General features: G+C 67.6%; 107 protein-coding genes, 2 tRNA genes and 1 pseudogene (1 of these 110 running past the window's edge). 69 read left to right on the top strand and 41 right to left on the bottom strand.

The window, feature by feature from the left end; all coding sequences use genetic code 11:
* The 4 genes from E3O18_RS03075 to E3O18_RS03060 all read left to right on the top strand — a co-directional run.
* Nucleotides 1-402: the end of a cation:dicarboxylase symporter family transporter gene (locus E3O18_RS03075; protein ID WP_134394239.1), read on the top strand. Its footprint begins 978 nt before the window's first position; the window shows 402 of its 1380 coding nt (coding positions 979-1380); the start codon falls outside the window, past its left edge; its stop codon occupies nt 400-402.
* A 365-nt stretch (nt 403-767) separates the two neighbouring features.
* Entirely contained in the window at nt 768-2054 is a 1287-nt protein-coding gene (locus E3O18_RS03070) for a glycine betaine/L-proline ABC transporter ATP-binding protein (protein WP_104102823.1), read from the top strand.
* On the top strand, nt 2051-2938 hold the full coding sequence (locus E3O18_RS03065; RefSeq protein ID WP_134394238.1) for a proline/glycine betaine ABC transporter permease: 888 nt from the start codon (nt 2051-2053) through the stop codon (nt 2936-2938). Before E3O18_RS03070 ends, E3O18_RS03065 begins: the two co-directional genes overlap by 4 nt.
* A gap of 78 nt (nt 2939-3016) precedes the next feature.
* A complete protein-coding gene (locus E3O18_RS03060) occupies nt 3017-3913 on the top strand; it encodes a glycine betaine ABC transporter substrate-binding protein (protein WP_134394237.1) in 897 nt (298 codons plus the stop codon).
* Nucleotides 3914-3981: 68 nt separating this feature from the next.
* Here E3O18_RS03060 and E3O18_RS03055 read toward each other — a convergent pair whose 3' ends face one another.
* The 6 genes from E3O18_RS03055 to E3O18_RS03030 form a co-directional block, all read right to left on the bottom strand.
* Nucleotides 3982-4764 (bottom strand): alpha/beta hydrolase, encoded by a 783-nt coding sequence (locus E3O18_RS03055; protein WP_134417418.1) that lies wholly within the window; start codon nt 4762-4764, stop codon nt 3982-3984.
* Between the two features lie 100 nt (nt 4765-4864).
* Complete coding sequence (locus E3O18_RS03050) at nt 4865-5458, bottom strand: energy-coupling factor transporter transmembrane protein EcfT (RefSeq protein WP_134399007.1); 594 nt, start codon at nt 5456-5458, stop codon at nt 4865-4867.
* 10 nt (nt 5459-5468) lie between these two features.
* Entirely contained in the window at nt 5469-6149 is a 681-nt protein-coding gene (locus E3O18_RS03045) for an ABC transporter ATP-binding protein (protein WP_134399008.1), read from the bottom strand.
* Nucleotides 6146-6805: a biotin transporter BioY gene (locus E3O18_RS03040; RefSeq protein ID WP_134394233.1), complete on the bottom strand. Its 660-nt coding sequence runs from the start codon at nt 6803-6805 to the stop codon at nt 6146-6148. Before E3O18_RS03040 ends, E3O18_RS03045 begins: the two co-directional genes overlap by 4 nt.
* Nucleotides 6806-7124: 319 nt before the next feature.
* Nucleotides 7125-7517 carry a hypothetical protein gene (locus E3O18_RS03035; RefSeq protein WP_134417416.1) on the bottom strand — a complete coding sequence of 131 codons (393 nt, stop codon included), beginning with the start codon at nt 7515-7517 and terminating at the stop codon, nt 7125-7127.
* A gap of 91 nt (nt 7518-7608) precedes the next feature.
* Entirely contained in the window at nt 7609-7797 is a 189-nt protein-coding gene (locus E3O18_RS03030; RefSeq protein WP_134417414.1) for a hypothetical protein, read from the bottom strand.
* 106 nt (nt 7798-7903) lie between these two features.
* Here E3O18_RS03030 and E3O18_RS03025 point away from each other — a divergent pair, with 106 nt between their 5' ends.
* The 3 genes from E3O18_RS03025 to E3O18_RS03015 are packed head-to-tail and all read left to right on the top strand — an operon-like array spanning nt 7904 to nt 13340.
* On the top strand, nt 7904-8521 hold the full coding sequence (locus tag E3O18_RS03025; RefSeq protein WP_241978103.1) for a TetR/AcrR family transcriptional regulator: 618 nt from the start codon (nt 7904-7906) through the stop codon (nt 8519-8521).
* Between the two features lie 5 nt (nt 8522-8526).
* A complete protein-coding gene (locus E3O18_RS03020; protein ID WP_134417410.1) occupies nt 8527-11427 on the top strand; it encodes an MMPL family transporter in 2901 nt (966 codons plus the stop codon).
* Nucleotides 11424-13340, top strand: coding sequence for a YhgE/Pip family protein (locus tag E3O18_RS03015; protein ID WP_134417408.1), 1917 nt, complete (start codon nt 11424-11426; stop codon nt 13338-13340). Before E3O18_RS03020 ends, E3O18_RS03015 begins: the two co-directional genes overlap by 4 nt.
* Nucleotides 13341-13601: 261 nt before the next feature.
* Here the strand turns inward: E3O18_RS03015 and E3O18_RS03010 are convergent, their stop codons facing one another.
* Together E3O18_RS03010 and E3O18_RS03005 are read right to left on the bottom strand one after the other, a co-directional pair.
* On the bottom strand, nt 13602-14378 hold the full coding sequence (locus tag E3O18_RS03010) for a PspA/IM30 family protein (RefSeq protein ID WP_134417406.1): 777 nt from the start codon (nt 14376-14378) through the stop codon (nt 13602-13604).
* Nucleotides 14375-15013 (bottom strand): hypothetical protein, encoded by a 639-nt coding sequence (locus tag E3O18_RS03005; RefSeq protein ID WP_134394226.1) that lies wholly within the window; start codon nt 15011-15013, stop codon nt 14375-14377. The genes E3O18_RS03010 and E3O18_RS03005 overlap by 4 nt, the downstream gene beginning before the upstream one ends.
* A gap of 263 nt (nt 15014-15276) precedes the next feature.
* Here E3O18_RS03005 and E3O18_RS03000 point away from each other — a divergent pair, with 263 nt between their 5' ends.
* The 11 genes and pseudogenes from E3O18_RS03000 (at nt 15277) to E3O18_RS02955 (ending at nt 28068) form a co-directional block, all read left to right on the top strand.
* Nucleotides 15277-17469 carry a bifunctional alpha,alpha-trehalose-phosphate synthase (UDP-forming)/trehalose-phosphatase gene (locus tag E3O18_RS03000; RefSeq protein WP_241973532.1) on the top strand — a complete coding sequence of 731 codons (2193 nt, stop codon included), beginning with the start codon at nt 15277-15279 and terminating at the stop codon, nt 17467-17469.
* Between the two features lie 46 nt (nt 17470-17515).
* The gene (gene ilvD, locus E3O18_RS02995) at nt 17516-19210 is read left to right on the top strand and encodes a dihydroxy-acid dehydratase (RefSeq protein WP_134394225.1); all 1695 of its coding nucleotides are present in this window, start codon (nt 17516-17518) and stop codon (nt 19208-19210) included.
* 37 nt (nt 19211-19247) lie between these two features.
* Entirely contained in the window at nt 19248-21068 is a 1821-nt protein-coding gene (locus E3O18_RS02990) for an acetolactate synthase large subunit (protein ID WP_134394224.1), read from the top strand.
* Nucleotides 21069-21071: 3 nt separating this feature from the next.
* On the top strand, nt 21072-21581 hold the full coding sequence (gene ilvN, locus E3O18_RS02985; RefSeq protein ID WP_104102867.1) for an acetolactate synthase small subunit: 510 nt from the start codon (nt 21072-21074) through the stop codon (nt 21579-21581).
* Nucleotides 21582-21622: 41 nt separating this feature from the next.
* Entirely contained in the window at nt 21623-22651 is a 1029-nt protein-coding gene (gene ilvC / locus E3O18_RS02980; protein ID WP_134394223.1) for a ketol-acid reductoisomerase, read from the top strand.
* Nucleotides 22652-22979: 328 nt separating this feature from the next.
* Nucleotides 22980-23327 carry a PhoD-like phosphatase N-terminal domain-containing protein gene (locus tag E3O18_RS16410; RefSeq protein ID WP_241978102.1) on the top strand — a complete coding sequence of 116 codons (348 nt, stop codon included), beginning with the start codon at nt 22980-22982 and terminating at the stop codon, nt 23325-23327.
* A pseudogene (locus E3O18_RS02975) lies at nt 23228-24619 on the top strand (alkaline phosphatase D family protein). The gene E3O18_RS16410 and the pseudogene E3O18_RS02975 overlap by 100 nt, the downstream one beginning before the upstream one ends.
* 11 nt (nt 24620-24630) lie before the next feature.
* Entirely contained in the window at nt 24631-25920 is a 1290-nt protein-coding gene (locus E3O18_RS02970) for an alkaline phosphatase family protein (RefSeq protein ID WP_134417404.1), read from the top strand.
* 98 nt (nt 25921-26018) lie between these two features.
* Nucleotides 26019-27074: a zinc-dependent alcohol dehydrogenase family protein gene (locus E3O18_RS02965; protein ID WP_134417402.1), complete on the top strand. Its 1056-nt coding sequence runs from the start codon at nt 26019-26021 to the stop codon at nt 27072-27074.
* A 38-nt stretch (nt 27075-27112) separates the two neighbouring features.
* Complete coding sequence (locus E3O18_RS02960; protein ID WP_134394220.1) at nt 27113-27703, top strand: DNA polymerase III subunit gamma/tau; 591 nt, start codon at nt 27113-27115, stop codon at nt 27701-27703.
* Complete coding sequence (locus E3O18_RS02955; protein WP_134394219.1) at nt 27700-28068, top strand: hypothetical protein; 369 nt, start codon at nt 27700-27702, stop codon at nt 28066-28068. Before E3O18_RS02960 ends, E3O18_RS02955 begins: the two co-directional genes overlap by 4 nt.
* A 162-nt stretch (nt 28069-28230) precedes the next feature.
* On the opposite strand, the gene E3O18_RS02950 is transcribed toward E3O18_RS02955, so the two are convergent.
* The gene (locus E3O18_RS02950; protein ID WP_134394218.1) at nt 28231-28626 is read right to left on the bottom strand and encodes a DoxX family membrane protein; all 396 of its coding nucleotides are present in this window, start codon (nt 28624-28626) and stop codon (nt 28231-28233) included.
* 97 nt (nt 28627-28723) lie between these two features.
* Between E3O18_RS02950 and serA the strand changes: the two genes are divergently transcribed.
* On the top strand, nt 28724-30316 hold the full coding sequence (serA, locus tag E3O18_RS02945; protein ID WP_134394217.1) for a phosphoglycerate dehydrogenase: 1593 nt from the start codon (nt 28724-28726) through the stop codon (nt 30314-30316).
* On the opposite strand, the gene E3O18_RS02940 is transcribed toward serA, so the two are convergent.
* Nucleotides 30306-30899: a TetR/AcrR family transcriptional regulator gene (locus E3O18_RS02940; RefSeq protein ID WP_134394216.1), complete on the bottom strand. Its 594-nt coding sequence runs from the start codon at nt 30897-30899 to the stop codon at nt 30306-30308. The genes serA and E3O18_RS02940 overlap by 11 nt on opposite strands.
* A gap of 131 nt (nt 30900-31030) precedes the next feature.
* Here E3O18_RS02940 and E3O18_RS02935 point away from each other — a divergent pair, with 131 nt between their 5' ends.
* The gene (locus E3O18_RS02935; RefSeq protein WP_241976565.1) at nt 31031-32518 is read left to right on the top strand and encodes an MFS transporter; all 1488 of its coding nucleotides are present in this window, start codon (nt 31031-31033) and stop codon (nt 32516-32518) included.
* A gap of 158 nt (nt 32519-32676) precedes the next feature.
* Here E3O18_RS02935 and E3O18_RS02930 read toward each other — a convergent pair whose 3' ends face one another.
* A complete protein-coding gene (locus E3O18_RS02930; protein ID WP_134394215.1) occupies nt 32677-32928 on the bottom strand; it encodes a DUF6458 family protein in 252 nt (83 codons plus the stop codon).
* A gap of 102 nt (nt 32929-33030) precedes the next feature.
* On the opposite strand from E3O18_RS02930, the gene E3O18_RS02925 reads away from it, so the two are divergent.
* From E3O18_RS02925 to E3O18_RS02915, 3 genes are read left to right on the top strand one after another with little or no spacing between them, the layout of a single operon-like run.
* The gene (locus tag E3O18_RS02925) at nt 33031-34104 is read left to right on the top strand and encodes a 3-isopropylmalate dehydrogenase (RefSeq protein ID WP_134394214.1); all 1074 of its coding nucleotides are present in this window, start codon (nt 33031-33033) and stop codon (nt 34102-34104) included.
* Nucleotides 34101-35246 carry a branched-chain amino acid aminotransferase gene (locus E3O18_RS02920; RefSeq protein WP_134394213.1) on the top strand — a complete coding sequence of 382 codons (1146 nt, stop codon included), beginning with the start codon at nt 34101-34103 and terminating at the stop codon, nt 35244-35246. The genes E3O18_RS02925 and E3O18_RS02920 overlap by 4 nt, the downstream gene beginning before the upstream one ends.
* A complete protein-coding gene (locus E3O18_RS02915) occupies nt 35243-36013 on the top strand; it encodes a fumarylacetoacetate hydrolase family protein (protein ID WP_134394212.1) in 771 nt (256 codons plus the stop codon). Before E3O18_RS02920 ends, E3O18_RS02915 begins: the two co-directional genes overlap by 4 nt.
* Nucleotides 36014-36016: 3 nt before the next feature.
* On the opposite strand, the gene E3O18_RS02910 is transcribed toward E3O18_RS02915, so the two are convergent.
* Nucleotides 36017-36634: a TetR/AcrR family transcriptional regulator gene (locus E3O18_RS02910; protein WP_134394211.1), complete on the bottom strand. Its 618-nt coding sequence runs from the start codon at nt 36632-36634 to the stop codon at nt 36017-36019.
* Nucleotides 36635-36726: 92 nt separating this feature from the next.
* Between E3O18_RS02910 and E3O18_RS02905 the strand changes: the two genes are divergently transcribed.
* The gene (locus E3O18_RS02905; protein ID WP_134394210.1) at nt 36727-37746 is read left to right on the top strand and encodes an NADP-dependent oxidoreductase; all 1020 of its coding nucleotides are present in this window, start codon (nt 36727-36729) and stop codon (nt 37744-37746) included.
* Between the two features lie 48 nt (nt 37747-37794).
* Complete coding sequence (locus tag E3O18_RS02900) at nt 37795-38502, top strand: type 1 glutamine amidotransferase domain-containing protein (protein ID WP_134394209.1); 708 nt, start codon at nt 37795-37797, stop codon at nt 38500-38502.
* Between the two features lie 56 nt (nt 38503-38558).
* Here E3O18_RS02900 and E3O18_RS02895 read toward each other — a convergent pair whose 3' ends face one another.
* Complete coding sequence (locus E3O18_RS02895) at nt 38559-39659, bottom strand: aminotransferase class V-fold PLP-dependent enzyme (protein WP_134394208.1); 1101 nt, start codon at nt 39657-39659, stop codon at nt 38559-38561.
* Nucleotides 39660-39740: 81 nt separating this feature from the next.
* Between E3O18_RS02895 and E3O18_RS02890 the strand changes: the two genes are divergently transcribed.
* From E3O18_RS02890 to E3O18_RS02860, 7 genes are all read left to right on the top strand, one after another.
* Nucleotides 39741-40745 carry a LysR family transcriptional regulator gene (locus E3O18_RS02890; protein ID WP_241978101.1) on the top strand — a complete coding sequence of 335 codons (1005 nt, stop codon included), beginning with the start codon at nt 39741-39743 and terminating at the stop codon, nt 40743-40745.
* The gene (gene gltX, locus E3O18_RS02885; RefSeq protein WP_134394207.1) at nt 40738-42258 is read left to right on the top strand and encodes a glutamate--tRNA ligase; all 1521 of its coding nucleotides are present in this window, start codon (nt 40738-40740) and stop codon (nt 42256-42258) included. Before E3O18_RS02890 ends, gltX begins: the two co-directional genes overlap by 8 nt.
* Before the next feature lie 136 nt (nt 42259-42394).
* Nucleotides 42395-42466 (top strand) — tRNA-Gln (locus E3O18_RS02880).
* Between the two features lie 334 nt (nt 42467-42800).
* Nucleotides 42801-43328 carry a hypothetical protein gene (locus E3O18_RS02875; protein ID WP_134394206.1) on the top strand — a complete coding sequence of 176 codons (528 nt, stop codon included), beginning with the start codon at nt 42801-42803 and terminating at the stop codon, nt 43326-43328.
* 67 nt (nt 43329-43395) lie between these two features.
* Nucleotides 43396-43656 (top strand): SHOCT domain-containing protein, encoded by a 261-nt coding sequence (locus E3O18_RS02870; protein WP_134394205.1) that lies wholly within the window; start codon nt 43396-43398, stop codon nt 43654-43656.
* 92 nt (nt 43657-43748) lie between these two features.
* A complete protein-coding gene (locus E3O18_RS02865) occupies nt 43749-44441 on the top strand; it encodes a response regulator transcription factor (protein WP_134394204.1) in 693 nt (230 codons plus the stop codon).
* Nucleotides 44438-45556, top strand: a complete 1119-nt coding sequence (locus E3O18_RS02860) for a HAMP domain-containing sensor histidine kinase (protein ID WP_134394203.1) — start codon at nt 44438-44440, stop codon at nt 45554-45556. Before E3O18_RS02865 ends, E3O18_RS02860 begins: the two co-directional genes overlap by 4 nt.
* On the opposite strand, the gene E3O18_RS02855 is transcribed toward E3O18_RS02860, so the two are convergent.
* The gene (locus tag E3O18_RS02855; protein WP_134394202.1) at nt 45548-47935 is read right to left on the bottom strand and encodes a heavy metal translocating P-type ATPase; all 2388 of its coding nucleotides are present in this window, start codon (nt 47933-47935) and stop codon (nt 45548-45550) included. The genes E3O18_RS02860 and E3O18_RS02855 overlap by 9 nt on opposite strands.
* Before the next feature lie 399 nt (nt 47936-48334).
* On the opposite strand from E3O18_RS02855, the gene E3O18_RS02850 reads away from it, so the two are divergent.
* From E3O18_RS02850 to E3O18_RS16725, 4 genes are all read left to right on the top strand, one after another.
* The gene (locus E3O18_RS02850; RefSeq protein WP_347232327.1) at nt 48335-48562 is read left to right on the top strand and encodes an SHOCT domain-containing protein; all 228 of its coding nucleotides are present in this window, start codon (nt 48335-48337) and stop codon (nt 48560-48562) included.
* Complete coding sequence (locus E3O18_RS02845) at nt 48556-50055, top strand: multicopper oxidase family protein (protein ID WP_347232326.1); 1500 nt, start codon at nt 48556-48558, stop codon at nt 50053-50055. Before E3O18_RS02850 ends, E3O18_RS02845 begins: the two co-directional genes overlap by 7 nt.
* A gap of 20 nt (nt 50056-50075) precedes the next feature.
* Nucleotides 50076-50387: a hypothetical protein gene (locus E3O18_RS02840; protein ID WP_134394199.1), complete on the top strand. Its 312-nt coding sequence runs from the start codon at nt 50076-50078 to the stop codon at nt 50385-50387.
* Nucleotides 50388-50453: 66 nt separating this feature from the next.
* Nucleotides 50454-50576: a hypothetical protein gene (locus E3O18_RS16725; RefSeq protein WP_255570046.1), complete on the top strand. Its 123-nt coding sequence runs from the start codon at nt 50454-50456 to the stop codon at nt 50574-50576.
* An 88-nt stretch (nt 50577-50664) separates the two neighbouring features.
* Here E3O18_RS16725 and E3O18_RS02835 read toward each other — a convergent pair whose 3' ends face one another.
* From E3O18_RS02835 to E3O18_RS02780, 12 genes are all read right to left on the bottom strand, one after another.
* A complete protein-coding gene (locus E3O18_RS02835) occupies nt 50665-51633 on the bottom strand; it encodes a M56 family metallopeptidase (protein ID WP_134394198.1) in 969 nt (322 codons plus the stop codon).
* Nucleotides 51630-52010 (bottom strand): BlaI/MecI/CopY family transcriptional regulator, encoded by a 381-nt coding sequence (locus E3O18_RS02830; protein ID WP_104171636.1) that lies wholly within the window; start codon nt 52008-52010, stop codon nt 51630-51632. Before E3O18_RS02830 ends, E3O18_RS02835 begins: the two co-directional genes overlap by 4 nt.
* 101 nt (nt 52011-52111) lie before the next feature.
* A complete protein-coding gene (locus E3O18_RS02825; protein ID WP_134394197.1) occupies nt 52112-52750 on the bottom strand; it encodes a DUF3105 domain-containing protein in 639 nt (212 codons plus the stop codon).
* A 53-nt stretch (nt 52751-52803) separates the two neighbouring features.
* Nucleotides 52804-53088 carry a thioredoxin family protein gene (locus tag E3O18_RS02820; protein WP_134394196.1) on the bottom strand — a complete coding sequence of 95 codons (285 nt, stop codon included), beginning with the start codon at nt 53086-53088 and terminating at the stop codon, nt 52804-52806.
* The gene (locus E3O18_RS02815; protein WP_206750810.1) at nt 53088-53762 is read right to left on the bottom strand and encodes a redoxin domain-containing protein; all 675 of its coding nucleotides are present in this window, start codon (nt 53760-53762) and stop codon (nt 53088-53090) included. The genes E3O18_RS02820 and E3O18_RS02815 overlap by 1 nt, the downstream gene beginning before the upstream one ends.
* Nucleotides 53762-54682, bottom strand: a complete 921-nt coding sequence (locus E3O18_RS02810) for a cytochrome c biogenesis protein CcdA (RefSeq protein ID WP_134417400.1) — start codon at nt 54680-54682, stop codon at nt 53762-53764. The genes E3O18_RS02815 and E3O18_RS02810 overlap by 1 nt, the downstream gene beginning before the upstream one ends.
* 150 nt (nt 54683-54832) lie before the next feature.
* Complete coding sequence (locus E3O18_RS02805; protein WP_166784870.1) at nt 54833-56047, bottom strand: M23 family metallopeptidase; 1215 nt, start codon at nt 56045-56047, stop codon at nt 54833-54835.
* Between the two features lie 43 nt (nt 56048-56090).
* Nucleotides 56091-56522, bottom strand: coding sequence for a M23 family metallopeptidase (locus E3O18_RS02800; RefSeq protein WP_255570045.1), 432 nt, complete (start codon nt 56520-56522; stop codon nt 56091-56093).
* Between the two features lie 530 nt (nt 56523-57052).
* Nucleotides 57053-57628: a DUF305 domain-containing protein gene (locus E3O18_RS02795; protein ID WP_134394191.1), complete on the bottom strand. Its 576-nt coding sequence runs from the start codon at nt 57626-57628 to the stop codon at nt 57053-57055.
* Nucleotides 57629-57723: 95 nt separating this feature from the next.
* Complete coding sequence (locus tag E3O18_RS02790) at nt 57724-58185, bottom strand: hypothetical protein (RefSeq protein ID WP_134394190.1); 462 nt, start codon at nt 58183-58185, stop codon at nt 57724-57726.
* 100 nt (nt 58186-58285) lie between these two features.
* Nucleotides 58286-60577 (bottom strand): heavy metal translocating P-type ATPase, encoded by a 2292-nt coding sequence (locus E3O18_RS02785; protein WP_134394189.1) that lies wholly within the window; start codon nt 60575-60577, stop codon nt 58286-58288.
* The gene (locus E3O18_RS02780) at nt 60574-60795 is read right to left on the bottom strand and encodes a cation transporter (protein WP_134394188.1); all 222 of its coding nucleotides are present in this window, start codon (nt 60793-60795) and stop codon (nt 60574-60576) included. The genes E3O18_RS02785 and E3O18_RS02780 overlap by 4 nt, the downstream gene beginning before the upstream one ends.
* A 979-nt stretch (nt 60796-61774) precedes the next feature.
* On the opposite strand from E3O18_RS02780, the gene E3O18_RS02770 reads away from it, so the two are divergent.
* The 7 genes from E3O18_RS02770 (at nt 61775) to E3O18_RS02740 (ending at nt 69407) form a co-directional block, all read left to right on the top strand.
* Nucleotides 61775-63256, top strand: a complete 1482-nt coding sequence (locus E3O18_RS02770) for an NAD(P)/FAD-dependent oxidoreductase (protein ID WP_134394187.1) — start codon at nt 61775-61777, stop codon at nt 63254-63256.
* Nucleotides 63257-63285: 29 nt separating this feature from the next.
* Complete coding sequence (locus E3O18_RS02765; RefSeq protein ID WP_347232325.1) at nt 63286-63690, top strand: SRPBCC family protein; 405 nt, start codon at nt 63286-63288, stop codon at nt 63688-63690.
* 456 nt (nt 63691-64146) lie between these two features.
* Complete coding sequence (locus E3O18_RS02760; protein WP_134394185.1) at nt 64147-64470, top strand: zf-TFIIB domain-containing protein; 324 nt, start codon at nt 64147-64149, stop codon at nt 64468-64470.
* Nucleotides 64471-64602: 132 nt separating this feature from the next.
* Nucleotides 64603-65784 carry a DUF2092 domain-containing protein gene (locus tag E3O18_RS02755; RefSeq protein ID WP_134394184.1) on the top strand — a complete coding sequence of 394 codons (1182 nt, stop codon included), beginning with the start codon at nt 64603-64605 and terminating at the stop codon, nt 65782-65784.
* A gap of 10 nt (nt 65785-65794) precedes the next feature.
* Nucleotides 65795-66778, top strand: coding sequence for an ATP-binding cassette domain-containing protein (locus tag E3O18_RS02750; RefSeq protein WP_241976557.1), 984 nt, complete (start codon nt 65795-65797; stop codon nt 66776-66778).
* Nucleotides 66765-67646 (top strand): ABC transporter permease subunit, encoded by an 882-nt coding sequence (locus E3O18_RS02745; RefSeq protein WP_134394182.1) that lies wholly within the window; start codon nt 66765-66767, stop codon nt 67644-67646. The genes E3O18_RS02750 and E3O18_RS02745 overlap by 14 nt, the downstream gene beginning before the upstream one ends.
* A gap of 273 nt (nt 67647-67919) precedes the next feature.
* Nucleotides 67920-69407: an amino acid permease gene (locus E3O18_RS02740; RefSeq protein ID WP_134417396.1), complete on the top strand. Its 1488-nt coding sequence runs from the start codon at nt 67920-67922 to the stop codon at nt 69405-69407.
* Here the strand turns inward: E3O18_RS02740 and E3O18_RS02735 are convergent.
* Entirely contained in the window at nt 69404-70630 is a 1227-nt protein-coding gene (locus E3O18_RS02735) for a PucR family transcriptional regulator (protein WP_134394180.1), read from the bottom strand. The genes E3O18_RS02740 and E3O18_RS02735 overlap by 4 nt on opposite strands.
* Before the next feature lie 357 nt (nt 70631-70987).
* Between E3O18_RS02735 and ald the strand changes: the two genes are divergently transcribed.
* Nucleotides 70988-72106 carry an alanine dehydrogenase gene (ald, locus tag E3O18_RS02730; RefSeq protein WP_134394179.1) on the top strand — a complete coding sequence of 373 codons (1119 nt, stop codon included), beginning with the start codon at nt 70988-70990 and terminating at the stop codon, nt 72104-72106.
* Between the two features lie 211 nt (nt 72107-72317).
* On the opposite strand, the gene E3O18_RS02725 is transcribed toward ald, so the two are convergent.
* The 5 genes from E3O18_RS02725 to E3O18_RS02705 all read right to left on the bottom strand — a co-directional run bounded on the left by E3O18_RS02725 (nt 72318) and on the right by E3O18_RS02705 (nt 77794).
* Nucleotides 72318-73007, bottom strand: a complete 690-nt coding sequence (locus tag E3O18_RS02725; protein ID WP_134417394.1) for a TetR/AcrR family transcriptional regulator — start codon at nt 73005-73007, stop codon at nt 72318-72320.
* Nucleotides 73000-74301 carry an ABC transporter permease gene (locus E3O18_RS02720; RefSeq protein WP_134394177.1) on the bottom strand — a complete coding sequence of 434 codons (1302 nt, stop codon included), beginning with the start codon at nt 74299-74301 and terminating at the stop codon, nt 73000-73002. The genes E3O18_RS02725 and E3O18_RS02720 overlap by 8 nt, the downstream gene beginning before the upstream one ends.
* On the bottom strand, nt 74298-75020 hold the full coding sequence (locus E3O18_RS02715) for an ABC transporter ATP-binding protein (RefSeq protein WP_134399298.1): 723 nt from the start codon (nt 75018-75020) through the stop codon (nt 74298-74300). Before E3O18_RS02715 ends, E3O18_RS02720 begins: the two co-directional genes overlap by 4 nt.
* Before the next feature lie 194 nt (nt 75021-75214).
* Complete coding sequence (locus E3O18_RS02710) at nt 75215-76885, bottom strand: hypothetical protein (protein ID WP_166784591.1); 1671 nt, start codon at nt 76883-76885, stop codon at nt 75215-75217.
* A gap of 270 nt (nt 76886-77155) precedes the next feature.
* Nucleotides 77156-77794, bottom strand: a complete 639-nt coding sequence (locus E3O18_RS02705; protein ID WP_134394174.1) for an MBL fold metallo-hydrolase — start codon at nt 77792-77794, stop codon at nt 77156-77158.
* 55 nt (nt 77795-77849) lie between these two features.
* Between E3O18_RS02705 and E3O18_RS02700 the strand changes: the two genes are divergently transcribed.
* From E3O18_RS02700 to E3O18_RS02655, 10 genes are all read left to right on the top strand, one after another.
* A complete protein-coding gene (locus E3O18_RS02700; RefSeq protein WP_134394173.1) occupies nt 77850-78749 on the top strand; it encodes a diacylglycerol kinase family protein in 900 nt (299 codons plus the stop codon).
* Between the two features lie 56 nt (nt 78750-78805).
* Nucleotides 78806-78878: transfer RNA gene (locus tag E3O18_RS02695), tRNA-Glu, on the top strand.
* Nucleotides 78879-79117: 239 nt separating this feature from the next.
* Complete coding sequence (locus E3O18_RS02690) at nt 79118-80143, top strand: TerC family protein (protein ID WP_134417392.1); 1026 nt, start codon at nt 79118-79120, stop codon at nt 80141-80143.
* 44 nt (nt 80144-80187) lie between these two features.
* The gene (locus E3O18_RS02685) at nt 80188-81030 is read left to right on the top strand and encodes a protein phosphatase 2C domain-containing protein (RefSeq protein WP_241976556.1); all 843 of its coding nucleotides are present in this window, start codon (nt 80188-80190) and stop codon (nt 81028-81030) included.
* A 199-nt stretch (nt 81031-81229) separates the two neighbouring features.
* Nucleotides 81230-82675 carry a 3-isopropylmalate dehydratase large subunit gene (gene leuC / locus E3O18_RS02680; protein WP_134394171.1) on the top strand — a complete coding sequence of 482 codons (1446 nt, stop codon included), beginning with the start codon at nt 81230-81232 and terminating at the stop codon, nt 82673-82675.
* 3 nt (nt 82676-82678) lie between these two features.
* The gene (leuD, locus tag E3O18_RS02675; RefSeq protein WP_134394170.1) at nt 82679-83287 is read left to right on the top strand and encodes a 3-isopropylmalate dehydratase small subunit; all 609 of its coding nucleotides are present in this window, start codon (nt 82679-82681) and stop codon (nt 83285-83287) included.
* Between the two features lie 98 nt (nt 83288-83385).
* Nucleotides 83386-84708, top strand: coding sequence for a UDP-N-acetylglucosamine 1-carboxyvinyltransferase (gene murA, locus E3O18_RS02670; protein WP_233194190.1), 1323 nt, complete (start codon nt 83386-83388; stop codon nt 84706-84708).
* A gap of 133 nt (nt 84709-84841) precedes the next feature.
* Entirely contained in the window at nt 84842-85537 is a 696-nt protein-coding gene (locus tag E3O18_RS02665; protein WP_241976563.1) for a lysophospholipid acyltransferase family protein, read from the top strand.
* Between the two features lie 19 nt (nt 85538-85556).
* Nucleotides 85557-86654, top strand: coding sequence for an NAD(P)H-dependent glycerol-3-phosphate dehydrogenase (locus tag E3O18_RS02660; RefSeq protein ID WP_104103030.1), 1098 nt, complete (start codon nt 85557-85559; stop codon nt 86652-86654).
* Complete coding sequence (locus E3O18_RS02655) at nt 86557-87675, top strand: D-alanine--D-alanine ligase family protein (protein WP_134394169.1); 1119 nt, start codon at nt 86557-86559, stop codon at nt 87673-87675. Before E3O18_RS02660 ends, E3O18_RS02655 begins: the two co-directional genes overlap by 98 nt.
* Nucleotides 87676-87703: 28 nt before the next feature.
* On the opposite strand, the gene E3O18_RS02650 is transcribed toward E3O18_RS02655, so the two are convergent.
* The 3 genes from E3O18_RS02650 to E3O18_RS02640 form a co-directional block, all read right to left on the bottom strand.
* Nucleotides 87704-87931, bottom strand: a complete 228-nt coding sequence (locus tag E3O18_RS02650) for a sulfurtransferase TusA family protein (RefSeq protein WP_134394168.1) — start codon at nt 87929-87931, stop codon at nt 87704-87706.
* A gap of 35 nt (nt 87932-87966) precedes the next feature.
* The gene (locus tag E3O18_RS02645; protein ID WP_134394167.1) at nt 87967-89025 is read right to left on the bottom strand and encodes a YeeE/YedE family protein; all 1059 of its coding nucleotides are present in this window, start codon (nt 89023-89025) and stop codon (nt 87967-87969) included.
* A 210-nt stretch (nt 89026-89235) separates the two neighbouring features.
* Nucleotides 89236-89751 (bottom strand): DUF3515 family protein, encoded by a 516-nt coding sequence (locus tag E3O18_RS02640; RefSeq protein ID WP_134417390.1) that lies wholly within the window; start codon nt 89749-89751, stop codon nt 89236-89238.
* A 24-nt stretch (nt 89752-89775) separates the two neighbouring features.
* On the opposite strand from E3O18_RS02640, the gene thiL reads away from it, so the two are divergent.
* On the top strand, nt 89776-90783 hold the full coding sequence (gene thiL, locus E3O18_RS02635) for a thiamine-phosphate kinase (protein WP_241973558.1): 1008 nt from the start codon (nt 89776-89778) through the stop codon (nt 90781-90783).
* Between the two features lie 7 nt (nt 90784-90790).
* Here the strand turns inward: thiL and E3O18_RS02630 are convergent, their stop codons facing one another.
* On the bottom strand, nt 90791-91369 hold the full coding sequence (locus E3O18_RS02630) for an RsmD family RNA methyltransferase (RefSeq protein ID WP_134394165.1): 579 nt from the start codon (nt 91367-91369) through the stop codon (nt 90791-90793).
* Nucleotides 91370-91464: 95 nt separating this feature from the next.
* Between E3O18_RS02630 and E3O18_RS02625 the strand changes: the two genes are divergently transcribed.
* From E3O18_RS02625 to E3O18_RS02585, 9 genes are all read left to right on the top strand, one after another.
* The gene (locus E3O18_RS02625) at nt 91465-93660 is read left to right on the top strand and encodes an ATP-dependent DNA helicase RecG (RefSeq protein WP_134394164.1); all 2196 of its coding nucleotides are present in this window, start codon (nt 91465-91467) and stop codon (nt 93658-93660) included.
* A 57-nt stretch (nt 93661-93717) separates the two neighbouring features.
* The gene (coaD, locus tag E3O18_RS02620; protein WP_134394163.1) at nt 93718-94206 is read left to right on the top strand and encodes a pantetheine-phosphate adenylyltransferase; all 489 of its coding nucleotides are present in this window, start codon (nt 93718-93720) and stop codon (nt 94204-94206) included.
* Nucleotides 94207-94292: 86 nt separating this feature from the next.
* Nucleotides 94293-95264 carry a MoxR family ATPase gene (locus tag E3O18_RS02615; protein WP_134394243.1) on the top strand — a complete coding sequence of 324 codons (972 nt, stop codon included), beginning with the start codon at nt 94293-94295 and terminating at the stop codon, nt 95262-95264.
* A 58-nt stretch (nt 95265-95322) separates the two neighbouring features.
* A complete protein-coding gene (locus E3O18_RS02610; protein ID WP_166784869.1) occupies nt 95323-96858 on the top strand; it encodes a DUF58 domain-containing protein in 1536 nt (511 codons plus the stop codon).
* Entirely contained in the window at nt 96845-99286 is a 2442-nt protein-coding gene (locus E3O18_RS02605; protein WP_134417386.1) for a DUF3488 and transglutaminase-like domain-containing protein, read from the top strand. Before E3O18_RS02610 ends, E3O18_RS02605 begins: the two co-directional genes overlap by 14 nt.
* 47 nt (nt 99287-99333) lie before the next feature.
* The gene (locus E3O18_RS02600; RefSeq protein WP_241976554.1) at nt 99334-99870 is read left to right on the top strand and encodes a DUF177 domain-containing protein; all 537 of its coding nucleotides are present in this window, start codon (nt 99334-99336) and stop codon (nt 99868-99870) included.
* 2 nt (nt 99871-99872) lie between these two features.
* Entirely contained in the window at nt 99873-100076 is a 204-nt protein-coding gene (gene rpmF, locus E3O18_RS02595) for a 50S ribosomal protein L32 (RefSeq protein ID WP_066596228.1), read from the top strand.
* A 159-nt stretch (nt 100077-100235) separates the two neighbouring features.
* Nucleotides 100236-100895: a ribonuclease III gene (gene rnc / locus E3O18_RS02590; RefSeq protein WP_241973560.1), complete on the top strand. Its 660-nt coding sequence runs from the start codon at nt 100236-100238 to the stop codon at nt 100893-100895.
* Nucleotides 100896-100928: 33 nt separating this feature from the next.
* Entirely contained in the window at nt 100929-101870 is a 942-nt protein-coding gene (locus E3O18_RS02585) for an Fpg/Nei family DNA glycosylase (protein WP_134394158.1), read from the top strand.
* Nucleotides 101871-102252: 382 nt separating this feature from the next.
* On the opposite strand, the gene E3O18_RS02580 is transcribed toward E3O18_RS02585, so the two are convergent.
* Entirely contained in the window at nt 102253-103335 is a 1083-nt protein-coding gene (locus E3O18_RS02580) for a GNAT family N-acetyltransferase (protein ID WP_134417384.1), read from the bottom strand.
* Nucleotides 103336-103610: 275 nt separating this feature from the next.
* On the opposite strand from E3O18_RS02580, the gene smc reads away from it, so the two are divergent.
* Nucleotides 103611-107246 (top strand): chromosome segregation protein SMC, encoded by a 3636-nt coding sequence (gene smc, locus E3O18_RS02575; protein WP_134417382.1) that lies wholly within the window; start codon nt 103611-103613, stop codon nt 107244-107246.
* 37 nt (nt 107247-107283) lie between these two features.
* Here smc and E3O18_RS02570 read toward each other — a convergent pair whose 3' ends face one another.
* Nucleotides 107284-107664: a four-helix bundle copper-binding protein gene (locus E3O18_RS02570; RefSeq protein WP_134396320.1), complete on the bottom strand. Its 381-nt coding sequence runs from the start codon at nt 107662-107664 to the stop codon at nt 107284-107286.
* 103 nt (nt 107665-107767) lie between these two features.
* Nucleotides 107768-107998 (bottom strand): hypothetical protein, encoded by a 231-nt coding sequence (locus tag E3O18_RS02565; RefSeq protein ID WP_134417380.1) that lies wholly within the window; start codon nt 107996-107998, stop codon nt 107768-107770.
* Between the two features lie 147 nt (nt 107999-108145).
* Between E3O18_RS02565 and ftsY the strand changes: the two genes are divergently transcribed.
* Both ftsY and E3O18_RS02555 read left to right on the top strand, forming a co-directional pair.
* Complete coding sequence (gene ftsY / locus E3O18_RS02560) at nt 108146-109021, top strand: signal recognition particle-docking protein FtsY (protein ID WP_134396317.1); 876 nt, start codon at nt 108146-108148, stop codon at nt 109019-109021.
* Nucleotides 109022-109028: 7 nt separating this feature from the next.
* Nucleotides 109029-109532, top strand: coding sequence for a DUF2004 domain-containing protein (locus tag E3O18_RS02555; protein ID WP_166784589.1), 504 nt, complete (start codon nt 109029-109031; stop codon nt 109530-109532).
* A 30-nt stretch (nt 109533-109562) separates the two neighbouring features.
* On the opposite strand, the gene E3O18_RS02550 is transcribed toward E3O18_RS02555, so the two are convergent.
* Nucleotides 109563-109874 carry an antibiotic biosynthesis monooxygenase family protein gene (locus E3O18_RS02550; RefSeq protein ID WP_134396314.1) on the bottom strand — a complete coding sequence of 104 codons (312 nt, stop codon included), beginning with the start codon at nt 109872-109874 and terminating at the stop codon, nt 109563-109565.
* A 76-nt stretch (nt 109875-109950) separates the two neighbouring features.
* Between E3O18_RS02550 and ffh the strand changes: the two genes are divergently transcribed.
* Nucleotides 109951-111525, top strand: coding sequence for a signal recognition particle protein (gene ffh, locus E3O18_RS02545; protein WP_134417379.1), 1575 nt, complete (start codon nt 109951-109953; stop codon nt 111523-111525).
* Between the two features lie 70 nt (nt 111526-111595).
* Nucleotides 111596-112435, top strand: coding sequence for an LLM class F420-dependent oxidoreductase (locus E3O18_RS02540; protein WP_134396310.1), 840 nt, complete (start codon nt 111596-111598; stop codon nt 112433-112435).
* Between the two features lie 152 nt (nt 112436-112587).
* Here E3O18_RS02540 and E3O18_RS02535 read toward each other — a convergent pair whose 3' ends face one another.
* Nucleotides 112588-113724, bottom strand: coding sequence for a glutamate--cysteine ligase (locus E3O18_RS02535; protein ID WP_134396308.1), 1137 nt, complete (start codon nt 113722-113724; stop codon nt 112588-112590).
* Nucleotides 113725-113943: the final 219 nt, after the last annotated feature.

The raw sequence follows: 113943 nt of genomic DNA, 5'->3' as shown, positions 1-113943 counted from the left end.
ATGGGTCAGCCGCTCGCCCTGGGCGAACAGATTGGGCTCCTCGCCTTCATGATTATCGCCTCCAAGGGTGCCGCCGGAGTGTCCGGTGCCGGGATCGCGACCCTGGCCGCCGGCTTGCAGGCCCACGCCCCGCAGCTGCTGGAAGGAGTCGGCTTCATCGTGGGCATCGATCGCTTCATGTCCGAGGCCCGCGCGCTCACGAACTTCACCGGCAACGCCGTCGCCACCGTGCTGATCGGATCCTGGACCAAGGAGATCGATCGTGCCCAGGTCGACCGGGTGCTCGACCGTCACGAGCCGTTCGACGAGACCACGATGATCGCGCACCACGGTGTGCCCAGCGCCGCCGAAACGGCCACCGCGACCGAGAAGTCCGCGCAGATCGCGGCGCTCAAGGCCTGAGTCCGGCCGGGTCGTCGAACGCGACCCGGCACGGATGCCCCGCGGCGACTGTCTCGCGGCCTGCGCTAGGGCCGGTTCCCCTCACTACCCGAATCCGTCGAGATCGCAGCTTCTGCGACGCAAGTACCCCCCGTGTTAGAGTACTTCCTGGTCTTACGACCCTTCACCAGGACGCGAATGGACAGCCACGGCCCTATCGGTACGGCGCTTCGTATGGTGAGGCCATGACGGATGCGATCCCCATGATCGCCCCAGCCCACGCTTTCCATCGCGTCGAGGCCGGTCACGGCCTACCCGTCCGACACAGCGTGCATCCGTTCCGTCGGCCGTGATTCGGCCCCGCCCGGCGTGCACCGGGAGAATCCGTGACCGAAACTATTGCCGTGAAGGCAGATCGACTGTACAAAGCGTTCGGGCGTCGTCCGCACGAGCTCGTCAAGAAGCTGACCGCGGGAGCCAGCCGCGATGAGGTGTCCTCGCTGGGCACCGCCGCCGTTATCGACGCCTCATTCGAGGTTCACCGTGGCGAAATCTTTGTGGTGATGGGGTTGTCCGGTTCGGGCAAATCCACCCTGATCCGCATGCTCAACGGGCTACTCGACGCCACCTCCGGCAGCGTGACGGTGGCCGGCCAGGCCATCACCGGTATTTCCGCCGCCGCGCTGCGCGAGGTGCGCCGCACAAACATTTCCATGGTATTCCAGCACTTTGCCCTGCTGCCGCACCGCACCGTGATCGACAACGTCGCCTACGGACTCGAGGTACAGGGCATGGGCCGCGAGGAGCGGCTCGCCAAGGCGCGCACCATCATCCGCCTCGTCGGGCTCGACGGCTGGGCTGACAGCCTGCCGTCGGAGCTTTCCGGCGGAATGCAGCAGCGAGTCGGCCTCGGCCGGGCCCTCGCCGCCGACACCGACGTCCTCCTGATGGACGAGGCGTTCTCGGCCCTTGACCCGCTGATCCGCCGCGAAATGCAGGAGCAGCTGATCGAGCTGCAGGCCGAGCTCGGCAAAACCATCATCTTCATCACCCACGACCTTAACGAGGCCATGTTCCTCGGCGACCGCATCGCGGTCATGCGCGACGGTCGCATCGTTCAGATCGGCACGCCCGAGGAGATCCTGACCGACCCGGCAAACGACTACGTCGCTCAGTTCGTGCAGGATGTCGACCGCGCCCGGGTGCTGACCGCGGCCAGCGTGATGGAGCCCGTGCGCTCCGTGGTCACGATCACCGGCGGCCCCCGAGCCGCGCTCCGCACCATGCGCGACCTGCAGACCTCCGCCACCTTCGTGCTCAACCGCGACCGCACCTTCGCCGGTGTGGTGCGCGATCGCGACGTGCTGGGGCAGGTCAAGGCCGGCGAGACCGATCTGCGCGCGATAGTGCGCACGGATGCGATCTCCGTCAACCCGGACACCCCGCTGGTCGACCTGGTCGAACCCTCGGTCGGCAGTGACCTGGCCATCGCCGTGGTCGATGAGAAGAACCGTCTGCTCGGCGTCATCCCGCGGGTGACCCTGCTGGCCGCGCTCGGCAACGTGAGCACGAATACGGGGGACGTGCCCGTGATCGAGCCCGCGGCCACGATTTCCATCAGCGTGATCACCGAAACCCTCCGCGACACCGCTCTGGAAGGAGCCGACCTGTGAACGACTTCCGACTTCCTCTGGGCATGCTCGTCGAGGGGTTCATCGACTGGATCACCGACACGTTCGGGTTCTTATTCGACCTCATCCGGGCCGTCTTCGACGGTGCCTACGAACTGGTCGACTTCCTCCTGGTGGCGCCGCCCTTCTGGGTGATCATCGTGCTCTCGGCGGGGCTGGCCCTGGCCACCCGCGGTTGGAAATTCATGGTCGGTACCGTCCTCGGTCTGATCGTCGTCGTCGGCGTTGACCAGTGGGAGAACGCCATGGACACCCTCGCACTGGTGCTGGTCGCCAGTGTGCTCGCGATCGCCCTCAGCCTGCCGCTCGGCATCCTGGCGGCGAAATCCGCGGTGGCGTCCAACATCATCCGGCCGATTCTCGACTTCATGCAAACCATGCCGGCCTTCGTGTACCTGATTCCCGCGCTGATCCTGTTCCGCGTGGGCGTCGTGCCCGGAATCGTGGCCACCATCATCTTCGCGATGGCTCCGGGAGTCCGCCTCACCGAGCTGGGCATCCGCGGGGTCGACCGAGAAGTGGTCGAGGCCGGACAGGCCTTCGGCGCCTCGCCCTGGCGCATCCTCCGGCAGATCCAGCTTCCGCTGGCGATGCCGACGATCATGGCGGGTATCAACCAGGTCATCATGCTCTCGCTGTCGATGGTCGTCATCGCCGGTATGGTCGGTGCCGGGGGGCTGGGAGCGGATGTCGTCGCCAGTCTGAACCGCATCGACGTCGCACTCGGTTTCGAAGCCGGCCTCGCCGTGGTGATCCTCGCCATCTTCCTCGACCGCCTGACCGCCGCACTCGGCACCGGCGACACCCCGCTCGGTCGAAGCATGTCGGCCCGCAAGCGCCGTGCCCAGCAAGCCCTGGCCGCCTGAGTCCGTGCGCCGCGCACAGAACCTCCTGATTTCTCATTCTGCCCCGGTCGCCCACCAGGCGACACGAAAGGAAACAATATGAAAAACCGATCACTGTCCCTGCTCGCACTCGGAGCCGTTGGGCTCCTCGCACTCAGCGGCTGCGCCTCGGCCGAGGCCGCCGTCGTCGGCGACGGGAACAAGGACCAGAAAGACATCACCATCGCCGTGTTCAACGGCTGGGATGAAGGCGTCGCGGTCTCCGAACTGTGGAAGGCCATCCTCGACGAGAAGGGCTACAACGCGGAGTTGGAATACGCCGACGTTGCCCCCGTCTACTCGGGTCTCTCCACCGGAGACTACGACATCAACATGGATGTCTGGATGCCGGAGACCCACGCGTCCTACGTGAAGGAGTACGGCGATGACATCGTCGACCTCGGCGCATGGAACGAGGAATCCCGCCTGACCATCGCCGTCAACAAGGATGCCCCCATCGATTCCCTCGACGAGCTGGCCAGGAACGCCGACAAGTTCGGCAATCGCATCGTCGGAATCGAACCCGGAGCAGGCCTGACCAAGGCCACCACCGAGAAGGTCATCCCGGCCTACGGCCTCGACGACATGGAATACCTGACCTCATCGACCGCGGCCATGCTCACCGAGCTGACGGCGGCCACCAAGGCGGGCGAGAACATCGTCGTCACCCTGTGGGAGCCGCACTGGGCCTACGGTTCGCTGCCGATCAAGACCCTCGAGGACCCCAAGGGAACCTTGAAGAACACCGAGTCGCTGCACAGCTACGTCAAGTCCGACTTCGCCGCGGACTTCCCGCAGGCCACCGAGTGGATCAAGGGCTTCGACATGGACCTCGACAAGCTCTACTCGCTTGAGAAGGCCATGTTCGTCGACTACGACGGCAAGGACTACGAGCCGATCGTGGCGAAGTGGATCTCCGAGAACCAGGAGTACGTGGATTCTCTGACCACCGCATAACACAGAACACAAACTGCCCTGGTGCCGTCGCCGAGCTCGACGGCGATTGTCCCGGCAACGGTTGCCGACTACGGGGTTGTCTGTGTCAGGAATCCAGTGAGCTCGCGGGTGATTTCGGCGGCAACGGCATCCGTTGACTTGGTGGCAACACCGTCGCCGCTCTGCACGCCGTAGTCGCCGAACCGCGCATGGTTGGCTCCGTCGATTTCGACGAAACGGGTGTCGGGCACAAGCAGATCCGCGCTGTCGGCGATCTTCTCCGGGGTGCTGAGGCGGTCGGCGCTGCCGCTGAGGCTGAGGGCCCGCAGATCGGTGCGCTCCGGCGCGACCGCGCAGTAGCTGCCGAACAGTACGAGCCCGGCCACCGCGGGATCGTCCGCCAGCATGCAGGCTCGCACGCCGCCGATCGAGTGGCCGCCCACGAACCAGGTGGAGACCTCGGGGACGGCGTCGGTGAAGGTGGACAGCATCCGGCGGTCGAAGATGGCGAGGTTGAGCACCGGCTTGGTGATCACAACGGTCACCCCGGTGTCTTCAACCGTGCCTGCCAGCTTGTAGAGGTAGGCATAAGGGTCGACCCGGGCACCGGGAACGAAGACCAAGCCGATGTCCCCGGCGTCGTCGGCGGGCGCGAGGACGACCGACGTGGGGGTGTCGGTGACGGTCACGTTCGGGCTGGCGAAAACCTCGTCTGCCGCGGCCCGATCGGCCACGCGCACAGTGTTCGCCCAGGCCAGGAACACGATCACGACGAGTACGAACGCGGTCAGGCTCCACCAGCCGCCGGCCCGGATGCCGCTCCGCAGCCGTCCTCGTCGTCGTGCCTCGGTCGTACCGCTGGGCTGGGTCATCGCGTTCCGCTCCTCGCCTGTCCGGTCGGGGTGAGACCGGAAACCGCTGATGGTCTCAACCTAGCCGCAACCGCACTGCCGGGACCGAACCGCTCCGGCCTCAGTCGTCGAGACCGCGGGCGGCCAGAGCCTCGCCGATCGCATCCGCGGCGTAGAGCGAGCGCACGACCACCGGCACGGCCAGGGCAAGCAGCGAACCCTGGGTGCCGCGCGCCCGACGTGCCTCGATCACCTCGGACACGATCTCGGTGACGAGCGGGATGCACCGCAGGGTGAGGGCGAGGAGGAGGCCGACCCGGTCGGCGTCGACCCAGCGACGGAACGGTCGCAGAAGCTTCTGAAAGCCCTCGAGCACGGCCGTGACCGTGGTCGTCACGGTGAACAGTGCCGCCAGCGCCACGGCGATCAGCAACCGCCCGGCCATCAGGCCGGCCGTGGTCCAGTCGGCGAACAGCGCCTGGAGTGGAACGGCGATCACCAAAATCCACAGAATCGGGCCGATCTGCTGCCACGCGGCGCCCAGCGGCACCCGCGCCACCAGGAACAGCGCGGCGACCCCGAGAAGGCAGGCACCCAGCTGCCAGAGCTCGCCGAGCGAGCCGACGAGCAGCACGGCGAGCGAGAGAAGCACGAGCTTGAGCAGCATCGGCGCGCGGTGGATCAGCGAGTGGCCAGGGTGATAGAGCCCGATCATGCCGGCCCGATCATGCCAACAGCTCCCGGTACGCGCCGAGCGCGGCATCCGGTTCACCGTCGGCGACCACCCGGCCGTCCTCGATCACAATCACGCGGTCGAAGGCGGCGAGCAGGTCCAGCTGGTGGGTGACCACGATGACCTGCTGGCTCAGGCCGAGCAGAAGTTCGGTGATGCGCCGGGCATTGCGTGCGTCGAGCAGTGTGGTCGGCTCGTCGGCGACCACGATCTCAGGCTCCGCCACGAGCACGGCCGCCAGCGCCAGCAACTGCTTTTGGCCGCCGGACAGCCGGTGCGCCGGATGGTCGGCGTGCTGGTCGAGCCCGAAGCGCTCGAGCGCCGCCCGCGTGCGGGTCGAGATCTCGAGCGGGGTCAGCCCGCGACGGCGCAGGGTGAAGGCGACGTCTTCGGCCACGGTGGGCATCACGATCTGGTTGTCCGGGTTGGTGAAGATGAAGCCGACCTGCCGGCGCACCGCCTTGGTGTTCCGGGCCACGTCGAGGCCGCCGACGCTGACGATTCCGGTGTCGGGCTTGATCAGTCCGTTGATCAGGCGCACGAGGGTGGACTTTCCCGACCCGTTCGCCCCGACAATGCCGATGCGCTGTTCGGTGAGGGACAGACGGATGTCCCGCAGCACCATCCGTTCACCGAACGCATGCGAGACACTGTCGAAGTCGATCCTGCTCATGATGCGGGCGTGACTGCTCCGGCGGTGACGTCGTCGGCCTCGGGCGCGGGAGCGGCGCGGCGGCGCGGCGGGATCAGACCCGGGTAGGCCCTGTGAACCTGGCGGGCCACCAGTACGGTCACGACCACCTTGATCAGGTCGCCGGGCAGAAACTTCGCGGCGTCGACAAGAGCAACCCACAGCGGCAGGCCCAGGTTGATCGCGGTGACGGGCACGCCGATCAGGTAGACCACGACGATGCCGCCGAGCGTGGTGGCGCCGAGCGCCGCCCAGAGCCGGTAGCGGGGGAGGAGCAGGCCGGTCAATGAGCCGATGACCAGGGCGCCGAGCAGCCAGCCGTAGAGGTAGCCGGCGGAGGGTGAGGTGGTGAACCAGACGATGCCGCCGCGCCCGCCAGACAGCAGCGGGAGGCCGGCGGCGGCGAGGGCGAGCAGGAGGAGCACGGAGAAGAAGCCCTTGCGCGCGCCGAGGATCGCCCCGGCCAGCATCACCCCGAGGGTCTGGAAGGTGATCGGCACGGCCACCGCCCCGATGCTCAGGGCGCCGGGCAGTCCGAGTGCGGCGATCAGGGCGGCGAAGATGGCGATTTGCGACAGGTCGCGCGCGCTCATGATGCGGGTTGTCGGGGTGCGGGCGATGCGGGGGCTGGAAGTCATGTTCTTCAATCTAGAATTCCGCGGCAGGGCGAGTCCGAAGAAGACCTACAAAGAATGCGGCGGAACTCTATCAGGATGCGTCCGGCGAGCCCCCCGGCGCAGGGGTGCGCCGGGAAGACCCCGGCGGGACGCATCCGCTCCTCCGCGATGAGAGTGAGGTCGAGTCTCCGTTGAGCTGTGCAGCTTCGTGCGCTTGAACGGGAACACGACACTGTCGTCGAGCGTCGAGCGTCGTCCTCTCGGCCCTGCCCGACGCCGACGTGTGGGGACTTCGACCGGCTCTATCACCGGGGGGCTCACGCCGGGCGGGTGGCCTGGGTCAGGCGACGAGGCGGGCGTTGTCCGTCGAAGCAGCGGCGGAGAAGCGCGGAAGGGAGGCCGTCGGCGCCCGCTCCGGTTCGGCCCAAACGGAGATCGGGGCGGGGATGAAGGGGAGCGCGGTGGGCTCGGCGATGACCTCGCCGCGAAGAACGGCGGTCTCGGTGCGGAGCACGGAGGCCAGGGACGAGGCAATCTGGTTCGCCTTCAGATCGTGGAAGATCACGTCGGTGTCGTCACTGCTGCGGGGAACCAGAGTCCACTGGCCTTGGGTGCCGACGAGACGGGCGATTTGGGTGTGCAGGAGCTCGAACACCTGAGCGTCGCTGAGCTCGGGAACGGGCGGGGGGATGACCGGTGCGACCGGTGCGACGCGACGTCGTCGACCAAACATCGGGAGCCCCTTTCGGCTAACGTGCCCGTGAACTCTTCAGTTTGCCGTGCGGCGCCCTGCGGCCCGCGCTGACACGCCGACAGTGGAAGACTTAGTCCTCGATTCGGCGATCGTCGGCATCCTGGATGACGGTTCCGATGGCGACCGCGGCGCTGAGCAGCCAGCCGACCCACATCAGCACTAGGCGCCAGTCGCGCGGACCGGTGCGGGTGGCATTCAGAATGTTCCAACCGCCGGCGAGCACGCCGATGATGGCACTGCTGAAAATGAACTTTCGCATGAAGACCTCCGCGCCTAACGCTACCCGGAAGTCGCCCTGCTGCGCGTTTCCCGACAATCTGACCGATCGGACAGGCTCTGACCGATCGGTCAGGTACCGTAATTGGGTGACTCCAGAGCCCGTTCCGCCCCAGCCCCCCCACAACCGCCAGAGCACCAGCGTAGAACTGCGCGCGACAGCGCTGGAACAGTTCGCCTCGGTCGGGTTCGCCGGCACCTCGCTGCAGCAGATCGCCGACGCGGCCGGGTACTCCAAATCGAGCGTGCTCTACCACTTCGCCTCCAAGGAAGCGCTCCTCGACGAGGTGCTCACCCCGGCGGTGAACCGGTTGGAGGCCATTCTCGAGCGGTTCCTCGCCACCGAGGAGAGCGCCCTGACCCGGAGCCGGTTCGTGAACGACTTCATCGACTTCATCCTCGAATTCCGCCTCGAGCTGCACACCTTCATCAACCAGTCTCAGTCGCTGCGCGGCATCCCCGTGATCGACCGTGCAGGAGTGGTGATCGTGCGCCTCTCCGACACGCTGTGCCACGGCGATGCGAGTACGGAGGACCGCATCCGCTTCGGTATCGCCCTCGGCGGCGCCGCCTACACCCTGGTGGCCGGCATGACGTTCCTCGGAGAGGAGATAGCCCCGGTGGAAGAGGTCCGACCGGCTCTTTTGACCGTCATCACCGAGCTGCTTGCCCCTGTCACCGTTCGCACCGCCCCGTCCCGGAAGTAGCACCCATGGCAACCCTGCTCTATCGAATCGGCCACTTCGCCTACCGGCGTGCGGGCCTGATGCTCGGCATCTGGGCCATCCTGCTGGTCGGGATCCTCGGCTCCGGGTTGGCCCTCGGTGGCCAGACCCAGGAGTCGTACGCGATTCCCGGCACGGAATCACAGGACACCATCGACAAGCTCGGCGAGGTGTTCCCCCAGGCGGCCGGCGCCGCGGTACAGGTTGTCTACACGGCCCCGGACGGGGCATCCGTCACCGACGAGCCTTACCGCACGGCCATCGTCGACATGGCGGCCGAACTCGCGGACGTGCCCGGCGTCGACTCGGTGCTGACGCCCTATGACGAATATGCGTCGGGCGCGATCTCCGACGACGTGGAGAGTGCGTTCAGCCAGATTCAGTTGTCCGCCTTATCAACCGACGTCACCGCGGAAACCCTCGACGACGTGACCGGGACGCGGGATATCGCCGAGGAGGCCGGCCTCGAGGTCGCTTTCGGCGGCCAGGTGTTCCAGGACAACACCTTCGGCATCACCATTTCCGAGGTGCTCGGCCTGATCTTCGCCGGCGTGGTGCTGATGATCACCTTCGGTTCGCTCGTATCCGCCGGGATGCCGCTGCTGATGGCCCTGGTCGGCGTCGGCGTCGCCATCGGCGGCATCACCGTGATTTCCGCATTCGTGCCCGTCTCGAGCACGGCCCCCATGCTCGCCCTGATGCTCGGGCTCGCCGTGGGCATCGACTACGCGCTCTTCATCCTGTCGCGGCACCGCACGCAGCTCGCCAACGGGGTCGAACCACACGATTCGGCCGCCTCGGCCGTGGCCACCGCCGGCAGCGCCGTCGTCTTCGCCGGGATCACCGTGATCATCGCCCTGCTCGGGCTGCTCGTGGTCGGCATCCCGTTCCTCAGCGTGATGGGGCTGGGCGCCGCCTTCGCCGTGCTGGTCTCTATCTTCGTGGCGGTCACGCTCCTCCCCGCCGTTCTCGGCCTTGCCAAGGGGCGCCTCACTCCCAAGACAGGCAGCCGCGCGTACCGCCGGGCCACCCGTCCAGACACCGGCCGGCCCACCCTCGGCCACCGCTGGGTCAACCTCGTGCTCAGGGCGCCGGTCGTGGCCGTGCTCCTCGTGGTGGGCGTGCTCGGCACGCTGGCGATCCCGGCCCTCAGCCTCGATCTGAACCTGCCTGACGGGGCATCCGAGCCGGCCGGTTCGACGCAGCGAGAGGCGTTCACCATGCTCGAGGAGGGCTTCGGTCCGGGCTACAACGGTCCGCTCATCGTCGTCGTCGACATCACCCAGACGACGGATATCTTCGGTGACCTCGACACTATCGGCGCGGCCCTGCGCACCCTGCCCGACGTGGCCTTCGTCGGCACGGGCACTCCGAACCCGACCGTCGACACCGCCATCATCCAGGTCATGCCGGACAGCGCGCCGAACGCGCCCGAGACCAAGGCGCTCGTGCAGGCCATCCGCGATCTGGCACCATCGATCGACGACAACTTGGGCACCCCCATCGCCGTGACCGGCGCGACCGCCGTGTCGATCGACATCTCCAACCGCCTCAGCAACGCGCTCGTGCCGTTCGCCCTGATCGTGGTGGGGCTCTCGATCATCCTGCTGACCATGGTGTTCCGGTCGATCTTCGTGCCGATCAAAGCTGCCCTCGGGTTCCTGCTGTCGGTGGCCGCATCGCTCGGCGCGACCGTGGCGATCTTCCAGTGGGGCTGGTTCGCCGAGCTGCTCGGGGTGGAAACCCCCGGGCCGATCCTGAGTTTCCTGCCCATCCTGCTGATGGCCGTGCTCTTCGGGCTGGCCATGGACTACGAGGTGTTCCTCGTCTCGGGCATGCGGGAGGAGTTCGTGAAGACCGGCCTGGCCCGCGAATCCATCGTGCACGGGTTCTCCCACGCCGCCCGCGTGGTCACGGCCGCCGCCCTGATCATGTTCTTCGTCTTCTTTGCCTTCGTGCCCGAGGGCACCGGGGCGATCAAGGGCATCGCGTTCGCCCTCGCCGTCGGAGTCTTCCTCGACGCGTTCCTGGTGCGGATGACATTGGTCCCGGCCGCGATGGCCCTCGCCGGCGATGCCGCCTGGTGGCTGCCACGCTGGCTCTCCCGCATTCTGCCCGACGTCGACATCGAGGGTGAGGGTCTGCGCCGACACCTGGCCGACAAGGAATGGGCCATCAGCCAGCCGCACGCCATCACAGCCGAGGGAGCCGTCTTCGGGCTGCCGGAGAGCCCCTTCAGGCCGCTGGACCTCACCATCGACGCCGGCGCGGTGGTGGTACTGACCGGCTCCGCCACCCACCGCCGCGTCGTCGCCGCCACCCTGGCCGGCCGGCTCGACCCGGTGTTCGGCCGCCTCCAGGTCATGGGCTCCCCGCTGCCGTCCGAGCGCAGCCGCGCCCTCCGCGCGGTGGCGCTCGCCGACGTGGGCGACAGCCGCGACAGTGGACTCACCGTGGGGGAGTTGCTGGCCGAACGGCTGGACCTGGCGCATCCGTGGTACCGCGCCGCGTCGCGCCGCTCGCTGCTCGCGGGGTGGATCGCGCGCCTGAACGGTGCGCTCGGCACTCCGCCGAGCGGCCGGGACTCCGGCCCGATCGTGGCCGGCACGACGGTATCGTCCCTCTCCGCCCTGGGCCGCGCCGCGGTGCTCGTGACGGCGGCGCTCACCGAAACCCCGGGAGTTGTCATCGTCGACCTCGGCGAGGGACTGCCCGTCGACCCGGCGGGGCGGGACCTCGTGCAGGTGCTGGCGATCCTCGCTCCGGCATCGACCGCCCTCATCGTCGGTGCCGCCTCCTTTCCTGAGGCGATCCCGGTCTACCGCGGGGCCCGCCCGGTGCAGACCCTCGAACTCGATTCCCGTGACCGAAAGGCCCTGCAGCGATGAGCACCAGGCTCGAGAAACTGTTCAGCCGCACGCCCGGGCAGCGCCGAGGGGCTCTCGGGGCCCTGATGGCGGGTCTGATCGTGGTGCCGTTGGCGGTTGCCGGACTCTTCGCCGGCGCCCTCGCCACCGCCGATCAGCGCGTGGACACGCTGCCGGCGATCGTCGTCAACAATGACGAGATCGTCACCACCACCCTGCCCGACGGCACCGAGCAGCCGGTGCTCGCCGGCCGCCTGCTCGTGACCGAACTCACCAAGCCTACCGATGCTGGGTCCGAGGCCACCGGGTTCGACTGGACCATCTCCAACTCTGCGGATGCCGCGGCGGCCCTGGACTCCGGCGACGCCTACGCGGTGCTCACGATCCCGAAGGACTTCTCGGCGTCGGTGACCTCGCTGGGCGGGGCGGCTCCCACCCAGGCCGACTTGGGCATCCGCACGGATGACGCGCACTCGTTCCTGGCCGGATCGGTGGCCCAGTCGGTGGGCACCGCCATGTCGGGCGTCTTCGGCCGCGAGATCACCTCGCAGTACCTCAACGGGCTCTACACCAACCTGGCCGTGCTGGGCGAGTCCCTCACGCAGGCGGCGGATGGCGCCGCGCAGGTTTCGACCGGGGTCACCGGCGTGGCCACCGGACTCGATTCGCTGGCCGGCGGCACGGCCGCCGCGGCATCCGGGGCCTCGTCCGCCGCGACCGGCGCCGCCAGCTTCTCCTCCGGCGTGACCGAGTACACCCAGGGCGTCACCGGACTGAGCCACGGCCTGACCCGGCTGAGCACGGGCGCGGCCGGGCTGGCTCCGCTCGCGACCGGCCTACCGGCCTACGCGGCCGGGGTGCAGGCCAGCGCCGACGGTTTCAGGCAGCTGAACACGGCCATGCAGAGCGACTCGCGGGTCGCCGACTACGCGCCAGCCCTGCTGCGGCTCCAGAGCGGACTCGACGCCCTCGCCGCGCAGAGCACCGGCATCAGCCAGGCGGGTCCGGGCCTCGAAAGCGTGCTCGATGGAGTGTCTCAGAGCGCCAACGGTGCAAGCCTGCTCTCCGCCGGCGGAAGCGACCTCCGCGGCGGTGCCAGTGACCTCGCCACCGGCGTTGCCGGCATCTCCACCGGCCTCTCGCAGCTGGCCACCGGAACAACGGATGCCGCGGCGGGCGCCCGCCTGCTCGAATCGGGCGCGGTCGAACTCGCCAGCGGACTGCGGGACGCCGCGGACAGCGCGGCCCCGCTCACCGACACCGACCCGGTGACGACCGCGGCGGTCGTCTCCGAACCGGTCGGCATCACCGCGGAGCGCGACAACGCCTTCGCGTCGATCGGCCCGGTCATCGGCATGGTCTTCGTGCCGATCGGCCTGTGGATCGGTGCCCTGGCGATCTTCCTGGTGATGAAGCCGCTGTCCGCGCTCGCGCTCGCGTCGACCGCGTCGACCGGCAACCTCGTGGCCCGCAGCCTCGGCCGTGCGTTCGGCATCGCCGCAGCGCAGGCCGTGGTCGTGGTGTTGTTGCTGCACACCATTCTCGGCGTCTCGTGGTCGATCCTGCCGTCGACCCTGGCCTTCGCGGTGTTCCTCGCCTTCGTGTTCGCGGCGGTGCACCACTTCCTCACGGCGGCGTTCGGCCGGGTCGGAATCGTGGTCTCCCTGGTACTTCTCGCGCTGCAGCTCACCGTGGTGGGTGGGCTTTACCCGATTGAGCTGGTGTCGGCCCCGTTCCAGGTGATCAGCCCGTACCTGCCGCTCACCTGGGCGGTGCGGGGCATGCAGGCCATCGTCTCCGGGGGAGGCGGCAGCGCCGGCGGGCCCGCGGCCATCCTGCTGATCGTCGCGCTGGTGAGCGTTCTGACCTCGTACTGGACCGTCGCCAGTCGGCGCGGCGCCCGCTCGTTCGGCCTGGCGCAGGCCCGCGGCTGACGCGGGCCATCTGTGCGCGTGTGGCTGACTCAGGACATCCGTCGCCCACATTCTTCAGTCGCCGCGGACCAGTGCGGAACAGGTGCGGATACCCGGCTCGGTCCGGCCGGATTTCCTGAGTTGGCCACATCTCCCGCCTGATGCGCCGAAGTGCCTGTGCGATTCGGGCATGCACCTCGCGCCGTGTTCTGTCGTGCAGCGCGAACGAATTCGACGGAGATTTTGTCAAGATCGATCCCGGATGCCCTGGGGCGACCAGGATCAGGAGAGAGGCGGGCCCTGGCCGATACTCAACCAGGCGTCGGTTCCTCCGCGAGCGTTCGGGCCGGGGCCTCGGTCCGTGGCGCGGGCGTCCTTCATCGCTTGAAGCTGGCGGTCGACAGCCGCTCTGGTCGCCCCCGCCGAAAGCTGCCGCTCGAGGTCCGCGTCGAGCGGGGCCGTGACATCGTTCAGAGCGCCGCTGGAGAGCAGCTCGTCGGTGGCGGCGGCGCGGGCCTGCATCTGGGTGACCCGGTCCTTGGCCCGGTCGAGGTCGGCACCGACCGTGCCCAGTTGCGAGCCGATGCCCGACGCGGCCTCGTTGGCCTTGACCCGAGCCTCGGAGGCAGCGTAGGTGGCCTTGATGGTCTCCTTCTCCGTGCGGAAAGCGGCGACACGTTCGGCGAGGCGTCGCTCGTTGTCCTGCAGTTGCGCCTGCTGCTGCGCCAAAGTGAGGTACTGGTCACGGATGGCTGCCACCTGGCCCTCAAGGAGCGACCGGCGTTCCAGCGCCGTGCGGGCCAGATCTTCCCGGCCCTGGTTCAGCGCCTCCTGGGCCTGATCGGCCAGCCGCTGATAGCGGCCGCCCATGTCCTGCCCCTGCAACTCAATCCGCTTCTTCGCCGTTGCGACCTCGGCCAGCCCCAGACGCACCTGCTGGAGCGACTTCACCTGCTGCTCGTAGCTGTCGTCGAGGGCCTCGCGGGGGTCTTCGATCCGGGTCAGGGCCCGGTTTGACTTGCTGCGGAGGATGACGCGCAGCCGCGAGATGAGGCTCATGATTCGGTCCTTCTGTTGAAAGTATTCATGGGCAGGGGCCGGCGCGGATCGGGGAGCCCGCCGTTGCCGTTGAGGGACTGGCCGTTGAGGGAGCGCAACTCATCGACCCCAGCCCGGAGCGCGGCTACCTCGCGGTCGACCTCGGAGCGAAGAACCGTAAGGGTGTCATCGGTGAGCTCTCCGAGACCGGCAGCGACTGCCGAGCGCAGCCGGCGCACCAACCCGGCCACCTGGTCGACGCGGCGGCCGGCCACCGACAGCGCCTCGGCGAGCACGACAGGATCGGTCTCGCTCGTCAGCAGCCGCAGCTGTGATTGCAACGTGACGCTTTCGTCCTGAATGCCACGGAAAAGTCGTGGAAGCTCGCCGAGCGGGCCCTGGCTGCTCCGGGCCAGGTCGACGGCTGCCTGACCACTGTCGAGAGATTCCTTCAGCCGCAACTGCAGCTTCCTAACCTCGTGTTGCGGTCCCCAACTCAGGATGGTGCGAGAACGTAACACCGCGCCGGTCAGCCTGCGGCTACGGCGAATGCGCCGGTACAGCCTCCGCACCAGAACGAAGAACGAGACGGAGACAGCGAGGCTGATGGTCGCGAGTGAGATCAACACCCAGCTCAGCAGTGAATTCAGGTCCATGGGTCCGCCTCTTTCAAACAGTCAGCCGGGGTCGCGCCACACCCGGACACGATCCACGGGATAAAATACGCGAGTTACCTCAAAGTTGTCCCCATGTCGGGCGATCGTGGCCGAGGGGCCAACCCGGCCACCGCTTTCGGCCCACTGGTAGCCTTCGGAGACCACCAAGGCGTCGCTATGCGCTCGCCGGAACGGACGATCCCATTACCTCTGCAGCCGAACCCACGGCATCCGCCACCCCGGACTCCACCTATTCGCTGGTCGTGGTCTCCAACCGCCTCCCGGTCGAGATCGAGGTTTCCGAGGACGGAACGGAGGGCTGGCGCACCTCGCCCGGCGGCCTGGTCACCGCCCTCGAGCCCATGATGCGCAGCTCCGACGGCGCCTGGGTAGGCTGGCCCGGCATCGCCGACCGCACCTTCGATCCGTTCGAGAACGACGGCATCTCCATCGTGCCGGTGCGGCTCAGCGAGTCGGAGCTGGAGGAGTACTACGAGGGCTTCTCCAACGACACGATCTGGCCGCTGTACCACGACGTGATCGCGCCACCGCGCTACCACCGCGAATGGTGGGAGGCCTACGTTCGGGTGAACCGCCGCTTCGCCGACGCCGCCGCATCCGCCGCCGCGCCCGGCGCCACGGTGTGGGTGCACGACTACCAGTTGCAGCTCGTGCCACGGATGCTGCGCGACGCGCGGCCCGACCTCGTGATCGGGTTTTTCAACCACATCCCTTTTCCGCCCTACGGGATCTACGCCCAGCTACCCTGGCGCAAGCAGATCCTCGACGGACTGCTCGGCGCCGACCTGATCGGTTTCCAGCGCCTCGCCGACGCCGGTAACTTCTCCCGAGCCGTGCGGCGCCTCTACGGCTATCCGACCCGCGGCGTCGCCATCGATGTGCCCGCACCCGAGGGCAAGCATCGCCGGGTGATCGCCAAACACTTCCCGATCTCCATCGACGCCGCCGCCTACGAGGAACTGGCGCGGCGGCCCGAGATCCAGGAGCGGGCGCGCCAGATCCGGGAAGACCTCGGCAACCCCCGGACGATCATGCTGGGCGTGGACCGCCTCGACTATACCAAGGGCATCGCCCACCGCATCAAGGCGTTCGGCGAGCTGCTCGCCGACGGCAGCCTGAGCGTGGAGGACGTCACCCTGGTGCAGGTCGCCAGCCCCTCCCGGGAACGCGTCGGCGCCTACATCGCCCTGCGCGACGAGATCGAACTGGCCGTCGGCCGCCTCAACGGCGACTTCTCCACCATCAGCCACACCGCCATCAGCTACCACCACCACGGTTACCCGCGCGAGGAGATGGTGGCGCTCTACCTCGCGGCCGACGTGATGCTCGTGACCGCGCTCCGTGACGGCATGAACCTCGTCGCCAAGGAATACGTGGCCGTGCGCTTCGACCGCGACGGCGTGCTCGTTCTGAGCGAGTTCGCCGGCGCCGCCGACGAGCTCAAACAGGCCGTGCTGATCAACCCGCACGACATCGACGGCGTGAAGGCCGCCATCCTCCGGGCCGTCGCGATGCCCCGCCAGGAACGGCTGCGACGCATGCGCGCGCTCCGCCGCAAGGTCTTCGACAACGACGTCGCCGCCTGGTCCTCTTCCTTCCTCCGAACCCTGACCGAAGGGGCCGCCGTTCGTCCCGGGATCCCCGACACCCTCGCCGGTGCGCTGAAGGATCTCAGCCGCGCCGACAACATCCTCGTGGCCCTCGATTTCGACGGGACGCTTGCCCCACACGTCGACAATCCCGAAGACGCGCGCGCCGTGGCAGGCACCCGCGAGGCCGTGCAGCGCCTGCTCGACCTCGACGGGGTGCGGGTCGCGTTCGTCTCCGGCCGGGCCCTGGTCAGCCTGCGGCACGTGTCGCAGCCGCAGACCGATGTGCTCCTCACCGGCTCGCACGGGATCGAGGTGCAGCTGGACACCCCCGAGATCGAACTCGACCTCGTCACCGAGGAACTCGAGCAGCTCGACGTCCTCGCCCGGGTGCTTGAGCGCATCTCCGGGAGCATCGACGGAACCTGGATCGAACGCAAGCCGGCCGGTCTCGCCCTGCACACCCGGCTGGCGACGCCCCGGAAAGCGGCGGCCGCCCTAAAGGCCGCACGCGAGGAGCTGGGCACGCTGCTGCCCGGCCTGACCGTGCGGGACGGCAAAGACGTGATCGAATTCGCGGTGCGTGCCAGCACCAAGGGCGACGCCCTTGAGCGGTTGCGCCGGCACGCGGGGGCCGACCGGGTCTTCTACGCCGGCGACGACACCACCGACGAAGACGCCTTCGCCGTGCTGCGGCCCGGCGATGTCGGCCTCAAGATCGGGGCAGGCGACTCGCTCGCCGGCTACCGGGTGCGCGGCCCCGAAGACGTGCCGCTGGTGCTGGGCCTGATCGCCGCTGCCCGCGCAGCCGTCGCCGCGGAGCGTGAGGCCGCCGCCGGAGCGTGACCCTCGGGCGACGCTCCGCCTTCAGCGGACGTTCTAGACTCAGTGCATGACTGAGATTGACATGAAGCCTCGCAGCCGAGACGTCACCGATGGTATCGAAGCCACCACCTCGCGTGGGATGCTCCGGGCCGTCGGTATGGGAGACGCTGACTGGGAGAAACCCCAGATCGGCATCGCAAGTTCGTGGAACGAGATCACGCCCTGCAACCTCTCCCTGGACCGCCTCGCGCAGGCCGCCAAAGAAGGCGTGCACGGCGGCGGCGGCTACCCGCTGCAGTTCGGCACCATCTCCGTCTCCGATGGCATCTCGATGGGCCATGAGGGAATGCACTTCTCCCTCGTCTCCCGTGAGGTCATCGCCGACTCTGTCGAGGTCGTCATGCAGGCCGAGCGCCTCGACGGCTCCGTGCTGCTGGCGGGCTGCGACAAGTCGCTGCCCGGCATGCTGATGGCCGCGGCCCGCCTCGACCTGGCCAGCGTTTTCCTCTACGCAGGATCGATCGCACCCGGCTGGGTCAAGCTTTCCGACGGCACCGAAAAAGACATCACCATCATCGACTCCTTCGAGGCGGTGGGCGCCGTCAAGGCCGGACGGATGTCCGTGGCCGACGCCAAGCGCATCGAGTGCGCCTTCGCTCCCGGCGAGGGTGCCTGCGGCGGCATGTACACGGCCAACACCATGGCCAGCGTGGCCGAGGCTCTCGGCATGAGCCTGCCGGGATCGGCTTCCCCGGCCTCCGCCGACCGCCGCCGCGACTACTACGCGCACCGCTCCGGCGAGGCCGTCGTCAACCTGCTGCGCCTGGGGATCACGGCCAGGGACATCCTGACCCGCAAGGCCTTCGAGAACGCGATCGCCGTGGCGATGGCGTTCGGCGGCTCCACCAACGTGGTGCTGCACCTGCTGGCCATCGCGAACGAGGCCGAGGTCGAGCTCACCCTCGACGACTTCAACCGCATCGGCGACACGGTGCCGCACATCGGCGACCTGAAGCCGTTCGGCAAGTACGTCATGAACGACGTCGACCGTCACGGCGGCGTGCCGGCCGTGATGCGGGCCCTGCTCGAGGCCGGTCTCATCCACGGCGACGCGCTCACCGTGACCGGCAAGACCGTGGCCGAGAACCTTGCCGAGATCGACCCGCCCGAACTGGACGGCGAGGTGCTGCGCACCCTCGACAACCCCATTCACGCCAGCGGCGGAATCACCATCCTCAAGGGCTCTATCGCCCCCGAGGGTGCCGTCGTCAAGACCGCCGGCTTCGACTCCGACATCTTCGAAGGACCCGCGCGCGTGTTTGAGCGTGAGCGCGCCGCCATGGACGCTCTCACCGCGGGGGAGATCCAGAAGGGCGACGTCGTCGTCATCCGCTACGAGGGACCCAAGGGCGGGCCCGGAATGCGGGAGATGCTCTCGATCACCGCCGCCATCAAGGGCGCCGGGCTCGGCGCCGATGTACTACTCTTAACGGACGGTCGATTCTCAGGCGGCACAACCGGACTGTGCATCGGCCATATAGCACCCGAAGCGGTGGACGAAGGTCCTATCGCCTTCGTGCGCGATGGTGATCTGATACGGGTCGATATCGCAGCTCGCACGCTCGACCTACTGGTCGACCCTGATGAGCTGACCGCCCGGAGTGTTGGCTGGGCACCTCTGCCTCCCCGCTACACCCGGGGCGTTCTCGCAAAGTACTCGAAGCTTGTCCAGTCTGCGGCCGTCGGCGCCGTCACGGGCTAGCACTCACTATTCGTCATCGAACTAGGGAACTGATCACATGACCGCGGAAACACCCGTGCCATCACCGTCGCCCTCACCTGCCGCGGCCGCCGGGGCGCCCGACTCGGGGGCGCCGGAAATCCTCACCGGTTCCGGTGCGATCATCCGCTCGCTGGAGTTGCTGGGCGTCACCGACGTCTTCGGTCTGCCGGGCGGCGCCGTCATTCCGCTCTACGACGAGCTGATGAGCCAAACCGTGATCCGGCACATCCTGGTGCGGCACGAGCAGGGTGCCGGCCACGCCGCAGAGGGCTACGCCTCGGCGAGCAACCGCGTCGGGGTGGCCATCGCCACCTCCGGGCCCGGCGCCACCAACCTTGTCACCGCCATCGCCGACGCTTACATGGACTCGGTGCCGATCCTGTGCATCACCGGACAGGTCTTCTCCACCCTGATGGGTACGGATGCCTTCCAGGAGGCCGACATCGTCGGTATCACCATGCCGATCACGAAGCACTCCTTCCTGGTCAAGCGTCCCGAGGACATCCCCGCGGCTATCGCGTCGGCTCACCTGATCGCCTCCACCGGCCGGCCCGGCCCGGTCCTGGTGGACATCACCAAGGACGCCCAGCAGAAGAGCGCCCCGTTCATCTGGCCGCCCAAGCTGGACCTGCCCGGCTACCGGCCGGTCACCAAGGCCCACGGCAAACAGGTGCAGGCTGCGGCCCAGCTGCTCGCCGAGGCCAAGAAGCCCGTCCTCTATGTGGGTGGCGGCGTCATCCGTGCCCGCGCGTCGGAAGAACTGCTCGCGTTCGCCGAACTGAGCAAGACGCCCGTCGTCACCACGTTGATGGCGCGCGGCGCGTTCCCGGACTCGCACGACCAGCACCTGGGCATGCCCGGGATGCACGGCACCGTGTCCGCTGTGCTTGCGCTGCAGGAGGCCGACTTGATCATCGCGCTCGGCTCCCGCTTCGACGACCGGGTCACCGGCAAGGTCTCCGAGTTCGCGCCGCACGCCACGATCGTGCACGTCGACATCGACCCCGCGGAGATCGGTAAGATTCGCGCCGCCGACGTTCCCATCGTCGGTGATGCCAAGGAGGTCATCGCCGACCTCACCATCGCCTACGCGGCCGCCATCACCACGACGACGCCCGACGTCAGCGTTTGGTGGACCTATCTCAAGGGTCTGCGGGAGGAGTTCCCGCTGGGCTATTCCGAGCCGACCGACGGCCTCATGAGCCCGCAGTTCGTGATCCAGCGCATCGGCGAGCTGACCGGGCCGGAAGCCGTCTACGCGGCCGGTGTCGGCCAGCACCAGATGTGGGCGGCCCAGTTCATCAAGTACGAGCGGCCCAATTCCTGGCTGAACTCCGGGGGCGCCGGCACGATGGGCTACTCCATCCCCGCAGCGATGGGCGCCAAGGTGGCCGAGCCCGACCGGGTGGTCTGGTCGATCGACGGCGACGGATGCTTCCAGATGACCAACCAGGAACTGGCCACCTGCACGATCAACAACATTCCGATCAAGGTCGCCATCATCAACAACTCCTCGCTGGGCATGGTGCGCCAGTGGCAAACCCTGTTCTACGACGGACGGCACTCCTTCACCGATCTGCACACCGGGCACGGGTCCGCCATGGTGCCGGACTTCGTGAAGCTGTCGGAGGCCTACGGTGCCCTCGCCATCCGGGTCACCAGCCCCGACCAGGTCGACGAGGCCATCAAGCTGGCGTTGGCGACCAACGACCGGCCCGTGGTGATCGACTTCATCGTGAGCCGGGACGCAATGGTCTGGCCGATGGTGCCGCAGGGTGTCAGCAACAGTTATGTGCAGTATGCCAAAGAACACGCACCGACCTGGGAAGAGGAATAACCCGTGAGCACCCACGTCCTGAGCCTCCTCGTCGAGGACAAGCCCGGCCTGCTCACCCGGGTCGCCGGCCTCTTCGCCCGCCGCGGCTTCAACATCGAGAGCCTCGCCGTCGGCCACACCGAAATCCCCGGGCTCTCCCGCATCACGATCCTCGTCGACGTCGAAGACGCGCCGCTGGAGCAAGTGACCAAGCAGCTGAACAAGCTGATCAACGTCATCAAGATCGTCGAACTCGACCCGGCCCAGTCGGTGCAGCGCGAACACCTGCTGGTGAAGGTGCGCGCCGACAACACGACCCGGTCGATGGTGCTCGAAGCCGTGACCCTGTTCCGGGCCCGGGTCGTCGACGTGTCCGTCGACGCGGTCGTGATCGAGGTCACCGGGGACTCCGGTAAAACGCAGGCGCTGCTGCGCGTGCTCGAACCCTACGGGATCAAGGAAATCGCCCAGTCCGGCCTGCTCGCCATCGGCCGCGGGTCGAAATCGATCAGCGAGCGCGTCTTCAAAAACTAGAGCTTGACCACCGACTACAACAACAAGGAGAACATTTACTCGTGTCTGAGATTTACTACGACAAAGACGCCGACCTGTCGATCATCCAGGGCAAGAAGGTAGCCGTCATCGGCTACGGCTCGCAGGGTCACGCCCACGCGCAGAACCTGCGCGACTCGGGTGTCGAGGTCGTCATCGGCCTCAAGGAGGGCTCGAAGTCCAAGGCCAAGGCCGAAGAGGCCGGCTTCACCGTTCTCAGCACCGCCGAGGCATCCGCCTGGGCCGACGTCATCGTCATCCTGGCGCCCGACCAGGTGCAGCGTCACCTGTTCGCCGACGACGTGCTGCCGAACCTCGCTGCGGGCAAGGCCCTTGTCTTCGGACACGGCTTCAACATCCGTTTCGGCTACATCAAGGCCCCCGAAGGCATCGACGTCACCATGGTCGCCCCCAAGGGACCGGGCCACACCGTGCGCCGCGAGTATGAGGCCGGCCGCGGCGTTCCCGTGATCGTCGCCGTCGAGAAGGATGCCTCGGGCGCGGCCTGGCCGCTCACCCTCAGCTACGCCAAGGCGATCGGTGGCCTGCGCGCCGCCGGCATCAAGACCACCTTCACCGAAGAGACCGAAACCGACCTGTTCGGCGAGCAGGCCGTGCTCTGTGGTGGCGCGTCGCAGCTGATCCAGTACGGCTTCGAGGTTCTCACCGAGGCCGGCTACCAGCCGCAGGTTGCCTACTTCGAGGTGCTGCACGAGCTCAAGCTCATCGTCGACCTGATGTGGGAGGGGGGCATCGCCAAGCAGCGTTGGAGCGTCTCCGACACCGCCGAGTACGGCGACTACGTCTCCGGCCCGCGCGTCATCGACGCCCACGTCAAGGAGAATATGAAGGCCGTTCTCGCCGACATCCAGAACGGCGCCTTCGCGGCCCGCTTCATCGGGGACCAGGACGCCGGAGCACCGGAGTTCCTCGCTCTGCGCAAGAAGGGTGAAGAGCACCCCATCGAAGCCACCGGCCGTGAGCTGCGCAAGCTGTTCGCCTGGAACGCCTCCGCCGACGACGACTACACCGACGGCGAAGCCGCGCGCTAACACCCGAGCTCGCATCGGCAGCGGGGCCAATCCACTCGATTGGCCCCGCTGCCTGTTAGCGGCGCTGATGGTCCCGAGGATGCGTTCGGGGTGCTTGCCACGCCCAGTCGACCATTCCGTGGGCTTTCGGGTGATCACGGTGATTCCGCGGAACTTCAGCTGTCAGCTGAGCGCCGTGCATCGGGAAGGCACGATTCGGCCCTCCGGGGAATCCATCCCCGCCGAAGCGGTGCGGGCAATGGACCTCCGGAGAACCCTCAAGGAATCGGAGGTGAACAAGTAACTGGAGTGCACGGCTCCGTGAACAGGCACCCCCAGACTGGGTGGCATGAGTCCTTTCAACAGACGTGATCTGCTGCGATCCGCCGGCGTCATCGCCTTCGCCGGGGCAACCGCGAGCGCGGCCCAAGGTCGCCCTGGCCCGGCCGCCGGTTCCGCAGCCGTCCCTGATTTCCTGCACGGCGTCGCCTCCGGAGACCCTCTGCCGGACAGCGTGCTGCTCTGGACCCGGGTCACACCGACGCCCGATGCGCTGCCCGGCTCGGGCTCGGCCTCGACATCACGGTCGGCTGGGAAGTGGCCGAGGACTCCGGATTCCTGCGGGTGGCTAGCAGCGGCTCCGTCACCACGGGCCCCGCCCGCGACCACACGGTCAAGGTGGTCCCGACCGGGCTGAGGCCCGGCACTCCCTACTGGTACCGATTCAGCGTCGCGGGAGCGACCTCAGCGACGGGCCGCACGCGCACGGCCCCAGCCGCCGGGGCTGCCGTGGAGCGCCTGCGGATGGGTGTCGTGTCCTGTGCGAACTGGCAGGCCGGCTACTTCTCGGCTTACCGCTATCTCGCCGATCGGGGCGACCTGGACGTCGTTCTGCACCTCGGCGACTACCTGTACGAGTACGCTCCGGGCGAGTACCAGGCACGCGACGTCGTCGTGCGCGCGCATGACCCAGCGGTCGAGATGACCACGCTGACCCATTACCGTCGTCGGCATGCCCAATACAAGACCGACCTCGACCTGCAGGCGCTGCACGCCGCGGTCCCGTTCGTGGTCACCTGGGACGACCACGAATTCGCCAACGATGCCTGGTCTGGTGGGGCGGGAAACCACACCGACGGCATCGAGGGCACCTGGGCGGTCCGGCGCGAGGCTTCCCAGCAGGCGTACGCCGAATGGATGCCCGTGCGCTACGAGCCCGGCGGTCACATCTATCGGCGTTTCACCTTCGGCTCTCTGGCCAGCATCTCGATGCTGGACCTGCGTAGCTACCGCAGCCAGCAGGCGTCGAGCGTCGTTGATCCCGCTGTCGGCAGCCCAACCCACACCCTGACCGGTGAGGCGCAGATGACCTGGCTGCTGGACGGCTTCTCCTCGACCCAGGCCCAGTGGAAGCTGATCGGAAATCCCGTGATGATCGCGCCCATCCGGTTCCCGTCCACACTCAGCGCGAGGGAAGTCGGCGCCGTGGGACAGCTGCTTGGGTCGACCACGATCGACGGCGTTCCCTACAACGTGGACCAGTGGGACGGCTATACGGCGGACCGCAGCCGGGTGATCGGTCACCTCCGGGACAACGCGGTCACCGATGCGGTCTTTCTCACCGGGGAAATCCACTCGGGCTGGGCCTGAGATGTACCGGCGGATCCGCTTACCTACCCGTCCAACGGTGCGTCCGTGGCCACTGAACTGGTCTGTACCTCGGTGACCAGCGACAATCTGGACGACATCCTGCGGTCACCGCCACGTACGGCATCTCTGGCCGTCGAGGAAGCGTTCAAGGCCGCGAACCCGCACGTGAAGTACCTGGATTTCGACTCCCACGGCTTCTCCGGGCTCGAGGTCACGCCGGCTTCCCTGCGCATGGATTGGTATGCGCTCTCTGAGCGCACCGACCGTGCGGCGACGATCAGCCTGGCCACGTCCTGGCAGGTCGCCGCGGGCACCCAGTCCGTCCGGCCCGCCCGGTGAACGGCGTACCGATGAGCTTCTCCGAGCCCGACCGCCGCCAGTTTCTCCGGCTGGCGGTGGCCGGTGGGGCCTCCGTCGTGCTGTCCGCCGCGGTCGGGAGCGAATTCCCCGCTTCCGCCCGGGCGGCCGGCGGCCTGGCCACGCCGGACCGCACTCGGGTGTACGTCATGGTGGTGGACGGTTGTCGGCCCGATGAGATGACGCCACAAGTGACACCTCGGCTGGCGGCATTGCGCGCTGCCGGAACCAATTTTCCCGGCGCCCGGTCGCTGCCGGTGATGGAGACCATCCCCAATCACGTGATGATGATGACCGGGGTTCGACCCGCGCGCTCCGGCGTGCCGGCGAATGCCGTCTACGACCGAACCGCCGCCGTGGTGCGCGACCTGGACCGGCCGACCGATCTGCGCTTCCCGACACTCCTGGACCGGCTCAGGGACACAAGCTTCACGACGGGCTCGGTACTCAGCAAAAGGTATCTCTTCGGCATCTTCGGCGAACGCGCCAGCTACCGCTGGGAGCCGTCCCCACTCCTGCCGGTGACCGGGCACGCCCCGGACGACTTCACGATTGATGCCCTGATCGCCATGGTCGACGGTGTCGACCCCGACTTCGTGTTCACGAACCTGGGTGACGTCGACCGGGTGGGGCACTCGGATATCACCGGCACCACCGTGCAGGCCGCACGGACCGCTGCCCTGCGCGGAACCGACAACCAGGTCGGCCGCTTCGTGGACCACCTCGTGGCCACCGGGCGATGGGAGAGCAGCGTGTTGATCGTGCTCGCGGATCACTCTATGGACTGGTCGATTCCGTCGAACGTCATCTCCGTGGATCAAATTCTCGGTGCACGAGCGGAGCTGCGGGCGCAGATCCAGATCGCGCAAAACGGCGGGGCCGACCTGCTCTATTGGACGGGGCCGGCGGCTGACCGTGATGCCGGGCTGGCCGAGGTCCGCTCTCTCGTGACGGCGCATCCGGGCGTCTTGTCGATCAGTGACCCGGCCGAGCTGGTCCTGGGCCCGGAGGCCGGCGATCTGGTCGCCTTCTGCCGCGCGGGCTGGCGATTCTCTGACCCGTGGGTCGCGTCCAACCCCATTCCCGGCAATCACGGGCACCCAGCCACTGAGCCGATCCCGTTCTTCATCAGCGGAGGCAGCCCGCGGGTCATTCGCGGTGCAGTGCTCTCCGAGCCGGCGCGCACGATCGACGTTGCACCCACAGTAGGTTCGCTTTTCGGGCTGGCCGCCCCGACGGGCGGCTATGACGGCACCGAGAGGGCCGGGGCGTTCCGATCCTGACGGTAGACACCGGCGCCGGCAGGCCTCAAAAATCAACTACGGGAGTACCGTGAGCGGTGGTGGGCGAGAGCCGGATCACGTCGACGAAGGAGTCAGCAATGAAGGCACTGGTGTATCACGGTCCCGGCATGAAGGCGTGGGAAGACGTGCCTGACCCCACAATCGGCGGATCGGCCGACGCGATCGTGCGCGTGGACACGACCACGATCTGCGGCACGGACCTGCACATCCTCAAGGGCGACGTGGCGACTGTGGCGGAGGGCCGCATCCTCGGGCATGAGGCTGTGGGCACGATCGTGGAGATCGGCACCGCCGTGCAGACCCTCGCGGTGGGCGACCGGGTCATCGTCTCCTGCATCAAGTCCTGCGGGCACTGCGTGAATTGCAAGACCGGGCTGTACTCGCACTGCCTGGGCGACGAGGGGGCGTCCGGCATCGGCTGGGTCTTCGGCCACCTCATCGACGGCACCCAAGCCGAATACGTGCGGGTTCCCTACGCCGAGAACTCGCTGCACCGGGTGCCGGCCGGGGTCACCGACGAGGAGGCCGTCATGCTCTCCGACATCCTGCCGACCGGGTTCGAGATCGGCGTGCAGTACGGCCGGGTCAAGCCGGGCGATGTGGTGGCCGTGATCGGCGCCGGGCCGGTCGGCCTCGCCGCCATCACCACGGCCGGGCTCTACGGCGCCGGAACGGTCATCGCCATCGACACCGACGAGAACCGGCTGGAGCAGGCCCGCCTGTTCGGGGCGACGGACGTGGTCGTCTCCGGCGGCCCCGACTGGAAGCAGCAGGTGCTGGCGTTGACCGACGGAGCCGGCGTCGACGTCGCCATCGAGGCGGTCGGCATCCCGGCCACCTTCAGCATGGCGCTCGAGGTGGTGCGCCCCGGCGGCAATGTGGCCAACGTGGGCGTGCACAGCAAGCCGGTCGAGCTCCATCTGGAGGACCTGTGGATCCAGAACATCAACATCAGCATGGGGTTGGTCAATACCAACACCACGCCCATGCTGCTGAAGCTCGTCGCGCAGAAGAAGATCCCAGCCGACAAGTTGGCCACGCATCGGTTCCGGATGGACCAGATCCTCGAGGCGTACGACACCTTCTCCCGCGCGGCGGAAACCAAGGCGCTGAAAGTCGTGATCAGCCGGTAGCGTGCGCCGACCCGGGCGGCGCTCGGTACGCTGGACCCATGACTTCTGGACACTCCGGTGACGACAACCGGGACGACGCCCTGGGCTGGGCCGGCGACGACGACCCCACGCTCGTCTCCGGCGACGAGTCCGGCGAGGCCGAAAGGCCCGCCGAGCCCGATTCGGGTGCTTTCGTCACGACCGGCTCCGGCTCTGGCTCCGGCTCTGGCTCTGAAACCGACATCGCGGCGGATGCCGACACCGGTTCCGTCGCGCCGCCGGAGGGATGGACCGTGGCCGGTCCGGCATCCGCTGTCGCGGCGAAGGCGGCGGCCGACGCCGCCGTGACCCGCACGGCCACGAGTTCCCTGGCGCTCGTCTCGCTCGGAATCTTTGGCGGAATATATCTGCTCTACACGGTGGGCTGGTTCATCGGCGTGGGCCGCATCCAGACCCCGCCCGCCGACGTGTTGTCCGAGTCCATGTTCTCCCTCGGTCTCTGGCTGGCCGTGGCCGCCCCCGCGGTCTGGTTCGCGGTGACGTTCTGGCTGACCAGAACGCATCCCCGAGCCCGGATCGGCTGGCTACTCCTCGGAGTCGTTCTACTCGCCCCGCTGCCGTTCATCTCCGGACCGGGGGTCATCGCATGACCGATTCACCGGTGACCACGCCCGCGGCCGTCCCCTCATCCCGGCGGCGCACCCCGCGCTGGCTGTCGACGGGCATCGCGATCCTGTTCGGCCTCTTCTATGCCTACGACATTTGGGAGGGCGTCGGCAACCTCGTCGGCCTCAACATCCTGGCTCGAAGCCTCGACACCCAGCTGAGCGGACTCGGCATTTTCGTGCTCCTCGTCGGCATCCTGGGCCCGCTCCTCGTCTTCGTGCTTGCCGCATGGATCGGGCGCTCACGCGGACCCGCCGCGCAGGTTGCCCTGCTCCTGGCCGGCCTGGGTCTGAACGCCGCGATCGCCGCCAACATCTTCACCCTCGGCGCGGGCAGCCTGCTCGCCTAGCCCGGCCTGCTCGCCTGGCCCTGCCGCACGCTGTCCCGAACGAATTCGACGGAGATTTTGGCTCTCCTGCTCTCTCCGTGGGTGTTTGACTCAAAATCTCCGTCGCATGGGTTCGACACCGGGCAGGGCGCTCCGCCTGTGGTGCACGGCGTCGCCTAGCGCTCAGGCGATCGCGACGACGATCAGCCCCATCAGCACGAGCTGCCCGGCCAGCCGCGGCACGAGGGGGATGGCGGCCACGCCGAAGCGGTCCGGGTAGCGCGCGGCGAAGGCGTTGGCGGGGAAGATCGCGGCCAGGAACACGATCAGGCAGACGCCGGCCGTCACCATCGTGGGTGGATACAGCAGCCCGAACCCGCCCGCGATCTCGCAGACCCCGGTGAGGATGACGAGGTTGTCGGGGCTGAGCATTCCGGTCGTTCGCAGCCGTGGCGGGATCATCGCACTCATCGTGCGCGCCACCCTCGGCACGAAATGTGTGATGCCGGCGCCGATGAAAACCACCGCCAGCACGATGCGCACGGCGAACTGGAGGTCGGGGAATGTAACGCTGCTCATGGCTCTATTCTCCAGCCGATAGAGTGTTTTCATATCTGGCGCCCCACGGTCGCGGCGCAAGCCATGTTTTTCTGCTGTAATCGGAGGATCCGTTTTCGTGTCAAAACCTGTTGTCCTAATCGCTGAAGAATTATCGCCTGCCACCGTCGACGCCCTCGGGCCCGACTTCGAGGTTCGCTCCGTAGACGGCACCGACCGGGTCGCGCTACTCGCCGAACTGGCCACGGCGCATGCCGTGCTGGTGCGCTCCGCCACGAAGGTGGACGCGGAGGCAATCGCCGCCGCACCGTTACTGAAGGTCATCGCCCGCGCGGGCGTCGGCCTCGACAACGTCGACATTAAAGCGGCCACGGCTGCGGGCGTCATGGTCGTCAATGCCCCGACGTCCAATATTATTTCGGCCGCAGAACTGACCGTCGGGCACATCATCAGCCTGGCCCGTCACATCCCGGCCGCCCACGGCGCGCTGGCGCAGGGGCAGTGGAAGCGCTCCAAGTACACCGGCGTCGAGCTCTACGAAAAGACCATCGGCATCATCGGCCTCGGCCGCATCGGTGCCCTCATCGCGGCGCGGATGCAGGCCTTCGGCACGAACATCATCGCCTATGACCCCTACATCACCTCCGCCCGCGCCCAGCAGCTCGGCGTGGTGCCGGTCAGCCTCGATGAGCTCCTCGCGCAGTCGGACTTCATCACCATTCACATGCCCAAGACGCCCGAGACCAACGGCATGATCGGCGCCGAACAGTTCAAGCTGATGAAGCCCACCGCGTTCGTCGTGAACGTGGCCCGCGGCGGCCTCATCAACGAGGACGACCTCTACGACGCCCTCACGGCCGGCACGATCGCCGGCGCCGGCCTCGATGTGTTCGTCAGCGAGCCGCCGACCGGGTCGAAGCTGCTCGGCCTCAACAACATCATCACCACGCCTCACCTCGGCGCCTCCACGGACGAAGCCCAGGAAAAGGCCGGCGTCTCCGTCGCCAAGTCCGTTCGCCTCGCCCTGTCGGGGGAGCTCGTCCCCGACGCGGTCAACGTCGCCGGAGGCGTTATCGACCCCTACGTGCGCCCCGGCATCCCGCTGGTGGAGAAGCTCGGCCAGGTCTTCTCCGGTCTCGGCGCCCACAGCCCGCTGACCAGCGTCGACGTCGAGGTGCGCGGCGAGCTCGCCGACTATGACGTGAGCGTGCTCCGGCTCGCCGCGCTCAAGGGCATTTTCACCAATGTCGTCAGCGAGACCGTGTCCTACGTCAACGCGCCGTTGCTCGCCGAGCAGCGCGGCGTCGCGGTGCGCATGATCACCGACAAGGAGTCGCCGGAGTACCGCAACGTCATCACGCTGCGTGGCGCCCTCGCGGACGGCTCGCAGGTCTCGGTGTCCGGCACCCTGACCGGCACCAAGCAAATCGAGAAGATCGTCGAGATCAACGGCTACGACGTCGAGGTTCCGTTCGACGACCACCTGATCGTGATGCTCTACACGGACCGTCCGGGAATCGTGGCCGTCTACGGCCGCGAGTTCGGCGACGCCCAGATCAACATCGCGGGCATGCAGATCGCCCGCCACGTGGCCGGCGGCAAGGCCCTGAGCGTACTGACGGTCGACTCGCCCGTTCCGGCGAGCCTGCTGGCCACGGTGCGGGACGCGATCTCGGCCGAGGCCATGATCGAAATCTCCATCACCGAATAGCAGTTCCGTCGGTCATCCGGTCGATCACCGCGAGCAACCGGTCCAGCCTCGTCTTCGATGTGTCATCGACGGCAGGCTGGCCGGGGCTCGCGAGGGTGGATTCGTAGTACAGCCCGTCACTGACGAGCATGATCACCTCGGCCACGTCCGGGTCTCCCACCGCCTCCTCGATGACGCTCAGCCACTGGCGCCGAGTTGAGGCCAGGGCCGCATTGGCCAACGGATGTGCCCCCTGCGCGAGCCTGACGGCCGCACCGATCGACTGGTCGAGCACCGTCCCCTCGCTCATCGACGTGCGGATCAGGTAGTCGATCGCTCCGGCCGAGGCCGCTCGAATTTGTTCGACGTCGTCGGCGACGAGCGCGTCGAGCCGGGCCAGGAGCCCCTCCACGAGCGCGTCTTTCGACCCGAAGTGGTAGAGCAGGCCGCCCTTGGACAGGCCGGCCGCCACCGCCACCGCCTCGAGGGTGGCCGCCCGCTCGCCCTGGTCGATCAGGAGGTGCGCGAACGCGTCCAGGATGCGATCGCGCGTGGGGGAGAGGCGGGGCACGTTCCCGGTCGGGGCTGCGGTCTCAGTACTCATGGTGCTACTATACCGTCTGGACGGTTTACTTTACCGTCTGGACGGTACAGCATCCGTCCCCGGAGCCGAAAGCAGTCGTTGCCGTGTCCAATTCCGTCCGAGAAACCGCCACCGTCGTCGCCGTCAGCCGTGTGATCAGCCCCCGCCGCCGGTGGTGGGCGCTCGTCGTACTCATGCTGCCCGTGCTCCTGGTCTCGATCGACAACACGGTGCTCAACCTCGCCCTGCCGGCCATTTCCGAGGACCTGCGGCCGACGGGCACGCAGCTGCTCTGGGTGATCGACATCTACCCGCTCATGCTCGCCGGACTGCTGGTGGCCATGGGCAGCCTCGGTGACCGGATCGGGCGCCGCCGGCTGCTGCTGATCGGGTCGGCCGGGTTCGGCGCCGTCTCCGTGGTGGCCGCCTTCGCCCCGAGCGTCGAGTGGTTGATCATCGCCCGCGCCGTGCTGGGCTTCTTCGGCGCCATGCTGATGCCGCCGACGCTGTCGCTGCTGCGGTCCGTCTTCACCGACCGCAACCAGCGCCGGCTGGCGATCGCGATCTGGGCGAGCGGTTTCGCCGCCGGCAGCGCGCTCGGCCCCGTCGTGGGCGGCATTCTGCTGGAGCACTTCGCCTGGGGCTCCGTCTTCCTGCTCGCGGTGCCGCTGCTCCTGCCGCTGCTGGTTCTGGGGCCCCTGCTCGTGCCGGAGTCCCGCGACCCGAACCCCGGACGCATCGACGCCCCGAGCATCGCGCTCTCGCTGGCGGCCATGCTGCCGGTCGTCTACGGGATCAAGGCCCTGGCGGAGCACGGACCCACGCCCTTCTCGCTCGGCCCGATCGTGCTCGGACTCGCCGCAGGCGTGCTCTTCGTGCGTCGCCAGCCCCGGCTGACGCACCCGATGATCGACCTCGGGCTGTTCCGCCAGGGGGCCTTCAGCGGGGCGATCGGCGTCAACCTGCTGAGCGTCGTGGCTCTCGTCGGCGGCCTGTTCTTCGTCTCCCAGTACCTGCAACTCGTGCTGGCCCTTTCGCCTCTGGAGGCGGGGCTGGTGCTGGTGCCGGGACTGGCGGCGATGATCGTGTCCGGCCTCGTTATCGTGCCCATCGCCCGGCGCGTGCGGCCGTCGATCGTCGTTCCGGTGGCACTGCTGATCTCGGCCGTCGGCTACGCGGCCGCTGGCCTGCGCGGGGGAGACCTCGACGCGGTCGGCATCGCGCTCGTCTTCGTGGCCCTCGGGATCGGGATCGGAGCGGCCGAGACGGTCTCGAACGAACTGATCGTGGCGAACGCCCCGGCGGACAAGATGGGGGCGGCATCCGCTGTCGGCGAAACGGCCTATGAACTGGGCGCCGTGCTCGGCACGACCATCCTCGGTACCATCCTGACGGCGTCCTACCGCAGTGCGGTCGTTTTGCCGGAGGCCCTCACGGCGGCGCAGAGCGCGGCGGCGGCGGAGACCCTCGGCGGTGCGGTGGCGGTGGCCGACGGGCTGCCCACCGGTCTGGCAAACGTGCTGCTCTCATCGGCCCGCGATGCCTTCACCAGCGGAATCGGGCCCACGGCCTGGATCGGCACCATGCTGGTGCTGGCGGCGGCGTTTGTGGCGCTGGTCGCCCTGCGCAAGGCGACCTGATCACCTGATCCGCGTCGTGCCGGTGGCCGGCTTTGAACCAATTCGACGGAGATTCTTGTGAAAAAGCCCTGCTTCACCGTGTTCAGGGGCGATTCCGGCAAAATCTCCGTCGAATTCGTTCTGGAACGGTCAGGACTCATTCATGAGGAGTCACCGCCCTAGACGTCGTCGACGGATCGCTTCTGCGACGTGACCTGTTCCCCGCTCGCCGGGTCGACGGCGCTGCGGGTCGTGGTGATGCTGCTGCGCTTGCGGGTCAGCAAGACGATGCCGATGACCATGATGACGGCACCGGCGCCCATCAGGATGTAGCCGACCAGCTCGATGTCCATCCACTCGACGGTCACGTTCAGGGCGAACACCATGATGGCGCCGACGACTAGAAGGAAGATTCCCAATCCGAGACTCATGCGGAACTGCTTTCTATTGGTTGTCAGGAGTTGTCCAGCTTAGACACTCGTTGCGTCGCAGTAGGGTTTATCTACAGCCAACTTTCAGACATACGGAGTCGAATGTCCCCTCTCATCAAGCTTGCTGTCATTCCCGGCGACGGAATCGGTCCCGAGGTCGTCGCCGAAGCGGTCAAGGTTCTCGAGGCGGCCACGTCTGCCGACGACGTCACCTTCGACGCAACCTGGTTCTCCCTCGGCGCCGCACGGTTTCTGGAAACCGGCGATGTGCTGACCGATGACGACCTCGCGGCGATCGCCGGCCACGACGCCATCCTGCTCGGCGCCGTCGGCGGCGTGCCGGGGGACCCCCGTCTCGCCAACGCGAATATCGAGCGCGGCCTGCTGCTCAAGTTGCGCTTCTCGCTCGACCACTACGTGAACCTGCGCCCGAACGTTCTCTTCCCTGGCGTGCCCAGCCCGCTGGCGTCTCCGGGCACCGTCGACTTCGTCGTCGTGCGCGAGGGCACGGAGGGTCCCTACGTGGGCAACGGCGGAGCGATCCGCCAGGGCACCGCGCACGAGGTGGCCAACGAGGTCTCCGTCAACACGGCCTTCGGCGTCGAACGCGTGGTGCGCTACGCCTTCGCCCAGGCTCAGGGTCGGCCCCGCCGCCACCTCACTCTCGTGCACAAGACCAATGTGCTCGTCTTCGCCGGCAGCCTGTGGCAGCGGATCGTCACCGCCGTCGCAGCCGAATACCCCGAGGTGACCGTCGACTACCTGCACGTCGACGCGGCCACGATTTTCCTGGTTTCAAATCCGAGTAGATTTGACGTCATCGTCACGGACAACCTCTTCGGCGACATCCTCACCGATCTCGCGGCGGCAATCACCGGCGGCATCGGCCTTGCGGCCTCCGGGAACATTAACCCTGAGGGCAGGTTCCCCAGCATGTTCGAGCCGGTACACGGTTCGGCACCGGACATCGCGGGCAAACAACTGGCTGACCCCACGGCGGCCATCCTGTCGGTGGCGCTACTCCTGGAGCACTTCGGATTCACGGATGCCGCGGCCCGGGTGACTGCCGCCGTGATCGCCGACATCGTGGCCCGGGCGGCTCTCGGCACACCCCGGAGCACCAGCGCCGTGGGTGACGCCATCGTGACTCGACTGACAGACAAGGGAATCCAATGAGCCAGCCAGCGCCCCCGACGACATCCGGCACCGCCACCTTCCCGCTGAGGTTCAGCCTGACGCCGTCGACCGCGGCCCGCACGAAGATCGAGCGCGAAGAGATCCTCGTCGATCCCGGCTTCGGCAAGAAGTTCACGGACCACATGGTCGCCATCGACTGGACCCTCGACGCGGGCTGGCACAACGCCCGGGTCATGCCCTACGGTCCGCTGCACCTCGACCCGGCCTCCTCGGTGCTGCACTACGGCCAGGAGATTTTCGAGGGGCTGAAGGCCTACCGTCACGCCGACGGGTCGATCTGGACCTTCCGCCCGGAGAAGAATGCCGAGCGCCTGCGGCGCTCCGCACGCCGCCTGGCACTGCCGGAACTCTCCGAGGTCGACTTCATCGAATCGATCAGGCAGCTCGTGGCCGTAGACGGCGACTGGGTGCCCTCCGCTGCGGAGACCAGCCTTTATTTGCGCCCGTTCATGATCGCCAACGAGAGCTTCCTCGGCGTGCGGGCCGCGCACCAGGTCGGTTACTACGTGATCGCCAGCCCGGCCGGCGCCTACTTCGCCGACGGTGTGGCCCCGATCAAGATCTGGCTCTCGACCGAGTACTCCCGCGCCGGCCGCGGCGGCACCGGCGCGGCCAAATGCGGCGGCAACTACGCCGCCAGCCTGCTGCCTCAGATGCAGGCTTATGACAACGGCTGTGCCCAGGTGCTCTTTCTCGACGGGGAGACCAGCAGCCGCATCGACGAACTCGGCGGCATGAACGTGTTCTTCGTTCATGGCACCGACACGCTCGTCACCCCGCGCTTGACCGGCGCGATCCTCGAGGGCGTCACCCGCGACAGCATCATCCAGCTCGCCCGGGACCGAGGCCTGACCGTGGAGGAGCGCGACGTGACCCTCGGTGAATGGCAGGACGGTGTCGCATCCGGTGCCATCACCGAGGTGTTCGCCTGCGGCACGGCCGCCGTCGTTACCCCGATCTCGCAGCTCAAGGGCCCGAACCTCTCCATCGGCGACCCGGATGGCCCGGCCGGCCAGATCACGATGGCGCTCCGCCAGGAGCTGACCGACATTCAGTACGGCCGCCTGCCCGACCGCCACGGCTGGCTCACCCGGCTCGACGCCCCGGTGCGACCCGCGTGAAAATCGCACGGTTCAGTCACGAGGGACTCATCTCGTTCGGCATCGTCGACGACGACGACATCGTCGTTTTAAAGGGTGACCCGATGTTCGCGGGCTATGACCCGTCCGGGGAGCGCGTGGCCCTGCGCGACGTGAAACTGCTCGCCCCGGTGATCCCGCGGTCGAAGATCGTGGGCATGGCGTGGTCCTACTTCGCCGACCCGGCCGAGCAGTCTGCCGCGGCCGGCTCGCCCGGTGAGCCCAGGTTTTTCCTCAAGCCGAACACCTGCGTCGTCGGCCCCGGCGACCCGATCACCGTGCCGGCGTCCTCGGACGACGTGCACGTCGAGGGGGAGCTCGCGATCGTGATCGGCAAGATCACCCGCAACGTGTCCGTCGACGTCGCCGAGGACTCCATCTGGGGCTACACGGTAGCGAACGATGTCACCGCCCGAGATCTGCAGGAGCGCGACGGCGACCTCACGCGGGCCAAAAGTTTCGACTCGTTCTGCCCGCTCGGACCGGTCATCGACACCGAATACGATTGGACCACGCTGACCATCGAGTCCCGCATCAACGGCGAGGTCTTCCAGAAGGGCAATGCGACGCTGCTCAAGCACACCGTTGCGGAGATGATCTCCTTCGTCTCCAGCGTGTTCACCCTGCTGCCGGGCGACGTCATTCTGACGGGCGCCCCCGACCGGTCCGCCTCCGTCGTGCACGGTGACGCCGTGCAGGTCGAGATCGCCGGCATCGGCGTGCTGGCGAACCCGGTTCGGCGCGCCTGATCGTCAGGCGTCGGTCGCGGCGTGCACGGGAAACCAGGACCGGATTTGCTCCGTCGCTGTGTCCAGCAGCGCCACCGATTCGGTCGCGTTGACCCGGGCGAGCAGCATGGCGCTCATGCCGAGCGAAGCCAGGGTGCGGGCGCGGTCCGGCGCGCGGTCCGGCGCGCTTCCTCCGGCGGCGGTCCCGGCCGCCCGGAGGGCGTCCTGGAGGGTGTCCGTCAGCTCGGACCGGTAGCCCTCCACGACCTGGCGGGCCGGGTCGTCGTGCCCGGCGAGGCCTGCGGCGCAGTTCACGAGCAGGCAGCCGCGGCGCGGGGAGTCCTCCGGCAGGGCGGAGACCGCCGACCTGAGTTCGCTGAAATAGGCCAGCAGCGAGGCCCGGCCGATCCCCGGCCCGGTCAGGGTCCGCAATCTCGGGCGGATGACGGAGGCCTGGTAGTCCTCGACGGCGGCGTCGAACAGACCACGCTTGCTGCCGAAGGCGTGGTAGAGGCTGGATCGACGGAGACCGGTCGCTTCTTCGAGGTCGGCGAGCGACGTAGCCTCGAAGCCCTTGTCCCAGAACAGGTCCCTGGCCGTCTGGACGACGGCTATGCGCTCGAAACTCTGCAGCCGCCCCATGGTGTTTCCTCCGTTTTCGCTGTGAGTGGTTTTGTGTATCGTTCAGTACACAATATATTAAACCATCCGTTACAAAAAGCAGAGGAGCCGCCATGGCCTCGTCCAGCACCAGCACCCAGATCCAGCTTGTCGCCCGCCCCACCGGCTGGCCAACGGATGCCGACTTCGGCGCCATCCGCATCGACCTGCCCGAGCTGACCCCCGGTCAGGTTCGCGTGGCCAACGAGTTCGTCTCGGTCGACCCCTACATGCGCGGCCGGATGAACGACGCCAAATCCTACTCCGCCCCCTACGCCCTCAACGAGACGATGACGGGCGGGGCCGTCGGCCGCGTCGTCGCATCCGCCTCTGACGAGGTTGCCGTCGGCGACGTGGTCGTGCACCAGTTCGGCTGGCGCGACCTGGTTCAGGAGGAAGCCGCCGGCTTCCGCGTCGTCCCGGAAATCCCCGGCGTGCCTCTCTCCGCCTACCTCGGCGTGCTGGGCATGACCGCACTCACCGCCTACGTGGGCCTGCTCGAGGTGGCCCAGCTCACGGACGGCGACACCGTTTTCGTTTCCGGCGCGGCCGGGGCCGTAGGCAGCATGGTCGGCCAGATCGCCCGCCTCAAGGGCGCGAACCGCGTGATCGGTTCCGCCGGGTCGGCCGAGAAGGTTGCTGTGCTGACCGAGAAGTACGGCTTCGACGACGCCTTCAATTACAAGGACGGCGACATCGCCAAGCAGCTCGCCGCCGCGGCTCCGGACGGCATCGACGTCTACTTCGACAACGTCGGTGGCGAGCACCTCGAGGCTGCCCTGGCCAGCTTCAACGACGGCGGACGCGCCGCCCTCTGTGGCGCGATCTCCGTCTACAACAACACCGAGGCGACCGGCGGCCCGCGCAACCTGGCGAACATGATCGGTCGCGGGCTGACCCTGAAGGGCTTCATCGTGGGCAACTACATGCAGCATTTCCCCGCGTTCTCCGCCGACATGGCCGGCTGGCTCGCCGCGGGCGACGTCGTCTTCGACGAGACCGTGGTCGACGGGATCGACCACGCGGTCGACGCCTTCCTCGGCCTCATGCGCGGCGAGAACATCGGCAAGATGGTCGTCCGCACGAACGTCTGACTTTCCCGACAGCATCCATTTCACACGATCACACACTCTGGAGAACCCATGAATTCCGTACTTTTTGTCGTCAGCGCCGCTGATCACTGGACCCTCAACGACGGCAGCCTGCACCCCACCGGCTATTGGGCCGAAGAGCTCGCCGAACCGCACCGCCTGTTCACCGAGGCCGGCTGGCAGATCACCATCGCGACGCCCGGTGGCGTCGCCCCCACCATCGACGCGGGAAGCCTGGCACCCCAGGCGGCCGGCGGGGAAGACCGGGCCGCGGCCATCGTCGCCTACCTCGACACCATCGGCAGTGAACTCGACGAGCCGCGCTCGATCAGTGACATCACGGTCGCCGACTACGACGTGGTCTTCTACCCCGGCGGCCACGCCCCGATGGAGGACCTGGCCGTCGACGCCGACTCCGGACGCATCATGACCGAAGCCCTCGACTCCGGAACGATTCTCGGCGTACTCTGCCACGCCCCGGCCGCCATGCTCGCCGCCCAGCGAGCCGACGGCAGCTGGCCCTTCACCGGCTACCGCATGACCGGCTTCACCGATGAGGAGGAGACTCTCGGCGGCCTCGCCCCCAAGGCGCCGTGGCTCGTGCAGAGCCGCCTGGTCGCGCTGGGCGCCGACTTCGTCGCCGGCGCAGCCTGGGCCGAGCACCTGGAGATCGACCGCAACCTGTACACCGGCCAGAATCCGGCTTCCTCCGCTGCTCTCGCCGGCGCGATCATCACCGCCGTCACCGCACAGAAGTAGTCGAGTCGCTGCGAGACCCTGTGGCCGAGCGGCCCCTCGCGCCCGTCGAGACCTGGCTACGAACGCAGGGCGCGCAGGGCGTCGGCGACGTCGTCCTCGTCATTCCACAGGTGGAAGGCGACGCGGGCCCGCCCGGCCCTGCCCGACGCGGTGAGACCTGCCCGGGTGAGGCGGTCAAGGTCGGTGCGGTCGGCATCCGGCCAGGTCACGATCGACTGCCCGGCCGGGGCGAGCCCGAGCCCGGTGCAGAGCGCGTCGCCCAGCGCCACCGCGTGGTCGCGCACCGTCGACAGGTCGAGCCGCCCGAAGAGCTCCAGTGCGGGTTCGGCGCCCACCCAGGCGTTCCAGGCCGGGGAGACGTCAAAGCGGCGCGCATCAGCCGCGAGGTCCATGTCCGGTCCGTAACAGGAGGCCCACGGGTCCCGGCCGGCATACCAGCCCGACTGCACCGGGTGCAGCCGGGCGGCCAGCCGCTCGGCCACGGTCAGGAAGGCCACGCCGCGCGGGGCGCAGAGCCACTTGTAGCTGTGGCAGATAGAGGCGTCGAACACGGATGCGTCCACCGGCATCCACCCGACGGCCTGCGTCGTGTCGCAGAGGGTGAAGCACCCGTGAGCAAGGGCGGCGGCCACGATCCCCGCGGTATCGGCGACGGCACCGGTGGCGGACTGCACGAGCGAGAACGCCACAAGCCAGGTGTCGGCGGTGATCCCGACGGCCAGCTCGGCCAGAGGCAGGTGCCGCACGGTGACCCCGCGGTGCGCCTGGCTAAGGAACGGGAACACCATCGAGCTGAAATCGCCGTCGACGCAGAGCACCTCGGCCCCGTCGGGCACGCCCGCGGCGAGCAGGCCGGCCAGCACGGATGCCTGAGACCCGATCGCGACCCGGCTCACCGGAACAGCGACGAGTCTGGCATACGCGTGCCGGACCCGTTCGACCACGGCGGCGTACCCCGCCGCCGACGCGGTGCCCAGCGCCCAGGCGTCGGCGTCCACGCGCAGGGCCGCTTCCGTTTCCCGGGTCGGCAGCCCGAGCGTGCAGGCCGCCAGATAGCCGCGGCCGCCCCGGAACCGCTCGCGCGCCTCGCGTACGCCGATGCGGTCCGCCACCGTCGAAAGCGGCGAACGGGACGCGGAAGATTCGCTCTGGTTCATCCCTCCAGCATGCGACCGGCCTATTCATTCGACAACAGCCAGTAGCTGAGGCAATCCATAAGCATCAGTTATGATCACTTCGTGCCCGCCCTCGTCCAGCCCGAACTCGACTCCACCATGCTGCGCGTCGTGGGCGCGCTCGCCGACTGCGGCTCAATCACGGCGGCCGCGGCGGCGCTCGGCGACAGCCAGCCCGCCGTGAGCCAGCAGCTCAGACGGCTCGAGCAGCGCATCGGGATGGCCGTGATCGAACGCATCGGCCGCGGGGTGCGGCTCACCGAGACCGGCCGGCTGCTCGCCCGGCACGCCACCATCGTGAGCGGGGCCCTGGACGCCGCCGCGGGGGAATTGTCCGAGCTGCGCGGCCTGCGCGCGGGCCGGGTGCGACTGGCGGCGTTCCCGTCCGCCTCGGCGACCATTGTGCCGCGCCTGCTCGCTGACCTGCAGCGCCGTCATCCGGGAATCAGCGTCACCTACCTTGAGGCCGAGCCGCCCGAAGCCGTGGCTCTGGTGCGCCAGAACCAGGCCGATCTGGCGATCACGTTCAGCTACCCCGGCGACCGGGTCGACCCTCACCGGGACAGCGCCGAAGGCCTCGTCGTGACCCGGCTCCGCCGGGACGAGATGATGCTCGTGCTGCCGGCCGGACACGCCCTGGCCAGAAACGGCGTAGTCGACCTCGGCGACCTCGCCGAGGAGAATTGGATCGGCGGATGTCCTCGGTGCCGCGGCCACCTGCTGGAGCTTTGCGGTCACAACGGTTTCACGCCCCGCATCTCCTACGAGACCGACAACGCGGCCGCCGTGCTCGGCCTCGTGGCGGCCGGCATCGGGGTGGCGATGCTGCCCGCGCTCGCCCTCGACTCCGTCGGCGCGCAGCCCCTCGTCGCCATCCGGCCCACCCGCGGCCGCGACCACCGCACCCTGCACACGGTCACGGTCACCGGGGCCGCGGGCGTGGCGGCCATTGCCGTCACCCTGCGCCGGCTCGCCGCACTGGCCGGACCGGAGGCGGCACCCGCGGCGCCACCCGTATCCCCACCCGCGCCTCACCCGGAGGCAACTAGAATCGGGGGTGATGTCTGAGACAATTGCGCACCCGTTTTCCACTGCCACCGGCACCGACGTTCGCGTTCGGTTCTGCCCCTCACCGACCGGAACGCCGCACGTCGGCCTGATCCGCACGGCGCTCTTCAACTGGGCTTACGCCCGGCACACCGGCGGCACGTTCATCTTCCGGATCGAGGACACCGATCCGGCCCGCGATACCGAGGAGAGCTTCGTGCAGCTCCTCGACGCGCTGCACTGGCTGCGCCTGGACTGGGACGAGGGCGTCGAGGTCGGCGGACCGCACGCTCCCTACCGCCAGTCCGAGCGCTACGACATCTACCGTGACGTGATCGAGCAGCTCACGGCGTCCGGTCACATCTACGAGAGCTTCGCCACCGGCGAGGAGATCGAGGTGCGAAACGTCGCCCTCGGCCGCGACCCCAAGGCCGGATACGACAACTTCGAGCGCGACCTCAGCGATGAGAAGAAGGCGGCCTTCCGTGCCGAGGGTCGCTCGCCGGCGCTCCGCCTCAAGGTGCCCGACACAGACATCTCCTTCGACGACCTGGTTCGCGGCGAGATCACCTTCCCGGCCGGCTCGTTCAGCGACTTCGTCGTCGTGCGGCCCAACGGGCATCCGTTGTACCCGTTCGTGAACCCGGTCGACGACGCCATGATGGGCGTCACCCACGTGCTGCGCGGCGAAGATCTGCTTTCCTCCACGCCGCGCCAGATCGCGCTGTACCACGCGCTGATCGACATCGGACTGGCCACGTTCGTGCCGCGTTTCGGGCACATGCCGTACGTCATGGGCGAGGGCAACAAGAAGCTCTCCAAGCGCGACCCCGAGTCCAACCTGTTCCACCACCGCGCTCGCGGCTTCGTTCCCGAGGGACTGGTCAACTACCTGTCGCTGCTCGGCTGGTCCCTCTCCAGCGACCGCGACGTGTTCACGATCAAGGAGATGATCGCCGCGTTCGACGTCGTCAACGTGCTGCCGAACCCGGCCCGCTTCGACCTCAAGAAGGCCGAGTCGCTCAACGGCGACCACATCCGGCTGCTCGACCCGGCCGATTTCGCCGCCCGAGTCATCCCGTACCTGGTGGCCGCCGGCGACGTGATCGAACCACTCAGCGAGGTGCAGCAGGCTATTCTCGAGGCCGCCGCACCGCTCGTGCAGGAACGCATCGCCCTGCTCGGCGAGGCACCCGGCATGCTCGGTTTCCTGTTCATCGGCGGCGACTCGCTGGCCTACCAGCCGGATGCCCTCGCCTCGCTCCCGCAGAACACGCGCGAGATCCTCGCCACGTCCACGGCAGCGCTGCTCGACATTCCCGAAGCGGAATGGACGCACGACCGGGTGCACACCACCCTGACCGAGACGCTGATCGACGGGCTCGCGCTCAAGCCGCGCGTGGCCTTCGGCCCCCTGCGGGTCGCGGTCTCCGGCCGGCGCATCTCGCCGCCGCTGTTCGAGTCGATGGAGATCCTGGGCAAGGCGGAGTCCGTGCTGCGTCTTGCACGTCTGGCTGCCACCACTCTCGAGTGACTGGCCTCGCGGGGCCGGGCCCTTCGGGGTCTGCCCCGGCAATCGGCTCGAGCCGGCGACGATTTCGGCTCTGGGTTTGTCCCGGCCCTCTGAGTGGGTTAGAGTTACGAGTCGGTCCGTTCTGAGGAACAGACATTGGGGTATGGTGTAATTGGCAACACGACTGATTCTGGTTCAGTTGTTCTTGGTTCGAGTCCAGGTACCCCAGCAGTAGCAGGCGCAGGATTCCGCGGCGATATCACCCATCGCCCATCCTTCCCTCGCGGCCCGAAACGGCCCTGGTGGCCAGAACCAATACCACAAGCGCCATGCGGGGCTGCAGCGGCGTTTTGCTGCCCGGGTTGATTCGCTCTCGTCACGACGCAACCGAGCTGACCCTCGTCGCATAACGACCGTCGGCGTGCGCTGTGCGGATCGGCATGATCCTGGCCAGCGCGTTTCATCAAACCTTCACATGCACAGGGGCTGGAGCTTCATGCGCGGTCAGCATGCTGGTGTGTAGACATCAACTTGGTGGCTGAACGTGAAAGGTGTTGAGGCTGATGAAACTCAATCGGAAGAACATGACCGCTGGTATTGCGGGACTCGGGCTCGTCGGAGCGCTTGCCACGGGCGGTGTTGCCGCGGCGCAGGCCTCTACCGGTGGTGGGGCGATTTCCCAGCCACCATCGACGACCTCGTCGTCAGTTGGCGACCACCGGTCAGGCCACATGGCCGGCATGGCATTCGGGCAGAGTTCGCCCATGGTCGCGGTCGCGAGCTACCTCGGCTTGAGTCAGACGGAGTTGCACGACCGGCTGCAGTCGGGTGGGTCCCTCGCGGATGTCGCTGAAGCCCAGGGCAAATCGGTTTCTGGACTCAAAGACGCAATGGTCTCGCAGCAGAGGACCACTTTCGACTCCAACAGCACTCTGTCATCTGATGACAGGGAGGCAGCCGTAGAACAGATGAAGAGCCGCATTGACCTGATGCTGAATGCGACCCACACCCCAGGTGAGGGGATGGGCATGGGTTCGGGCGTCGGTATGCACTCGGGCGCAGGGAATGGTGACGACCTGACCGTCTCCTGAACAGGCAGACCGGTCCAGGGGCTGCCTGAATGTCCATAAATAAACACAAATTGAAGGAGCAGAAGAAATGATGTGGGGAAACGGATACAACATGACGTGGGGATGGCCGGTCGGGCTGCTCATGCTCATCGCAGTCATCCTCCTTGTTGTTTGGGTTGTGCGGGCTTTTGCTGGCGGAACTGAACGCGGTGGGTTCCGCGGGACTACTCCGCTGAGCCGCGGACAAGGCGAGCGCAGTCAAGCGCGTCAAATACTCGATGATCGATTCGCGAAGGGCGAATTGAATGAAACGGAATACCGAGAACGGTTGCAGGTACTCGAGAGCTAAGGCCTGGGGTGGTCCTCCCTCGCCGAGTCCCCGGGGCGCAGTGCAGAGACCGTGCCGCCGGACGGCGATAATCAGAAGAAAAGGGGTGAGCGATGCAGAAGGTCCTGGTTGTCGACGACGAGGCGCAGATCAGGACGGTCCTGCGTGGCTACCTGGAAGCGGAAGGTTATAACGTAGCGGAGGCGGCGGACGGCGCCGAGGCACTTGCGGCACTCCGCACGGAGCCACCCGCACTCGTACTGCTGGATGTGATGCTGCCGGGGATCGACGGGCTGGAGGTTCTCCGGCAGTTGCGAGGCTTCAGCGACGCGTACGTGATCCTCGTCACGGCCAGGGCGGAGGAGGTCGACAAGCTCGTGGGGCTCGGTGTGGGTGCGGATGACTACGTGACCAAGCCCTTCAGCCCGCGCGAGGTGACGGCTCGAGTGAAGGCAATGCTCCGTCGTGACAATCGGGGTGAGCGGACCGACGGAGACGCCCTGCTTCGCTTCGATGGATTGTCCATCAAACCCGCCCACCGAGAGGTTGTGGCGAATGGAGTCTCCGTGGGGTTGTCGAGCCTGGAGTTTGACCTTCTCACCGCACTCGCCACCGAGCCCGGGCGGGTGTTTTCCCGGGCACAACTGCTGGAAAAAGTCTGGGGCTACGATTTCTACGGCGACGAACGGGTCGTCGATGTCCACATCCGCAGTTTGCGCGCGCGACTCGGCGACGATGCCGGCGATCCACACCTGATCGCCACGGTGCGGGGCGTGGGCTACAAGTTTGTGGCCGGGTCCAGATGAAGATGCGTCTCTCGCTGCGCCTGTTCATCTCCTATGCCGCTATTGCCGTGGTCGGCGGCGTGGTGGCCTATCTGACGATCTCGCTGCTTGCTCCTCGATTGTTCGAAGACCGGCTGGGAATGATGATGGACAGTGAGGGCACCGGAATGTCGATGGGGGTTATGGACGCGACCAGCGTGCGCTCCGCTTTCCTATCCGCGCTCACGACCTCGCTGATCGTCGGGGTACTGGCCAGCGTCATCGCCGCAGGTTTCGTCGCCGCGGCAGTCACGGGGCGCCTACTTCGCCCCCTCAACGCTGTGCGGGCCGCGACCAAGCTGATCGCTGCCGGAAAATACGGAGGCAGGGTCCCCGTCCCGTCCGAGCCGGAACTCGCAGCGCTGGCCAGCGACGTCAATACGCTGGCCCAGGCCCTGGCCGATACCGAGTCCCGGCGAACCCGGCTGCTCGGGGAGGTTGCGCATGAAATGCGAACCCCACTGACCGTTCTGGACGGCTACGTCGAGGGGCTGATCGATGGCGTGTTCACCGCCAGCCCCGACACATTTGCCTCCCTCAGCGAGGAACTGCGCCGCCTGCACCGCCTCTCCGATGACCTGTCCAGCCTGTCGCGGGCTCAAGAACAGCGGCTCGACCTGCATCCAGTCGATGCCGACCTGGCCGATCTTGCGCGCCGCACGGCCAACCGGCTCGCTCCGCAATTCGAAGATTCGGGCGTGACGTTGACACTCAACGTCGACACGCCGCTACCCGTGCACGTGGACCCGGACCGGATCACCCAGGTTCTGACCAACCTTTTCGGCAACGCCCTGCTCGCCACCCCGGCGGGCGGTGAGGTCACGATCACGACGCACGGCGCCGACGGCCGGGGTGAGGTCGTCGTGATCGACACGGGAGTGGGCTTGGCTGAGGAAGACACAGACCGTGTCTTCGAGCGGTTCTACCGGGTGCCCGGACAGACCCGCCGCTCCGGCGGATCGGGAATCGGTCTCACGATCGCCCGCGAGATAGCGCGTGCACACGGCGGGGACGTGACGGCCTCGTCGGCAGGGACAGGGCAGGGAGCCAGATTCGCGGTCGTGATACCCCTGCGCGCCGCAGCCAGATCAGGCTGAAACTCCGACGTCATTCCCTGTTCCATCAGCCAATGTGGTGGCCGTTGTGCTCTCGGGCTGTCGCGGGAGGCGCAGCCGCTTGAGCAGCAGCGCGTTGACCGCGACGATGACGCTGGAACCGGACATGGAGATGGCGGCGATTTCCGGACTGAGCCGGATACCGAACGTCGGAAAGAAAACGCCGGCGGCAATGGGGAGCGCGATCGCGTTGTAGCCGACCGCCCAGCCAAGGTTTTGGCGCATTTTACGCACGGTGCCTTTCCCGATGCGCAGGGCGATGGGGACGTCGAGGGGGTCGGACCGCATCAGGACCACGTCCGCCGTATCGATGGCGACATCCGTCCCTGCCCCGATGGCGATGCCCAGGTCCGCCTGTGCCAAGGCCGGAGCGTCGTTGACTCCGTCGCCGACCATCGCGACTCGCTTGCCGGATGCCTGCAGCTCCTTGATTTTCGCGGCCTTGTCTTCCGGGAGCACCTCGGCGATCACAACATCGATGTGGAGCATGGAGGCGATCCGCTGCGCGGTCGCCTCATTATCGCCGGTGAGCATGACCACCTCAATGCCCGCTTCGTGAAGAGCGACGACGGCGGCCGCCGCGGTCTCCCGTACTGCGTCGGCCAGGGCGATGACCCCAACGGCCTTCCCGTCAACGGCAACGAGGACCGCCGTCCGTCCGGTCGCGGCCAGCGTCTGACGCTGCGCGGACACCGGATCAATATCGATGCCCTGGGCAACCATGAGTTTGCGGTTGCCGACGAACACCTGGCGTCCTGCGACTGTGGCGCCGGCACCATGTCCCGGAACATTGCGGAACGCAGATGCGTCCAACGCTTGTGCGCCGCGTCTGACGGCGTAACCGACGACGGCTGCGGCGAGCGGATGCTCAGACTCCCGTTCCACGGCAGCGACAAGGGCCAGCAACTCGAGCTCATCCATCCCAACAGCAATGAAATCCGTCACCTCTGGTTCGCCCTTGGTCAGGGTTCCCGTCTTGTCCAGCACGACCGTGTCAATGCGAGCCGAAGTCTCCAACGCGGTCGCGGTCTTGAAGAGCACTCCGCGTTTGGCGCCCAGACCGGTGCCCACCATGATGGCGGTCGGTGTCGCGAGGCCCAACGCATCCGGGCAGGTGATGACGACAACGGTGATCGCAAAGAGGATCGCGGTAGGAAGGCTCGCCCCGGCCAAGAGCCACGCACCCAGGGTGACGCTGCCGCCAATGAGTGCCACGAGCACAAGCCAGAACGCCGCACGGTCCGCCAGGCGTTGCCCGGGGGCCTTGGAATTCTGCGCTTCCTGAACCAGGGCCACGATCTGCGCAAGCGCGGTATCGGCGCCGACCTTGGTCGCGCGCACGCGCAAGGTTCCCGTCGTGTTCACGGTTGCGCCGATCACGGTCGATCCGCTGCTCTTGGCGACGGGAAGGCTCTCCCCGGTAACCATGGATTCGTCGATGTCGGACTCACCGTCCTCCACAATTCCGTCGGTTGGAATCTTCCCACCGGGCCGCACCAGGAGCAGGTCGCCCGGGACAACCTCCGCGGTCGGAACCTCAACCGGATCCCCGTCCCGAATGACGAATGCCATCGACGGTGCCAACTCCAGAAGCGTACGGATGGCATCGTTTGCGCCGCCCCTGGCCCGCATTTCAAACCAGTGGCCCAGGAGGACGAAGCTGGTCAGAACGGTCGCAGCCTCGTAGAAAACTTCCCCACCACCGGTAAGGGTGACAGACAGGCTATAGAGCCAGCCCGCTCCAACACCGACGGCGACCAGAACCATCATGTCCAGGGTTCGGGCCCGCAGCGCCCGGAAGGCCCCATCGAAAAAGATCCAAGCCGAATAGAAAATGACCGGCAGAGACAGGATCAACGCCACAACGTCATCCCGCAGCCCGAAGGGGGCAGGAACTGCGAAACCGAAAACGTCCCGGCCGATCGGCGACCACAGAGTGATCGGAACCGACAGGATCGCCGCCACCACGAACCGGTTGCGCATATCCCGGATCATGCCGGCCATGGACATGTCGCCGTGCGCGCCGCCATGCCCCATGGTCTCCTGCATGGTTCGAGGCGGTTGCCCGGTCTTCATCTCATGTTCGGTGTGGTCGGTGACGGATGACGCCATCGGATCGCAGATGTGACCCGGCACGGAGCGTCCAGCGCAGTGGTAACCGCATTCCCGGACCCATGCCGCCAGATCAGTGACGGAGGTCTGCCTGGGATCGAAGGTCACGCTCGCGGTTTGCGCTACTGGATTCGCATCAACGCTCAACACGCCGGGGCGGCGGGCGAGTACCGACTCGACGATTGCTCGCGAGGACGCCCATTGAACGCCCTGCACTTCGAGGACGGTAGTTTCGGCTTCCTGAGTCATGTGAATCTTCCAATCTGAAAAATCGGCCTCACAGCGACAATCTCCGTGGCGGATACTCTCAACCTATACCCATGGGGGGTACGCGACCGGGGCGATCCACCTCGTTGGTGGGCGGCTGTCGTCGGGCCTCTGGGGCACTAATCAGCCAACGCTACTAGGGTGGATAGTATTCCGGAATGCTTCTACCGGCTCACGGCTTGCTTGTCGATCGTTGCTCGCCGTGACGGTTTGAGGCGCACTGAACGACTACCCCTTCCGGGAGGATGTACCGCCTGAAAACGGGGAGTGGTGCACGCCGTCTATTGTCCAAAATACCCCAAGGGGTATGCTTGTGGCAGAATCTATTCTCGGAATTTGAGTCGAAGGAGTCGGATCGTGATGTGGGGCTATGGAGGAAGTATGGGGCTGTACTGGCTCTTCGGGCTGCTGGCAGTTGTCGGTATCTCGTTGCTGGTCGTGCTCATGGTTCGGCTGTTTTCTGGCGATCGTAGTGTCGGGCCAAAACAGGGGGGAGAGGTTGGGCCTGGCCGCGCGCGCCAGATACTGGATGAACGTTTCGCCAGGGGTGAGCTGACCGCGGAGCAGTACCGCGAACAGCGCGCAGTCCTGGGCGAGGATAAGTGGTGAAGCCTCTCAGCCGTCGAAGCGCGCTCACGCTCGGTGGCCTCGGGCTGGCGAGCACGGTTGCCGGGGGAGCGGGACTTCTCTGGAGCCAACAGACGGCATCGCCTTCGGGCACCGACTCAGGCTTTGGGGCACCCTCCGGTGATCCACTGGTTCAGCCGCCCGAGCTGCGTAGCGCCGATGGCCGCCTCAAGGTCCGCCTGAATGCTGCACCGGGGGACGTGAAGATTTCCGGCCGCGACGCCACCGTGCTGAGCTATAACGGGGGCGTGCCGGGGCCTACCCTACGTGTTCAGGCGGGCGACACGCTCAGTGTGAGCCTGCACAACGGGCTCAACGATCCGAGCAACCTGCACGTGCACGGATTGCATGTTTCTCCGTCGGACAACGGCGACAACATGTTCGTGACCGTTGAGGCCGGAGACTCATTCGACTACGAATATCAGTTGCCGGCTGATCACCCGCCAGGAGTGTATTGGTATCACCCGCACCACCACGGGTTCGTCGCCGATCAGGTCTTCGGCGGCCTTTACGGGGCCATCATTGTCGCGGACCCCACGCCCATCAGGGCTGCGCGAGAGCGTGTGCTCGTCATCTCAGACATCACACTGGACAGCCTGGGCCGCATCCCTCCCGTGAGGCCGATGGAACAGATGGCGGGACGGGAAGGACAACTCGTCCTGGTCAATGGGCAGGTGAATCCGGTAATGACCGCCCGTCCGGGGGAACGCGAACGTTGGCGCATCGTCAACGCCTGTGTGTCCCGGTACCTGCGGCTGCGTCTCGACGGGCAGGAGCTACAACTTCTCGGCATCGACTCGGGACGGTTCCAGACCCCCGGCGACGTCGATGAGATAGTGCTGTTACCCGGCAACCGAGCGGACCTCCTGGTTACCGCTGTCGAAGGGATATCCATCTTCCAGACCCTGCCCTACGACCGCGGCGGCACGAACGGAATGATGGGCGGCGGCGCTGGACCCAGCGGGCAGGAGGCTCAGAGCAACCCTCGCGGCTTTTCGGTGGCGACACTAACGGTGTCCGGTGATGCGGCGACCGCCCTGACCGCAGTCCCCGAGCAGGCCGTGCCCTCAGATCTTCGTTCGCGGCCCGTGACGGCGCGTCGCGAGCTGACGTTCGGGATGGGAATGGACGGGATGAGGGGCGGCTCGATGATGAGTTTCACCATTAATGGAGAGGCGTTCGATGCGGACAGAACTGACACCACGGTTCAGGCCGACAGCATCGAAGAATGGACCCTGACAAATACCACCCAGATGGACCACCCCCTGCACCTGCACGTGTGGCCGATGCAGCTCGTTGAGGAAAATGGCAGGGCGGTCGAGTCTGTGGTTCGGCAAGATGTTGTCAATGTTCCGGCAGGAGCACGAGTGAAGGTCCGCATCGCCTTCGACGACTTCGCCGGACGGACTGTTTATCACTGCCACATCCTCGATCACGAGGACAACGGGATGATGGGCGTCATTGAAGCAAAGTAAAAACAAAGAAGGAGGCGCTCATGCGCTCACGAATCTGGATCATCTCCCTGGCCGCTGGTGCGTTGCTTGCAGCAGGCACCATCGCTCCGGCCTACGCGGCCGAGGGCAGCAGCCCCCCGGCCCCGGCGGGTCAGGCCGAGGATAGCGCCCGCGGACACATGGCCGCGATGCACAGAGCACCCGGCCTGGTGAAGATGCACGAACAGATGATGGCCGGGATGTCCGACACGGCTGACATGACGGCCGGTGCAGCCAGCCTGGCGAGAATGCACGAGCAGATGATGGCCCATCACCCGGCTGGCGACGCTTCGTCGCAGGCTGGCACTAAATAGAGGCGTCACGGTGAGTACGGCTCTCTACGGTCTGGCCCTGTTGGCGTGCCCTGTGGCTATGGCTTGATGATGTGGTTCATGATGCGAGGGAAGAAGACAGCTGATGCGCCGAAGTCGCTGTCGGCGGCCGATGACATGGAGTTGACCACACTGCGCGCCGAGGTGGACACGCTGCATCTGCCGAATTGAGGTTTTTTCCTGCCTCAACACGTGTTCGATGGCCGTCAGTGCGGTTGCAGTGTGAGATCCGGGCTTCCGGGGGAATGCGCAGCGTCGATCACATGATCAAGGATTGCTTGTCCTCCGGGCACGGGTCCATTGTTCCCGCAGCGGATGCGGGGGCGATGGCGAGGAACAAAGGAAATGCGATCAACAATCCCATAGCCAAAGCAGCGACGGTGGTCTTCCCGGCGCCGAGGGGCCGAACCGGTGAAATGAGTCTCCTCACTCGGCTGGGTGCTGACTCTCCCCCCGCGCCGAGGGCTGCCGCGGGGGTCAGACCGTGTTCAGCGAGGCGCACCAGGGCGGTGGCCACTGTGGTCCGGTCGCTGTGTCTGGCCGCACTGTCATCGGCCAGCATCTCGACGAGCCGGCCGAGTTCTCTGCGTGCGGTTCGAAACGCTGTGACGCGGGGGAACGCATGCTGCAGCGCGTCGGATGCCGCGAGGATGAGGTGGTGGCGTCCGCGCAGGTGCGCCCTTTCGTGGGCCAGAACGGCGAGGAGCTGATTGTGATTCAACGCCGACAGGGCGGCGCTGGTCAAGACGACCTGGTGAATCCTGCCTGGTAGGCAGTACGCGGCTGCGGACGGATGGTCGACGACGAGAGCGTCGTATCGGAGGTGGGGTCGCGCAATGAGGGCCAGGGCGTCCAGTTGCACTTTCCTGTTACGGGCTGCGATTGCCCGGTCCGCGGCCAGGCAATAGGCGACCCGGACGAGGATGGCACTTGTGGTGGCAGCGCCGGTGGCGCTGACCACGGCACCGCCCGGCGTGGAGTATTGCGCGAGGAGGGCCATCGCGCAGGTTCGGATCCAGTCGGCGAGGTTGATGGTCCAGGGAATCGCGGGGATGGCCAGGCTGGAGCCGGCAAGCAGCACCGCCAAAACAATTGAGGCGCTCAACGTTTGCCAAGCAGCGATCCCGACCCGGGGAGACCGCTCGAGCCACGAAATCCGGCGCAAGAGGGCCGGCCCCAGGACGGCCAGAGTCACGGCGAGGACCATCAAAACGGCTGGAGCAATCATGGCGCGGTGCTTGTGCGACCCTGGAGGTGCTCGTCAAGGGCAAGACGGAGGCTGGCGACTTCCTCTGGCGGAATATGGTCGAGAAAGTGCAAAAGTGTCACCGAAGTGTCAGCTCCTCCGGCAAGGACTTCCCCCATGAATGCGGCAGTGTGCTGCTCACGCGTCTGCGCAGGTCGGTAAAGGTACGCACGGCCGTCCTTCTCCCGGGTCAGCAAGCCTTTGCGGCGCAGGTTGTCCATAACTGTCATTACCGTTGTGTAGGCGAGTGTGCGCTCGCGTTGGAGATCCTCCAGCACCTCGCGAACGGCGACCGGGCGCCCCCAGGACCAGATGCGATCCATGACGTGCTGTTCCAGCGTGCCGAGTGGGCGCACCATGGGTTGCTCCCTTCAACGCTCTAATAGAAACGAGAACCCCTAATCGACTACCTTCCATAGTAACGTACGGTCCCTGCTGCGCTCGCGGGTTCCTGTGCCGATCAGCCCTGGACGCCACCAGAGCAGGGTGCGCCGGGTTCGGGTGCCTGTGGGCCCTGTAGGTAGGTCTGCAGGAACAACTGCAGGCGGGGGTCATCCACGCTATCCAGTTGCAGTTGTTTTCCCCAGGCGCTGGCGATAATCGGGGCGGGGAGGTCGGGATACGGGCTCAAGAGTTCGTATGGGTTCGACTCGGCATCAGCCGTCAGAGTGTCAATCTGCTCTTGCGGCAGATCGGATCGGTAGGTGACCCACACCGCGCCATGCTCGAGCGAGTGCACGGCCCGCCAGGTGTCTACCGGCTTCGTATACACGCCACAGTTTGTCAGCTCGGCGGAATGTTCCCCGCCGACGGGGGGAAGCGTTGGAAACGCAATCTCGTTGACCACGTGGTCGCGGCTCAATCCATCAGAACTCTCCACGCCGCTGATTGGCTTGTCTGCTGCCGAACTGGCTGCGTCCTGGTCTTTCTGGTTGAGAATGAAGATGGAGACAACGGTCGCCACGAGGGTGATTGCGACGACGGTGCCCAAGCCGAAGATCCAGAAGCTCCGACGCCGCTCGCCCCGCTTCAGCTCCGCTCGTGCGGCCGCGACGATCGCCTGCCGATGTGCTCTGTCCTCTGTGTTCGGGTGTTCCATTTGGACGGTCCTCTCTATTTTTGTTCTGCATTGTGATGTACGGCAACGCCCTGTCAGCTGCCGTTCGAGCCCGGCCGCCCCTGGGCGGCTACGTCGGAGCGGGACAGGTGGTGCCGCAGCTTCTTCTCCGATAGCCGCCCGTAGCTGAACATGACGTCGTCGATCAGGATTCCGGGGGCAAAGATGATGCCGTTCCGAGCGGCCAGAGCCCGGCCTGCATCGGTGTCCAAGCCGATCGTCTCGACCTGAAAGGAATAGTCCGCGGCGAGTCGGGACAGTACCAGCTTGGCTTGATCGCAGGCGTGGCACGAGGGTTGCGTCAGTACGGTGATTCGCATCAGGCGTCGGTCCGGAGAACCTGCATCTGGGTGAGAATCTCGTCTACCGGCACGTACATGGTGAAATTCGGCGGGCCGCCGTAGTCGGCGCGCCACTCAATTTCCCCCGTCGGCCCAACCAGGATGAAGCTGTGCCCGTTGCGGGATTCACCCATCATTCCGTACTTGTTGGTCTGGTAAGTCAGGGAGACATCCAGGCGGGTATCGGCCAAAGCGACCGCCGTCAGCTTGTCGTCGGCCATTTTTTGGGCGATCAGGTCCACCGGTCCGCTGGTGATGGTGAGGAGCTGATCGACGCCGGCAGACTGCAGTTTGGTCTGGGCGGCCTCCAGATCGCGGATTTGGTCCCAGCACGGCTGGCACCCGATTCCCTCATGGAAAAAGAGCAGAACGGACTCGCCACGGTAGTCGCTGAGATTGACCGTCCCCCCGGCCGTGGAAGCGAGAGAAAAATCTGGGGCTTCCGCGCCCGGGCCGGGAGCACCCACGGCGTAGCTGACCGAGGCGGTGTCTTCCACAGCCGTGGGGGTCCCGTTCCACGTGCTGTCCATGGCCACCAGGATGGCTGCCGCAACCGCCATGATGCCCACGACCATCGTTGCCCGGCGCAACCCAGTGCTCCTGGCACGTGATTGCAGGCGTGTGCCCGGACGGCGATTCTCTCGTGATGCCATTACTGTGACTCCTCTGTCCGGGTGCGCGTATGCGCCTGGTCGGGTCGGTTGCCGGAGGCGGTCGGCGTGGCTGCGTGCTTTCGGCTGCGCAGCGCCGTCCAGACCACAGCGCCGAGAGCGGCGAAGACGGCGAGCGTCGAGACCCACCCTGGAATGAAGGCCAGGAACTGCTGGATGACGGCGGCCCAGTGCCCCAGTGCTGCGGCGAGTTCAACCTGCCACCCGTCCGGTGCCATGCCCGGTCCCTGCACTGCGAGGACGACGGTGAGCACGCCCATGGCGATCATCAGCGCGCTTGAGAGCACTGTTCCCACGGGTAGCCGCCACCGGGCTCCGGGTCCGATCGGAATGGTCGTGGACGCGAGCAGGCGACTGGATCCCCAGTTTTTTCTGTCCCACACCAACGCCAAGGCGCACAGGGGTGCGATCATCCCGAATACGTAGGCGACGCCCACTGCGGCGGCGGCCGGGAAAGACGAAGCGGCACCGGAGAGCGCCGCCACTCCGGCGAGGACTGGGGCGCAGCACGCGCTGGCGGCACCGGAGAACACTCCGAGTCCGTACACCGAGCCGATGCTGGTTCCGCCGCCGCGTCCGGAGGGCATCGGTAGCATCATTTTCCAGCCCCCCAGGGTGGCAGCGCCCACTGCCACCATCGCGAGCCCGACGACACTGAAAATTCCAAAATGGTACTGGAATAGGATGCGGCTGAGGAAGGCAGCACCTAAAGCGATGGGGAGGATGATGGTGCCGACTCCGGCGGCGAACACCAGTGTCATGCCGAGGATCTGGCTCCGGCTGCGGAAGCTGGAAGCGAAGAACGCCGGCAACATGACGGAGGCGCAACATGGGGCCAGGAGGGCCACGACACCGCCGAGAAACGCTGCCAGAATCGTTGTCGAGAGCAAGACCTGCCCCATGAACGAGCTCCAATCAGTACGAGTTGGTAGCATCCCCAACTACTATTTGCCATAGTAATTCAGCGTGGCTGAGCGTTCACCCTGCGGCCGACGACGGCTCCTGAGCTCGGCGGATACTGCCCTGCGTTGCTTTGCAACGCCGGCCGGGGGCTAGCCAAGGGTGATTCCTCTCGCGCTCATGAAGGGTGCCGGGTCAATGCGCGCTCCGTCAACCCGAGTTTCGAAATGCGAATGGCACCCGCTGGACGCCCCGGTCGTGCCGACGAGCGCGATCGTCTCGCCGGCGGCCACGCTCTGCCCATTGCCGACAAGGATCTGGCTGTTGTGGGCATAGCCGGTCTGCACACCGTTGCCGTGATCGAGGAGAACCCAGTTGCCGTAACTGCCGAGATAACCGGAGTAGATGACGGTGCCGCCGGTGGCCGCCGAAACCGCCTGCCCGCACCCGGCAGCGATGTCGGTGCCGTAGTGAAAGGCTCCGATACCGTCAACGGGTTTGGAGGGGCGTGGGCCGAAGGAGTCGCTGATCCATCCAGACACAGGGAGCGCCCATCCCTGGCCGCTGAGCTGACCGGAGTCGCGGTCCGCGCTCCGAGCGTTACTGCCGGTGCTGGGGGCAGCGGTTGCAGCGGTGGCCGCCGCGGCCGCGGCCGCTCGTCGTGCTTCCTCGCCCGTGGCAAAGTCAGCTTCTGTTGCCGCACGATTTTCGGTCAGGACCGCTAGCTGTGCCTGGAGGGTGCCCGAGTTCTGTTCGTGTTCGGCGAGCTTGGTCTCCAAGGCGGTGCTGGCGATAGTGGCATCGGTCAGAGCCGTCTCCGCTTTCTTGGCCAACGCGCCAAGCTCCTTCTGTGCAACATTTGCCTGATCGGTCAGGGAGGTCGCGGAGTTACGGTCTGCTGCTGCCTGGTCATAGATCGTGCTTGAACGCTCGGTGAGCTTGCTCATGGCGCCGAGCTGGTAGAGCAGCGCGTCTGCGTTTTCTCCTTCAAGGAAAATGTTTATCGAGATGTCGGAGGCACCCGCACGCGCCAGCAAGGCCGCCAATCGGCCGGCCTGTTGCTGCGAAATATTGGCGAGCTGGGTCGCTTCATCGGCCTGGCCCTGGAGCGTCGTGGCACGGTAGGTGGCCTCGTCGAATGCGCCTTGAGCGTGCTCGTATTCAGCGCCACGGCGCGTGGCCCGGTCACGGGCCGCAGCCACCTCGGTCGTCAGCCCGGCGATGAGGTTTTTGAGCACTGTGATTTGAGTTTGCTTCGCCGTCTCGTTTGAACGAGAGGTCTCAACGTCTGGCCATGACGGGTATTCGGCTGCCGCCGCACGCGGCGCGACACCGATGATGGCGAGGAGGGAAAGAGTGGCCACCATCGTTCCAGCCCACTTCAGGAGAAGCGGGTGCCGAGGACGTGATTCAGTTTGCGTCATCGGGGCGAACTCTCTCTGTGAGCCAGGCGAATGGGTCCGTCGGCTTTGAACCGCCGAGGAGGATCTCGAAATGAAGGTGTGGACCGGTGCTCTGCCCGGTGCTGCCGACGTTGCCGACGAGCTGGCCGACGAGTACGGGTTGCCCGATTTCGAGAGCCAGGGTGCCTTCCGACATATGGGCGTAAAGGCTTCTGACCAGGCGGCCGTCGATCATGTGCTCGATGATGGCGTACACGCCGAGGCCGCTGTCGTCGGTTGCCGAGACGTCCTTCACGATGCCGTCCGCGATTGCCTGGATGGGAGTGTTCACTCCGGGATTCATGTCCAGGCCCTTGTGGAAGCTTGAGCAGCCGTCGCAGGGGGCGGTACACGTGGACCGAAGTCGGTCGTGATGGGGACCCCGACTGTGAACGGCCACTGGACCGGCGAAGTCACGTCATTGACAATGGTGCTCGCCGTTTGGGCGTAGGCGCCCGGCGAGGACGGCTTCTGCACTCGGCCCACGGTGAATCCGTCGCGCAGGATGGTGACGGCGTCCGCTGCGTTGACTGGCAAATTTTGCGGTGCGTCAGGGACCGGCTGGCTCTGTTGATTCGCCGTGGCCGCTTCGGGGTTCACAGCGAGAGCGGGGAGTGAGACGCTGACGGCGAAAAGCCCGACGAAGACCATCGCCACGACGCCGAACAGTCGCTGCCGCACCGGTGGCGGAACCGGTCGGTCGGACTGCTGTCGGCGCGGTTTGTGTGTCAGCCTGCGGGGTTGCCGATGACGCTGGTGTTTTTCTGCCGCCCGCAGAAGGCGACGGGATGTGTCTGGGGGAGTGTTCATGCATGGTGTTCCTTGTACCGATGGCATGGCCGAGCGGAGAAACCTCAGCGATTGTTCACAGCGGGCGAGCGCATGACAATGAGCGGGGACCGCAGGACGGTCCCCGGGTGGTGGGGGGTCCTACAGGGTGGAGAGGATGTCCTTCATGACATCGATCTCATCGGTCTGGCTCGTGACGATGTTCGACGCCATGGCCTTGGCGTCCTCGTTTTGACCTTCATCCAGTTCCAGCTCCGCCATCATGATCGCGCCCTGATGGTGGACGATCATCTGTTCCAGGTAGAGCTCGCCGGCCTGCGGGCCCGACGCATTCTCCAGGGCCATCATGTCGTCGTCGGACATCATTCCATCCATGCCGCCGGTGCTGGTCTCATCGGCGCCCCACTCGGTCAGCCAGTCTCTGAGCTGCTCTATTTCCGGTTCTTGGGCGGCTTTGATCTGCGTGGCGAGGTCAGCGATGCGCACGTCGACCTCGCCCTTGGCGAGGATGTCCTCGCTCATCTCGACGGCTTGCTCGTGGTGGGGGATCATCATCTGTGCGAAAGTCACATCAGCCGACGCGAAAGAAGCGGAGGCAGTGGGGGCGCTGGATGACCCGGACGGACTGCGGGGCTCCGTCCCGTTGGTGCAGGCGCTGAGCGTGAGCACGGCGGCGAGGGCCGCCCCTGCCAAAAGATACGTACGTGGTTTGAACATTGTTTTTCCATTCATTAGCAGACCAGAGAAACCGAGGCGCCGGCAGGGCGCAAGAAAGCCACGCGGCCACGAGGGCGCGTCGGCGGCGGTTCGGTCTAAATGCGACTGATGGAAAGAATGGTCAGATTCGGCCTGTGAATATCCAGTACCGGGCGGAGAGAGAGCCAAACGATGTCACCGCCCGCGTCGAGCAGTCGGCGGTACGTCGACGGCAACCGAGCCAACACGACCAACGATGCAATCACCAGCAGAATGGTGCAGGTCATCGCGACGATCGCACAGTCCAACAGGCAGTCGGAACAATCGACGGCTCCGAGACCGGTGTGGGCGATGACGGACATCGCCGGGACTGCGACTGCCGCGACGCCCGGGAAGACACCAGCCTGTGTGGTGTGGTCGGACGCAACCTGGGTCCAACCTGTCTCGTGACCGGCATGCGTTGAGTTCATGGCCAGCACACCGAAGAGAAGTGCGGCCATGGCGACCAGCGCCACCAACCCGGACACGGGGACAGGCCGGTTGCGCGAAGCAACGTGTGCCGTGCTATCCAGCTTCATGTCACCTCCGGTTCCGTGCCTGGCGGTTCGATTCCCGCCCATACCTACCCAAGAGTATCGACTTTCACATGGTGTGGTCTGTGAGATGCGATTCCACAGTTCACCCGATGGTGGCCGGATGTGCGGTGAGCGTTCCGGTAGGTATCGGGGCACTCGTCATGTTGAGTCCGCGGAAGCCGCGCAGCCGGAGGCTGTTGCTCACCACGAAAACGGATGACAGCGCCATGGCCGCGCCGGCGATCAACGGGTTGAGCAAGCCCAGCATGGCCAGCGGGATCGCCGCCACGTTGTAGGCGAAGGCCCAGAACAAGTTGGCCTTGATGGTCGCCAAGGTGCGCCGGGAGAGTCGGATCGCATCAGCTGCCGCGATGAGGTCGCTTCTGATCAGGGTCAGATCGCTGGCCTCGATGGCGACATCCGTTCCCGATCCCATCGCAATGCCCAGGTCAGCGGTGGCCAGTGCCACAGCATCGTTCACGCCGTCGCCGACCATGGCAACCACATGTCCCGCGCTCTGTAGCTCGCGGATGATTTGCGCTTTCTCAGCCGGCAGCACACCGGCACGAACGTCGCTGATGCCGACCTCAGCCGCAACGAAGGCCGCGACGGTCTCGTTGTCGCCGGTGAGGAGCACCGGCTGCAGGCCCAGGCGACGAAATTCCCCGATCGCGCCGGCGCTGGTGTCTTTGACGACGTCAGAGACGGCGAGGATACCCCTGGCCTGGCCGTCCCAGGCGACGGCGACCGCGGTTCGTCCCTGCGCCTCGAAGGCGGCCAAGGCAGCCTGGAGTTCGGACGGAAGTGGGATAGTCCACTGTTCCGTCAGCCAGCGTGGACGCCCCACGAGAACGACCCGACCGGCTACCAGGGCTTGAACGCCGAGACCGTCCGTCGAAGCGAAGGACTCGGGTGGCGGTAGTTCGCCGGCGCGTTCCCGGGCACCAGACACAATTGCTTGGGCGATGGGATGTTCGGAACCCGTCTCCGCTGCCCCGGCGAGGTGAAGCAGGAGCTGCTCGTCTCCACCAGCGACAGGAACGGCCGCCACGAGCGTCATCCGGCCGGTCGTGACCGTGCCGGTCTTGTCGAGCACGATGGTGTCTACCCGGCGGGTTGATTCGAGAATCTGGGGTCCCTTGATCAGGATGCCCAGCTGCGCTCCACGCCCGGTGCCCACGAGCAGAGCGGTAGGGGTCGCCAAGCCGAGCGCGCACGGGCACGCGATGATGAGCGTTGCCACGGCCGCGGTGAATGCGACGACGGTGCCTGCCCCGAGCAGCAGCCAGACCACAAGGGTGGCCAGCGACAACCCGATCACGGTCGGGACGAAGATCGCTGAGACCCGGTCGGCGAGGCGCTGTACCTCGGCCTTGCCGGTCTGCGCCTGTTCGACCAAGCGGCCTAGCTGGGCGAGCTGCGTGTCCGCGCCAACGCGGGTGGCCCGCACGACCAGGCGACCACCTGAGTTCAGGGTGGCGCCGACCACGGCCGCGCCGGGCCTGACTTCGACCGGAACGGATTCGCCGGTGAGCATGCTGACGTCGATCGCCGAGTTTCCTTCTATCACGGTGCCGTCCGTGGCGATCTTCTCGCCGGGACGGACGACGAACTGGTCGCCGACGACCAGGGACGCGGTGGGGACGGTGGTCTCGACACCATCCCGCAGAAGGGTCGTCTCTTTCGCCCCGAGTTCGAGCAGCGCCTTCAGCGCGGCACCAGACTGTTTCTTCGCACGGGCCTCGAAGTAACGGCCAGCCAGAATGAACACCGTGACGGCGGATGCGACCTCCAGGTAGATTTCATCGGCACCGCTTCCCGGGGTGGCGGTGAAGGTGAAGGCCATGGTCATGCCCGGGACTCCAGCCATTCCCAGAAAGAGGGCGTAGAGCGACCAGCCGAGTGCGGCGAGCACTCCGATACTGATCAGGGTGTCCATAGTCGCAGCACCGTGGCGCACATTCACCCAGGCAGCGCGATGGAACGGCCATGCTCCCCAGACAGCGACCGGGGCGGCAAGGGTGAGAGCCAGCCATTGCCAGTTGGTGAATTGCAGCGGGGGGATCATCGAGAGTAGCAGCACGGGGGTGGCGAGCACGGCGGACAGGATCAGACGCTGGCGCAGGCTGGCCACTTCGCGGTCTTGGTCTGTGGGCACATCGAGTGTCGGCACCTCAGGCGGTTTCGGACGTGCCGCCGTGTATCCGGTCTCCTCAATCACCGCAATGGCATCCTCAACCGTCGTGCCGTCAGGGATGAGGACACTGGCCTTCTCGGTGGCGTAGTTCACCGATGCCTCGACCCCGGGCATTCGGTTGAGTTTTTTTTCAATGCGCGCCGCGCAGGAGGCGCAGGTCATGCCGCCGACGAGAAGGTCGACCTGCTCTCCACTCATCGTGTCGCCGTGACCAGTTCGTAGCCTGCCTCATCGATGGCGGCGGCCACAGCGGCGGGATCGAGGGGTCCGGAGCTGGAGACGGTGACCACGGAGACGCCGCCCGGAACAAGGTCAACCTCCACGGCTTCGGCTCCGGCGACCTGGCCCACTTCGGCCGTCACGCTCTTCACACAGTGTGAGCAGGTCATTCCCGACACCCGGAAAGTGGTGGTCATGCCGGTGCGTTCTGCGCTGCGCTCGGATGTGTGCTCGTGCGACCCGCACCTACACGAAGAGTCAGTAAGGCCAAGGTCGTTCTTATTCAACGTCGACATAGTATTCGCGATTCCTTTCGTTCCTCGGCGATCAAAGCAACCGTCGGGACGTACCCCCAGGGGATACACCCACGGTATACCCCAGGGGGGTACTCGGTCAACATGAGATCGGTGCGCACGGCCGCTCACCCCGTCGCTGTGAGGTGGACCACCCGTGGGTATGCCCAGGAGAGTTCACAGTGGCAGCACTCGCCGGCAGGCCACCAGGATCGCGCGGGGCAGACCAGATCGGAACACACATCAACGAGTGATGAGAATTACGAGAGCGCGGTGACAACCCACGCTGGCCCGCAGTCCGTGGCCTTGGGCTTACTCGAGGACCACATGAGCCACTGTGTTATTGCCGTTGTCGCTGCTGGCGCCGAAGAAGGCGACGCCGAGATCAAGGAAGCGTCAACCGCAATCGCACGACTGGTCCGCTCCTAACTCACCAGCCAGCGTCGAGCCGCCGGCAGCATCGACGATCGATGACGGATGTGGCGGCGCATCCAGTGCCGCCTTCGGCCCATGAGAGGCCTACCACTCTGTGTACGGCACACTCGAGAAAGTGACCAGAAACGAACCGAAAACCGCGTGGCGTGACCAGAGCCGGCCCGTGTATATCCGTGCCAGCGCGCACAGTAACCACATCAAAATGGTGTAAATTCGCGGCATTCTGCCCTACCGGGCGTGGGCGGCACCGCCGAGACGACTTCAGTCGTTCCCGGTTCGCGTCCGGGCACCTCAGCACTACCCCTGAGTTTTCATCAAACCCAGCGATTTGCGTTTTTCCCGTCACACTATTCGCACCGGGGACACTCGATCGCTGTCGTCGGCATAGTATCTGTGCACGACGTCAGGGCACACGGGAAGGCTCTTCCCATGACGAGTGGAGAGTGACATGGTGACTGCGCGCCGAGGAGTTCCGGAGGTTGACGCGATCGTGGTCGGCTCCGGGCCCAACGGCCTCGCCGCCGCGGTCACTCTCGCCCGGGCCGGATTCTCAGTGCGCGTCTACGAGAAGTCCGCCGGCGTCGGTGGCGGCGCCGCGACCGCGGAACTGACCCTGCCGGGCTTCCACCACGATGTCTGCTCCGCCGTGCACCCACTCGCGCTGGCTTCGGAGTTCTTCCAACGATTCGGGCTCGCGGATCGGATCGAACTGGCAATTCCCGATGTTTCCTACGGCCACCCGCTGCCGGGCGGCACCGCCGGCCTCGCCTACCGCAGCTTGACGCGCACCGTCGCCGAACTGGGCAGGGACGGCGCGGCCTGGAATCGGTTGTTCGCGCCCCTCGTGGCGCATGCCGAGCAGGTCGCGCAGTTCACCGGTGCGCAGCTCTTGCGACTGCCGAAGCATCCGATCACCGCACTGCGCTTCGGCTTACGCTCCCTCGAACAGGGCAGCCCGCTCTGGGACCTGCGCTTCTCAGGCGATGCCGCTCCTGCCCTGCTCTCCGGCGTTAGCGCCCATACGATCAGGTCGATGCCGAGCATCGTCACGGCCGGTGCGGGCCTCACCCTCGCCACGTATGCGCACGCGGGCGGCTGGCCGATACCGGTCGGCGGCAGCGGCGCGATCGTGACCGCGCTGGTCGACGATCTGCTCGCTCACGGCGGTGAGATCGTCACGTCGACCGAGGTGCGGCGGCTGAGCGAACTGCCGCCGGCCCGCGTGGTGATGCTTGACCTGACGCCGCGTGCGCTTCTACGACTCGCCGAGGGCGAGCTTCCCGGCGCCTACACCCGACGGTTGCGCGCCTTCCGGTACGGAAACGGCGTCGCTAAGGTCGACTTCGCACTTTCGGGTCCGGTGCCCTGGCAGGCAGCCGGGGTGCGGGCGGCTGGCACCGTGCACGTGGGCGGCACTCGGGCTCAGATCCGGCGAGCCGAGAACACCGTTGCGCGGGGCGGACACGCCGAAGAGCCGTATGTTCTCGTGTCCCAGCCCAGCGGCACCGACCCAAGTCGCGCGCCGGCCGGTCAGCACACTCTGTGGGCGTACACCCATGTTCCGCGCGGCTCAACCATCGACCAGACCGAAGCGATTGTGCGCCAGATCGAGCGCTATGCCCCGGGTTTCCGTGACACGATCCTGGCCAGCGCCGGTCGCACCGCGACGGAGATGGAACGGCTCAATCCCAACTACGTCGGCGGTGACATCTCGGCCGGCGAGGTGAGTCTGACGCAACTCGTGCGCCGCCCGGTACTCTCCACTGACCCCTGGCGCACCCCCCTGAGCGGCGTGTACCTGTGCTCGTCGTCCACACCGCCGGGCCCCGGCGTGCACGGCCTGGCCGGCTGGTACGCGGCCCTGAGCGCTCTTCGACACGACCTCGGGGTGCGCACAGCCCCCGATCTTTCCCCGACCAACCTGAAATAGGTGACACAGTGGCCGTGAACTACCGCACCATGAGCTGTCCGCCCGAGAACGTCTTCGCCGTCCTCGCTGACGGCTGGCTGTACCCGGGCTGGGTCGTCGGAGCCTCCCGCATGCGGGCTGTCGACACGGCCTGGCCGACGGCCGGAAGCTCCATCCATCACTCGGTGGGCGTCTGGCCGGCTCTGATCGACGACTCCACTTCTGCTCTGGAGTGGGAACCACCCAGGCACGCGCTGTTCACGGCCCGTGGCTGGCCGACCGGGGAGGCCCACGTGGCCCTCGATGTGAAGGCACGAGGTGGCGGATGCGTCGTGCGCATCACCGAGGACGCCACCGCCGGCCCCGGCCGGTTCGTGCCCTCCTTCCTGCGCGTCCCGGCCATCAGTGTGCGAAACGTGGAGACTTTGCGCCGGCTCGCTTTCCTATGCGATTGAGTCGACCGCGTTGCAATGGTGGTCCGTCTATTCGCTGCTTTCGGTTCGTCGCGGATGGCACAGCGACTGTCAGGCCGATGGGGAGAAGGCGTCGAGGGAGTGACGTGCGATCGGGTTGCAGTCGAGGGCGCAGCCGAGATCTTCCGGTGCCGCAGGCGCGTCGATGTCCCTCATCGTGTTTTACGCCCCGGTCGCAGTGGCGACGTCGACCAGTCCGACTGAACACGAGCACGACGGCGGTGGAGAGGGTGTTCATCATCCGCGGAACGCCGAGTTCGGGACGGAGTCCTCCATCCGTGAAACGGCACCGCCGACAGCGATCAGTGCGCACTCCTCTCACACCACCGCAAGCGCCCGTGAACATCAGTAGGGACGATTTCTGTCATCGGACGACTCTCAGGATCAGCCCGGTCGGGCGTCTAGGATCGAAAGTCCACGACGTCCTGGAGGAATCCTATGAAGTGCCCAAATGACTCAACCACCCTCGTGATGAGCGAACGCAGTGGCGTGGAAATCGACTACTGCCCCGAATGCCGCGGCGTGTGGCTGGACCGCGGCGAACTCGACAAGATCCTCGACCGCGCGGAAAAGGAAGCCGCCCAGGCGGCGCCGGTCCCGCCGGTCGCCGGGACACCGGTTCAGCCGTATCCGGACACCCGCAACCGCCCGCAGTACGGCGAGCGCGACCGGAGTTATGACGACCGAGACCGTGGCTACGACAACCGTGACGGATACCGTCCCAAGAAAAAGGAGAACTGGCTCGGCGAACTCTTCGGTTAGACGTTCGCGGGGGTCACCCGCTCACGGCTCGGCGTCTCTATTTGTGAGCAACCTCCCAGCGGGATTCCGAGCGACTGTCAGAGCCCCGGCGTAACATCAGGGTATGAACCATTTCGGAACAGGTCGTTGATCGTGTCACGCAATTCAACCCGGTGGCTTCCTGCCATCGTCGTTCCGGTTGTCATCGTCGCCGGTGTCATCGCCGTGCCTCTGCAAGCCGGTGCAACCGTCGATCTGCCCGATAAAACGCCCGAGCAAGTGCTCCTCATGGTCAGTGACAGCACCATCAGCGCCTTCTCCGGCACCGTCGACAAAACAGCCGAGCTGGGACTACCCGACATCGACCTGAACGCCGGCATGTCCGATTCCATGAGCGACTCGATGGCCGAGTCCGCACCGGAAGGTACGACCGAAGCGGGGGCGGCGGCCACCGGAGCGCTCGCCTCCGTGATGGAACTCTTCAGTGGCTCGCACACGGCCCGCATTTACGTGGACGGCAGCGACTCCGACGGCCCCGCGAAAGCCCGGGTGCAGATCCAGGACCGAATGGCCGAACGCAACGTGGTGAGCAACGGCACGGACGTCTGGACTTACGACTCCGAGACCAACACCGCCAGCCACCTGACCATCCCCGCCGACGCCCGGGCCATCGCCGAGGCGCAGTACGCCGCGATAGTTGACTCTGCCCCGGCCGGCCTGTCGACGCCCTCGCAGGTTGCCGAGCGTTTTTTGAGCGAGATTGACCCGAGCACCACAGTCTCGGTCGGCACCGACGGCACCGTGGCCGGTCGCACAGCCTACGAGCTGGTGCTTACCCCCAAGGCCACACGGACCCTGGTCGAATCGGTGTCGATCTCGGTCGACTCTGAGACGGGGGTGCCGCTGCAGGTCACCGTGCGCGCCGACGGCCAGGAAGACCCGGCTTTTCAGGTCGGCTTCACCGCCGTCGACTTCAGCACCCCGTCCGCCGATTTGTTCGACTTCACCCCGCCAGCCGGCGCCACCGTCGAAGAGATCGCCCTTCCGGTCATGCCCGAGATAACCGAGATGACCGCCGACCAGGCAAAGCCTGAGATTCCGGCCGAGAATCTTCCCCTCGTAACGGGGAGCGGCTGGGACGCCATCGTCGAGGTGCCCGCGGCATCCGTTCCGTCCGAACTCAACGCCAACCCGCTCATCTTGGAACTGGCGACCGCGGTCGACGGTGGGCGACTATTCTCGACAGCCCTGGTCAACGTGTTCCTGACCGATGACGGCCGTGTCTTCGCCGGATCCGTTCCGGTGGAGATGCTCCAGGCCGCCGCAGCCCAGTGATCACGACACAGTGACAGCCGCAACCCCGGCTCCCGATCTCGCGATCGAGAGCCGGGGTCTCACCAAGCGCTTCGGCGAGCAGATCGCCGTGAACGAGATCGATCTCGCCGTTCCGCGCGGAGCGGTCTTCGGATTCCTCGGGCCGAACGGCTCCGGTAAGACCACCAGCATCCGCATGCTACTCGGCCTGACGCAGGCCAGCAGCGGGCAGATCAGGGTGCTGGGGCAGAGCATGCCCGACAGCCTGCACGAGGTGCTACCGCGGGTGGGCGCCCTCGTGGAGGGGCCGGCGTTCTACCCATTCCTCTCCGGGGCCGCCAACCTGCACCGGCTCGACACCGCCGACCGCAACGCGCCGTCTGGCACGCGAGGCGTCCGGGTCGAGCAGGCACTGGTGCGCGTGGGCCTGACCCACGCCGCCGGCAAGAAGGTGGCTGCCTACTCGCTGGGCATGAAGCAGCGCCTCGGCATCGCCAACGCGCTGCTGCAGCCGCGCGAGCTGCTCGTGCTCGACGAACCTACAAACGGGCTCGACCCGCAGGGCACCCGCGAGGTGCGCAGCCTGGTGCGGTCGCTCGCGGCGGAGGGCACCACGGTCTTCGTCTCGAGCCACCTGCTCGCCGAGGTGGAGCAGATGTGCACTCACGCCGCGGTGATGAGCGGCGGCAACCTCGTGGCCCAGGGCACGTTGGCCGACCTGCGCCACGTGGGCCAGACGCGGGTTCGCGTGCGCACACCGGATGCCGCCGCGGCCGCAGCCGTGCTGACCGGCTTCGGTCTGGCACCCGTGCACAGCGACGTGCCCGAGCAGGATCCCTGGGTCACGGCTCCGCTGCCTCGAGAAATGTCGGTCGACCTGACCGGACAGCCGGAGTCCATCGTCACGGCTCTCGTCGCCGGTGGTGTGCGCGTGCGCGGTTTCCTGATCGAGGAATCCAGCCTGGAAGAACGTTTCGTGGCCCTGACCGGAGAAGGTTTCGATGTCCTCCAATAGCGTGGCGAGCTCGAAGGAGTCGGGCAACGGCGTTCCGAGCAGGCGCCGATCAGCCGGACTGGCCCTGCTCGGCTCCGAGCTAACGGTGCTGTTCCGCCGCCGCCGCACCTGGGCGATGCTGGTCTCCATCGCTCTCATCCCCATCCTGCTCGCCGTCGCCGTGCGGCTTTCATCGGAGACCCTGTCACCGGGAGAGGGCCCGCCCTTCCTGGACCGGGTCACCCAGAACGGCCTGTTCGTGGCGTTCACCGCCATGATCGTGGCCATCCCGTTGTTCCTTCCGCTCACCATCGGCGTCGTCGCCGGCGACACCATCGCGGGGGAGGCCGGGCAGGGGACCCTGCGCTACCTGCTCGTGGCCCCGGCCGGGCGTTTGCGTCTGCTACTCGTCAAGTACGCCGGCGTCGCCGTGTTCTGCCTGGCCGCGACGCTGACCCTTGCGGTGGCCGGGACCCTGATCGGGGCCGCACTGTTCCCGGTCGGGCCGGTGACACTGCTCTCGGGCGATGTGATCAGCGTGCCGGAATCGCTGCTGCGCTCCGGGCTGATCTCGCTCTACGTGACAGTCTCGCTGCTCGGCTTCGCGGCGATCGGGTTGTTCATCTCCACCCTCACCGATGTTCCCGTGGGGGCGATGGCCGCCACGGTCGTGGTGTCGGTCGTCGTGCAGATCCTCGACGTGCTCCCGCAACTGTCGTGGCTGGATCCGTGGCTCTTCAGCCACTACTGGCTGGGCTTCGCCGACCTGTTGCGGCAGCCCATGGACCTGGGCTCGTTCGGCGACAACGTGCTCCTGCAGCTGGGGTACATCGCCGTGTTCGGTGCCCTGGCCTACGGCCGGTTCTCCACCAAAGACATCCTGTCCTGACTCTGTGTCCGGTCGAGACCACCACGCCCGAACAGCCGACGACGTTTGACCCCCGGATGCTCGACACCTGTCGATCAGGTCTGGCCCGCGGCCGCCGGGTGCAGGCTGAGGTGCGCCCCGGCTGCCACCCGGGTTCGGGGGACGCCCGCCCGAGGACGTAGCGTTGCTACTTCAGAACCCGAGTCGGGCCGCTTCACAACCGTGAGGCCCCAACGGGTTGACATGGTCGTCCTCTGGGGGGCTGCGTCTGCGCCGTTTTGAGGAAGAAGCTCCATGCCTGAACGCACCACCGCGGTACCCGGACACTCACGTATCGGGGCCGGAGCCCGATACTCGCACGCGGATCCGAGCCTTGCTCGCTCGCTGAGCCGGCGGCACATCCAGATGCTCGCCATCGGCGGCACGATCGGAACCGGGCTGTTCATGGGCGCCGGCAAGACCATCTCCCTCGCCGGGCCGGCCGTGATCTTCGTCTACATGCTCATCGGCTTCATGCTTTTCTTCGTGATGCGGGCCATGGGCGAGATCCTGCTGTCCAACCTGGATTACAAGTCGTTCAGCGACTTCGCCGGTGACCTGCTTGGCCCGTGGGCGAGCTTCTTCACCGGCTGGTCGTATTGGGCGTTCTGGGTGGTCACCGGCGTCGCCGACATCGTGGCCATCTCCGGCTACGTCGACGTGCTGGCACCGGGCACGCCGCTGTGGATCCCCGCGCTGCTCACTCCGGTTGTGTTGATCCTGCTCAACCTGCCGAGCGTCAAGGCGTTCGGTGAAGCCGAATTCTGGTTTGCGCTGATCAAGGTCGTCGCCATCGTTGCCCTGATCGGAACCGGCCTGGTGATGATCATTACGCACTTCACCTCCCCGTCGGGTGCCGTGGCCGGCTTCGAGAACATTTGGAACGACGGCGGGATGTTCCCGCATGGCGTCGCCGGCTTCGTGCTCGGCTTCCAGATCGCCATCTTCGCCTTTGCCGGAATCGAGCTTGTCGGCACCGCGGCCGCGGAGACGAAGGACCCGGAGAAGAACCTGCCCCGGGCCATCAACACCATCCCGCTGCGGCTGCTGCTCTTCTACGTGGGTGCCCTGGTGATCATCATGTCGGTCAACCCGTGGCGCACCATCGACCAAGGCAGCAGCCCTTTCATCGGTATGTTCGCCCTCGCCGGGCTGGGGGTCGCGGCCATCGTGGTCAACCTGGTCGTGCTCACCTCCGCCGCCTCGAGTGCCAACTCCGGCATCTACTCGACCTCCCGGATGGTCTACGGCCTCGCGCAGGACGGCAATGCCCCGAAGACCTTCGGCACGCTGAGCAGCCGCAAGGTGCCGAGAAACGCCCTGCTGTTCTCCTGCATATTCCTGCTGGCCGGGCTGGTGCTGCTGTACACGGGTGATTCCTTCATGGGCGCTTTCACGCTTGTCACCTCGGTGGCATCTGTGCTGACGATGTTCGTCTGGTCCATCATCATGGTCAGCTACCTCGCTTTCTTGCGCCGCCGTCCCCACCTGCACGTCGCCTCGAAATACAGGATGCCGGGCGCTCGGTTCATGCCCTGGGTCGTGCTGGCGTTCTTCGCCTTCATGCTCTGGGCCCTGGGCCAGGCTGACGACACGCGCCTCGCGCTGGTCGTGGCCCCGGTCTGGTTTCTGGCCCTCGGCGCCGCGTGGTGCGTCAACCGCAAGGCGCCACTGCAGCAGGCCCGGATCGTGGAGTGGAAGGCCGACGTTCAAGCAGAGAAGGCCACGCTCGTCCGGCGCTAGATCCGCGGCCGCCGCGACCAGCGGTCTGCCTTCATCGCGAGGTGCAGTTCCAGCCGCACCTGGCCGCCCAGCGGGTCAGCGCCGATCAGGGTGCGGATCTTCGCCAGCCGGTTGTAGATGCTGCTGCGGTGCAGGTGCAGGGCCGCCGCGACATCCTGAACCGACCCGTCGGTGTCGTAGAGCAGTTCCAGCATCGGAAGCAACTCGTGGTTGTCGTCGAAGTCCCGCAGCTCGGCGAAGTAGACCGATTCCACGGGGGAAAGGTTGCGGCTGCTGGCCGCGAGGAATTGGTAGACGCCGATCTGGCGGAAATCGGCGATGGTGCCCAACCGGGCGTCGACGGTGGCGGCCTGCACCGCTTTGCGGGACTGGATGTAGGCATCCGGGAACCGTCTGAGATCGGTGAACACCTCGCTGAAGCCCATCAGGTCGGGGCGCTCGGGGGTGCCGCCGCGCCGGGCGAGTTCGGACCGATAGCGGTGAAGCATCTCAGTGTGCGCCACCTTGCCCGGTGAATCGCGCAGCAGCACAACCGCGTGGGTCTCGGTGCCGGCGCTGAACCGGGCCGCGTCGATGCCGACCGTGGCGTGCAGCGCCGAGATCCGCTGGAGCAGAACGCCGGCGGCGAAATCGGGCGTGGCCTCGCCGCCGTCGGCCTGCTCGACGGGGCGGGGCATCAGGGTGGCGAGATGCCACGGGCCGGTCGCATGAATCTGCGGCCAGCCCGCGATCTCCTCGATGGCGGATGTCTCCGCGTGGCAGGCCGCGAGGAATAGGGCCTCACGTTGACGGCGGTGCTCGGATTCGGCGGTGTTGGTGTCGAGCAGGGTCTCGGCCAGCCGGTCCAGCTGGCCGCGCACGGCGGGCAGCTCACGGAGGATCGCCTCCGGGGATTCGTCGTGCGACCCCTGCATCGCCCACAGGTAGCCGACCCGGAACCCCCGCACCATCAGCGGCACACAGACGCGGCCGAGCATGCCCAGCGCGGCGTTGGCGGGAACGGCGACGGGACGGACCGCTGTGCTGATTCCGTGCTGCAACTGCCAGGCGCTGACGTCGGCGGGCACCTTCTTGCTCAACAGGAAATTGACCCGCACGCTGTCGGCGAGCGGCTGGTCCCTGCTGTACGCCAGCAGGCCTCCGTCGAGGTCCTCGAGCGAGAGGGCGCGGTCCAGGCCGGCCGCGAGGTGTTCGACCAGGTCTTCGATTTCCGCGGTTCTCATTGGCTCAATGCTAGGGGGCCGGAGCAGGCCGGAAACGGACATCAGGCGACGCTTGCCGGGTTGACGCGCGACAACTGTCGAGTGACAAAGCGGTTCCCCATCTCGGTGACCGGTGCGGTCCGGAGCGAAGCCGACCGTGATCACCAGAAAAACCCCTGAAGGCGGGGCTTATTTATAGTGCGGTGGAGCCGTTGTCGGCATCGGGCTCCGCCGCTGGAGCGCAGGCCCGACGACGGCGTGCGGCTCGGGCCGAATTGCTGGATTTAGTCTTGACCCCGCTGCGGTTCACCGTCGAAAGTGGCGCCGCGGCCCCCTGTCACAAGTCCAACTGAGCAGTACTGAGCAACGGAGTCGGCCATGATCATCGGTGTACCCAAGGAAATCAAGAACAACGAATTCCGCGTAGCCATCACAGCCTCGGGCGTGCACGAGTTCCTGGCCGCCGGCCACACCGTGTTGGTCGAAAAGGGTGCCGGCCTTGGATCGCACTTCAACGACGACGAATACCACGTGGCCGGCGCCGAGCTGGTCGACTCCGCCGACGAGATCTGGGCCCGCGCCGACATGGTGATGAAGGTCAAGGAACCGGTCGCTTCCGAGTACCACCGCTTCCGCGAGGGTCTGATCCTCTTCACCTACCTGCACCTGGCCGCCGAGCCTGACCTCACCCGCGCCCTGACCGAAGCCGGCGTCACCGCCATCGCCTACGAGACGGTGCAGACCGCCAACCGCGCGCTGCCGCTGCTGGCCCCGATGAGCGAGGTGGCCGGCCGACTGGCCGTGCAGGTCGGCGCGCAGTCCCTGATGGCCCCGGCCGGCGGCAAGGGCGTGCTGCTCGGCGGCGTGCCCGGGGTGCGCCCCGCGAAGGTCGTCGTGCTGGGCGCCGGCGTCGCCGGCACCAACGCGGCCGCCATGGCAATGGGCCTCGGCGCCGACGTCACGATCCTCGACATCAACATCGACCGGCTGCGCCAGCTCGACGCGCTGTACCAGGGCCGGCTGAAAACCGTCGCGTCCAACTCCTACGAGATCGAGAATGCCGTGACGGATGCCGACCTGGTCATCGGCTCCGTGCTGATCCCGGGCGCCAAGGCCCCGAAGCTGGTCACCAACGCCCTCGTGGCGCGCATGAAGTCCGGCTCCGTGCTGGTCGACATTGCCGTGGACCAGGGCGGCTGCTTCGAGGACACCCACGCCACCACGCACGAAAACCCCACCTACCGCGTTCACAACTCGATTTTTTACTGCGTCGCCAACATGCCCGGCGCCGTGCCGAACACGTCGACCTACGCGCTGACCAACGTCACCCTGCGGTACGCCCTCTCACTGGCCAACCTGGGCGTGAAGGCGGCGCTTGAGCGCGATGACGCCTTGGCCCTCGGACTGAACGTCGCCGCCGGAGCGGTCACGAACCGTTCCGTGTCCGAAGCCCACGGCCTGCCGCTGGCCGACTGGCGCGAGCTCGTCACCGCGTAGCACCGCGAGCGCTCCTGGCCTGCCGCCGGTCGAGCAACCGGTGGTCGGGCAGTGCTCGAGCTCCCCGAGACCCGGTGCGCCACCCCGCGCTGACTACAGAGATTTTCGCAACACGCCGCTCAGCCGGGCGCGAAAACCGGGTTGCCCGAAAATCTCCGAGATTCCGTCACGACGGATGCCCGTTGCGGACACTGCGACACTGCGGCGCACGTTAGCGGGGCGCCGGAACAGCCGTCCCCGTCAGGCGCTGCACCAGGGCGAGGGAGTGGTGCAGTAACTCTCCGGGGCTGCCGGTGAAGCCGCCGGAGAACCACTTCTGCATCGAGTAGCGCATGACACTGCCCGCGAGGGCGACGACCATTCTGGCCTCGTCGGCCAGATCGGGGGTGCCCGTCTCGGTGCGCCCCTGGGCGTGGAAGCGGTCGAGGACCAGCTGCACCAGATGCTCCTCCAGCTCCGCGATGCGGGACGTCTCCCCGGTGAGGAGTTCCGGGGTTCGCTCGATCAGCATCCTGCGGTTACGGAGGAGTTCCGTGTCGGGGGAGTGGTCGGCCACGGCGGCAGCGATCATTTCGACGAGGTCGCCCAGCACGTCCCGGCCGGTTCCGTGCACGAACGCCTGGTGTTCGGCATCCGTCGGCTGAGGCGGCGTACCGCCGAGGAACGCGCCGTCCTTCGTGCCGAAGTAGTTGAAGAAGGTGCGCGGCGAGACCACGGCCGCCTCGCAGATCATGTCGACCGTCACGTGGTCGTAGCCGTGCTCGAGGGCCAGCGAGATGGCGGCCCGCTCCAGCGCCGACTGGGTGGCCGCGCGCTTGCGGGCGCGCAGCCCCAGGTCGGCGGCGGGGCCGGCCGAACCGGGGCCGCTCGGGCCCGCACCGCTCGGGCCCGCGCTACTCATACCGCAGGGCGTCGATCGGGTTCTGCCGCGCCGCGGCCCGGGCGGGCAGGGTACCGGCCAAGAAGGCGATCAACATGACGACGCCGATGATGACGGCGATCGAACTCGGCGCGAACTGCACGACCTGAAGTCCGGGCAGGTTCTCGAACACTGTGGTAGCGAGGATGTTGCTGACCACCGAGCCGACGCCCACCGCCACGAGCGCGCCCAGGGCGCTGCCCAGGAAGCCGATGAAGACGGCCTCGGTGCTGAACAGGGCGTAGACACGGCCGCCGTTCATGCCCATAGCCTTCATCAGGCCGATCTCCCGGGTGCGTTCCTGCACGCTCATCAGCAGCGTGTTGATGATGCCGAAGCCGGCGGCGATCAGCGCGATCACGGCGAAGGCGTTGAGCACGCCGATGATGACATTGATCACGGTTTCGAACGAGCCGATCTGGTCCGCGACGGTCTGCGAGGCGTAGCCCTGGTCGGCGAGGTCGGCCTTGATCGCGACGATCTCCTCATCGGAGGCGTCCAGGTCGAACCGGGCGGTCGCGCTGGCATAGCTCTGTGGTGCCCCGGCGGGGGTGCCGGCGAGTTCCACGTCGTGCAGCCGGTCGGTCAGCGGCTGGTTGAGGCCGGCCCCAGCGCCAAGGATGGTCTCGTTCTGCACGCCGACGATGGTGGCCGGAACCTGCTGCGGGGTGCCCGCGAAATCAGTGATGCCGATGGAGACGGTCCGGCCGATGGCCGATTCCGGGGTACTGAAGCCCAGCGCGTCGAGGTAGGTGGTCGGCAGCAGAAGCTGGTCGGTGGCGCTCTCGTTGTCCAGTTGAGCTCCGGCCGCCAGGTCGGCCGTGGTGAGGGTGGCGGCCGCGTTCACGATCAGCTCGAATTTTCCGCTGCCGTCGTACTCGATGAAGTCGGGCGTGACCTGCACCGCCGGGTCGACGCCGAGGATGCCGCTGGTGGCTTTGATCGTGTCGAGGTCGGCGTCGGTGATCGCCTGGATGGTGCTGCCGGGGCGCGAGCCGTTGCCCAGGCTGATCGTGGTGGCCTTCTCCGGGTCATACGCGGCCGGTCCGTCGCTCTCCGTCGCCGCGGCGCCGTCGGTCTTGGAGACCGTGAGCACATCCGCCGCACCGATCGCCGAGACCTGGCTGTTGATGTAGCTCGTCACCCCGGTGCCGATGCCGCTGGTGATGGTGAGCGTGAACGCACCGATGAAGATGGCGATGACGGTCAGGCCGGTGCGGAGTTTGCTGCGTAAACTGTTCGCGATCGCGGTTGTGATGATGTCGACGAACTTCATGCGCGTGCTCCCTGGGGCTTCGAGATGGCGTCAGGAGATCTGGTGAGGTCCTCGATCCCGTCCCGAATGAAGATCTGGCGGTCGCAGCGGGCAGCGAGATCGATGTCGTGGGTGACGATGATGAGCGTGATGCCCTTGACCTTGTTGAGGGAGAAGAGGATGTCCTCGACGACGGCTCCGGTGGCCGTGTCGAGGTTGCCGGTCGGTTCGTCCGCGAAGATCACCTTCGGGTTGTTGACCAGGGCCCGGGCGATGACGGCGCGCTGCTTCTGCCCGCCGGAGAGGTTCCTGGCCTTGTTCTTCGCCTTGTCGGCCAGCTCCAACTGCTCCAAGGCTTTCATTCCGCGCGCCCTGCGCTCCTTCGGGCTGACCCCGGCTATCTTCAGGGGGAGCACGACATTCTCGAGCACGCTCGCATTGGCGGTGAGGAAGAACTGCTGGAAGACGAACCCGAAGTCCTGGTTACGAAGCCGGTTCACCTCCTCGCCCTTGAGCTTCTTCGCATCCGTTCCCTCGACCAGCAGCGCGCCGCTGTCCGGGTCGTCCAGCAGCGCCAGCAGGTGCATGAGCGTGGACTTGCCGGACCCGCTCTTGCCGACGATGGCGACGGATTCACCGGCGCGGATGTCGACGGAGACTCCCTTAAGCGCGTCGAAACGGTTCGCCCCGCTCCCATAGGACTTGCCGATGTTCTGGGCCGAGAGAACGGGAACAGTCATAGGGGCAGCCTCCTTCGGGGACTAGTCATCGGGTCGCACGTCTGCAGAGACATCACAATTACGGTAGCTGCACCGATGCCCCGCTAGCTGGGTGCGCCCTGTGCAGGGGCGGTGCATCTCCTTCTGTGGTCTTCGGCCGGACAGGGCAGGGCCCGGATCAGTGGATCCGGGCCCCGCTGCCGATCGGTTCTCGGTCAGCGCACTATTCTCAGGCGACGGATCAGCCAGACGGTTGTCCCTGCCAGGACCAATCCGATCAGGACCATGATCCCGGGAGCCGCGCGATTGAAGCTCAGCGTCTCGGCGCCATCGGCCAGCTTGCCTGAACCCGCGGCGACCTTGGCATAGCCGGCGCTCAGCTCGGCGGTGCCGGCGGCGAGCGTGTTCGCGCCGTCCAGGAGCGTCCCGGAGCCGTCCGATACCTTCTCGGTGCCCACGGCCAGGGCGGTGGACCCGGTTTCGAGCGCAGTGGTGCCGGTGACCAGCGTGGATGCCCCCGCCGCGAGGGTCTGCGTGCCGTCGGTCAATGACCCGGCGCCGATCGAGATGCGGGTTGCGCCGTCGGCGAGACTCACGGCGCCAGTCGCCAGGGTCGTCGCTCCCGTGAACAACGACGAGGCGCCGGCGGCTACTCGGCTGGTGCCGCCCTGGAGCGAGCTTGCACCGGTGGAAACCGCGCTGGTGCCGGCCGCAACCCGTTCGGAACCGGCGGTGAGGGCCTGCGTACCGACCTGGAGTTCCGAGGCCCCCGTCGCGACGGCACCTGTCCCCGCGGCCACCGCGGTAGCTCCGCCAGACACCTGGGCCGCGCCGGCGGCGAGGGTTGTGAGCCCGTCGCGCAGTTCTGCGGATCTCGTCTGGAGCACCGCAGTGCCCTCGCTCAGGGGCGTCAATGCGTCACGGAGGACGGCCGAACCGTCCCGAAGGGCAACAGCCCCGGACTCAACCCCCGTGGTGCCCGTGTGCAGGCTGGAGGCGGCGGAGCTCAGCCCCTGGAGAGTGGCCAGAAGGGCGTCCGGGGTGATCGTGTCCGCCTCGACCTGGTCGGCCAGGGTGGCGAGGGCGGCATCCAGCCTCATGGCGCCCGCAGCGACGCGGCTAGCTCCGTCGCTGAGTTCGGTGGCCCCCAGCGCGAGGGCCTCGGCGCCGCGCCGGGCCTGGTTCGTGCCCTGGGCGGCGGATGCCGTTCCCACGGCGAGCAGGACCGAGCCGTCGCGAGCAGTTCTGGCGCCGAGGGCTGCCTGGCCGGCGCCGGTGGCCAGGGTTGCCGCACCCGCGGCAACCTGCGTTGCGCCGGCGGAGACCTTCATGGCGCCGGTCCCTGTCGTGGCGACGCCGGCGGCGAGAGTCGCCGCACCGGTCGCAGTAGCTCCGGCACCGGTGGCGAGAGCGCTCGCTCCGCTGGCGGCGGTGGCGGCGCCGGCGGACAGCGTCTCCGCGCCCCGTGCGGCCGATTCGGCGCCGAGCACCAGCCTGGTGCTGCCGCTGACGCTCGTGAGTGCTCCGTCGAGGAGGGTGCCGGCGCCGGCCGAAGCGTTCGCCGCACCTGTCGCCAGGCTGACGGCGCCCGTGTTGGCCCGGGTCGCCCCGGCCTGGAGGTCGGCCGCACCGGCGGCCGCGGCGGCCGCGCCCTCCGACAGCGTTTCGGCGCCCACGGCGAGTTGCGCCGCGCCGCCGGTGACTTTCAGTGAGCCGGCTTCGACCGTGACGGCTCCGGTGGAGAGTTCTCCGGCGCCGCTGGCCAGCCGCCCGGTGGTCAGGAAGAAGAACGTCAGCAGCATGACCAGCATGAGGCTGAGCCCGGCCACAGTGGAGCGAATGCCAATGGTGCCTGGGCGGGATAGTGCACGGTCAGATCTCGTCATTGAGGCTCCTTGAAAGACGTGAGCGGGCATGCGGGCATGCCGGAACTCGCGTGGTGTGGTGTGCGGTGCGCGGTCAGACTCCGACGTCGCGGCCGGTGGTTCACGGCCGCGCGGCACGGCGGAACGCCGAAGTGACACGACCGTAGCAGTGGGGAGAGGCCACGAACCGAAGCCCGGAAAAGTTCGGGGCCAGGGCTAACGCATTCCGCGCTGACTATATATCGTTTGTGGGATTCCTACAGGGCTACCCCCCGAAAGGAGTGCCAAACATCACAGGTCGAGGGACTCGTTCGGCTCGAGCGGGAAGAACTCGCCACCGTTCTGCTCGGTGGCCCACTGAATCCGGGCATTGGAAAGTTCCTTGCCACCCCGGGAGAGTCCCATTTCGTGGGTGGGGAAGGTGCGGCGCGGCTCGAGGGCCAGCACGTAGTCCATCACCTCGCTGATCTTGAGCCAGGGCGCGCCGGCCGGAACGGCGAGGGTCTGCACTGTCACGCCTTCCGGAATCGCAAACGAGTCACCGCCGTAGTAGAGCTCCTCGTCGACGAGTACGCCGAGGTTGTCGATCACCGGGATCGTTGTGTGGATGATGGCGTGCGTGCCGCCGAAGAAGCGCAGCCGAAACGGCCCGGCCTCTACCATGTCGCCGGCGCTGACCACGGTCACGGGATAGCCGGCGGCGGCGGCGGCGACCCCGGCCGGGGCGAAGATCGCCACGTCGGGGTTCAGGGCGATGATGCGGTCCAGCTGTTCCGGGGTCCAGTGGTCGGGGTGCTCGTGGGTGAGCACGACGGCGGCGGCCCGGGCGGTGTCGGTGAGCGGGCTTGTGAACGAGCCGGGATCGATGAACAACTTCTGGCCGGCCTTGTCGAGAATCAAGGCCGCGTGCTCGAGTTTCGTCAGTTTCATGAATTGAGCTAATACCCAATCTCAGAGCGCTGCAAGCTGAGGCCATACTGGAGCGGTGCCTCCATGTCTCCACCTCGTCGTCGCCATCAACGCCGCCGCCGCTTTCGGCCGCCGCAGCGACGTCGGCCCTCGGGTTGCCCAGGCCTTGGTCGCGGGCGGCCACCAGACGACCAGTGTGAGCGCCCCCAGCTTCGACGCGCTTCGCCGCGACGTCCAGGGCGCCCTGGTGTCTCGGGTTGACGCTCTCGTGGTCGTCGGCGGCGACGGGATGGTCAGCCTCGGCACCAACCTCCTGGCCGGCACGAGTCGACCCCTGGCCATCGTGCCGTGCGGCACGGGCAACGACCTCGCGCGCGGGCTGGGGATCCCGGTCGACGACACGGATGCCGCCATCCGTCACCTGCTCGATGCCCTCACCCGCCCGCCGCGCGCCATAGACGCCGCCCGGGTGCGGTGCGGCGACACGACGATCTGGTCCGCTGGCGTGCTTTCGGCCGGGTTCGACGCCGTGGTCAACGAACGGGCCAACCGGATGCGCCGGCCCCGCGGGAAGAGCCGCTACACCCTGGCCATGCTGCTGGTTCTGACGACGTTTCGGCCCATCTCCTACCGGCTGACGGTCGACGGCCGGCCACGCCGGGTGCGCGCCATGTCGATCTCCGTCGCCAACAACGTGTCGATCGGCGGCGGCATGCGCATCGTTCCGGGTGCGGTGATCGACGACGGCCTGCTGGACCTCTTCATCGTGGCCCCGCTGTCGCGGGCGGGTTTCCTCCGCGTCTTCCCGAAGGTATTCTCGGGCACGCATACAACCTTGCCGCAGGTGGAAATCACCCGGTGTCGCAGCATCCGGATCGACGCCGACAGGGTCGCCGCCTACGCCGACGGGGAGCGGGTCGGGGCAATGCCGGTGCAGGTCGACGTGGTACCCGGAGCTCTGCTCGTCCACGCCTGAGCCGCTCAGTTTGGTTTTAGCTGTGGGCGTGTGGCATATTAGGTGAGTTGCAAAACGGCCCCATCGTTTAGCGGCCTAGGACATCGCCCTCTCACGGCGGTAACGCGGGTTCGAATCCCGCTGGGGTCACAACAGCCCGATTTCCTTATTTTCGAGGGGCACCGGGTGTCTTGTTTAAGCGAGACCCCCGGTAGACTCCACCGAGTGAAGGGGAGTATCCCTGTGCCCGTTTCGGGCACTTCGCCGTGGACGTCAGCACGGGCCGCGTCGCAGGGGCCCGGCACGGCGGTATCGACCCATCGATACGGGAGAGACTTTCAGGTTTCCTGCTGCCTCCAGCATTCCCTTCCGTGAAAGGCTCTACACGCATGGAAATTGCTCTCCCGCTCTGGTTTGAGATCGGGTCGCTCGTCGTCCTGACGCTCATCCTGGTTGCCGATCTCCTCATCGTCTTCAAGCGGCCGCACGTACCCTCGATGCGCGAGGCCAGCCTGTGGGTTGCCTTCTACGTGGGACTGGCCCTGATCTTCGCCCTGCTGATGCTGGTTCTGGGCGACGCCGAGCACGCGGGGCAGTTCCTCGCCGGCTGGCTCACGGAGTACAGCCTCAGCATCGACAACCTGTTCGTTTTCGTCATCATCATGGCGAGGTTCTCGGTGCCCCGGAAGTACCAGCAGGAGGTGCTGATCGTGGGCATCATCATCGCGCTGGTGCTGCGCGGCATCTTCATCCTGCTCGGAGCCCAGCTGATCGAGAACTTCAGCTGGATCTTCTACATCTTCGGCGCGTTCCTTCTCTACACGGCCGTGCACCAAGCGGTCGCGAAAGAGTCCGACGTGGACGAGGCCGACAATGGCCTGATCCGCTACCTGCGCCGGCACATGAACATCTCGTCGAACTTCGAGGGTTCTAAGTTGCGCACCCTGGTCGACGGCAAGAAGGTCTTCACCCCCATGCTGATCGTGCTCCTCGCGATCGGCACCACCGACCTGGTCTTCGCCCTCGACTCCATTCCGGCGATCTTCGGCATCACGCAGAGCCCCTTCATCGTGTTCACCGCGAACGTGTTCGCCCTGATGGGGCTGCGTCAGCTGTACTTCCTGCTGGGCGGGCTGCTCGAACGCCTCGAATACCTCAAGTACGGGATCGCATTCATCCTGTTCTTCATCGGCGTCAAGCTTGTCTTCCATGCCCTGCATAACAATGAGGTCTTCTTCATCAACGGCGGCGAGGGCGTGGGCTGGGCTCCGGAGATCGACACCTGGACTTCGCTCGGGGTGATCGTGGTCTCCATGGCCGTGGCCACCATCGCCAGCCTGATCAAGGCTCGGCGGGATGCTCGCCGGCGCGGTCACACCCTCGCCGAGGAGACCCCCCACTACGTCGAGGAGTGACATTCGCCGACGTGCCTCGCACGCCCTTGAACACAGGAGCTGACGTGGCCTCGCAGAGTGAGAGCGAACTGGTGCTCCCCGCAAACCGGGTGCGGTTCGTGTTCAGTGCCCGGAGCGACGTCGGCCGCGAGCGCAAGGTCAACGAGGACAGCTTCCTGGCCCAGGCCCCGGTCTTCCTGGTCGCCGACGGCATGGGTGGTCATGCCCAGGGCGACGTGGCCAGCCAGACGGTCGTGCGGGTCTTCGAGGAACACATCGCCTGCGACGCACCGTCGACCCCGGAACGCGTGCTCGACGCCATCCACTCGTCGAATGATGCGGTGCGCGACCTCAGCGCCGTCGACGACTACGGCACCGCGGTGTCCGGCACGACGCTGTCGGGCATCGCGTTCGTCGACGCCGGCGACGACGTCGGCTTCCACTGGATGGCCTTCAACGTCGGCGACTCGCGGGTCTACACCTGGGACGGGCACACGTTGGCGCAGCTGAGCGTCGACCATTCCGCGGTGCAGGAGATGGTCGACGCGGGTCTCATTTCCCGTGACGAGGCGGAGCAGCATCCGGAACGCAACGTGATCACCCGCGCGATCGGCGCCGACGAGTCCGTGGACGCCGACGTGTGGCTGCTACCGGCGTCCGGGCGGCACGCGTTCCTGATCTGCTCCGACGGACTGACCAAGGAACTCGGCGCGGCCGAGATTGCGAGGATCCTGGCATCCTATGCCGGTGATAGCTTGCCCAGCCGGTCCCGTGCAGACGTGCTCGTCGACGCGGCTTTGGCCCGCGGCGGACACGACAACGTGACGGTCGTCTATGTGGAGTCGGAACTGGGCAAACCCGGGCAGGACGACACCGCCGACACGAACGAAGCAGCGAGCCACAGATAGAGTGACGTCGTGGACACAGCGGAAAGCACCCTCGAACGAGGGGCGTTAGGCAGAGCTCGCACACGCACAGTGTTAGCCTGTCAGGGTGCTGCTGCGTCGACTCCCTCTGCTCTGCCGCGACGAGTCCCAGTTCTGAGGCCTCTCTCGTCGTGGAGTTGCTGGTTGGCTGCATACCCATCGTTGAGGAAGACGCACACACATGACTGATGCACCACTGCTGGACGAACGTCCGCGTACTCTGGCCGAAAAGGTTTGGGACAAACACCTCGTCGCCAAGGGCGAAGACGGCACGCCCGACCTGATCTACATCGACCTGCACCTCGTGCACGAGGTCACCAGCCCGCAGGCCTTCGACGGGCTGCGTCTGGCCGGACGCCCTCTGCGCCGCCCCGATCTCACCATCGCCACGGAAGACCACAACACGCCGACCCTGGCGATCGACCAGCCCATCGCCGACCTCACCAGCCGCACCCAGATCGAGACGTTGCGGCGCAACTGCGAGGAATTCGGCATTCGCCTGCACTCGCTCGGCGACATCGAGCAGGGCATCGTGCACGTCGTCGGTCCGCAGCTGGGCCTGACCCAGCCGGGCATCACCGTCGTCTGCGGCGACTCTCATACCTCCACCCACGGCGCCTTCGGGGCCATGGCGCTCGGCATCGGCACGAGCGAGGTAGAGCACGTGATGGCCACCCAGACTCTGCCTCTGACACCCTTCAAGACCATGGCGATCACCGTCGACGGCACTCTCCGCCCCGGCGTGACGGCCAAAGACATCATCCTCGCCGTGATCGCGAAGATCGGCACCGGCGGTGGCCAGGGCTACGTGCTCGAATACCGCGGCAGCGCCATCCGCGCCCTCTCCATGGAGGGTCGCATGACCATCTGCAACATGTCGATCGAGGCCGGCGCCCGCGCGGGCATGGTGGCCCCGGATGCGATCACCTACGACTACCTTCAGGGTCGCGCACATGCCCCGGCAGGCCAGGATTGGCTCGACGCGGTCAGCTACTGGGACACCCTCGCCACCGACGACGGCGCCGTGTTCGACGCCGAGGTGCTGCTCGACGCCGACACTCTCGAACCCTTCGTGACCTGGGGCACCAACCCCGGGCAGGGCGTATCCCTGAGCGATACCGTGCCGGACCCGTCCGGAATCATCGACGCGAACGAGCGCTCGGCCGCCGAACGCGCCCTCGAGTACATGGACCTGGCGGCTGGCACCCCGATGAAGGAGATCCGGGTAGACACCGTCTTCCTCGGCTCCTGCACCAACAGCCGGGTGGAGGACCTGCGCGCCGCCGCCAACATCATCCAGGGCCATAGCCTGGCCCCCGGCGTGCGGATGCTGGTGGTGCCCGGTTCTGCGCGGGTGCGCATCGAGGCCGAGGCGGAGGGCCTCGATAAGATCTTCACCGACTTCGGCGCCGAATGGCGCTTCGCCGGCTGTTCGATGTGCCTCGGCATGAACCCCGACCAGCTCGCTCCCGGCGAGCGGTGCGCTTCCACGAGCAACCGCAATTTCGAGGGTCGTCAGGGCAAGGGTGGGCGCACGCACCTCGTCTCCCCGCTGGTCGCGGCGGCGACCGCCATCCGCGGCACGCTGTCGAGCCCGTGGGACCTGGTCCAGAATGGAGACGAGTAAGTAATGGAAAAGTTCACAACCGTCACGGGCATCGCGCTTCCACTGCGCCGCTCCAACGTCGACACCGACCAGATCATCCCCGCCGTCTACCTCAAGCGCGTCACCAAGACCGGCTTCGAGGACGCCCTCTTCGCCCGCTGGCGCGCCGACCCCGACTTCGTACTCAACAATCCGGCCTACGAGGGCGCCCGCGTGCTCGTTGCCGGCGCCGACTTCGGCACCGGCTCCTCGCGGGAGCACGCCGTCTGGGCGCTCCGCGACTACGGCTTCGACGTGGTCCTCAGCCCCCGCTTCGGCGACATCTTCCGCGGCAACGCCGGCAAGCAGGGTCTGCTCGCCGGCCAGATCTCCGAGGCCGACGCCCAGCGCCTGGGGGACATCATCGAGGCCTGTCCCGGAGTCGAACTGACGGTCGACCTCGTGTCGAGAACCGCCCGCGTGGGCGCCCTCACCGTTCCGTTCGAGATCGATGACTATACCCGGTGGCGCCTCCTCGAGGGCCTCGACGACATCGGCCTCACCCTGCGCGATGAAGCGCGGATCGCAGAATTCGAATCCCACCGGGAGCCATGGCGGCCCCGCACTCTCCCCGCAAGGCAGGTACGTTTGTGAGCACCATCAGCGAAATCACCCAGGACCGTGAAGACGACCAGAACCGGTCGGACGCGCAGAACCGCGAGAACGCCCAGAACTGGGGCGCGGCCGTCGGGCTGCAGGGCGACCGGATCACCATCCGCGGCGGCATCCCCCTGGTCGGCCGGATCGAACTGAAAGGCGCGAAGAACCTGGTCACCAAGGCCATGGTCGCGGCCCTTCTCGGGGAGAGCCCCAGCACGCTCAAGAACGTGCCGAACATCAGCGACGTGCGCATTGTGCGCCAGCTGCTCGAAGTGCACGGCGTCAAGGTCACCGACGGCGCCGAGCCCGGCGAACTGCTGCTCGACCCGGTCGACGTCGAGAGCGCGCATTTCGCGGCGATCGACGCGCACGCCGGTTCCTCGCGCATCCCGATCCTGTTCTGCGGCCCTCTGCTGCACCGCCTCGGCGAGGCGTTCATCCCCGATCTCGGTGGCTGCCGCATCGGCGACCGCCCGATCGACTACCACCTGGACGTGCTGCGCAAGTTTGGCGCCGTCGTCGAGAAGCAGCCCAACGGCATCCGGATGTCCGCGCCCAACGGGCTCAAAGGCACCAAGGTGTCCCTGCCCTACCCGAGCGTCGGCGCGACCGAGCAGGTTCTCCTGACCGCCGTGCGCGCGGAGGGCATCACCGAGCTCAAGGGCGCGGCGATCGAGCCCGAGATCATGGATCTCATCAACATCCTGCAGAAGATGGGCGCCATCATCACGGTCGACACCGACCGGGTGATTCGGATCGAGGGCGTCGAGCGTCTCGAGGGCTACAACCACCGCGCCCTGTTCGACCGGAACGAGGCGGCCAGCTGGGCGGCAGCGGCCCTGGCCACCGACGGCGACATCTTCGTCGGCGGCGCGCGCCAGCCCGAGATGTTGACGTTCCTGAACGTGTTCCGCAAGGTCGGCGGGGCGTTTGACATCGAAGACGACGGCATCCGGTTCTACCACCCGGGCGGCGACCTCAAGCCCGTCATCATCGAGACGGATGTGCACCCCGGCTTCATGACGGACTGGCAGCAGCCGCTCGTGATCGCCTTGACCCACGCGCACGGCGTCTCGATCGTGCACGAGACCGTCTACGAGCAGCGCTTCGGCTTCGTGGACGCTCTCGTCGAGATGGGCGCCACCATCCAGATCCACCGGGAATGCCTCGGCGGGCACCCCTGCCGGTTCGGCCAGCGCAACTTCAACCATTCAGCCGTGATCACCGGGCCGACGAAACTGACCGGCGCCGACATCGAGGTTCCCGATTTGCGCGGTGGCTTCAGCCACCTGATCGCGGCGCTGACCGCGAAGGGAACCTCCACCGTCAGCAACGTCGGAATCATCAGCCGCGGCTACGAGAACTTCATCACCAAACTTCAACTGTTGGGGGCTGACTTCGATCTCGAAGGATAATTGGGCTGTGCCAGCATCCGATCCAGCGTCCGTGTCCGATCCAACGCCCCAGACCCACATCTCTCGTGGCGTCGTGAACCCCGGGCGGGAGCGTTCGGAGACCCGACGGCCATCCGTGTTCTGGGTGCTGGCGATGATGATCCTTCCGGTGATCAATCTCGCCGTGCGGTACAAGGTCACCGACGCCGCGAAGTTCCCCCGCTCGGGAGCGTTCGTGATGGCGCCCAACCACTTCAGCGAGATCGACCCGCTTCTGATGGGGGTGCTGAGCTGGAATCTGGGGCGCGCGCCCCGGTTCATGGCGAAGGCATCCGTCTTCAAAATCCCGGTGATCGGGTGGCTGCTGCACAGGTCGGGGCAGATCCCGGTGCAGCGCGGCGGCAGCGTGCGCGGCAGCGAGCCCGTGAAGGCGGCCGAGCGGCTGGTAGAACGTGGCCAGATGGTCGTCGTCTACCCGGAGGGGTCGCTGACCCGCGACCCCGCGCTGTGGCCGATGCGTGGCAAGACCGGCGCCGTGCGGATCGCTCTCGAGCAGGGTATCCCGATCGTGCCGGTGGCCCACTGGGGAGCACAGGCGATCATGCCGCGCTACTCGAAGCGGCTGAGCCTGTTCCCGCGCAAGACCGTGCTGGTCAAGATCGGTGACCCGCTCGACCTCGCGCAGTTCCGGGGCCGCAACCTCGACCCGGCGACGCTCAACGAGGCCACCGCGCTCGTCATGGCCGCCATCACCCGGTTGCTCGAAGATCTTCGGGGTGAGGCGGCGCCGTCCAAGCGCTGGAATCCGGCCGAACACGATCAGAGAGAGACCGGACGTTTTGAAGCCTAAGGTTCAGCCAGGCAAACGGGTGGCCGTTCTCGGTGCCGGCAGCTGGGGCACCACGTTTGCCAAGATCCTGGCCGACGGCGGGGCCGACGTCGTGCTGTGGGCCCGCCGTCCCGAGCTCGCCCGCGAGATCACCGAGGCCCGGCGCAACAGCGACTACCTGCCCGGCATCAACCTGCCGGAGGGCCTGCGGGCCACCGCGAGGCTCGACCTGGCCCTCGCCGGCGCCGAGCAGGTGTTCGTATCGGTGCCGAGCCAGTCGCTGCGCGAGAACCTGATCCTGGCCGAGCCGTTCCTGGCTCCGGGCGCCATCGTGGTGTCGCTGATGAAGGGCGTCGAGCGCGGGTCCGGCCTGCGCATGAGCCAGATCATCGCCGAGATCCTGCCGATCAACCCCGACCTGATCGCGGCGATCTCCGGACCCAACCTGGCCCTGGAAATCGCCAAGGAACAGCCGACGGCGGCCGTGGTCTCCTCGAACAGCCTCGAGACCGCGCAGGCCGTTGCCATGCTGGCCCGCAACCGCTACTTCCGCTCCTACGTCAACACGGATGTCATCGGCACCGAATTCGGCGGCGTGCTGAAGAACCTCATCGCCGTGGCCATCGGCATCGTCGACGGCGTCGGCTACGGGGAGAACACGAAGGCGTCGATCATCACCCGCGGTCTCGTGGAGATGACCGATTTCGCGGTGGCCTACGGCGCGCATCCGGAGACGCTGGCTGGCCTGGCCGGCCTGGGCGACCTGATCGCGACCTGCCAGTCGCCGCTGTCGCGCAACAACACCGCCGGCCGGCTCCTCGGCCAGGGCTACGGCATCAACGATGTCGTCAAGCAGATGCAGCAGACCACCGAGGGTCTTGCGTCCGTCGGCCCCATTCTCGATCTCGCCCGCGCCAAGGGGGTGGACATGCCCATCGTTGAGCAGGTCCGCCAGGTGCTGGCCGGTACTCTGAAACCGCGGGATCTCGCCCCGCACCTGACCACGGACTCAGCGGAGCCGCAGGGCGAAAGGACGATTGATGACGAACAAGCTCACGGTGGCGCTGCTCTTTGGGGGTCGGTCAAGCGAACATTCGATCAGTTGCGCCACAGCGGGCGGCGTCCTGGCGGCGATTGACCGCGACCGCTACCACGTCATTCCGGTCGGCATCACCCGCGACGGAGCCTTCGTGCTCGAAGCGGATGACCCGGCCCGGTTCACATTGGACGCGGCCGAACTGCCGGAGGTCTTCGACAACGGCACCCGCATCCGGTGGCCGGAGAGCAGCCTCAGCCGCCAGCTGACCGTCAGTGACGGCGCCGGCTACCGTTCGCTCGGCAACGTCGATCTGGTCTTCCCGATCCTGCACGGCCCGTTCGGCGAGGACGGCACCGTGCAGGGGCTGCTCGAACTCGTCGGGCTGCCCTACGTGGGCTCAGGTGTGCTCGCGTCGGCGCTCGGAATGGACAAGCACTTCACCAAGACCGTTTTCCAGCAGGCTGCCCTCCCGGTCGCCCCGTGGCGTACCCTCACCGCCGGCGATTGGGTCGAGGCCCCCGGGATGGCGTTCGCGGCGGCCGAGGAGCTCGGGCTGCCCGTGTTCGTGAAGCCGGCACGGGCAGGGTCGAGCGTGGGCGTGAGTCGGGTGTCGAGCCTGGACCAGCTCGCCGAGGCGATGCGGGTTGCTCTGCTCGAGGACAACAAGGTTCTGATCGAGGCCGGGTTGCGCGGACGCGAACTCGAGATCGCAGTGCTGCAGGGGCGTCCTGGCGAGCCGACGCGGGCATCCGTCGCCGGCGAGGTTCGGGTCACCGGGCGGGACTTCTACGACTTTGCCGCCAAGTACCTCGGTGCGTCCGGCATCGACCTGGTCTGCCCGGCCGACCTCACCTCCGAGGAACTCGCCCAGATGCAGGCCCTGGCCATCCGCGCGTTCGACGCGATCGATGGCGCCGGCCTGGCGCGGGTGGACTTCTTTCTCACCGATGACGGCTGGGTGATCAACGAGATCAACACCATGCCCGGGTTCACCCCCATCTCGATGTTCCCGAGCTGCTGGCTGGCCAGTGGCTTCACCTACCCGCAGTTGATTGATGAGTTGATCGAGGTGGCGATCGCCCGCCGCGCCGCGCCGGCCGCGCTGCACCTGGCGGTCTAGCCGCCCTGCCGCGCGCCCGGCGCTCCGATCAGGCCTTCTGCACCGTGATGGTCCAGTGGGCTTCTCCAACGCGATCGAAGTGGGTGACCGGGTAGCCGCTCTCCGCCGCCCAGCGTGGCAGGGCATCCGTCGCCTGCGTGCAGTCGAAGTTGATGGTGAGCTCGTCGCCGAGGTCGAGCTTCTCGATTGCGGCTCCGGCCTCCACGAGCGGGAACGGGCAGACCTGACCGTCGGTCTCAAGTACGTACTGTGCCATGTCGGGCTTCTTTCTCCTGGTTGGCTAGGGGCTTGCTACTGGTTGGCGGGAACGCGAGCGGGGGAGACCCCGACCCGCGCGGACCCGGTGATGAAGAGGCGCGTCGCGGCGCCGGTGCCGATGATCATGAACACCAGCGCCACCCAGCCCTGGAGGCCGAAGGTGGCGGTGTCGACCATGCCGTTGCCGATGGTGCACCCGCCGGCCAGGCTGGCTCCGACGCCCATCAGCACCCCGCCGAGGATGCTGCGGACGGTGGTGGTGACATCGGGAAGACGCACCCGGAACTCGCCGCTGCCCTTGGCTGCAATGAACGAGCCGAGCAGGATGCCGATCACCAGGTACACTCCCCAGTCGATCAACTGGGGATCACCGCGCACGAGGTAGTTGACCATGTTCGAGGACGGCCCGGTGATACCGAGCCCGGACTCGCGCCCGGTTGCCCAGCTGAGCGGCCAGGCGAGGATGGCGAGCGGCGCGATGATCAGGGCGGTGGTGAACGCGCCCCATTTCTTCTCGAACAGGAGATGACGGATGCCGCTCGTGCGGGCCGGGAGCGACGCGACCGGCCGGGACGACCGCAGCCGCAGGTGGTGCCGGGCGAGCAGGCCGACGCCGGTGACGAGCACCGCGACCAGCACCCACGGTGAGATGCCGAGGACTCCGTGGATGGTGGAGGCCTCCACGGTGATACCGCGCAGCGCCGCGACCGGAGCGGACAACGCGCCCGTCTTCGAGATGGCGGAGAAGAGGGCGTAGAAGATCAGGGCGAACCAACTGCCCACCAGACCCTCGCCGGCGCGGTAGTAGGTGCCCGTGGCGCATCCGCCGGCCAGCACGATGGCGAACCCGAAGATGAACGCACCGATGATCGTGGCCAGCCAGGCGAAGGGCTGGGGGTCGAGGGTGATCACTCCGGCAGCGTCGAGGGCGAAGACGCCCACACTCTGCACGGCGATGACGATCAGAAAGGCCGTCAGCCAGCGGGTGCTGCCCGTGAGCCACAGGTCCCGGAACGCGCCGGTGACGCAGAACCTGCCCCGCTGCATGGTGAAGCCCAGGGCGACGCCCAGGCCGAGTCCGGTGAGAAGCATGTCGTGTCCCCGTCCATCAGAGGTCGCACGCCGTGTGACGGCGACTCCCCGGCGACGTTACGGGCCGGCCGGCGGCGCTGCTCCTAGACGTCGCGGCGTAACGAAATGAGACGTAACACTTGACAACTCCGCACCCGCACCCGCACCCGCCCGTGCGGCCGAAACTCCTAAGGCTGTCGGCTCGGGGCAGCAGGACGGCAGGGCGGCGGACTACGGAGCGGGCGCCACCGTCTCGCCGTCGGTCGGCAGCAGCAGGTCCGCGGCGCCGAGGCACTGGCCCGTCGCGGGGCTGTTACCCACGGCCTGCGCCAGGTCAACGAGCACCGTGGACCCGCTGACCTTGTCCGAGTCGATGACCAGTTCGGTTGCCGGGTCGCGGCCGTAGGTGGTGTAGCGGTAGAGCGGGGCATCCGAGTCGTCTTCGATCCAGTCGATGCCGTTGACCGTGAGGCAGGGGAGCGTCGTCGGTGCGGGCACGGCAACGCCGCAGTGCAACAGGACCGCGCTCGGGGTGCCCCACGCGCCCGTGGCCTGGGCGTTCGTCTCACGTTCCGGAAGCGAGGCCACCGAGGTCGGAAGGCGAACGATGAGGTCGGCGCAGGTGGGATTGACGGCATCCGCGGCCGGTTCCAGCGGCACGATCGCCGTGCAGCCGGTGAGGAGCACGGTACCAGCGACGAGCGTGAGCGCGAGGCCGGTGCGGAGGAAGCGGATGCGGGGAGTCATTGCATTCAGGCTACCGTTTGAAGCATGACGAATGCTGCGGGCGCGATGGTCCCCACGAGTGCGACGCTGGCCGACCTGAGCGAAGGGGAGGTTCTCGCCCGAATCTTCCCGCGACTGCCGGGCTCCGCGGCTCAGCTCCTCGGCCCCGGCGACGACGCCGCCGTGATGCGGGCGCCGGACGGGCGCTACGTTGTCACCACCGACATGATGATCCAGGGTCCGGATTTCCGGCTCGCCTGGTCGTCCCCGCACGACCTCGGCTGGAAGGCCGCCGCGACGAACCTGTCCGACGTCGCCGCCATGGGGGCCCGTCCCACCGCACTGGTGGTGGCGATCGCCGCCCCGCCATCGACGCCGATCTCGGTGATCGAGGGCATCGCCGACGGGTTGCGGGACTGCTGCGAGGCGCTGGCCCCGGGCTGCGGCGTCGTCGGCGGCGACCTGTCCGCGTCCGACGCCCTCACGCTCGCTGTGACAGCCTTCGGCGACCTCGAGGGACGCGAGCCCGTGCTGCGCTCCGGGGCGCGGCCAGGCGACGTCGTGGTCCTGGCCGGGCGCCTCGGTGAGGCCGCCCGAGGCCTGGACCTGCTCTTCCGTCTCGCCGTGGACGAAAACGGTGTTCCGGATGCCGCGCTGGCGGACGCGTTGCGGGCGCAGCATCCCGAGGCGGTCGCCGCGCAGCTCGCACCGGTGCCGCCCATCGACCGAGGTCCGGCCGCCGCCGGCGCCGGCGCGACCGCGATGCTGGACGTGTCCGACGGACTCGCCATCGACGCCGGGCGCCTCGCCCGGGCCAGCAGCGTGGGCATCGACTTCGCCCGGTCGGCCCTCGGCGAGAATGTCGAGCGTTCCCTCGGCGGCGGCGAGGACCATGGCCTGCTGGCCACTTTCCCGCCGGGCGCCGTGCTGCCCGCCGGCTTCCGCGTCGTCGGCGTGGTGACGGATGCCGCAGGCTCGGTCCTGGTGGACGGCCGCCCCCATGACCAGGCCGGCTGGGACCCCTATCGCGGCTGGGACGGCGCCGTCGCCTGAGAGCGACTCAGGCGGCGGGCAGAACGGGGGAGGCGTACCAGACGGTCGTGTCGCCGTAGTCCTTGCGCCGGTCGGATGCGAGGCCCGCTCCCCAGACCGGTTCGGGGGAGCGGGAACTGCGCTCCACGATGACGAGTGCGTCCACGTCGAGCAGCGGCGCTAGGGCGGCAAGGTTGTGGCCGAGCTCGGTCTCGGCCAGGTCGTAGGGCGGGTCGATGAAGACCAGGTCGAATCCATCGCCGGTGGCCGCGAGGAACGACTGCACGGACTGACTGCTCACCTTGATCTTCGGGGCGCCCCGCCCCGGTGCCGCCCGCAGCACGGCCTCGGTGTTCTTGCGGCACATCTGCGCGGCGCCGAAGTTATTCTCGACCAGGGTCACGATGCGCGCTCCCCGGCTGGCCGCCTCCAGGCCGAGCCCGCCCGACCCGGCGTACAGATCGAGAACCCGAGCGCCCCGGATGATGTCGCGCGCGTCGAGGGCGGAGAAGATCGCCTCCCGCACGCGGTCGCTGGTGGGGCGGGTGCCGGTCTTGGGCACCGCCAGGGGCAGGGAACCGGCAAACCCGGCGACGATTCGCGTCATAACCCGTCGAGTTTATCGCCCGTCGGCGGCCGAGGTCGCGGCGCGCCCGCGCCGACCCGGTGCCGCATGTCGCACGTGCCGCCTACGATCGAGACATGACCGATTCGGAGGCTGGGGAGACTCTCGCCCCGGTGACCCTGGACAGCAAGCTGGCCACCGTGGTCGGCGGCAAAACGGCCGTCGCCCTGGGCAAGGCCTTCGGCTCGCACACCGTGGGCGATCTGCTCAGCCACTACCCGCGCCGCTACGCCCGCCGCGGCGAGCTCTCGTCGATCAGCCTGCTGCCACTCGACGAGAACGTGACCATTGTGGCGGAGATCCGCTCGGTCGAGGAACGCCCGATGAAAGCCCGCAAGGGGTCGATCGTCGAGGTGAAGATCTCCGACGGCCGCGGCATCCTCACTCTCACCTGGTTCAACCAGTCCTGGCGGGCCAGGCAGCTCCAACCCGGCACGCGCGGAATGTTCGCGGGCAAGGTCACCGACTACCGGGGCCACCTGCAGCTCACGCACCCGACCTACAAGCTCTTCGGCCCCGGCGCCGACGACGAACCCGAGATGCCCACGGATGCCGCGGCCGCCAAACTCTGGATCGAGCAGCCCGTCGCGATCTACCCGTCCACCAACACCGTGGCCAGCTGGCAGGTCGCGCAGTCCATCGCGATCCTGCTGGACAGCGTGGGCCCGGTGCCCGACCCGATCCCGCCGGAGCTGCGCGCCGAGCGCGGGCTGTTGCCGCAGGGCCGGGCCTTCGAGCTGATCCACCGCCCGGAAACCGATGCGGACTGGCGCCGCGCCAGGGACACCCTGCGGTTCACCGAGGCCTTCGTTCTGCAGAGCGCCCTGGTGCAGCAGCGGCTCACCGCCCGGCAGCAGCGCTCCACCCCGCGCGTGGCGTCGTCCGGCGGCCTGCTCGAGCGCTTCGATGCCGGCCTGCCCTTCAGCCTCACCGCGGACCAGCGGGGCGTGGCCATGGAGATCTCCGCCGACCTTATCGAGACCCACCCGATGAACCGGCTGCTGCAGGGCGAGGTCGGCTCCGGCAAGACCGTCGTGGCCCTGCGGGCCATGCTCACCGTCGCCGACACGGGCGGCCAATCGGCTTTCCTCGCTCCCACCGAGGTTCTGGCGGCCCAGCACCTGCGCACGATTGTGCGGTCGCTCGGCCCCGAGCTGGCGGGCACGTTGATGCCCACCCTGCTCACCGGGCAGCTGCCGGTGGCGGAGCGCCGCAAGGCGCTGCTCCGAGTGGTGTCCGGACAAGCCAAGATCGTGATCGGCACGCATGCGCTGCTCGGCGACAAGGTCACGTTTTTCGACCTCGGACTGGTCGTCGTCGACGAGCAGCACCGGTTCGGCGTGGACCAGCGCGAGGCGTTGCGGCTGAAGGGAGCCGTGCCGCCGCACGTGCTGGTGCTCACCGCCACCCCGATCCCGCGCACCGTGGCCATGACCGTGTTCGGCGACCTCGACGTGAGCACGATCGCGGAGCTGCCGGAGGGGCGACAGGGTATCGAGACCTTCGTCGTGCCTGTGTTCGAGAAGCCCGGCTGGGTCACCCGGGTGTGGACCCGGTTGGCGGAGGAGCTCGCCCAGGGCCGCCAGGGTTTCGTGGTGTGCCCGGCCATCGCCCCGAAACAGCTCGAGGAGAGCGCGGAGGTCGATCCCGAGGCGGCAGCGCCGGCATCCGTCGAGATGGTGCTCGCCGAACTGCGTGGTAACCCGGCCCTGGCCTCCGCCCGCATCGAACCGCTGCACGGGCGCATGACCAGCGACGAGAAAGACGTGGCCATGCGCGCGTTCGCGGCCGGTGAGATCGACGTGCTCGTGGCGACGACCGTCATCGAGGTCGGCGTCGACGTGCCGAACGCCTCCGCCATGGTGGTGCTGGACGCCGACCGGTTCGGCGTCTCGCAACTGCACCAGCTGCGCGGCCGGGTGGGCCGCGGCGGCGTGCCGGGGCTCTGTCTCCTGGTCACGAGCGCGGAGGCCGAAACCATCGCGCGCGAGCGAGTCGAGGCTGTCGCTGCCACCCTCGACGGGTTCGAGTTGGCCCAGGTCGACCTGGAGCTGCGCCGGGAGGGCGATGTGCTCGGCAGCAACCAGTCCGGGGGCCGCTCTTCACTACGCCTGCTGAGGGTGGCGACCGACGGCGACCTGATCGGGGAGGCCAGGGGCTATGCGCAGCGCCTGAGCGAGCACGACCCGCACCTCGAATCGGTCCCGGCGCTTCGGGAGGCGGTGCGGCGGCGCCTCGACGACGCGGAGCGGGCCTCGCTCACCAAGTCCTGACAGCAGGATCGGAGCGCGCTCAGGCACCGTTCACGCACTGGGGCTAGGGTGATCGCTATGCGCAGGATCGCCGTCGTCCCCGGTTCATTCGACCCCGTCACGCGGGGTCATCTCGACGTGATTGAACGGGCGTCCGGTCTCTTCGACGAACTGCACGTGCTCGTCGTGCACAACCCCGGCAAGACGGCTCTGCTGCCGATCAGCCAGCGGGTTTCCCTGCTGCAGCGGTCCATCCTGGACGCCGGGCTGCCGGGCAACATCGTGGTGGCCTCCTGGGGCATGGGGCTGCTCGTCGATTACTGCATGGAGGTCGGCGCAGGCGTGCTGATCAAGGGCATCCGCTCACAGGTGGACGTGGCCTACGAGACCCCGATGGCGATCGTGAACCGCAACCTCGCCGCCGTGGAAACGATCTTCCTGCTGCCCGACCCGGCCAACGCCCACGTGTCCAGTTCCCTGGTGCGCCAGGTCGCCGCCCTCGGCGGCGATATCACCCCCTATGTGCCGCCGGCCGTGGCGGCATTCCTGCAGAAGACACGCGTGTGAATACGCCGCCCGTGCGCTCGGTTTCCGTTCCGGCGCTCGCCGGGAACGCGGGCGGACCTGTCACCGACACGGACGACGAGACCCTGATGGACCTTGCGGCCGTCCAGGCTTCGGCGCGTGCGATCATCCGCAATGTGGAAACCGTCATCGACGGCAAGCACACGGCCGTCACGACGGCTCTCACGGTGCTGCTGGCCCAGGGGCACCTTCTGATCGAGGACGTTCCCGGCGTCGGCAAGACCATGCTGGCCAAGGCGCTGGCCAAGTCCGTGCACTGCACGGTCAGCCGCGTCCAGTTCACCCCCGACCTGCTGCCCTCCGACGTGACGGGCGTGTCGGTGTTCAACCAGGTGGACCGCCGATTCGAGTTCAAGCCTGGCGCCATCTTCGCGAACATCGTGATCGGGGACGAGATCAACCGGGCGAGCCCGAAGACCCAGTCCGCGCTGCTGGAATGCATGGAGGAACGCCAGGTCACCGTCGACGGCTCCACCTACCTGCTGCCGCTGCCCTTCACGGTCGTGGCCACGCAGAACCCGATCGAGATGGAGGGCACCTATGCGCTTCCCGAGGCCCAGCGGGATCGGTTCATGGCACGCATCTCGATGGGGTACCCCGACACCGAGTCCGAGCTGATGATGCTGGATGCCCGCGACACGTCGAGCCCGCTGGCCGGCATCGAGGCGGTCGTCTCCGGCGCCCAGCTGCGCGGAATGATGACGGCCGTGCAGCGGGTGTTCGCCTCTCCCGCGGTGAAGGAGTACACGGTCAGCCTGGTGCGGGCCACCCGCGACGACCGCGACCTGCGCCTGGGCGCCAGCCCCCGTGCCACACTGCAGCTGATCCGGGCGGCCAAGGCCCAGGCGGCGCTGCACGGCCGGGACTATGTGCTGCCCGACGACATCGACTCCCTCGCCGTCGCCGTGCTCGGGCACCGCCTCGTGGCGAGCAGCCGGGTGCTCGGCCACCATCAGGACAGCGGCCCGGTGGTCGACGACATCGTTCGCCGGATCGTGGCGGCCACCCCCGTTCCCGTCGGTGCCACCGGGCATCCCTGACGCCATGCCGGCGAAGCAGCGGCGCGTCCGGATTCCTCGGCTCACCCTTCGAGGCGGGATGTTCCTCGCCGTGGGAGCCGGCCTTCTGCTGCTCGCCCTGCTGACGAACCAGCGCGACCTTCTGTTCATCGCCGGTGTCCTCCTGGCCATCCCCGTCGCCGCCCTCGGGTACGTCTCGATCCATCCGGTGCGCCTGCGCGTCACCCGGATGCTGCGCCCACCGGTCGTGCCGGCCGGCGGCGAGGTCGTCGTGGGGCTCGGGGTGCGGAACCTTTCCTCCCGGCCCCTGGCGGGCCTGCATCTGCGGGACACCGTGCGGGGGCGGGACGCCGGCGACGTCGGACTGACCGTGCCGGCCGGAACGCCGCTACCGGCCCTCGACCGCTATGAGGGCGGCCTGGACACCGGTGCAGACAGTGTGAGGTTCGAGTACCGGTTCAGCTTGCCCCGGCGGGGTCTCTACGCAACGGGCCCGGTGCTGATCGGGCGTTCGGATCCTTTCGGCCTTGCCTCGGGCGAGTGGGCCGTGGGGGAGCCGCACGACCTGGCGGTGACGCCCCGGGTGACCGCCCTGGCCGGTCGGGGCCTCACCGGCACCCTGAACGACGGCGACGTGCCGGAGCGGCTCCGGCACCTGAACCACAACGCAGACCCCTTGATCGCGCGCGAGTACCGGCCGGGCGACCCGCTGCGCCGCGTGAACTGGCCGGCCACGGCCCGCCTGGGCGCGATCATGGTGCGGCAGGAGGAGGAGCAGAGCAACCCCGGAGCCCGACTCGTGCTTGACACCGCGCTGCGGGGCCGCCGCGGCCGCCCGACCGTCGTCGGTGCCGACAGCGGCACCGATCTCGGCGGGCAGCGCCTCGAGCAGGCGTTCGAGGTGGCCGTCGAGCTCGCGGCATCCGTGGGGGTGCACCTGCTGGCGGCCGGCTACCGGCTCGACCTGGTTGCGCTGGGACCGAGCCTGTCCGGACCGAGCCTGTCCGACCCGAGCCTGTCCGACCCCAGCCTGTCCGACCCCAGCCTGTCCGACCCCAGCTCGGGCTCGTCCGGCAGGCTGGCGAGCCCGGGTCAGGCGAACGCTACCCCGGGGCGACCCGGTGGCCGCGGCGGCCTGCGCGGCGACCCTCCCACCGTCTTCCTGCCGCCGGGCGGAATCGCGCTGCTGCTCGAAGGGCTGGCCGGGGTCGAGCCGGCGGACCCGCCCGACCCGGCGGAGCCCGCCGAGGACGCAGCAGAACAGACGTACACGTTCGGCGGCCCCGCAGCGAAGCCCGGACCCCTGGCCGTCCAACCTGGTACGCCCGAGTCCGGGACCGCCGCGAAACTCAGCACGCTCGTGGTGCCCGGCGGGCTGCTGCCGACCTTCGCGGTGCTCGTCGCCGTCGACGACCGGGATCTGACCGAGCTCGCCGACCTCGTGTCCCAGAGCCGCCCCGCGGTGGCGTTCGTGCTGCCCACGGTTCGAACGGATGCCGTGTGCCGGCTGCGCGAGGCCGGCTGGCGCTGCATCCCCGTGCACCAGGCCCGGGACATCCCCCGTGCCTGGGAGGACTTGATCGGCGCGAGGAGGCCCCTGAATGACGCCGTCTGACCGGGTCGCTCCCGACCAGGCTGCTCCCGACCAGGGCACTCGCACCACCCGGCACGATCCCTCCGCCCGGGCGGACCGACTCAAGCGGGCGCAGTGGCCCCTCGCGTTCGCACTCCTATTGCTGTTGGTCGTGGCCGACGCCGGCCTCGGGCCGCTGCTCGAGGACACGGGCTGGTGGTGGCTGATGACGTTCACGGCCGCCGGCGTCCTGCTCGGTTCTGCCGCACTCCGCCGCGCCGGGCTGCCCGTCTTCCTCGGGCCGCTCGCCGGATTCGGGGTTCTTGTGGCCGTCCTGACGCTGCTCTTCGGCGCCGGAAGCGGCTGGCTCTGGCTGATCCCGACCGGGGAGACGATCGACCGGTTCCGCGATTTGGCGCTTTCCGGGGCGGTCTCCATCGAGCAGCAATCGACGCCGGCCGAGGCGACCGCCGGCATCCTGTTCCTGCTCAGCGCCGGCGCCGGCGTGATCGCGATCCTGATCGACACGCTCGCGGTCCTCCTGCGGGTGCCCGCGCTCGCCGGACTGCCCGTTCTGGTGCCGCTGCTCGTGCCGGGGCTTGCCCTCGGCTACGAGGCCAACCTCGAGGCCCTCGTACTCACGGCCGCCGCCTACCTCCTGCTCCTCCACGTCGAGATCCGGATGCGCCGGGCCGGCAGCCTGCCCGGCCCGTCGGCCGTAGCGGGGCCCGGCACGGTCGCGCCCGGGCGGCGCCACGTGCCCGACTCCTTCGGGGGAGCGGTCGTCGTGGGCAGCCTCGCGATCGTGGCGGCAATCGTGGTCAGCGTCGCGACGCCCGTTTTGCCTGGGGGCAGCCTCAGCGGTGTGCGCCCGGGCAGCAGCCTGCTGTTCTCCAACGGTGTCAGCCCCATGATCAACCTCGGTCAGGACCTGCGTCGGCCGGACGCCGAACCGGTGCTGCACTTCCGCACCACGGCGACTCGGCCGCCCTACCTTCGGTTGCTGACACTCGATGAACTCTCGGGCCGCAACTGGACCGCCGGGGAGGCGCCCGGGAGTCGCGCGAACGCCGTCGACGACATCGACCTGCCGCCGGGGTTCTCACCCGATATCAAGACGAGCGAGACGATCACGACCATCGGCATCGACAACCTGGCCGCCCGGTGGCTGCCGACCCCTGCGCCGCCCCGCTCGGTGACCGGCCTGCTCGGCGCCTGGTACTGGAACGAGGCGACCGGGTCCATCACGAGCCCCGGCGACACGACCCGCGGCCAGGAATACACCGTCACCGCGCTCACGCTGGAGCCGACGGCGGAGCAGTTGCGGGAAGCCGAGGGTGCCTATCCGGCGGAGATCCGGCGCAGCCTGAGGCTGCCGGCCGAGACTCCGGCCCTGATCGGCGACACCGCGCGTGAGGTCACCGCCGGCACCACGAGCGCGTACGAGGCCGCGCGGGCACTGCAGGACTACCTGCGCGGCAGCGACTTCGCTTACGACACCGAGGCTCCCGTCGAGGCCGGCTATGACGGTGGCGGCATTGACGTCGTCAGCACCTTCCTCGAGGTGAAGACGGGGTACTGCGTGCACTTCTCCTCGGCGATGGCGGCGATGGCCCGATCGATCGGCATCCCGTCCCGGATCGCGATCGGCTACCAACCCGGGTCGCTGTCCGCGTCGGGTTCCGTCGCCGGGGTCGGCCAATACAGCGTCGACACCCACGACCTGCACGCGTGGACGGAGGTCTACTTCGAGGGCGTCGGCTGGGTGCCCTTCGAGCCCACGCCCGGCCGCGGCGCCGTGCCTGCCTACACGCAAGACGATGCCGTCACCGTGCCGCTGACTGATTCCGGCCAGGCCGGTCCGTCGGACGCGCCGCGCCCCGAGGACCTCGGCGGCCAGAACGCCGCTGACGCCCAGGCCGACGCTTCTTCGCCCGCAGACTCGCGCGGCGGCATCATCCGTCTCGGCCTGCTCGTCCTCGGGACGCTCGCGCTGCTCCTGCTGCCGGCCCTCCTCCGGGTGATTCGGCGGATGCTGCGGCGCCGGGGCCTCCTGTCGGGGCAGAGCGGGGCCGTGGAGGCGTGGCGTGAGGTCAGCGACACGGCGGTGGACCATGGCGTCTTCGTGCGGGAGACCGAGACGCCGCGCGAGCTCGCCGCCCGGCTACGGGTTTTCATCGGCTCGGTAGGCGGCGCCGAGAGCGTCACGGAGGGCGCCGGTCCGGGCGGGGGAGCCCCGGCCGAGGCCCTCGACCGGCTCCTCGTGGGAGCGGAGCGCAGCCACTACGGGCGACCGGGTGACGACGCGCAGTCCGCGCGGGCGGCGGAACGCGTGGCCGACCTCGACGTGGTGCTCCGCGGCATCCATTCGGTGTCGGGCCGGCGCCTGCGGGTGCGGGCGACGCTGCTGCCGGCATCGCTCTGGCGCCCCGCCGATCGACGAATCGGACGCCCAGCCGTGAACGCGTAGAATATTTTCTCGTGAGTAGATTCAAGAAGACCCCGTACAAGGTCGATGTGCGCGACCTGATCAACCGCCCGGGCACCATGCACGAACGGCACCTCGAAATCGTCGTGCCGGGAGACCTCGGCGAGAGCCTGGTCGCCGTGAAGGCCGGCTCCACCGTGATCGCGAACCTGCGCCTCGAAACCCTGCACGAGGGCATCCTCGTGTCGGCCCAGGTGTCCGGAATAGCCGCCGGAGAGTGCGGCAGATGCCTCATCGACGTCGAATTGCCGGTCCAGGTCGAGTTTCACGAGCTTTTCGCGTACTCTCTACACGAAGCTTATGAAAGTGAAGTTCAAGATGACCACGTGGATCTTGAACCTCTGATCAGGGATGCGGTGGTGTTGTCACTGCCGTTCCAGCCGGTTTGCCGGCCGGATTGCCCAGGTCTCGACCCCGAGACCGGTGAACGGCTTGCCGAGGCCCCTGAGTTCCTACCCGAAGAAAAGCGCGATCCCCGGTGGGCCGCGCTCATGGAATTCCAAGCTTCCGAAAGCAGCGGCACGGATGAAGACATCCAGGCTGAAACGGATAGAGAAGAGAAGTAGTCATGGCAGTCCCGAAGCGCAAGCAATCACGCTCCAACACCCGTTCACGTCGTTCCTGCTGGAAGGCCGAGGCTCCCACCCTGGTCAAGACCATGGAAAACGGCAAAGTTGTCTACAGCCTGCCGCACCGCGCCAAGGTCGTCACCGACGCCGCCGGCACGGCGCTGTTCATGGAATACAAGGGCCGCAAGGTCGCCGACGTTTAGTCTCGTTGTGCTCGAACGTCTGATGCCGCGCCGACGGATGCTGGGAGCCCCGATTCAGGGACCTGGTCCGTCGAGTCGCGGCATCAGTGTTTGTCGGCATCTGCCTCGCGGGCACTCCCTGAGTCAGCACTCGTGAGCGTCGAACCCGAGGTCTCGTCTTTGCTGACGACGCTCGGCGTGCAGATCGACCCGGCCTTGCTTGAGCTCTCTCTCACCCACCGCTCGTACGCGTACGAGCACGGCGGCATACCCAACAATGAGCGCCTCGAATTTCTCGGTGACTCGATCCTGGGGCAGGCCGTGACGGTCATGCTCTATCGGGAGTACCCGCAGCTCGACGAGGGTGACCTTGCCAAGCGCCGGGCCAGTCTGGTGTCGAGCGTTGCCCTGGCGGGCATCGCGCGCGGCATCGGCTTGGGTGAGTACGTTCGCCTCGGCCGCGGCGAGATCCTCACCAACGGGCGCGACAAGTCGTCGATCCTCGCCGACACCGTCGAGGCGCTCATCGGAGCGGTCTACCTCGACTCCGGCGGAGAGACGGCGACGGCGCTCGTCCTGCGCCTGATCGAGCCGCTCCTCCGTGACCCAGGGCACTTCGGAGTGTCCATGGACCCCAAGACGAGCCTGCAGGAAGCCGCGGCTCGCCTGGGAACCGGGGTTCCCGTGTATTCCATCGCGGAAAGCGGACCCGATCACTCCAAGATCTTCATCGCCACCGTCACGGTGGGTGACGTCAGTGCGGTCGGCGAGGGCACGAGCAAGAAGCACGCCGAGATGGCCGCCGCGCTCGACGCCTGGACGCGCCTCAGCACTCCCTGAGCTGCTGTCAGGCCGTGTCGCTGAAAGGCTCGCATGCCCGAACTTCCTGAAGTGGAGGTCGTTCGCGCCGGCCTGGCGCCGGCCGTAACCGGCGCCGTGATCGCCGGCGTCGAGGTCTTCGAGCCACGATCCCTGCGTCGCCATGACTCCGCGAGCGGGCAGTTCGCCGACCTGTTGCAGAGCCGGGTTGCGCTCGCCGCCGTCCGCCGGGGTAAGTTCCTCTGGCTGCCGCTGGATTCCGGGCGCGCCCTGGTCGTGCACCTCGGAATGAGTGGTCAGGTGCTGCTGCGCAGCCCTGGATCGGACACGGACCGGCACCTGCGCATCCGTTTGCAGATCGAGCACCCGGAACACGGCGAGCTGTGGGTCAACTTCGTCGACCAGCGCATCTTCGGCGGTATGGCCGTGGACTCGATGCAGCCCACCCGCGACGGGCTGACGGCCGGGTACTCCGGGCTCGCAGGCGGCGCGACCGGGGCGGACGGGCTGGCCGGGTCAGGCCTGGACTGGTCGGGGCTGATCCCGTCGCAGGTGGCGCACATCGCGCGCGACCCGCTGGATCCGGGCTTCTCGGCGCCGCTCCTCCTGGCTGCCCTGGCCCGCAAGAAGACCGGGATCAAGCGCGCCCTGCTCGACCAGACTCTGATCAGCGGCATTGGGAACATCTACGCCGACGAGGCCCTCTTCGAGGCCCGGGTGCACTACGAGCAGCCGGCAGACTCCCTGTCGCCCGCGCACGGGCGGGCGCTGCTCGGCGCGGTCCGCAGCATCCTGAACCGGGCCCTGGCCGAGGGCGGCACCAGTTTCGATGCGCAATACGTGAACGTGAATGGTCAGTCCGGGTATTTTTCGCACAGCCTCAACGCCTACGGCCGGCAGGGTCTGCCGTGCCCCCGCTGCGGCACACTGCTCGTGCGGCAGCAGTTCATGAACCGCAGTTCACACCTCTGCCCGCGCTGCCAACGGCTGCGCTGAGGATCGCCGACCGCGGGAAAACTGTCTATTGAACACGAATACGAAACTTCGCCCGAGGAGCTGATGCCGCCGAGGTTGCGGAGTTCGTTGCGAGGGTGCCCTGGCAGGCGGCGATCGCCCGCGCGGTCACCGCCGACAAGCTCACCGAAGCCCTGACCCTGCTTCTCGTCGAGGCGTCGACGGTGAACACTAGCCAGGTCGTCAGACTCGCGCGGCGCATGCGCGACCGCCTCGACGAGGCCGGCAAAAGCCGCGTGGGCCACACGCATGCAGGACGACCCCCGCACCACGGACCAGATCGCCGCCGATGCCCGCGTGCACACTCGGGGCTCGGGGATTCAGGGCTCGGCAGGCTCGAGGGCCGGAGGGCCGCAGGGCCGGGTCAGAGGGCGTCGCGGCGCCAGGCTCCCTCGTAACCGAGCGGCACGAAACCGATGACCTCGTTGACCGTGAGCATGTGCCGGTTCTCCTCAGCGTTATAGGTCAACACCGACGGATGCCCGGGGCGCTCCGCCGCGAGCAGCTCGAGGTTTGCCACCTTCAGCAGCATCCCCAACCGGCGGCCGCGGTGCTCGCGCAGCACCAGCGTGTCCTCCTGACTGACCGCGCGGCGGGACTCCACCGGCACCTCCAGCTCGGTGAATCCCACGAGGTGGCCGCTCGGGCCATGCAGCACCGCCGAGGTCAGCGCCGTGCGCCTGCCGGCGGCAGCCTTCTGCTCCTTCTGCATGACACGCTCGGGCGTCCAGAGCTGCTCCGGTTCGGCCAGGCCGGCGCTCGGGGCATCCGTACTCATGCGCGTGTAGAGCACCGCCAGATCGGGCACCCAGTCCGGCGGGGTGCGATCGACCCACTGCAGCACTGAATAGTCCGGACCCGCATATCCGGCGGCGGCGTCGCGCAGGCGGCGGAGCTGCGTGGGATCCACCGGCAGGGTAAGCCGGCTGGCGCGCGCGACCTGCTCGAGGAGGTAGCCGCGGCCCTGAAGGAACCGAACCTCGGGGTTGCCGAGCGGAACCGAACCGAACCCGGTGGGGGAGTGGAGGCGCTCACCCGGCGCTGTCGGTGATGGAGCGTAGACGATCTGCACGCTGCGGCCCGCGGAGTGCGCGATCGCCTCGAGCCGGGCAGTGAGGGCTGAGCCGATGCCTCGCCGTCGGTACTCGGGAAGCACTTCCACGGCCAACCACGCGTGCTCGGCGGAATCCTCCGAAAGAGTCTCGTAGTGACCGCGCCCGACAATGCGTCCCTTGGACCGGGCCACGAAGAGGCGCTTGGGCTCCCACGCCTGCTTGAGCCAGCCCGGCAGGAGCTCCTTGGCGGTCAGCTCCAGGTCGGTGGTGCCGTACGCCTCGGCCTCGACCGTGTTGCGCACCCCGTTCGCCGCCTCGAAATCGGCCCAGCCGGGAGCGTGCGGCGCGGCGGGAATGGCGAGTTCGTCGATCTCGAAGCTGAAGGTCCCCATGATCGGCCAGCGTAGCGCTGCCCCGCCGCCCGGGCTCGGCCCCAGCCCCGAACCAATTCGACGGATGAAGCAGGAGAGCCGAGATTTTGCTCAAACCCGGCCCGAGACATCCGTCTCCGCTTCACATCGGCAAAATCCCCGTCGAATTCGTCGGGGACCGCACCTACCGCCGGGGACCGCGCCTACCGGGCGGTGGCGGCTGTATCCGGTACCGTTGCTGGGGGCGGCGCGCCGGGCGGCCGCGACCCGAGTCAGCGACGAAAGGGGGCGAAACCGTGTATCTGAAGAGCCTCACCCTCAAAGGCTTCAAATCCTTCGCCCACCCCACCACGTTCGCCTTCGAACCCGGCGTCACCTGTGTGGTCGGGCCCAACGGCTCGGGCAAGTCCAACGTCGTCGACGCACTCGCCTGGGTGATGGGCGAGCAGGGCGCGAAGACCCTTCGCGGCGGCAAGATGGAAGACGTCATTTTCGCCGGCACGTCCACCAAGGGCCCGCTCGGGCGGGCTGCCGTGACGCTGACCATCGACAACACGGATGGCGCGCTGCCGATCGACTACACCGAGGTCACCATCTCCCGCACCCTCTTTCGCAACGGCGCGAGTGAGTATGCGATCAACGGGCGCACCTGCCGCCTGCTCGACGTGCAGGAGCTGCTCAGCGACTCCGGCCTCGGCCGGGAGATGCACGTGATCGTGGGGCAGGGGCAGCTCGACGCCGTGCTGCGTGCCAGCCCCGAGGAGCGCCGCGGCTTCATCGAGGAGGCCGCCGGCATTCTCAAGCACCGTCGGCGCAAGGAGAAGACCCTCCGCAAGCTCGACGGCATGCAGGCCAACCTAACCCGGCTCAGCGACCTGGCCGGGGAGATCCGTCGGCAGCTCAAACCGCTCGGACGCCAGGCCGACATCGCCCGCGAGGCGCAGACCATCGCCGCCGTCGCCCGCGACGCCCGGGCCCGGCTCCTCGCCGACGACGTGGTCACGCTGCGTATCGCGCTCGACGCGCACGGCCGCACCGAGAGCGAGCGGCACGCCGAACGGCTCGTGCTGACCGAACAGCTCGAGACCCGGCAGCGGCGCCTGCGCCGACTCGAGCACGAGCAGATCGGCGACGCCGTCGACCAGGCCCGGCGCACGAACTTCGGCCTGGAATCCGTGCAGGAGCGCCTGCGCGGCCTCTACACCCTCGCCAACCAGCGGCTGGCCCTGCTCGGCTCGCAGGCCGAGTCCGTGGACGCCGGCCCCAGGGTGACCACGGCGATGCTGACGGATGCCGCCGCCGAGATCGACGCGCTGCGCAGCCGCATCGACGTGGCCGACTCCACCGGGGCTGCCGCCCGCGCGGCCACCGAGAAGGCCCGGGGCCGGCTCGACGCCCTCGACGAACAGATCGCCGCCCAGGCCGTGCTGGTCTCCCGGCACGACCTTCACCTCTCCCAGCTGACCGGGCAGGCCGAGACCGCCGCGGGCCGCCTGGCCTCCGTGCGCGGCGAGGTGCTGCGGCAGCAGAACGCCCTCAATGCCGCCCGTGGCCGGGTCGACACGGCGGAGGCACACCTCGCCGGACTCGCCGCTGACGCGGCGGCGCTCGACGCGGCCGCCGTCGACGCCGGCGAGAGCCACCCGGCCGAGGCCGCCGCCGCGGCCCGGTCCGCCGTCGCCCAGGCAGAGGTCGAGGTCGAACGCCTGCGCGACGAACTGCACCTCAGCGAACGCGAACGGGACGCCCTCGCCGCCCGCGCGGGGGCACTGAGCCTCGCCCTGGACCAGAAGGACGGCTCGGCGGCGCTGCTCGCTGCGGCGCCGGCGGGCATCCGTGGTCTGGTGGCCGAACACGTGCGCGTGCGGCCCGGCTACGAGGCCGCCATCGCCGCCGCCCTCGGCTCCCTCGCCGACGCCGTGCTCGCCGACACCCGGAGCGCGGCCGTCGACGCCATCGTGCGCGCCCGCGCCGACGATCTCGGCCGGGTCGAGCTGATCGTGGCCGGCACGATCGACGCCGACGCGCCCGGTACCGGCACGACGGATGCCCTCGCACCCGGCACCCTGCCCGACCTCGCCGTGCAGCCCGGGCTGCTCTGGGCCGAATCGGTGATCGACGCTCCACCCGGGGTGCTCGGCCTGCTCCGGCGTACGGCGATCGCCGACGACCTCGATGCCGCCCGAGCCGCCGTGGACCGATTCGGATCCCGATCCGAGGAAGTGGAGACCGTCGGCGTGGAGACCGCCGCGTGCGCAGCCCTCCCGATCACCGTCATCACCCGGGCCGGAGACGTACTCAGCGACACCGTGCTGTGCGGTGGTTCCGGGGCCCGGCGCAGCCGCCTCGAGCTCATCGCCGACCGCGGTGCGGCCGCCGACTCGCTCGCAGCGGTGCGCACCCGGCTCGAGCAGGTCGTTGCCGACCTCGCCGAGGCCCGCGTCATGCTGTCCACCCGCAAGACCCAGGCCCAGGCGGCCGCCGCCCGGGTGCGGGCGTGCGAGTCCCGCACGACCGTGCAGGCCGAGAAGACCAACCGGGCCACTGTGCAGCTCGAGGCGGCCACCGCCGAACTGAGTCGGCTCTCCGCCGCCCTCCTGCTGCAGGCCGAAACCGTCGCCGCCCGCGAGGCCGAAAGCGAGACGGCCCACACCGCGCGGGACGAACAGCGCGCCCGGCCGCGCCCGGTGCCGGATACCGGGCCTCGCGACGCGCTCGTCGCCGCCCTCGAGGTCGCGCGCGAAGCCGAGGTCGAGGCCCGGCTCCAGGTTGAGACCGCCCGTGAACGCGTGCGCGCCGGGCAGGCGCGGGCCGACGCGCTCGCGAAACAGCAGACTGCCGCGCGGGCGGCGGCCGAGGAGGCAGCCCGGCGTGCGGTCATCCGTCGCCGTCAGGTGGATGCCGCCAGCCGGGTGGCCGAGGCGCTCCCGCTGGTGCTTGCCTCGGTCGACGCCTCCGTCAGCGAGGCCAGGCAGCGCCTGGCCACCGCCGAGGCGGAGCGCAGCAGCCAGAACGAGGAAATCGCGGCGCTGCGCCGGGAGGACAGCACCCTGCGCGCCCGGTTGCAGGCTGTCACCGAGACCGTGCACGGCCTGGAACTGGCCATCTACGAGAAGAAGCTGCACCTGTCCGGGCTGCTCGAGCGCGCCGTCAGCGACCTCGGTCTGACCGAAGACGTGCTCGTGGCCGAGTACGGGCCCGACCAGCCGATCCCGGGCGCCGTCCAGAACAGCGCAGACCCGACCGCCGAACCCGTCCGCTTCGACCGGGACGAGCAACAGCGCCGCCTCACCGTCGCCGAACGCCGCTACGCCCAGCTCGGCCGAGTGAACCCGCTGGCCCTCGAGGAGTTTGCCGCGCTCGAGCAGCGGCACCGCTTCCTCACTGAGCAGCTCACCGACCTCACCAACACGCGCCGCGACCTGCTCACCATCATCGAGGAGATCGACGAGAAGATGGGTGCCATCTTCGGCAGCGCCTTCGACGACACCCAGGCGGCGTTCGCCGAGGTGTTCCCGGTGCTGTTCCCGGGCGGGAGCGGCAGCATCCGTCTCACCGATCCCGACAGCCTGCTCACGACCGGCATCGAGGTTTCGGTCAAGCCCGCCGGCAAGAAGATCGAGCGGCTCTCACTGCTGTCAGGCGGGGAGCGCTCGCTCGCCGCCGTGGCCCTGCTGATCGCCATCTTCAAGGCCCGCCCGAGTCCGTTCTACATTATGGACGAGGTCGAGGCTGCCCTCGACGACGCCAACCTCGGCCGGCTGCTGACTATCTTCGAGGACCTGCGCACCACCAGCCAGCTCATCGTGATCACCCACCAGAAACGCACGATGGAGATCGCGGATGCCCTTTACGGCGTCTCGATGCGCCTCGATGGGGTCTCGGCCGTGGTCGGGCAGCGCATCGCGAAGGACGACGAGCAGGCATCCTGACACGTCGCCGCTGATCGCCGCTGACGAGTGAAGAGTGCTAGCGCAGCGCGGCCAGGAGTCGCGCGCAGGCCTCGTCGACCCGGCGGCAGGCCATGCTGCAGGTGTGCCAGCCCGGATGCAGCCGGGCCATGTTCTCGCAGGCCGCGATCGATGCCCGGGCGGCCTCGCGGCAGGTTTCCAGCAGCGCGATGGTCGTCAGAGCGTCCTTCCGCGCATGCCAGGACAGCAGCCGGCTCGTCGACGAGCACACCTCGATGCAGTCCAGGTCGGCGAGGAAGCAGCGGGTGATGTCGCCGTTGCCCTCGATGCGGAGGCAGGCGTCCGCGCAGTCCTCGCTCACCGTCACGAGCGCGTCGCACGCCGCGATGCACCGGTTGATCCCGGTGCGCACACTGTCGGGCCCTGTGCTGACTGCCATGCCGACACCCTAGACCGGGTCCGGGCGGCTGTCGGGGGCTTGCGCATTCCTGCTCGGTTACGGGTGGTCGTTCCAGGACCGAAAGTCCCTCAGAACAGCACCCTCACACCGGGCTGAGCGTCTCCGGCGTGTCCGGTCGCTGCACATCGACGAAGCCGAGGGCAACGGTCGGCTCCGGCCGCGCGGACGCCAGCGCACGCATCAGGGCGGCGACCGCCGCCGGGCCGTGCGGGAAGGAGGTGCCCTGGACGATGCCGACACCAGCGGGTGAGGTCTGGGCCGCCACCCAGCATTCTGCCGGGTCGAGTCGCTCGTGTGACGGCACGAGTCGCACGAACGAGCCTTATCGGGGCGGTGCCGCACCCGGTCCGCATTATCGGTTCGGGGGCCCTTCGCTCGGTACGCGCCGGCTGCGCCGCTTCGCGCGAAGCACACCTGGGGCGCAGCGGCGCAGGTACCGCGCGAGCCATAGGCTGTAGTCATGGCAGAACGCACCCCCTGGTCTCTCTCCGGCGCACTGCGCGGCATGTTCGCGAAGAAGCTCATCGACGCCGAGACGTGGGAAGACCTCGAAGACGCGCTCATCCAGGCCGACTTCGGTCCCAGCATCACCGAGGCGATCGTGGCCGACCTGCGGGCCAAGGTCGCCAGGTACAACACGACCGACCCGGCCGACCTGCAACGGATGCTGCGCGAAGGCCTCGAGGAACGGCTCTCCAAGCTCGACTCCACCCTCAACCTCAGCGCGCGGCCTGCCGTCGTGCTCGTCGTCGGCGTCAACGGCGTCGGCAAGACCACCACGATCGGCAAATTCGCGAAGTTCCTGCGCACCTACAACCGCAGCGTGCTGATCGGGGCGGCCGACACGTTCCGCGCGGCCGCTGTGGAACAGCTGGCCACCTGGGCCGAACGTGCCGGCGCCGACATCGTGCGGCCGCAGGCCCACGGCCAGGACCCGGCATCCGTCGCCTTCCAGACCGTCGAGCGGGCCATGCAAGACGGCACGGAGATCGTGATCATCGACACCGCCGGGCGGCTGCAGACCAAGGGCGGCCTGATGGACGAACTCACCAAGATCCGCAAGGTGATCGAGAAGCAGACCCCGATCGCCGAGGTGCTCCTCGTGCTCGACGCGACGACCGGCCAGAACGGCCTGGCCCAGGCCGAGGCCTTTATCCAGCATGCCGGCGTGACCGGGCTCGTTCTCACCAAACTGGACGGATCCGCCAAGGGCGGCTTCGTGCTCGCCGTGCAGGAGAAGACCGGCATCCCCATCAAGCTCGTGGGCCAGGGCGAGGGCATCAATGACCTCACCGGTTTCACGCCGCACGTTTTCGCACAAAAACTCGTCGGATAGGACAGTCATGACCATCGAACACGATTTCTTCGGAATTCTCGGCAGTGACGACGCTGCAGAGGTCTACTGGTCGGATTCGGCCGAGCTGGGCGACCAGGACGTGCAGATCGACCTCAGCTCCCCTGACGAGGAGTCCGTCTCGGCCGAAGCGCTCGACATTGCGGCGGCCATGGTCAACGACATCGAGGAACTCGATTCGCAGGCCCGCGAATCGCTCGTGGCCGACCTCAGCAAGGAGGGCTCGGTGACGGGCGCCTACATCACGACCGAACTCGACGAAATGGATCCCGAGGTTCTCGACGACGCCCTGATCTGGGATTCGGGCGACAAGCAGATCGATTTTCTGCGCTCCATCCAGCTGCAGCGGATCGGCTTCCACCCGCATCATTTCCGCAGCGAGGAGCACTTCGCGGTGCTCGAGTACTCGATCAGCCCCGATGACACCGACGCCCTGCTCGTGGTCACGATCGACGTGCACGGCGACCCCGTGCTGATCGCCGTCGAGCAGTAGCGCCGCTGTCCGGTCGGACGTCGGCGCTCCCTACTGGATGGTGCCCTTGGCCGGGTCGCCGAACGGCACGTTCTGCAGCACCGTGACGTCCGTGGCGGCGGCCAGTGCGTCATCCGTGAGCGCACCAAGCTCGGTGATTCCCGCGCCGGTCGCGTGCACCGCGAGGTCGGCGGCGCTGGCCCAGCGCTCGACCATGACCACCAGGTCACCGTCGGTGTGCGCGGCATACAGTTCGCAGCCGGGCTCGGCGTGCACCGTGGGGGAGACCACGGCGAACGCGTCCAAAATCTCCTGGCTGCGACCGGGCTTCGGGGTGAGTACGGCGACGACGACAACGGACATGCTGACTCCTGACTTCGGATGCGGTTTGCGCACCCGAACAACCGTAGGCTCCGCGACCGGTTAAACTAAACGCATCATGGCTACTTTTGGAAACCTCTCAGATCGCCTGGCCGAGACGTTCAAGAATCTCCGCACCAAGGGCAAGCTCAGCGCGGCGGATGTCGACGGCACCGTTCGCGAGATCCGGCGCGCGCTGCTCGACGCCGACGTTGCCCTCGAGGTGGTCAAGGACTTCACCGGCAAGGTGCGCGAGCGTGCCCTCGGCGACGAGGTCAGCACGGCGCTGAACCCGGCCCAGCAGGTCGTTAAGATCGTCAACGAGGAGCTCGTCGAGATCCTCGGCGGTCAGCAGCGCCGACTCGAATTCGCCAAGAAGCCGCCGACCATCATCATGCTCGCCGGCCTCCAGGGTGCCGGTAAGACCACTCTTGCCGGCAAGCTCGCCAAGTGGCTCGCCAAAGACGGCCACACCCCGATCCTGGTCGCAGCCGACCTGCAGCGCCCCAACGCGGTCACCCAGCTCGAGGTCGTCGGCGCCCAGGCGGGCGTGCCCGTCTACGCGCCCGAGCCCGGCAACGGCGTCGGCAACCCGGTCAAGGTCGCCCGCGACGGCGTCAAGTACGCCCAACAGAAGATGCACGACGTGGTCATCGTCGACACCGCCGGACGCCTCGGCGTCGACGCGGAGATGATGAAGCAGGCCGCGGACATCCGCACGGCCATCGACCCCGACGAAGTGCTCTTCGTGATCGACGCCATGATCGGCCAGGATGCCGTGGCCACCGCCAAGGCGTTCCAGGACGGCGTCGACTTCACCGGCGTGGTGCTCTCCAAACTCGACGGTGACGCGCGAGGCGGTGCGGCCCTGTCGGTGGCCTCGATCACCGGCCGCCCCATCATGTTCGCGTCGACCGGTGAGAGCCTCGACGACTTCGAGCCGTTCCACCCCGACCGCATGGCCAGCCGCATCCTCGACCTCGGTGACATCCTTACCCTGATCGAGCAGGCGCAGGGTGCCTTCGACGAAGACGAAGCGCGCAAGATGGCGGAGAAGTTCTCCACCGACAGTTTCACCCTCGACGACTTCCTCGGCCAGATGCAGCAGCTGCGCAACATGGGTTCGATCAAGAAGATGATGAGCATGCTCCCGGGCGCCGGCGCCATGAAGCAGCAGCTCGAGAACTTCGACGAGCGCGAGATCGTGCGCACGGAGGCCATCATCCAGTCGATGACCAAGGCCGAGCGCACCACCCCGAAGCTGTTGAACGGATCCCGCCGGCTGCGCATAGCCCGCGGCGCCGGCTCGACCGTGACCGAGGTCAACCAGCTCGTGTCCCGGTTCGAGCAGGCCGCCAAGATGATGAAGACGGTTGCCAAGGGCGGCATGCCCAACATCCCCGGAATGGGCCCGGTCCCCGGCGGCATGGGCGGCGGCGGCCGTGGCAAGCCACAGCCCAAGAAGAAGGGCTCGAAGTCGGGCAACCCGGCCAAGCGCGCGGCGGAGAACATGGCGATCGCGTCCGGTGAGAGGCCCGCTGGCGCGGGCCCCGGTGCGGGCGGCGGCACGGGCTTCGGCCTCGGCGGCGCCGGGAAGGCCGGCGGTCCCACCGAAGACGAGATGGCCGCCCTGCAGAAGATGCTCGGCCGGTGACACTTCGCCGCAAACGCTGAGCCGCTGACTGGGCTGCGGATGCGCCCGGCCGCCGGTTTAGGATGAGCGCATGACCTCCTCCACGCCGACTTCCACGCCGTCCTCCACGGCCGGCCGGGTACGTATCGGTGTGCAAATCGCCCCGCAGCACGCCCTCTATCCGAAGATCCGGGTGACCGTGGCGGAGGTCGAGGCCCTGGGCACGGACATCGCGTTCGACTGGGACCACTTCTTTCCGCTCTCCGGCGAGAAGAACGGCCTCCACTTCGAGTCCTGGACGCTCCTCGCGGCCTGGGCGGAGCAGACCTCCACCATCGAGCTGGGCGCGCTGGTCAACTGCAACGGCTACCGCAACCCCGACCTGCAGGCCGACATGGCGCGCACCATCGACCACATCAGCGGCGGCCGGTTCATCTTCGGCACCGGCTCCGGCTGGTTCGAGCGCGACTACGACGAGTACGGCTTCGAGTTCGGCACCGCGGGCACCCGCCTGGACGCCCTCGAGGCCGACCTCCCGCGGATCGAGGCGCGCTGGGCGAAGCTGAACCCGCCGCCCCTGCGCGACATCCCGGTGCTGATCGGCGGCGGGGGCGAGAAGAAGACCCTCCGAATCGTGGCGAGACATGCGGACATCTGGCATTCGTTTTCCACTCCGGCGGTGCTCGAGCACAAGCTCGGCGTGCTCTCGAAGTGGTGTGACACGGTGGGCCGGGACCTCTCCGAGATCGAGATCTCGACCGAACTGCGGTCCCGCACCGTGACCGAGGCCGACGAGCTCTATGACCTTGGCGCCCGCCTGTTCACCCTTGGGCTGTCCGGCCCGCACTACGACCTGGCCTCGCTCACTGACTGGCTCGCCTGGCGCGACCAAAAAAACGCGCTCGAGACGGGCTGCGCCCGAGATGCGTGAGTCCTTATCGAGTGGTGGTAACGCTCCCGGAACGCACTCACGGCCCGTGTCACGGTCCGCTGCCTGCCTGCCTGAGTCGACATCACGAACACCCGGCTCGGAACCCCCAAGCCGCGATCCCGCATCGTCCGCGGCCATGAGGGCTCACTCAGCTATGCGGGGAGGCCCGTGCGGAGTTCGCTGGTCAGCGCCTTCACGACGGCAGGCAGGCTGCCGCCGTGCGCCTCGGCGACCCGCAGCTGCCGCTGGTAGCTCGCACCCCCGGTGATGATCCGGTTCAGGCTCTGCAGCTCGCCCAGGCAGCCCAGTCGCTCGGCGACGGGGGAGAGGATGCCGATCAGCCGGCGCACATCGTCGGTCACCAGGCTTTCGGCGCCCGCGGCATCCGTGATGATCTCGGCGTCCAGGCCGTAGCGAGCGGCCCGCCATTTGTTCTCGCGAACGAACCACGGCTGCATCGACCCGACCGTCTCGCCGGCGTCGAGACGCCCCGACATCCAGTCGACCAGGCACTGGATGAACGCGGCGATGGCGCCGAGTTCCTCCGTCGTGGACACGCCGTCGCAGGCGCGCACCTCGATGGTTCCCCATCGCGGCGACGGACGGATGTCCCAGCGCACCTCGGTCTCATCCTCAATCACCCCGGTGGCGGTCATATCGGCCACGTAGCGCTCCCAGGCCTCCCAGTCGTGCAGGATCCACGGCAGGCCGGCGGTGGGCAACTGCTGGAACATGAGAGCGCGGTTGGAGGCGTAGCCGGTGTTCACGCCGGCCCAGAACGGGCTCGACGCCGACAGGGCCTGCAGGTGCGGCAGGTAGCCGAGCAGGCCGTTCAAAATCGGGATGACCTTGGCCTTGTCCTCGATCCCCACATGCACGTGGATGCCCCAGATCATCATGTTGCGGCCCCACCACTGGGTGCGGTCGATCAACCGGTGGTAGCGGGCCTTGTCCGTGACCTTCTGGTCGAACCACTGGCTGAACGGATGCGACCCGCTACAGATGAGTTCGACGCCCCGCGGATCCGTGATGGCGCGCACCTCGTCAACCTGGGCGGCGACATCCGTGACGGCGCCCGCAACTGTACGGTGCACCCCCGACACGAGTTCGACTGTGTTCAGAAGCAATTCCCCGGTGATGTGCGGATGCGGCGTGCCGTCGCGCGCGGCCAGAGCCGTCAGCACCTCATCTGCCAGGCAGACCAGGTCACCCGACTCGCGATCGACGAGGGCGAGTTCCCACTCGATGCCAATGGTGGACCGTAACGACCGGGCAAATTCGATCCCCATGCGCGGTCCTTCCGATCCTGGTTCAACCCTACGAGCGCGGGTGTGTGACAATCCTGACACCGATTGGCGAAGCGGCGCTCCAGCCGGCCGCGAGTCCGGTGATGACCGCGCCGCCCAGCCGGTCGATTATCAGAAAGTCGTCGATGTCTGACAGAATCATTAGTCGAGTTCTCTTGCGTCCGACCCTCTACTCAGGCGCAGGAAAAAACCTTATTGAGC

Origin of the sequence: Cryobacterium sp. TMT2-42-4, assembly GCF_004402645.1 — a bacterium.
GTDB lineage: Bacteria > Actinomycetota > Actinomycetes > Actinomycetales > Microbacteriaceae > Cryobacterium > Cryobacterium sandaracinum.
Note: the sequence above shows the minus strand (reverse complement) of the source record. Positions and strands in the feature narration are given on the sequence as shown.

Bases quoted from the DNA above. Each gene is read 5' to 3' on its own strand.
- E3O18_RS03060 (WP_134394237.1), top strand. From the start codon at position 3,017: ATGAAAAACCGATCACTGTCCCTGCTCGCACTCGGAGCCGTTGGGCTC.
- E3O18_RS03055 (WP_134417418.1), bottom strand. From the start codon at position 4,764: ATGACCCAGCCCAGCGGTACGACCGAGGCACGACGACGAGGACGGCTG.
- E3O18_RS03050 (WP_134399007.1), bottom strand. From the start codon at position 5,458: ATGATCGGGCTCTATCACCCTGGCCACTCGCTGATCCACCGCGCGCCG.
- E3O18_RS03045 (WP_134399008.1), bottom strand. From the start codon at position 6,149: ATGAGCAGGATCGACTTCGACAGTGTCTCGCATGCGTTCGGTGAACGG.
- E3O18_RS03040 (WP_134394233.1), bottom strand. From the start codon at position 6,805: ATGACTTCCAGCCCCCGCATCGCCCGCACCCCGACAACCCGCATCATG.
- E3O18_RS03035 (WP_134417416.1), bottom strand. From the start codon at position 7,517: ATGTTTGGTCGACGACGTCGCGTCGCACCGGTCGCACCGGTCATCCCC.
- E3O18_RS03030 (WP_134417414.1), bottom strand. From the start codon at position 7,797: ATGCGAAAGTTCATTTTCAGCAGTGCCATCATCGGCGTGCTCGCCGGC.
- E3O18_RS03020 (WP_134417410.1), top strand. From the start codon at position 8,527: ATGGCAACCCTGCTCTATCGAATCGGCCACTTCGCCTACCGGCGTGCG.
- E3O18_RS03015 (WP_134417408.1), top strand. From the start codon at position 11,424: ATGAGCACCAGGCTCGAGAAACTGTTCAGCCGCACGCCCGGGCAGCGC.
- E3O18_RS03010 (WP_134417406.1), bottom strand. From the start codon at position 14,378: ATGAGCCTCATCTCGCGGCTGCGCGTCATCCTCCGCAGCAAGTCAAAC.
- E3O18_RS03005 (WP_134394226.1), bottom strand. From the start codon at position 15,013: ATGGACCTGAATTCACTGCTGAGCTGGGTGTTGATCTCACTCGCGACC.
- ilvD (WP_134394225.1), top strand. From the start codon at position 17,516: ATGACTGAGATTGACATGAAGCCTCGCAGCCGAGACGTCACCGATGGT.
- E3O18_RS02990 (WP_134394224.1), top strand. From the start codon at position 19,248: ATGACCGCGGAAACACCCGTGCCATCACCGTCGCCCTCACCTGCCGCG.
- E3O18_RS16410 (WP_241978102.1), top strand. From the start codon at position 22,980: ATGAGTCCTTTCAACAGACGTGATCTGCTGCGATCCGCCGGCGTCATC.
- E3O18_RS02970 (WP_134417404.1), top strand. From the start codon at position 24,631: ATGAGCTTCTCCGAGCCCGACCGCCGCCAGTTTCTCCGGCTGGCGGTG.
- E3O18_RS02965 (WP_134417402.1), top strand. From the start codon at position 26,019: ATGAAGGCACTGGTGTATCACGGTCCCGGCATGAAGGCGTGGGAAGAC.
- E3O18_RS02960 (WP_134394220.1), top strand. From the start codon at position 27,113: ATGACTTCTGGACACTCCGGTGACGACAACCGGGACGACGCCCTGGGC.
- E3O18_RS02955 (WP_134394219.1), top strand. From the start codon at position 27,700: ATGACCGATTCACCGGTGACCACGCCCGCGGCCGTCCCCTCATCCCGG.
- E3O18_RS02950 (WP_134394218.1), bottom strand. From the start codon at position 28,626: ATGAGCAGCGTTACATTCCCCGACCTCCAGTTCGCCGTGCGCATCGTG.
- E3O18_RS02940 (WP_134394216.1), bottom strand. From the start codon at position 30,899: ATGAGTACTGAGACCGCAGCCCCGACCGGGAACGTGCCCCGCCTCTCC.
- E3O18_RS02930 (WP_134394215.1), bottom strand. From the start codon at position 32,928: ATGAGTCTCGGATTGGGAATCTTCCTTCTAGTCGTCGGCGCCATCATG.
- E3O18_RS02925 (WP_134394214.1), top strand. From the start codon at position 33,031: ATGTCCCCTCTCATCAAGCTTGCTGTCATTCCCGGCGACGGAATCGGT.
- E3O18_RS02920 (WP_134394213.1), top strand. From the start codon at position 34,101: ATGAGCCAGCCAGCGCCCCCGACGACATCCGGCACCGCCACCTTCCCG.
- E3O18_RS02910 (WP_134394211.1), bottom strand. From the start codon at position 36,634: ATGGGGCGGCTGCAGAGTTTCGAGCGCATAGCCGTCGTCCAGACGGCC.
- E3O18_RS02905 (WP_134394210.1), top strand. From the start codon at position 36,727: ATGGCCTCGTCCAGCACCAGCACCCAGATCCAGCTTGTCGCCCGCCCC.
- E3O18_RS02900 (WP_134394209.1), top strand. From the start codon at position 37,795: ATGAATTCCGTACTTTTTGTCGTCAGCGCCGCTGATCACTGGACCCTC.
- E3O18_RS02895 (WP_134394208.1), bottom strand. From the start codon at position 39,659: ATGAACCAGAGCGAATCTTCCGCGTCCCGTTCGCCGCTTTCGACGGTG.
- gltX (WP_134394207.1), top strand. From the start codon at position 40,738: ATGTCTGAGACAATTGCGCACCCGTTTTCCACTGCCACCGGCACCGAC.
- E3O18_RS02875 (WP_134394206.1), top strand. From the start codon at position 42,801: ATGAAACTCAATCGGAAGAACATGACCGCTGGTATTGCGGGACTCGGG.
- E3O18_RS02870 (WP_134394205.1), top strand. From the start codon at position 43,396: ATGATGTGGGGAAACGGATACAACATGACGTGGGGATGGCCGGTCGGG.
- E3O18_RS02865 (WP_134394204.1), top strand. From the start codon at position 43,749: ATGCAGAAGGTCCTGGTTGTCGACGACGAGGCGCAGATCAGGACGGTC.
- E3O18_RS02860 (WP_134394203.1), top strand. From the start codon at position 44,438: ATGAAGATGCGTCTCTCGCTGCGCCTGTTCATCTCCTATGCCGCTATT.
- E3O18_RS02855 (WP_134394202.1), bottom strand. From the start codon at position 47,935: ATGACTCAGGAAGCCGAAACTACCGTCCTCGAAGTGCAGGGCGTTCAA.
- E3O18_RS02850 (WP_347232327.1), top strand. From the start codon at position 48,335: ATGGGGCTGTACTGGCTCTTCGGGCTGCTGGCAGTTGTCGGTATCTCG.
- E3O18_RS02840 (WP_134394199.1), top strand. From the start codon at position 50,076: ATGCGCTCACGAATCTGGATCATCTCCCTGGCCGCTGGTGCGTTGCTT.
- E3O18_RS16725 (WP_255570046.1), top strand. From the start codon at position 50,454: ATGATGTGGTTCATGATGCGAGGGAAGAAGACAGCTGATGCGCCGAAG.
- E3O18_RS02835 (WP_134394198.1), bottom strand. From the start codon at position 51,633: ATGATTGCTCCAGCCGTTTTGATGGTCCTCGCCGTGACTCTGGCCGTC.
- E3O18_RS02830 (WP_104171636.1), bottom strand. From the start codon at position 52,010: ATGGTGCGCCCACTCGGCACGCTGGAACAGCACGTCATGGATCGCATC.
- E3O18_RS02825 (WP_134394197.1), bottom strand. From the start codon at position 52,750: ATGGAACACCCGAACACAGAGGACAGAGCACATCGGCAGGCGATCGTC.
- E3O18_RS02820 (WP_134394196.1), bottom strand. From the start codon at position 53,088: ATGCGAATCACCGTACTGACGCAACCCTCGTGCCACGCCTGCGATCAA.
- E3O18_RS02815 (WP_206750810.1), bottom strand. From the start codon at position 53,762: ATGGCATCACGAGAGAATCGCCGTCCGGGCACACGCCTGCAATCACGT.
- E3O18_RS02810 (WP_134417400.1), bottom strand. From the start codon at position 54,682: ATGGGGCAGGTCTTGCTCTCGACAACGATTCTGGCAGCGTTTCTCGGC.
- E3O18_RS02805 (WP_166784870.1), bottom strand. From the start codon at position 56,047: ATGGTGGCCACTCTTTCCCTCCTCGCCATCATCGGTGTCGCGCCGCGT.
- E3O18_RS02795 (WP_134394191.1), bottom strand. From the start codon at position 57,628: ATGTTCAAACCACGTACGTATCTTTTGGCAGGGGCGGCCCTCGCCGCC.
- E3O18_RS02790 (WP_134394190.1), bottom strand. From the start codon at position 58,185: ATGAAGCTGGATAGCACGGCACACGTTGCTTCGCGCAACCGGCCTGTC.
- E3O18_RS02785 (WP_134394189.1), bottom strand. From the start codon at position 60,577: ATGAGTGGAGAGCAGGTCGACCTTCTCGTCGGCGGCATGACCTGCGCC.
- E3O18_RS02780 (WP_134394188.1), bottom strand. From the start codon at position 60,795: ATGACCACCACTTTCCGGGTGTCGGGAATGACCTGCTCACACTGTGTG.
- E3O18_RS02770 (WP_134394187.1), top strand. From the start codon at position 61,775: ATGGTGACTGCGCGCCGAGGAGTTCCGGAGGTTGACGCGATCGTGGTC.
- E3O18_RS02765 (WP_347232325.1), top strand. From the start codon at position 63,286: ATGAGCTGTCCGCCCGAGAACGTCTTCGCCGTCCTCGCTGACGGCTGG.
- E3O18_RS02760 (WP_134394185.1), top strand. From the start codon at position 64,147: ATGAAGTGCCCAAATGACTCAACCACCCTCGTGATGAGCGAACGCAGT.
- E3O18_RS02745 (WP_134394182.1), top strand. From the start codon at position 66,765: ATGTCCTCCAATAGCGTGGCGAGCTCGAAGGAGTCGGGCAACGGCGTT.
- E3O18_RS02740 (WP_134417396.1), top strand. From the start codon at position 67,920: ATGCCTGAACGCACCACCGCGGTACCCGGACACTCACGTATCGGGGCC.
- E3O18_RS02735 (WP_134394180.1), bottom strand. From the start codon at position 70,630: ATGAGAACCGCGGAAATCGAAGACCTGGTCGAACACCTCGCGGCCGGC.
- ald (WP_134394179.1), top strand. From the start codon at position 70,988: ATGATCATCGGTGTACCCAAGGAAATCAAGAACAACGAATTCCGCGTA.
- E3O18_RS02725 (WP_134417394.1), bottom strand. From the start codon at position 73,007: ATGAGTAGCGCGGGCCCGAGCGGTGCGGGCCCGAGCGGCCCCGGTTCG.
- E3O18_RS02720 (WP_134394177.1), bottom strand. From the start codon at position 74,301: ATGAAGTTCGTCGACATCATCACAACCGCGATCGCGAACAGTTTACGC.
- E3O18_RS02715 (WP_134399298.1), bottom strand. From the start codon at position 75,020: ATGACTGTTCCCGTTCTCTCGGCCCAGAACATCGGCAAGTCCTATGGG.
- E3O18_RS02710 (WP_166784591.1), bottom strand. From the start codon at position 76,885: ATGACGAGATCTGACCGTGCACTATCCCGCCCAGGCACCATTGGCATT.
- E3O18_RS02705 (WP_134394174.1), bottom strand. From the start codon at position 77,794: ATGAAACTGACGAAACTCGAGCACGCGGCCTTGATTCTCGACAAGGCC.
- E3O18_RS02690 (WP_134417392.1), top strand. From the start codon at position 79,118: ATGGAAATTGCTCTCCCGCTCTGGTTTGAGATCGGGTCGCTCGTCGTC.
- leuC (WP_134394171.1), top strand. From the start codon at position 81,230: ATGACTGATGCACCACTGCTGGACGAACGTCCGCGTACTCTGGCCGAA.
- leuD (WP_134394170.1), top strand. From the start codon at position 82,679: ATGGAAAAGTTCACAACCGTCACGGGCATCGCGCTTCCACTGCGCCGC.
- E3O18_RS02665 (WP_241976563.1), top strand. From the start codon at position 84,842: ATGATGATCCTTCCGGTGATCAATCTCGCCGTGCGGTACAAGGTCACC.
- E3O18_RS02655 (WP_134394169.1), top strand. From the start codon at position 86,557: ATGACGAACAAGCTCACGGTGGCGCTGCTCTTTGGGGGTCGGTCAAGC.
- E3O18_RS02650 (WP_134394168.1), bottom strand. From the start codon at position 87,931: ATGGCACAGTACGTACTTGAGACCGACGGTCAGGTCTGCCCGTTCCCG.
- E3O18_RS02645 (WP_134394167.1), bottom strand. From the start codon at position 89,025: ATGCTTCTCACCGGACTCGGCCTGGGCGTCGCCCTGGGCTTCACCATG.
- E3O18_RS02640 (WP_134417390.1), bottom strand. From the start codon at position 89,751: ATGACTCCCCGCATCCGCTTCCTCCGCACCGGCCTCGCGCTCACGCTC.
- thiL (WP_241973558.1), top strand. From the start codon at position 89,776: ATGACGAATGCTGCGGGCGCGATGGTCCCCACGAGTGCGACGCTGGCC.
- E3O18_RS02630 (WP_134394165.1), bottom strand. From the start codon at position 91,369: ATGACGCGAATCGTCGCCGGGTTTGCCGGTTCCCTGCCCCTGGCGGTG.
- E3O18_RS02625 (WP_134394164.1), top strand. From the start codon at position 91,465: ATGACCGATTCGGAGGCTGGGGAGACTCTCGCCCCGGTGACCCTGGAC.
- coaD (WP_134394163.1), top strand. From the start codon at position 93,718: ATGCGCAGGATCGCCGTCGTCCCCGGTTCATTCGACCCCGTCACGCGG.
- E3O18_RS02615 (WP_134394243.1), top strand. From the start codon at position 94,293: ATGGACCTTGCGGCCGTCCAGGCTTCGGCGCGTGCGATCATCCGCAAT.
- E3O18_RS02610 (WP_166784869.1), top strand. From the start codon at position 95,323: ATGTTCCTCGCCGTGGGAGCCGGCCTTCTGCTGCTCGCCCTGCTGACG.
- E3O18_RS02605 (WP_134417386.1), top strand. From the start codon at position 96,845: ATGACGCCGTCTGACCGGGTCGCTCCCGACCAGGCTGCTCCCGACCAG.
- rpmF (WP_066596228.1), top strand. From the start codon at position 99,873: ATGGCAGTCCCGAAGCGCAAGCAATCACGCTCCAACACCCGTTCACGT.
- E3O18_RS02585 (WP_134394158.1), top strand. From the start codon at position 100,929: ATGCCCGAACTTCCTGAAGTGGAGGTCGTTCGCGCCGGCCTGGCGCCG.
- E3O18_RS02580 (WP_134417384.1), bottom strand. From the start codon at position 103,335: ATGGGGACCTTCAGCTTCGAGATCGACGAACTCGCCATTCCCGCCGCG.
- E3O18_RS02570 (WP_134396320.1), bottom strand. From the start codon at position 107,664: ATGGCAGTCAGCACAGGGCCCGACAGTGTGCGCACCGGGATCAACCGG.
- ftsY (WP_134396317.1), top strand. From the start codon at position 108,146: ATGGCAGAACGCACCCCCTGGTCTCTCTCCGGCGCACTGCGCGGCATG.
- E3O18_RS02555 (WP_166784589.1), top strand. From the start codon at position 109,029: ATGACCATCGAACACGATTTCTTCGGAATTCTCGGCAGTGACGACGCT.
- E3O18_RS02550 (WP_134396314.1), bottom strand. From the start codon at position 109,874: ATGTCCGTTGTCGTCGTCGCCGTACTCACCCCGAAGCCCGGTCGCAGC.
- ffh (WP_134417379.1), top strand. From the start codon at position 109,951: ATGGCTACTTTTGGAAACCTCTCAGATCGCCTGGCCGAGACGTTCAAG.
- E3O18_RS02540 (WP_134396310.1), top strand. From the start codon at position 111,596: ATGACCTCCTCCACGCCGACTTCCACGCCGTCCTCCACGGCCGGCCGG.
- E3O18_RS02535 (WP_134396308.1), bottom strand. From the start codon at position 113,724: ATGGGGATCGAATTTGCCCGGTCGTTACGGTCCACCATTGGCATCGAG.